General features: G+C 43.4%; 93 protein-coding genes, 4 tRNA genes and 3 rRNA genes (2 of these 100 running past the window's edge). 26 read left to right on the top strand and 74 right to left on the bottom strand.

Annotated features, from left to right (window positions below; translation table 11 throughout):
* Positions 1-225 carry the final stretch of a phosphatase PAP2-related protein gene (locus FLA_RS01395; protein ID WP_096511415.1) on the top strand. Its footprint begins 357 nt before the window's first position, so only the last 225 of its 582 coding nucleotides appear in the window; its start codon lies off the left edge, out of view; its stop codon occupies positions 223-225.
* A 63-nt stretch (positions 226-288) separates the two neighbouring features.
* On the opposite strand, the gene FLA_RS01390 is transcribed toward FLA_RS01395, so the two are convergent.
* From FLA_RS01390 to FLA_RS01285, 22 genes are all read right to left on the bottom strand, one after another.
* Positions 289-711: a hypothetical protein gene (locus FLA_RS01390; protein ID WP_076381624.1), complete on the bottom strand. Its 423-nt coding sequence runs from the start codon at positions 709-711 to the stop codon at positions 289-291.
* A 101-nt stretch (positions 712-812) separates the two neighbouring features.
* Positions 813-1,817, bottom strand: coding sequence for an acyltransferase family protein (locus FLA_RS01385; protein ID WP_076381623.1), 1,005 nt, complete (start codon positions 1,815-1,817; stop codon positions 813-815).
* A 98-nt stretch (positions 1,818-1,915) separates the two neighbouring features.
* A complete protein-coding gene (locus FLA_RS01380) occupies positions 1,916-3,217 on the bottom strand; it encodes a UDP-glucose dehydrogenase family protein (protein ID WP_076381622.1) in 1,302 nt (433 codons plus the stop codon).
* A 165-nt stretch (positions 3,218-3,382) separates the two neighbouring features.
* Positions 3,383-4,780 carry an undecaprenyl-phosphate glucose phosphotransferase gene (locus tag FLA_RS01375; RefSeq protein ID WP_076381621.1) on the bottom strand — a complete coding sequence of 466 codons (1,398 nt, stop codon included), beginning with the start codon at positions 4,778-4,780 and terminating at the stop codon, positions 3,383-3,385.
* 133 nt (positions 4,781-4,913) lie between these two features.
* Complete coding sequence (locus tag FLA_RS01370; protein ID WP_076381620.1) at positions 4,914-6,158, bottom strand: WcaI family glycosyltransferase; 1,245 nt, start codon at positions 6,156-6,158, stop codon at positions 4,914-4,916.
* Between the two features lie 68 nt (positions 6,159-6,226).
* The gene (locus tag FLA_RS01365; protein WP_076381619.1) at positions 6,227-7,060 is read right to left on the bottom strand and encodes a glycosyltransferase family 2 protein; all 834 of its coding nucleotides are present in this window, start codon (positions 7,058-7,060) and stop codon (positions 6,227-6,229) included.
* Positions 7,061-7,084: 24 nt separating this feature from the next.
* Positions 7,085-7,630: a WcaF family extracellular polysaccharide biosynthesis acetyltransferase gene (locus FLA_RS01360; protein ID WP_076381618.1), complete on the bottom strand. Its 546-nt coding sequence runs from the start codon at positions 7,628-7,630 to the stop codon at positions 7,085-7,087.
* Positions 7,631-7,642: 12 nt separating this feature from the next.
* A complete protein-coding gene (locus FLA_RS01355; protein WP_076381617.1) occupies positions 7,643-8,821 on the bottom strand; it encodes a glycosyltransferase in 1,179 nt (392 codons plus the stop codon).
* Positions 8,818-9,951, bottom strand: a complete 1,134-nt coding sequence (locus tag FLA_RS01350) for a glycosyltransferase family 4 protein (RefSeq protein ID WP_076381616.1) — start codon at positions 9,949-9,951, stop codon at positions 8,818-8,820. Before FLA_RS01350 ends, FLA_RS01355 begins: the two co-directional genes overlap by 4 nt.
* 9 nt (positions 9,952-9,960) lie before the next feature.
* Positions 9,961-10,944, bottom strand: a complete 984-nt coding sequence (locus tag FLA_RS01345) for a glycosyltransferase family 4 protein (RefSeq protein WP_076381615.1) — start codon at positions 10,942-10,944, stop codon at positions 9,961-9,963.
* A 51-nt stretch (positions 10,945-10,995) separates the two neighbouring features.
* Positions 10,996-12,036 (bottom strand): CgeB family protein, encoded by a 1,041-nt coding sequence (locus FLA_RS01340; RefSeq protein ID WP_076381614.1) that lies wholly within the window; start codon positions 12,034-12,036, stop codon positions 10,996-10,998.
* A 3-nt stretch (positions 12,037-12,039) separates the two neighbouring features.
* Positions 12,040-13,644 carry a hypothetical protein gene (locus FLA_RS01335; RefSeq protein WP_144264135.1) on the bottom strand — a complete coding sequence of 535 codons (1,605 nt, stop codon included), beginning with the start codon at positions 13,642-13,644 and terminating at the stop codon, positions 12,040-12,042.
* 14 nt (positions 13,645-13,658) lie between these two features.
* Entirely contained in the window at positions 13,659-14,624 is a 966-nt protein-coding gene (locus tag FLA_RS01330; RefSeq protein WP_076381612.1) for a glycosyltransferase family 2 protein, read from the bottom strand.
* A gap of 17 nt (positions 14,625-14,641) precedes the next feature.
* Positions 14,642-15,796, bottom strand: a complete 1,155-nt coding sequence (locus tag FLA_RS01325) for an acyltransferase family protein (RefSeq protein WP_076381611.1) — start codon at positions 15,794-15,796, stop codon at positions 14,642-14,644.
* Between the two features lie 37 nt (positions 15,797-15,833).
* Entirely contained in the window at positions 15,834-17,303 is a 1,470-nt protein-coding gene (locus tag FLA_RS01320; RefSeq protein ID WP_076381610.1) for a polysaccharide biosynthesis protein, read from the bottom strand.
* Positions 17,304-17,383: 80 nt separating this feature from the next.
* Complete coding sequence (locus FLA_RS01315; RefSeq protein WP_076381609.1) at positions 17,384-18,391, bottom strand: transporter; 1,008 nt, start codon at positions 18,389-18,391, stop codon at positions 17,384-17,386.
* Positions 18,388-19,521, bottom strand: a complete 1,134-nt coding sequence (locus FLA_RS01310; RefSeq protein WP_076381608.1) for an acyltransferase family protein — start codon at positions 19,519-19,521, stop codon at positions 18,388-18,390. The genes FLA_RS01315 and FLA_RS01310 overlap by 4 nt, the downstream gene beginning before the upstream one ends.
* 10 nt (positions 19,522-19,531) lie before the next feature.
* Positions 19,532-20,563, bottom strand: a complete 1,032-nt coding sequence (locus tag FLA_RS01305; RefSeq protein WP_076381607.1) for an acyltransferase family protein — start codon at positions 20,561-20,563, stop codon at positions 19,532-19,534.
* A gap of 97 nt (positions 20,564-20,660) precedes the next feature.
* On the bottom strand, positions 20,661-21,773 hold the full coding sequence (gmd, locus tag FLA_RS01300) for a GDP-mannose 4,6-dehydratase (protein ID WP_076381606.1): 1,113 nt from the start codon (positions 21,771-21,773) through the stop codon (positions 20,661-20,663).
* 30 nt (positions 21,774-21,803) lie between these two features.
* Entirely contained in the window at positions 21,804-22,730 is a 927-nt protein-coding gene (fcl, locus tag FLA_RS01295; RefSeq protein WP_076381605.1) for a GDP-L-fucose synthase, read from the bottom strand.
* 15 nt (positions 22,731-22,745) lie between these two features.
* Positions 22,746-25,079: a GumC family protein gene (locus FLA_RS01290; protein WP_096510636.1), complete on the bottom strand. Its 2,334-nt coding sequence runs from the start codon at positions 25,077-25,079 to the stop codon at positions 22,746-22,748.
* 17 nt (positions 25,080-25,096) lie between these two features.
* Positions 25,097-25,909 (bottom strand): polysaccharide biosynthesis/export family protein, encoded by an 813-nt coding sequence (locus FLA_RS01285; RefSeq protein WP_084206457.1) that lies wholly within the window; start codon positions 25,907-25,909, stop codon positions 25,097-25,099.
* Between the two features lie 361 nt (positions 25,910-26,270).
* On the opposite strand from FLA_RS01285, the gene FLA_RS01280 reads away from it, so the two are divergent.
* Positions 26,271-26,801 (top strand): hypothetical protein, encoded by a 531-nt coding sequence (locus FLA_RS01280; protein WP_076381603.1) that lies wholly within the window; start codon positions 26,271-26,273, stop codon positions 26,799-26,801.
* A gap of 64 nt (positions 26,802-26,865) precedes the next feature.
* Here FLA_RS01280 and FLA_RS01275 read toward each other — a convergent pair whose 3' ends face one another.
* From FLA_RS01275 to FLA_RS01255, 5 genes are read right to left on the bottom strand one after another with little or no spacing between them, the layout of a single operon-like run.
* Positions 26,866-28,737, bottom strand: coding sequence for a M1 family metallopeptidase (locus FLA_RS01275; RefSeq protein ID WP_159445168.1), 1,872 nt, complete (start codon positions 28,735-28,737; stop codon positions 26,866-26,868).
* A gap of 5 nt (positions 28,738-28,742) precedes the next feature.
* A complete protein-coding gene (locus FLA_RS01270; RefSeq protein ID WP_076381601.1) occupies positions 28,743-29,195 on the bottom strand; it encodes a PepSY-like domain-containing protein in 453 nt (150 codons plus the stop codon).
* A gap of 36 nt (positions 29,196-29,231) precedes the next feature.
* The gene (gene rsmI, locus FLA_RS01265) at positions 29,232-29,894 is read right to left on the bottom strand and encodes a 16S rRNA (cytidine(1402)-2'-O)-methyltransferase (protein ID WP_076381600.1); all 663 of its coding nucleotides are present in this window, start codon (positions 29,892-29,894) and stop codon (positions 29,232-29,234) included.
* On the bottom strand, positions 29,894-30,655 hold the full coding sequence (locus tag FLA_RS01260) for a CDP-alcohol phosphatidyltransferase family protein (RefSeq protein WP_076381599.1): 762 nt from the start codon (positions 30,653-30,655) through the stop codon (positions 29,894-29,896). Before FLA_RS01260 ends, rsmI begins: the two co-directional genes overlap by 1 nt.
* 1 nt (position 30,656) lies before the next feature.
* Positions 30,657-31,949 carry an aminopeptidase P family protein gene (locus FLA_RS01255; protein ID WP_076381598.1) on the bottom strand — a complete coding sequence of 431 codons (1,293 nt, stop codon included), beginning with the start codon at positions 31,947-31,949 and terminating at the stop codon, positions 30,657-30,659.
* A gap of 212 nt (positions 31,950-32,161) precedes the next feature.
* On the opposite strand from FLA_RS01255, the gene FLA_RS01250 reads away from it, so the two are divergent.
* On the top strand, positions 32,162-32,575 hold the full coding sequence (locus tag FLA_RS01250) for an RNA recognition motif domain-containing protein (protein WP_076381850.1): 414 nt from the start codon (positions 32,162-32,164) through the stop codon (positions 32,573-32,575).
* 534 nt (positions 32,576-33,109) lie between these two features.
* Here FLA_RS01250 and rrf read toward each other — a convergent pair.
* The 7 genes from rrf to FLA_RS01210 all read right to left on the bottom strand — a co-directional run bounded on the left by rrf (position 33,110) and on the right by FLA_RS01210 (position 41,694).
* A 5S ribosomal RNA gene (gene rrf, locus FLA_RS01245) occupies positions 33,110-33,221 on the bottom strand.
* Between the two features lie 157 nt (positions 33,222-33,378).
* Positions 33,379-36,179, bottom strand: a 23S ribosomal RNA gene (locus tag FLA_RS01240).
* Between the two features lie 245 nt (positions 36,180-36,424).
* A tRNA-Ala gene (locus tag FLA_RS01235) sits at positions 36,425-36,498 on the bottom strand.
* Positions 36,499-36,516: 18 nt separating this feature from the next.
* Positions 36,517-36,590, bottom strand: a tRNA-Ile gene (locus FLA_RS01230).
* Positions 36,591-36,719: 129 nt separating this feature from the next.
* Positions 36,720-38,248, bottom strand: a 16S ribosomal RNA gene (locus FLA_RS01225).
* The 16S, 23S and 5S rRNA genes sit together here with 2 tRNA genes alongside, the layout of an rRNA operon.
* 1,322 nt (positions 38,249-39,570) lie before the next feature.
* Positions 39,571-40,323 (bottom strand): tRNA pseudouridine(38-40) synthase TruA, encoded by a 753-nt coding sequence (truA, locus tag FLA_RS01215; protein WP_076379368.1) that lies wholly within the window; start codon positions 40,321-40,323, stop codon positions 39,571-39,573.
* Positions 40,324-40,332: 9 nt separating this feature from the next.
* Positions 40,333-41,694 carry a DUF4476 domain-containing protein gene (locus tag FLA_RS01210; protein WP_084206237.1) on the bottom strand — a complete coding sequence of 454 codons (1,362 nt, stop codon included), beginning with the start codon at positions 41,692-41,694 and terminating at the stop codon, positions 40,333-40,335.
* A gap of 133 nt (positions 41,695-41,827) precedes the next feature.
* On the opposite strand from FLA_RS01210, the gene FLA_RS01205 reads away from it, so the two are divergent.
* Complete coding sequence (locus tag FLA_RS01205; protein WP_076379370.1) at positions 41,828-44,317, top strand: M1 family aminopeptidase; 2,490 nt, start codon at positions 41,828-41,830, stop codon at positions 44,315-44,317.
* A 199-nt stretch (positions 44,318-44,516) separates the two neighbouring features.
* On the opposite strand, the gene FLA_RS01200 is transcribed toward FLA_RS01205, so the two are convergent.
* Genes FLA_RS01200 through FLA_RS01190 form a run of 3 tightly spaced genes read right to left on the bottom strand, consistent with a single transcriptional unit; the run spans position 44,517 to position 46,350 of the window.
* Positions 44,517-45,281: a TPM domain-containing protein gene (locus tag FLA_RS01200; RefSeq protein ID WP_076379371.1), complete on the bottom strand. Its 765-nt coding sequence runs from the start codon at positions 45,279-45,281 to the stop codon at positions 44,517-44,519.
* A 4-nt stretch (positions 45,282-45,285) separates the two neighbouring features.
* Positions 45,286-45,747: a TPM domain-containing protein gene (locus FLA_RS01195; protein WP_076379372.1), complete on the bottom strand. Its 462-nt coding sequence runs from the start codon at positions 45,745-45,747 to the stop codon at positions 45,286-45,288.
* A 12-nt stretch (positions 45,748-45,759) separates the two neighbouring features.
* Positions 45,760-46,350, bottom strand: coding sequence for a LemA family protein (locus FLA_RS01190; RefSeq protein ID WP_076379373.1), 591 nt, complete (start codon positions 46,348-46,350; stop codon positions 45,760-45,762).
* Between the two features lie 185 nt (positions 46,351-46,535).
* Between FLA_RS01190 and FLA_RS01185 the strand changes: the two genes are divergently transcribed.
* Complete coding sequence (locus FLA_RS01185) at positions 46,536-46,997, top strand: TM2 domain-containing protein (protein ID WP_076379374.1); 462 nt, start codon at positions 46,536-46,538, stop codon at positions 46,995-46,997.
* 79 nt (positions 46,998-47,076) lie between these two features.
* Here FLA_RS01185 and FLA_RS01180 read toward each other — a convergent pair whose 3' ends face one another.
* The 6 genes from FLA_RS01180 to gap all read right to left on the bottom strand — a co-directional run bounded on the left by FLA_RS01180 (position 47,077) and on the right by gap (position 52,287).
* On the bottom strand, positions 47,077-47,829 hold the full coding sequence (locus tag FLA_RS01180; RefSeq protein ID WP_144264038.1) for a hypothetical protein: 753 nt from the start codon (positions 47,827-47,829) through the stop codon (positions 47,077-47,079).
* Positions 47,830-47,854: 25 nt separating this feature from the next.
* On the bottom strand, positions 47,855-48,733 hold the full coding sequence (locus tag FLA_RS01175) for a hypothetical protein (protein ID WP_076379376.1): 879 nt from the start codon (positions 48,731-48,733) through the stop codon (positions 47,855-47,857).
* On the bottom strand, positions 48,733-49,215 hold the full coding sequence (yidD, locus tag FLA_RS01170; protein WP_076379377.1) for a membrane protein insertion efficiency factor YidD: 483 nt from the start codon (positions 49,213-49,215) through the stop codon (positions 48,733-48,735). The genes FLA_RS01175 and yidD overlap by 1 nt, the downstream gene beginning before the upstream one ends.
* Positions 49,193-49,909: a hypothetical protein gene (locus FLA_RS01165; protein WP_076379378.1), complete on the bottom strand. Its 717-nt coding sequence runs from the start codon at positions 49,907-49,909 to the stop codon at positions 49,193-49,195. The genes yidD and FLA_RS01165 overlap by 23 nt, the downstream gene beginning before the upstream one ends.
* 89 nt (positions 49,910-49,998) lie before the next feature.
* Positions 49,999-51,207, bottom strand: coding sequence for a phosphoglycerate kinase (locus FLA_RS01160; protein WP_076379379.1), 1,209 nt, complete (start codon positions 51,205-51,207; stop codon positions 49,999-50,001).
* Between the two features lie 66 nt (positions 51,208-51,273).
* Complete coding sequence (gene gap, locus FLA_RS01155) at positions 51,274-52,287, bottom strand: type I glyceraldehyde-3-phosphate dehydrogenase (RefSeq protein ID WP_076379380.1); 1,014 nt, start codon at positions 52,285-52,287, stop codon at positions 51,274-51,276.
* Between the two features lie 184 nt (positions 52,288-52,471).
* On the opposite strand from gap, the gene FLA_RS01150 reads away from it, so the two are divergent.
* Together FLA_RS01150 and FLA_RS01145 are read left to right on the top strand one after the other, a co-directional pair.
* Positions 52,472-52,543 (top strand) — tRNA-Glu (locus tag FLA_RS01150).
* Positions 52,544-52,642: 99 nt separating this feature from the next.
* Positions 52,643-52,714, top strand: a tRNA-Glu gene (locus FLA_RS01145).
* A 57-nt stretch (positions 52,715-52,771) separates the two neighbouring features.
* On the opposite strand, the gene FLA_RS01140 is transcribed toward FLA_RS01145, so the two are convergent.
* Positions 52,772-53,533 carry a response regulator transcription factor gene (locus FLA_RS01140; RefSeq protein ID WP_076379381.1) on the bottom strand — a complete coding sequence of 254 codons (762 nt, stop codon included), beginning with the start codon at positions 53,531-53,533 and terminating at the stop codon, positions 52,772-52,774.
* A gap of 178 nt (positions 53,534-53,711) precedes the next feature.
* Between FLA_RS01140 and FLA_RS01135 the strand changes: the two genes are divergently transcribed.
* Both FLA_RS01135 and FLA_RS01130 read left to right on the top strand, forming a co-directional pair.
* The gene (locus FLA_RS01135) at positions 53,712-54,443 is read left to right on the top strand and encodes a DUF3667 domain-containing protein (RefSeq protein ID WP_076379382.1); all 732 of its coding nucleotides are present in this window, start codon (positions 53,712-53,714) and stop codon (positions 54,441-54,443) included.
* Between the two features lie 492 nt (positions 54,444-54,935).
* The gene (locus tag FLA_RS01130) at positions 54,936-56,054 is read left to right on the top strand and encodes a Kelch repeat-containing protein (RefSeq protein WP_076379383.1); all 1,119 of its coding nucleotides are present in this window, start codon (positions 54,936-54,938) and stop codon (positions 56,052-56,054) included.
* Between the two features lie 104 nt (positions 56,055-56,158).
* Here FLA_RS01130 and FLA_RS01125 read toward each other — a convergent pair whose 3' ends face one another.
* The 3 genes from FLA_RS01125 to cysC all read right to left on the bottom strand — a co-directional run bounded on the left by FLA_RS01125 (position 56,159) and on the right by cysC (position 58,451).
* Entirely contained in the window at positions 56,159-56,704 is a 546-nt protein-coding gene (locus FLA_RS01125; protein WP_144264039.1) for a hypothetical protein, read from the bottom strand.
* A 338-nt stretch (positions 56,705-57,042) separates the two neighbouring features.
* Entirely contained in the window at positions 57,043-57,882 is an 840-nt protein-coding gene (locus tag FLA_RS01120) for a sulfotransferase family protein (protein ID WP_076379385.1), read from the bottom strand.
* Positions 57,882-58,451: an adenylyl-sulfate kinase gene (gene cysC, locus FLA_RS01115; RefSeq protein ID WP_076379386.1), complete on the bottom strand. Its 570-nt coding sequence runs from the start codon at positions 58,449-58,451 to the stop codon at positions 57,882-57,884. The genes FLA_RS01120 and cysC overlap by 1 nt, the downstream gene beginning before the upstream one ends.
* 283 nt (positions 58,452-58,734) lie before the next feature.
* Here cysC and FLA_RS01110 point away from each other — a divergent pair, with 283 nt between their 5' ends.
* Complete coding sequence (locus FLA_RS01110; protein ID WP_084206238.1) at positions 58,735-59,742, top strand: lipid A deacylase LpxR family protein; 1,008 nt, start codon at positions 58,735-58,737, stop codon at positions 59,740-59,742.
* 53 nt (positions 59,743-59,795) lie between these two features.
* Here the strand turns inward: FLA_RS01110 and FLA_RS01105 are convergent, their stop codons facing one another.
* From FLA_RS01105 to FLA_RS01085, 5 genes are all read right to left on the bottom strand, one after another.
* Complete coding sequence (locus FLA_RS01105; RefSeq protein ID WP_076379388.1) at positions 59,796-60,188, bottom strand: hypothetical protein; 393 nt, start codon at positions 60,186-60,188, stop codon at positions 59,796-59,798.
* Positions 60,189-60,206: 18 nt separating this feature from the next.
* Positions 60,207-61,688 carry a sterol desaturase family protein gene (locus FLA_RS01100; RefSeq protein WP_076379389.1) on the bottom strand — a complete coding sequence of 494 codons (1,482 nt, stop codon included), beginning with the start codon at positions 61,686-61,688 and terminating at the stop codon, positions 60,207-60,209.
* A 95-nt stretch (positions 61,689-61,783) separates the two neighbouring features.
* On the bottom strand, positions 61,784-62,563 hold the full coding sequence (locus tag FLA_RS01095) for a LytR/AlgR family response regulator transcription factor (protein WP_084206239.1): 780 nt from the start codon (positions 62,561-62,563) through the stop codon (positions 61,784-61,786).
* A 6-nt stretch (positions 62,564-62,569) separates the two neighbouring features.
* Positions 62,570-63,562 carry a sensor histidine kinase gene (locus FLA_RS01090; protein WP_076379390.1) on the bottom strand — a complete coding sequence of 331 codons (993 nt, stop codon included), beginning with the start codon at positions 63,560-63,562 and terminating at the stop codon, positions 62,570-62,572.
* A 76-nt stretch (positions 63,563-63,638) separates the two neighbouring features.
* The gene (locus tag FLA_RS01085) at positions 63,639-65,501 is read right to left on the bottom strand and encodes a monovalent cation:proton antiporter-2 (CPA2) family protein (protein ID WP_076379391.1); all 1,863 of its coding nucleotides are present in this window, start codon (positions 65,499-65,501) and stop codon (positions 63,639-63,641) included.
* 182 nt (positions 65,502-65,683) lie between these two features.
* Here FLA_RS01085 and FLA_RS01080 point away from each other — a divergent pair, with 182 nt between their 5' ends.
* The 3 genes from FLA_RS01080 to FLA_RS01070 all read left to right on the top strand — a co-directional run bounded on the left by FLA_RS01080 (position 65,684) and on the right by FLA_RS01070 (position 69,630).
* A complete protein-coding gene (locus FLA_RS01080; RefSeq protein ID WP_076379392.1) occupies positions 65,684-66,268 on the top strand; it encodes a YciE/YciF ferroxidase family protein in 585 nt (194 codons plus the stop codon).
* A 94-nt stretch (positions 66,269-66,362) separates the two neighbouring features.
* Positions 66,363-67,232 (top strand): SDR family oxidoreductase, encoded by an 870-nt coding sequence (locus FLA_RS01075; protein WP_076379393.1) that lies wholly within the window; start codon positions 66,363-66,365, stop codon positions 67,230-67,232.
* 118 nt (positions 67,233-67,350) lie between these two features.
* A complete protein-coding gene (locus tag FLA_RS01070) occupies positions 67,351-69,630 on the top strand; it encodes a GH92 family glycosyl hydrolase (protein WP_076379394.1) in 2,280 nt (759 codons plus the stop codon).
* Between the two features lie 74 nt (positions 69,631-69,704).
* On the opposite strand, the gene FLA_RS01065 is transcribed toward FLA_RS01070, so the two are convergent.
* Positions 69,705-70,337: a nitroreductase family protein gene (locus tag FLA_RS01065; protein ID WP_076379805.1), complete on the bottom strand. Its 633-nt coding sequence runs from the start codon at positions 70,335-70,337 to the stop codon at positions 69,705-69,707.
* 118 nt (positions 70,338-70,455) lie between these two features.
* On the opposite strand from FLA_RS01065, the gene FLA_RS01060 reads away from it, so the two are divergent.
* On the top strand, positions 70,456-70,821 hold the full coding sequence (locus FLA_RS01060) for a winged helix-turn-helix transcriptional regulator (RefSeq protein ID WP_076379395.1): 366 nt from the start codon (positions 70,456-70,458) through the stop codon (positions 70,819-70,821).
* 37 nt (positions 70,822-70,858) lie between these two features.
* Here the strand turns inward: FLA_RS01060 and FLA_RS01055 are convergent, their stop codons facing one another.
* From FLA_RS01055 to FLA_RS01030, 6 genes are all read right to left on the bottom strand, one after another.
* Positions 70,859-72,049, bottom strand: a complete 1,191-nt coding sequence (locus FLA_RS01055; RefSeq protein ID WP_231940375.1) for a glycoside hydrolase 5 family protein — start codon at positions 72,047-72,049, stop codon at positions 70,859-70,861.
* Positions 72,050-72,152: 103 nt separating this feature from the next.
* Entirely contained in the window at positions 72,153-72,842 is a 690-nt protein-coding gene (locus FLA_RS01050) for a pirin family protein (protein WP_076379396.1), read from the bottom strand.
* Positions 72,843-72,847: 5 nt separating this feature from the next.
* Positions 72,848-73,351 carry a hypothetical protein gene (locus FLA_RS01045; protein WP_197705847.1) on the bottom strand — a complete coding sequence of 168 codons (504 nt, stop codon included), beginning with the start codon at positions 73,349-73,351 and terminating at the stop codon, positions 72,848-72,850.
* A gap of 73 nt (positions 73,352-73,424) precedes the next feature.
* Positions 73,425-74,186: a dioxygenase family protein gene (locus FLA_RS01040; protein ID WP_076379397.1), complete on the bottom strand. Its 762-nt coding sequence runs from the start codon at positions 74,184-74,186 to the stop codon at positions 73,425-73,427.
* Positions 74,187-74,331: 145 nt separating this feature from the next.
* Complete coding sequence (locus FLA_RS01035; RefSeq protein WP_076379398.1) at positions 74,332-75,036, bottom strand: LytR/AlgR family response regulator transcription factor; 705 nt, start codon at positions 75,034-75,036, stop codon at positions 74,332-74,334.
* The gene (locus FLA_RS01030; RefSeq protein ID WP_076379399.1) at positions 75,037-76,125 is read right to left on the bottom strand and encodes a sensor histidine kinase; all 1,089 of its coding nucleotides are present in this window, start codon (positions 76,123-76,125) and stop codon (positions 75,037-75,039) included.
* A gap of 186 nt (positions 76,126-76,311) precedes the next feature.
* On the opposite strand from FLA_RS01030, the gene FLA_RS01025 reads away from it, so the two are divergent.
* The gene (locus FLA_RS01025) at positions 76,312-78,477 is read left to right on the top strand and encodes an outer membrane beta-barrel family protein (protein ID WP_076379400.1); all 2,166 of its coding nucleotides are present in this window, start codon (positions 76,312-76,314) and stop codon (positions 78,475-78,477) included.
* 3 nt (positions 78,478-78,480) lie between these two features.
* Here the strand turns inward: FLA_RS01025 and FLA_RS01020 are convergent, their stop codons facing one another.
* Both FLA_RS01020 and FLA_RS01015 read right to left on the bottom strand, forming a co-directional pair.
* Positions 78,481-79,020, bottom strand: a complete 540-nt coding sequence (locus tag FLA_RS01020) for a GNAT family N-acetyltransferase (RefSeq protein ID WP_076379401.1) — start codon at positions 79,018-79,020, stop codon at positions 78,481-78,483.
* A 15-nt stretch (positions 79,021-79,035) separates the two neighbouring features.
* Entirely contained in the window at positions 79,036-79,509 is a 474-nt protein-coding gene (locus tag FLA_RS01015) for a hypothetical protein (RefSeq protein WP_076379402.1), read from the bottom strand.
* Positions 79,510-79,742: 233 nt separating this feature from the next.
* Between FLA_RS01015 and FLA_RS01010 the strand changes: the two genes are divergently transcribed.
* The 4 genes from FLA_RS01010 (at position 79,743) to FLA_RS00995 (ending at position 82,604) form a co-directional block, all read left to right on the top strand.
* A complete protein-coding gene (locus tag FLA_RS01010) occupies positions 79,743-80,186 on the top strand; it encodes a hypothetical protein (RefSeq protein ID WP_076379403.1) in 444 nt (147 codons plus the stop codon).
* A gap of 67 nt (positions 80,187-80,253) precedes the next feature.
* Positions 80,254-80,445, top strand: a complete 192-nt coding sequence (locus FLA_RS01005; protein WP_076379404.1) for a DUF3606 domain-containing protein — start codon at positions 80,254-80,256, stop codon at positions 80,443-80,445.
* A gap of 97 nt (positions 80,446-80,542) precedes the next feature.
* Positions 80,543-81,871 (top strand): DEAD/DEAH box helicase, encoded by a 1,329-nt coding sequence (locus FLA_RS01000; RefSeq protein ID WP_076379405.1) that lies wholly within the window; start codon positions 80,543-80,545, stop codon positions 81,869-81,871.
* A 79-nt stretch (positions 81,872-81,950) separates the two neighbouring features.
* Positions 81,951-82,604, top strand: a complete 654-nt coding sequence (locus tag FLA_RS00995; protein WP_076379406.1) for a class I SAM-dependent methyltransferase — start codon at positions 81,951-81,953, stop codon at positions 82,602-82,604.
* Between the two features lie 24 nt (positions 82,605-82,628).
* Here the strand turns inward: FLA_RS00995 and FLA_RS00990 are convergent, their stop codons facing one another.
* From FLA_RS00990 to FLA_RS00980, 3 genes are all read right to left on the bottom strand, one after another.
* Positions 82,629-82,832 (bottom strand): hypothetical protein, encoded by a 204-nt coding sequence (locus FLA_RS00990; protein ID WP_076379407.1) that lies wholly within the window; start codon positions 82,830-82,832, stop codon positions 82,629-82,631.
* Positions 82,833-82,995: 163 nt separating this feature from the next.
* Positions 82,996-84,402 carry an MBL fold metallo-hydrolase RNA specificity domain-containing protein gene (locus FLA_RS00985; RefSeq protein WP_076379408.1) on the bottom strand — a complete coding sequence of 469 codons (1,407 nt, stop codon included), beginning with the start codon at positions 84,400-84,402 and terminating at the stop codon, positions 82,996-82,998.
* A 5-nt stretch (positions 84,403-84,407) separates the two neighbouring features.
* A complete protein-coding gene (locus FLA_RS00980; RefSeq protein WP_076379409.1) occupies positions 84,408-86,003 on the bottom strand; it encodes a C1 family peptidase in 1,596 nt (531 codons plus the stop codon).
* A 264-nt stretch (positions 86,004-86,267) separates the two neighbouring features.
* On the opposite strand from FLA_RS00980, the gene FLA_RS00975 reads away from it, so the two are divergent.
* Entirely contained in the window at positions 86,268-87,596 is a 1,329-nt protein-coding gene (locus FLA_RS00975) for an ATP-binding protein (RefSeq protein WP_076379410.1), read from the top strand.
* Positions 87,597-87,680: 84 nt separating this feature from the next.
* Here the strand turns inward: FLA_RS00975 and FLA_RS00970 are convergent, their stop codons facing one another.
* Together FLA_RS00970 and FLA_RS00965 are read right to left on the bottom strand one after the other, a co-directional pair.
* On the bottom strand, positions 87,681-88,265 hold the full coding sequence (locus FLA_RS00970; RefSeq protein WP_197705846.1) for a hypothetical protein: 585 nt from the start codon (positions 88,263-88,265) through the stop codon (positions 87,681-87,683).
* Positions 88,266-88,407: 142 nt separating this feature from the next.
* Entirely contained in the window at positions 88,408-89,355 is a 948-nt protein-coding gene (locus FLA_RS00965) for a helix-turn-helix domain-containing protein (RefSeq protein WP_084206242.1), read from the bottom strand.
* A gap of 232 nt (positions 89,356-89,587) precedes the next feature.
* Between FLA_RS00965 and FLA_RS00960 the strand changes: the two genes are divergently transcribed.
* The 3 genes from FLA_RS00960 (at position 89,588) to pbpC (ending at position 100,263) form a co-directional block, all read left to right on the top strand.
* Positions 89,588-95,149 carry an alpha-2-macroglobulin family protein gene (locus FLA_RS00960; protein WP_076379413.1) on the top strand — a complete coding sequence of 1,854 codons (5,562 nt, stop codon included), beginning with the start codon at positions 89,588-89,590 and terminating at the stop codon, positions 95,147-95,149.
* A gap of 196 nt (positions 95,150-95,345) precedes the next feature.
* The gene (locus FLA_RS00955; RefSeq protein ID WP_076379414.1) at positions 95,346-97,775 is read left to right on the top strand and encodes an ABC transporter permease; all 2,430 of its coding nucleotides are present in this window, start codon (positions 95,346-95,348) and stop codon (positions 97,773-97,775) included.
* Between the two features lie 67 nt (positions 97,776-97,842).
* On the top strand, positions 97,843-100,263 hold the full coding sequence (gene pbpC / locus FLA_RS00950) for a penicillin-binding protein 1C (RefSeq protein WP_076379415.1): 2,421 nt from the start codon (positions 97,843-97,845) through the stop codon (positions 100,261-100,263).
* 75 nt (positions 100,264-100,338) lie between these two features.
* On the opposite strand, the gene FLA_RS00945 is transcribed toward pbpC, so the two are convergent.
* The 7 genes from FLA_RS00945 to FLA_RS00915 all read right to left on the bottom strand — a co-directional run bounded on the left by FLA_RS00945 (position 100,339) and on the right by FLA_RS00915 (position 109,492).
* On the bottom strand, positions 100,339-100,983 hold the full coding sequence (locus tag FLA_RS00945) for an MlaE family ABC transporter permease (RefSeq protein WP_231940374.1): 645 nt from the start codon (positions 100,981-100,983) through the stop codon (positions 100,339-100,341).
* A gap of 120 nt (positions 100,984-101,103) precedes the next feature.
* A complete protein-coding gene (locus FLA_RS00940; RefSeq protein WP_076379417.1) occupies positions 101,104-103,443 on the bottom strand; it encodes an NADP-dependent malic enzyme in 2,340 nt (779 codons plus the stop codon).
* A 179-nt stretch (positions 103,444-103,622) separates the two neighbouring features.
* Positions 103,623-104,804 carry a M20 metallopeptidase family protein gene (locus FLA_RS00935; protein WP_076379418.1) on the bottom strand — a complete coding sequence of 394 codons (1,182 nt, stop codon included), beginning with the start codon at positions 104,802-104,804 and terminating at the stop codon, positions 103,623-103,625.
* Between the two features lie 18 nt (positions 104,805-104,822).
* On the bottom strand, positions 104,823-105,263 hold the full coding sequence (locus FLA_RS00930) for an SPOR domain-containing protein (protein ID WP_076379419.1): 441 nt from the start codon (positions 105,261-105,263) through the stop codon (positions 104,823-104,825).
* Positions 105,264-105,307: 44 nt separating this feature from the next.
* A complete protein-coding gene (gene deoC / locus FLA_RS00925; RefSeq protein WP_231940373.1) occupies positions 105,308-105,982 on the bottom strand; it encodes a deoxyribose-phosphate aldolase in 675 nt (224 codons plus the stop codon).
* Positions 105,983-106,005: 23 nt separating this feature from the next.
* The gene (locus FLA_RS00920; RefSeq protein WP_076379809.1) at positions 106,006-106,752 is read right to left on the bottom strand and encodes a GLPGLI family protein; all 747 of its coding nucleotides are present in this window, start codon (positions 106,750-106,752) and stop codon (positions 106,006-106,008) included.
* 10 nt (positions 106,753-106,762) lie between these two features.
* Positions 106,763-109,492 (bottom strand): TonB-dependent receptor, encoded by a 2,730-nt coding sequence (locus FLA_RS00915; RefSeq protein ID WP_076379420.1) that lies wholly within the window; start codon positions 109,490-109,492, stop codon positions 106,763-106,765.
* Positions 109,493-109,742: 250 nt separating this feature from the next.
* Between FLA_RS00915 and FLA_RS00910 the strand changes: the two genes are divergently transcribed.
* The 3 genes from FLA_RS00910 (at position 109,743) to FLA_RS00900 (ending at position 112,661) form a co-directional block, all read left to right on the top strand.
* Complete coding sequence (locus tag FLA_RS00910) at positions 109,743-110,354, top strand: PAS domain-containing protein (RefSeq protein ID WP_197705845.1); 612 nt, start codon at positions 109,743-109,745, stop codon at positions 110,352-110,354.
* Positions 110,355-110,490: 136 nt separating this feature from the next.
* Positions 110,491-111,228, top strand: coding sequence for a 3'-5' exonuclease (locus FLA_RS00905; protein WP_197705844.1), 738 nt, complete (start codon positions 110,491-110,493; stop codon positions 111,226-111,228).
* A complete protein-coding gene (locus FLA_RS00900; protein ID WP_076379422.1) occupies positions 111,225-112,661 on the top strand; it encodes a DUF294 nucleotidyltransferase-like domain-containing protein in 1,437 nt (478 codons plus the stop codon). The genes FLA_RS00905 and FLA_RS00900 overlap by 4 nt, the downstream gene beginning before the upstream one ends.
* A gap of 449 nt (positions 112,662-113,110) precedes the next feature.
* Here FLA_RS00900 and secA read toward each other — a convergent pair whose 3' ends face one another.
* Positions 113,111-115,343, bottom strand: the 3' portion of a protein-coding gene (gene secA / locus FLA_RS00895; RefSeq protein ID WP_076379423.1) for a preprotein translocase subunit SecA. Its footprint extends 1,094 nt past the window's final position; 2,233 of the gene's 3,327 nt are visible here — the last part of the coding sequence; its start codon lies off the right edge, out of view — the gene reads right to left on this strand; its stop codon occupies positions 113,111-113,113.

Genomic DNA, 115,343 nt, shown 5'->3' with positions numbered 1-115,343 from the left:
AAAGACCTTTTTTTCAGCGGACATACTTCTACCATGTTCCTGCTATTTTTATGCCTGGATAAGAAATGGGATAAACGTATAGCCCTTGCAGTAAGCATATTAATGGGTTGCCTGGTGCTGATACAACATGTACACTACACCTGTGATGTACTGGCAGCCCCCGTGTTTACCTGGTGGTGTTTTAAAATGGGTAAAAAGCTGGCGTTAAGAGAAGGGACATTTTAAAATAGCATATAAACAGAAAAGCCGGTTCAACGTTGAACCGGCTTTTCTGTTTATATGTTTCACTTATGGTACGTAAGTAGCCGGAATAAGCGTAATTTTTGCGGTAATAGTGCCTGAAAAAGGCAAACCTGGTATGGATTGATTGTAAGCATCTCCCACACCAAGCTTTAAAATACCATTATAATAGAAATACGTGTACGAGTAGCCATTATACACCTGTGGTAAAGCTTCGTAATTATGAGTGGCGCCATTAAAATCCACTGCTACCGAAATAGCACCGTCAGCATACTCCACCGTATTGATATCGTTGGTAAGGTCAATGTTTTTGGTGTAGTAGGTTTTATCAGTGGCGTCATAAACCCAGTCAGTGATTTTTATGTCCTGATAAATAGTTTTACTGGGAGTTACCTGTGTGATATACTCTTTTTTACAGCTGGAAAAAAAGACCAAAAGGGCCAGTAAGGGTAGAATAAATAGCTTCTTCATAATCCAAGTTTAATTGTGTGCTTTAATGCAAATTACATGCTAAAAAACGATGAACAAACATAATTCTCCTGCCATTCTCCCTAAAAAGCCCTTTAAATAGCCTATTTAAACAGTTTATTGACCAATGGCTGCAACTTCATCTCAATGATATACGCCAATCCTGCCACCAGGGCTATTTTGGTAACAATTTCCAAAACCGGGTTCATTTCAAAATGGGACTGCACCCAAATGGGATAATGCAGCACATAAATTCCATAAGAGATAGGTGCTATCAGATAAAAAGGCTTTATCACGTTTACCAACGCTTTGGTGATATTGGTAAGATATATGATACCTGCCAGGCAAAGTAAGGCAAAGCCAAAATGCCGCAGTACCAGGTAAGGGTATATACCTACCTGCACATTATGATTGCCGGTATAGAAAATAGCAGTTTTCACCATTAATATCCCTATAATCAGTAACAGGTACTTTACCAATAAGTCTGGCCTGCTTTTCTTTCTGTCGCCCAGGAAATATTCCCCCACTTCCAGTCCGCCCCACCATATCAGAAAGTAAGAGAGCACCAGGAAAATATGATTAGGGAAGAGGATATAGATCACCATGTTCACAACACTGAATAAGCCAATAACATGTATTCTGGAAGGTTTATCTTTTATCACCGGGTAAACAAAAGGAAACAACAGGTAAAACATCCATTCATAAGAAAGCGACCAAAGCGGTGCATTTCCTAAAAAAGAGTTCACTATATTTCCGGGCTTTCCCGTTTCAAAATCCTGTAGCATTAACAGATTACCAATGAGCTCTTTTACAGAAAAAGTATGGCTCACAAAAATCACAGATACCAGCAAGGCGCAAATTAACGGGAAGTAAATTCGTCTTGCTCTTTTAACAAAATAGGTTCGCAATGTTTTATCACTCCCCTTTTCATATGAGTAAAATATCACCAGCCCCGATAATATAAAAAAAATAATAACCGCTTCCTGCCCAAACCTGAATGGCAGGCGTAGCAAACCCGAAAGACTGGCCGAACTAAGTATCCAGTGTCCTATTGCAACGTAAATACTGGCGGCTCCTCTTAAAGATTCAAGGATATGTAACTTCTTCATTATTCAAATGGGATTAAAGTAAAAAATGCACATTACAGGTAATATGCATTTTTCAACTAAGATGGTATGGTAGTAAACAGGAAAACGAGCCTTATCAATTACGGACGACCAATACTTTGATAATGGAATCCCAGCCCTCTCACCTGTTCTACTTCAAACAGGTTACGACCATCAAAAATCGTCTTCGTTTTCAGTAGAGAAGCAATTTGTTCAAACACGGGTGTTCTGAATTCGTTCCACTCTGTAGCAATAATCAACGCGTCTGCATTTTGCAAAGCACTGTATGGATCTTCTGCAAAAGCAATACTGTCGCCCAATAAACGTTTTACATTTTTCATGGCTTCCGGATCAAAAGCAGTTACAGTAGCACCTGCTGCCAGCAATGCATCAATAATATATAAAGCCGGCGCTTCACGAATGTCATCCGTATTAGGTTTAAAAGCAAGCCCCCACAACGCAAAGTGTTTACCCTTCAGCGAGTCGTTATAATATGCTTTAATCTGGCTCACCAGGTGCAGCTTCTGCAATTCATTCACTTCTTCTACCGCATTCAGTATTTTAAAATCGTAGGCTACTTCGGTAGACGATTTAATCAACGCTTTTACATCTTTAGGAAAACAGCTGCCACCGTAACCAATACCAGGAAACAGAAAACGCTTTCCAATACGCTCATCTGTTCCAATACCTTTGCGTACCATATCAACATCAGCTCCCAGTTTTTCACAAAGCCGGGCAATCTCATTCATAAATGAAATTTTGGTAGCCAGAAAAGAGTTAGCCGCATACTTGGTTAATTCAGCGCTTTTCTCATCCATAAAGATGATAGGATTTCCCTGGCGAACAAAAGGCGCATACAAATCTTTCATCAGTTTTTGCGCTCTTTCAGAAGTAGTACCAATTACTACACGGTCAGGCTTCATAAAATCATCCACAGCTACACCTTCACGTAAAAACTCCGGGTTACTTACAACATCAAAATCGCCCGAATAATTTTTAGCAATGGCAGCATGCACCTTTCCGGCAGTTCCTACCGGTACCGTGCTTTTATCAATAATAACTTTATAATCTTTCAGCAATTTACCAATCTGGTCAGATACGCCCAGAATATAGCTTAAATCGGCACTTCCATCTTCTCCGGGCGGTGTAGGCAATGCCAGAAATACCACTTCAGCATCAGCCAAACCCGCCGCCAGATCTGTTGTAAACGTTAAACGCCCTTCTTTAAGGTTACGGGCAAATAATACTTCCAGTCCGGGTTCAAAAATTGTGATTTCCCCGCCGGAAAGCTTTGCAACTTTGTTCGCGTCTATATCTACGCATGTTACATAATTTCCGGTTTCAGCGAAACAGGTACCTGTTACTAAACCTACATAACCAGTACCAACTACTGTCAGTTTCATTACTTGAGTCTCTTTTAGTTTATATAAATACAGGCTGCCATGCTATTATCACATTTGCACTGCATACGTTAAGAATATCAATAAATAAATTAGCGGAAAGTATAAAAAAACTGCACCCTCGCATTCAATGGACGCAGTTAGAAGAATATCAGGAATGCAGGAGAATCAGTAAGCCTGTTCTTCGCCCTTAAAAATATTTATCACGGTCATGAATATAATTTTTACATCCAGCATCAGCGACCAGTTTTCCATATACCAGATATCATATTCCACCCTTTTCTCCATCAGCTCTGTATCTTTTGTTTCCCCCCTATACCCATTTACCTGTGCCCAACCGGTAATGCCAGGTTTCAGAAACTGACGCACCATATACTTTTTAATAATGGCACTGTATTGTTCGGTATGCTTTAACATGTGCGGCCTCGGGCCAACAATACTCATATCGCCGATAAATACATTCCAGAACTGTGGAAATTCATCAAGACTTGTTTTACGTAAAAAGGCACCTATTTTAGTAATTCTTTTATCTCCTTTAGAAGCCTGAAGCAAATCACCTTCCTTATTTTCTCTCATGCTTCTGAACTTATAACACCAGAAAGGTTCATTATTTTTTCCTGAGCGTAGCTGGCGAAAGAATGCTGCCCCCTTAGATTCTAATTTAACAAGAATTGCCAGAATGGGAATAAGCCATGATAGAATGAGTATAATTACTATTGAACTGATAAAAATATCAAAAAATCTTTTCTTAACACGGCTGCTTACATCCTGAAGCGGCTCTGCCCGTAGGCTGATCACGGGTAAAGTATCGAGGTATTCCACATGATGCGCAGCATAGGCACCTGGTTGAAATTCCCCTACAAATTTTACACGGATACAGTTACGTTCAGCAACTTCCAGTAACTCTGTTACCTTTTCGTGTTGCCCAGGCAATAGTGTGGAATAAACTTCCCGGATCTCATTTTTAATAGCAAAATCGATACACTGATCAATGGCACCAACAATTCTTCCATCCTCGTTAATTGCATACCCTCCACTATCATCTATATCAAAAAAGCCTTCAAATGAATACATTTTTTGCTTGCCTTCAAAGTAGTTGGCCAGCTTCATACCCATTTCATTATATCCGATAATAGCCGTTTTCTGCTGTAATCTGGCTTTATCTATAATAAACTCTACTACAAACGTAAGGAAAAAGCGACTGATAGTAAAAAACACACTCTGCAAAATAAGGCTCACCAGCACAAAGCTTTTATAAAACTCAGCCTGATCTCTATACATCAAAAACACAGCAAAAAAACAGATATGTACCAATATCGTTTTAACTGTTTGACGGAAAGTTGTTTCTAACTTGGCTAAAGTAACATACTGATATAAACCTAATAAACCCGCAGCCAGCAGCCAGCATAAATTAAAAGCAAATAGATTTAAGGGACTGTACTGTGTTCCCAGTGAATTATTAATATTTTGAAGTATAAAATAAGATATAAGCCACGATCCATTCACAATGATGAAATCGCTTGTTAATAGCGTTACTCTTAAAAGATACTGGAAACGGGTTCCCATGAGATACTGGTTTTAAATGGATATTAAACATACTCTTAGCATTTTCAAATGGCAGTAGCAATATCTCTTATAAGGGGAAATACAAAAGCCATGCTAAAATTACATTTTTATCTAATTTTTTACAACAAAACCCTTATACATCACCTATATACCTGCTTAAAACATTATCAATAGACAAATTATTCTCTGCATAAGCCCGGGCATGAGTTGCAACATCTAAATTACTACTCATTATTGCATTCTCGATCCCCTTAGTTAAGGAGTCTTGATTCTCAGCTTCTACCAGAATTCCAATGCCGTATTTTTTCACCAGATCGTACAAGGAAGAACCCGGATTAGCCGTAATTACAGCTACTCCCCCCACAGCAAGAATGGTTGTTAGTTTTGAAGGCATTACCAAATCACTGGCTTTAGCTTTTTGAATTACCAGATGCAGATCGGCCATATTTAAAAACTTATTGAACTTTTCAAATGGCTGAAGTGGATAAAAAACCACATTTCCCAGTTTTAAAGCCTCAGCTATCGCTTTTAGTTTTTCTTTATAAGGTCCCGAACCACAAATAAGAAATTTAATATCCTTTTTTTCCCTTAGCTTATCAGCAGTATGTATAATTGCCTCTAATCCCTGTTTTTCGCCAATGGCACCGGAGTATAAAACAATCTTATCGGTGGGCGCAAACCCAAACTCCTCTTTCAACTGCTCTTTATCATTCAATGGATGAAACACATTCACATCCACCCAGTTAGGAAAAAAGGTAACTTCTTTGCCCGCCTTGGCTTTGATCTTTTCTATCATTCCATCAGAAATACTACTAACAGTATCAGCATGCTGAATGATATACTTTTCCAGACCAAATAAGGTTTTAATCACCTTTTCCGACTTTATCATCTGTAAGTCGCGGGCAGCCTCGATCTGCAAATCCTGTATATGATAAAAAAACTTAGCCTTACGTATCTTCTTATATAATACAGCCAGTAGTCCCAGGTGAAACGGAGGCACTACTGTAATAACAACATCAAATTTTTTAGCAGGAATTAATTGTAAAATCTTTACAAAGCACGACATGCTGAATGAAAAATCCAGCATAATACGCTTTAACCCGGAAGGCGTTTTGGGTACATAATGTGGACAGCGGTATATTTTTATATGATTGCCCCCTTCTGTAACCGCTTCTTTTATTTCTGTTTTATACCAGAACCAGCGCTTATGATAAGGATGCTGAACCTGCCAGTGGGGGTAGTAGGGATAAGTAGTGATAACGGTGCATTCAAAACCCTTGGCAGCAAGCCAGTCTATCATTTCACCATTGTATTTACCAATACCGGTGGTTTCAGGATAAAAGTTACCGCCAACGAGTAAAATTCGTTTTTTAGACATAGGAGATTGGAAATCGTACTAAATATTAGCAATATTACATGATGCTTAACAGAACTTGATATTATTACCTAAACCCTGCCATTATTTTCTACCTGCATTTGTTCTTTTGTTTTTAAAACAATAAAGTATTCATAGATGGATTGTAAAGTAGCATATGTTATACCCTCTTTGCCATCAAGAAAAGAACGCCGCGCCACAACCATATACATCCACTTAATAAAGGGCCGGAAAGGCATTTTATAAAAAATGCCTTTCTGATGATAGCGCTTTTCAGAAAAGTCTTTACTCAACAGGGCTTTTTTCCATGAAAAATTAAAGTTGCCCTTGTGTTCTTCTATCCATCGCGCCGCTTCCATTGAAGAATATTGATTGTGCTTATGAAGCCAGTGAGCATATCCCTTAGAAAAGGGATAGTGGTCAAAGTAATAATTCAAATCTTTCACTTCTCCTTCTACTTCTATCACCTCATTAATTTCTCTGTGATAAGATGCTTTTCCTTTTCGTACCAGCCGGATATAAAAAGGAGATATCTGCGCATGCTTTAACCACCTCTTGCCTAAAAAATCCCTTCTCCGTATTCTGAAGCCAGCTGTACCAGGAGTAGTAACCGGCAACACCTGTCTTATTTCACTTACCAGGTCGGCAGGTATACGCTCATCTGCATCCAGGATAAATATCCAGTCATGTAAATAATTCAATGTGGTTAATGCAGCATTCCGCTGACTTGCATACCCATCAAATTTCCGTTGGCTGATTTTTGCACCAAACGATTGGGCGATATCCAAAGTTTTGTCATCGCTAAAGGAATCAAAAACATGCACATCATCGCACCATGCCACTGACTTAAGACAATCAGCAATATCTTGCTCTTCATTCTTAGTCAATATCAGAACAGACACCATTGTATTTAATTTTTACCCGGATAATTAATCAGTTATTACTCTTTCTTTCAGCGGCTTACATGGGTGCCCTGCACAAACCATCCATGCAGGCATATCTTTAGTTACCACCGAACGTGCACCAATAACAGCACCATCACCAATGGTAATACCAGGATGAATAAATACTTCTGCTGCTATCCACGCCATATTACCTATATGAATAGGCTGAGTATATAAGGGATGTCCCTTTTTTGTGTAATCGTGCGATCCAGTACAAATGTTGGATCCTTGTGAAATAATGGCTCTTTTGCCGAGAAATATTTTACCCTGGCTATACAACTCAACGCCATTGGCTATACCACATTCATCATCCAGTTCCAGGTTCCAGGGCGCCCATATAGTAACCTTAGGATACACGTGTACCCCTTTACCCACTTTGGCCCCGAAACATTTTAATATAAAGGCTCTCCAGGCATGAAGAGGCTTAGGCGAATACTTGAAAAAAACAACATAAAAAACGCTCCAGATCACTCTTTGAATCCTGTTTGATAAGGAAAAAGATGCACCTGTGTGTGTGTCACTGTTTACCATAAAAAGGAAGGGTTAACTATTTTTATTCGTTAATACTTGTTTCATTGCTAATGCCGCCTGCTCTACATCATAATAAGTTTGATAAGCATTTTGGGCATTGCTTCCCATAACCTGCTTTTCCTCATTGGAAAATGCTATCCACTTTTCCAATAACTCTTTCACCCCTTCTGCATTATCATTAGCTACCAGTCCCGCTTTGGCCGCGCTGATTTCTTTCCAGATATTTACCTGGTTAGAAATTAAAACCGGTTTACCACAAGCCATAGCCTCCACTACTGCAATACCAAAATTCTCCTGGTGGCTTGGCAGTACAAAACATTCGCAGCCATAAAAAGCACCCCACTTTGCATCTCCCCCCAACATACCTGTAAAAAGTATATTATGTGCACCTTTAGCCAACTCCTGTAATTGTTTGCCATACTCACTTTCCATTCCCGGACCGGCAATTACCAAAGCCGGCAGCTTATGCCCTTTTTTTTCTACAGCCAGGTAAGCAGTCACCAACAGGTCAACTCCTTTCTTTGAATCTACCCTGCTCAAAAACAACAGGTAAGGCTGGCTATTCAACCCGGCACTCAGTGCCTCAAACGCTTCGGTCATTTCTTTACGAAAAGCTGGTGGTTTGGATATGCCGTACCCGATATTCAATTCCCGCTGAGGTTTATATCCATTAAATGTTTCTCTGGCCAGCAACAGCTCCTGCTCACAGGTGAACAAAATACCATCTGCCCCATTGATAACATATTTTTCAATTAAATGCCAGAACACAGAATTCCGGATAGCCTTTACTCTACGCTCTTTTGCCCGCTGAAACCAGGGATCCAGCATACCGTGTGGCATCACATACAACCTGGGCGCTGTGCCATTCTTCTGCTTATACTTTTTCCAGAAACTGTATACTCCATAAGAATTGTATAGCCATAAACCATGGATGATAATAATATCATATGCTGCTATATGTTGCTCCAGCCAGGAATGCAGATTGCTGCAATAAGCGTAAGGACCTTTTGCAGGCCCTATTGTGTGAATGGTAAAAGGATCTTTTCCCAGGTAAGCAGCACCCGGAACATCAAAACATAATACTTCATTCTCCACACCAATAGCTTTTAAAGCCGGTATACTATTCCGGATCCCCTGGCAAGGCCCTCCGTTTTTAGGATCCATCGTGGAAATTACACGCAGTATCTTCATTTGCTCCAAGCTGTATAAGGTTTATTATTATGATCTGTGCTATGGACGTAATGCACTATTTGAGAAAAATAACCGGCCATTGCTTCTCCGGAGATATTAGCCCCGGCCCAGTTTTTAATAAGTTGCCTTTGCTCATCTGTTACTGTACCTTGTTTCATACAGTTTTGCAGCAGACTGGCAATGCCGGCAACCGAACAATCCTCTATTACCTCTCCTAAAAATGCCGCGTTCTTATTAATAAATACAGAAGATCCACAGAATTTACTCACCAGCACGGGTGTACCAGCCATTAAAGCCTCGCTGATCACTGCCCCCCAACCGTCATGTCTGCTGGGCAAAACAAGCAAGTCGTATGCAGCTATCCTTTCGCGCATCACTTCATTAGGCAAAAAGTCAAGTAACCGTAACTTCTCCTTTAAAGAGGAGGCATTTTGTACAGCCAGCGCCTGCTCTTTATTCGCCTGCTCAACGCAATAAAAGTCAGCTGAAAATGCAGCATCATTCCCTATAGATTCCAACGCCTGTATTAACAGGTCGTAACCTTTCCGGTGAATCATTGATCCTACAAAAGCCAGTTTGAATAACTGATTAGCCGGTCTTTCCTGCTGTTTACCGGCAAGCCTTTCTATAGTATAGGCCCAATGGAAAATCTGGCGGGGAGCATATCCCCATTGTTGGTATTGGCGTACAGCCTGCCCCCCTATGCCCAGGAGAAAAGCAATTTTTTTTCCATATTGCATTTTATGCACGTACCCCCGCAGCATTCTTAACTTCCCTTTCCAGCCTCTTTCATCCATAGGCTCAGAAAGAACCCCGATAATGCATTTACGGGCTACAGCGTATTTAAATGCCTGGTGAACGCCGGGAAACGCCGCTATTCCTGAAAAAACATGTATGCAATCAACACCGCTGTTTGCATCAATAATGCTTTGCCAGTTATTTACAAAATCGGCCGCACTCACCACTTTTACCCCGGTAAGCACAGGCTCTTTCCAGCCCATGCTCACTCTTTTAGCCGACAATGCTTCTGTGATAATCAGTGTAACCTCGTAACCATTTACATTGGCAAGCGCATTAAAAAATGCAGATTGGTGAATACTATTGGTATTCTGCCAAAAAAATAATTTCATAAAGCGGGGTTATTGGTTCTTTATAGTTTTTTCATAAAGATCGAAGTATTCCTGAGCAACTCTTTCAGGTGCAAAACGCTCCAGGTTCTTTAGTCCGTTTTGTATCAGCACCTCGCGGTAACTGCTGTCATTTTTTAACTTCAGTAAAGCCACCCGTATTTCATTCACATCAAAAGGATTTACCAGCACAGCAGCATCGGCGGCGATTTCCGGCATGCTGGCTACATTACCGGTAATCACTACCCTGCCGGTGGCATTGGCTTCTATAATAGGAACTCCAAAACCTTCATACTCTGATGCAAAAAAAAGAATATCACATTTTCTATAGCATTCTACCAGTTCCTCCCTGGGAATTCGCTCATGCCATTCATAGGCTATCCCTTTTGCTATCAGTAATTCTTCCAGTTGCGCATCTCTTTTACGAACCAGTATTAAACGAAAGCTATGGCCTTCTATTGCTTCTATTAACCGGTGAATGTTTTTATTCAGTCCGCCCCCTACCTGGAGTATAGCAGGACATGATTCGTCAAACGTTTTAGGGCTGTAAGTAAAATCGGCAGGGGCAGGATTATAGATAACGTGCACCTTACTGGCCGGAACATTGGTATGCGCTAAAATTCTGCTTTTGGTAAACTCAGAAATAGTGGTTACCGCAGCAACCCTCGACAAAGGCAAATCAAGCCAGAATAATTTAAATATTTTTTTCTTTATTCCTGTCAGCGTTCTTTCATAATGTCCAACATCATGAATGGTTAATATCGTTTTCTTTCCCTTTAAAACCAGGGCCAGAAACTGAACATCGCCAGTAATATGATTAATGTCGCCTTGTACCTTAGGCGCTTCCAACAGGGAGTATAAACGTTTCCATTTCTCGGTGCAATAATATTCAGCCATCTGAATTTTTCCCGCCAACGCTTCTCTGATTAAACTAAACACGCCTTCAATGCTAAATGCCGAAGGGGCTTTGGGTCGATAATAATAGGTAACCTTCATAAATCCCGTTATTTCATAAAGTTGATACAATACCTCTGTAAACCAGAAAAACTACAAACCCATATTTTTCAATATTGCGGTGCAAATATCTTCATTCCCTACTTGTAGCCTGCGCACTTTTTCCATACCCTTTATCCTTATACTTTCTCTTTTTGCGTCGTCGCTGAGTAACTCTTTACAAATAGCAGCACACTCTTTTGCATTGCTCCAGAATACCGCTTCCACGCCTTCTTCATACATTTTCTGGTGCACACTTGTTCTTTCAGCACATAACAGCCCACCAACATAGGGCACTTCTACCGATCTCCTTGTGTGCAAATCGCGATTACCTTTTGATAATAACCCTATACAAATTTTAGCACCCTGTATGGCAGTCATATAATCAGTATTGTGTATTGATTTACCGCGCATATGAGATTGAATACTTTCGTAATGGGCACTTCGTTCCCAGCCATCGCCCCATATACTAACAGGTACACCTTCTTCAATCAACTCTTTAAAAAATAAATCTCTGTTTTCATGCGGAATCCATGTGCCAATAAAAGCCACTTCTGATTGAAATTGCGATGGCACCTGCTCACGGCTGTTATAAGGAGAAGTATGTATTACTTCATCGTAAGACATAAATACCTTCATCACTTTTTGCGCACCATATTTCTTTAATTCCGCTTCTTCCTTTTCATAGCGAACTACACAAAGATCATAATAACGCAAGCCTTTAAGCAGGCTTTTAAAACGGTTACCATCTCTTTTACCGGTAGGATCATCATTGTTGTATAACACCATGGGACATCCCACAGCTTTTAATACCAGCGCTGCCTGCCTGCCTATCAGCTCGCCGCTATTTACCCAGATAAGATCGGGTTTTGGTAAAACTGATAATTGCGCTGTTAACCATTTGGCTACTACAGGTTGCAAAAAAGCATATCCTGTTGAATAATGCAACTTGTTTAAAATGGCATTGGTTAAATATTTTTTTACAGCTAACCTCGGGTTAATAATGGTAACAGCATGGTTTAACCTTACCAATGCTTCCATTCTGTGCCTGGAAGTGGAATGAATATTATCCTCGCCTATATACAATATGTTCATGTGCTAACTGTTCTTTAGAATTCGGGTAATTAACCTGGAAGCATGGAAAAAAAACAGGTACAGCAGCACCATTTGTATCCATCCTCTAATCACAAAAACCACCACATACAATACATTCTCAAAACTGATATAAAGGAAAATGGTGGTCAGGGAGATCAATGCTATAAAACTAAAAATAGACTTAAACTGTGAGTTACGCGTTCGTATCACAAAGGTATCCCAGAGAAAGAAGGCCGGAATAATCACAATGTATAATAATAACAAATACCACCACCCGAAAGAGGCCATTCCAAAGCCCGCAAAGTGCCCTACCCTGAAGCCGCCAAGCGCATTCGCCCCTCCCACACGATCATATAAAAAATCTCCGGAGGAATAGGAATTGACCACTTCTTTATTAATATTGATGTGTAATGCCTTCATGATAGGATCGGGAAAGACTGCCATAGGCCGTTCTATAGCATATTGTGTAACTACCGGATCTATTCCACCCAATTTATCAGCTATCTCCAGACTGGCGTCATTCATTTTCATGTTACAAAACCTGGACAAAAAAATGTTGTCAAGGTAATGTTCGTCCCACCCCCCTACCGGCTTGGGCGCCGCCGACATATTCTCATATTCTTCCAGCTGCTCTTTATCCAGGAAAGTTTCGTAAGTAAGCTTCAGCAGTTCCAACCTGTCAATATCATGGCGATATTTTCGCACCACTACCATGGCTGTGGCAATGTCAGCCAGGGGCCCTGTTAACAGCCACAATACTACAAAGCCTATCATGATATTGCGCCGGGTAAAAAACTTAGGTATATATACCCCCATTAATAACCCCATGAAATATCCAAACCCTAACGCAGTAAACCCGAACATAAATGCGCCACGACTATTCCGGCCCAGGCTTACCAGAAACAAAGCGATAGTAAACAATGTAAGATGAATAACGTTTTTCTTCGTTACTTTTCTATCACTACCGTGCAGATGGTTGAGTAGAATATAGAAAGGAGCATAGGTAAAAGGAATTAAGCCCTGAATAAACTTATTTCCCGCTCCGGACACCTCATTGCCTACCGAGGGTGAATAAAAGTATACATAAAACATGGCCATAAGTCCCCCCATACCAATAAGCCATACCTGCTGGTTGCTGGGGCTATCAAAAAGCCTGGCCCACACCATAGCCCTTTGTATCCTGTTAAAGAAATAGGTATATCTCTCTAACAAAAACCGGTAAGTTAAATGTGCCAGTGATAAAACAAAAATTCCTATTAATGAATGCGTAAAAACTTCGTAAGGCGTGTTCAGGTTGTAAATAACCGGATGTGCATCCAGTAAAGTAAACATCATAGGAAAGTGAAACTGCCTGAGAGAATAAGACATGACCGTTAAGGTAGATAACGGGTAACGTTCCACTATCGACCTCAGCAATATAGACCTTACCGTAACCCACCAGCCAAACATACAGGTTACAACCGCAAAAAAATTGGCTACAGAAGGAAAGAATACCATTTGAAATACAGCAGCAACAGCCAAAAGGATAGTAGTCCATCTATTAAACAATGCCAGGAAGTTAAATTTCTTCAACTTCTGAGCATCCAGCTGTCTACTTTGATTTGTCATTGCCATCATATTCATTATACCCCCTTCAGTAATCTTTTAGCGGAAAAAATTCTACCACATCTTCCTCCTGCAGAAATAATATACAACAGCCATTTACCCAACGAAGAAAACGCGTATCCCGATTTTAACCCGTTCAGCTCTTTAAAGAAATTTTTATTCCCCTTCAGGTAAAATTTAATAGCTGCATCGCGCTGTAATGAGTCGTACTGCAATGTTCCATGCAACTTCACAAAGAAGGTATTTCCGGGATATTGTTCCTGCACGGCATTATACAATCTTTCTACAATAATGTGTTTTTGCCTGATCAGTTCCCCTTTCTTATTCAGGTAGTTGGAAGCTACATTAGGATGTCTTCTGATATAGGTAACAGAAGTATCTACTACACCAAAATCAACAAACCTTGCTGCCCTGCTCCAAAATTCAAAATCACCCGCGTAAGGCAAGCTTTGATCAAACCATCCTGCCTTTGCAAAAAGACTGGTGCGTAACGATACATTCGACAGGTTACCGGGCAGGTTGCCGAATATATAAAACCAGATGTCTGCTTTTCCTGCCTTTATTAAAGCAGGAACTGATGATTTTTGATATTCCAGCAAGTGCTTTCCTGTAACTGATTCATGATTAAACCGGGCAAAACCGGTTTCAGGCGCAGCCGTGTTCCAGTAATTTACTACCTGTTGCAGCGAAGTCTCCGACAGGAAATAATCATCCTGGCAAAGGATCTGGCAAACAGGAGCAGCCGCCTGCTGAAATAAAAAGTTCAGATTGCCAAAGATGCCCAGGTTCTTCTCCTGTGCAAATAATTTTATCCTGGGATCATTTAAAGCAGTCAGGTATTCTCGCGATCCGTCTGTACTTACATCGTCACTAATCAGCAACTCCCAGTTCTGAAATTGTTGCTTTAGTACCGATTCCACACATTCTTTCAAAAACGGAAGACCATTGTATACGATTGTAATAATGGATATCTCAGGTTGCATTGTCAGATTTTTTCCAGTTAAATTTTATCAGCAAATTTTCGGCCTAGTTTCTGAATAGGCCATTCTACATAATAATGGAATGGCACTGATATTACTAATGAAAGCAGCACAGATAAAATGATCAAGAGATATACAGGCAAATAATTTGCCAGTGTAAACCCAACCACGCCAATAACAATAGGATGTAACAGATACAAGCTAAAAGAAACCTTACCTAACTCTATAAGATATTTATGATTTAACAATGCCGACGCACTGCTGCTGATAGATAACACCAGCAATAGCACAGATGCCATACAAACCACATAATCAGCCGGAATCTTAGCTGCCACTTTTAATAAAGGTGCCGGCAACACCGGAATCAGCCATTTATAGGTATACAGTACAATGGCTATCAGCAACACTATTACGGTTTGCCATTTACTCAGCTTTTCAAAATAAGCCAGTATCTGCTGATGGTATTTAGATAAGAGAGCTCCTACCAGAAAAAAGGTAAGGTAATAGAACAGCCCAAAATCTTTCCAATGCGATTGGAAACCAAAGTGTTTGCCTATATGGTAAAACACCAGGTTAGCCGCTGTAACAGCAATACATGCCGATATTGACAAACGCTTGAATAAAATAGCTATAAAAGGAAATAACAGGGATACTTTCAATTCAATGGGCAGGCTCCATAAAGAAGTTACTACATTATGAAAACGTCCTTGCATGGGAAACATAAATCCAGCAACATCTGAACCGGTGACTGGCTTATCATAAAAACCATTAAACCACTCGCTTAAATGTTCAATACGCGGTGCGCTGCTAAAATAAAGGTTTAACACTATGCCTATGCCCAATGCAATAAGGTAAGGCAGATAAATTCTGAAGATTCTTTTTATGAAAAAAGAAAGATAACTGCCATTCTTTTCATTGTAATAGGGAATGGCCAGTACAAAGCCACTCATTACAAAGAAAAGAATTACCGCTTCATGCCCGGCCCAAAGCACATGCAATACGGAATTGGTCAATAGTTTTACCATAGGGCCTGCATCCTTTGCATGAGTAGTAAATGCACCGTAGAACAAAGCCGACATAATTAAACAGTGGTGCATTAATACCTGGAAAGAAGCAATGCCCCGTAAAGAGTCTAGGGTATGGAGCCTGTAAGATCCTTTGTTTTGTGAACTCATAAACGCTGCTATAGAAACTTTAAATGATGAGGAACAATCAGGCTTTTATCAATTTGCCCATTACCGGTATTTTTTTAAGCAATCCGTTTGTTTTTTGAATAACCAATACCGGCAGCCTTTTCCAGTACCAACGCACATTGATGCCTACTGCAATTAAGGAAACTACCAGAATGATGTATGCATGTTGCGGAAACAACACCATTAATGTAGAAAATACAGTAGCTATTAACACCGACAAATGGGCTATCCGGGAAGCTTGCGCAGGCCATTTCAGCCCATGCTGAACCAGCCATTTATGCGCCACCATTTTATACCCCTGTGTTGCCACCAGCTCAGAAGCAAGCAATGCAATACCAGCGCCTACTATGCCTACCATTGGCACCAGCGTAAACATACCTGCCAGCACCACTAATGCTGATAGAATAGAAATGATCAATTGTGAACGTAACAGGTTGTTACCTCTCATAATTGTCATAGCCGGCTGCGCCTGCGCATATACTAATACCCCCAGGGATAGTATGGCAAAAAGCAACGGATCAAATGTAATCTTCCCTTTGGTCCATACATGGAAAAGTGCAGGGGCAAAAGCCTGTAAAATCAATACACCAGGTGTTAATATCGCAATCAACACCATCCATACCGTGCCAAAAGAAGCCTCCATTCTTTCCTGATCCCGCTGATTTAAAAAACGCATTAACTCCGGCATCAGCGGGTTGGTTAATGTACCTAAACCTTGCAATGCAATATTAGCGCCCGTGCGTATGGTAGAAAAAGCAGCCATAGCAGTAGCTCCGGAAAGAGGGGCCAATATTACCCGTATCCCTTGTTGTCTTAAGTTTTCCAGTAAATCCTTACCAGACAAAGCCAGGGAATGAAAAAAGTTACGCCAGCCCAGTTTGGATGATTTTTGACTGAAGCTGATGCTTACCCCCTCTTTCTTTAATAACCGGAACATATCAAAAAACATGGGGATGTTATATACAACAGTTGCCACAGCCATGGCAATACCTGCTTCCAGTAAACCTTTGCCCATTATTACAGGGATCAGTGGAGCTATTGAGGTAATGACGGCCGACCATACTCCCCACCAACTCATACGTGCATAGTATCCAAATGGTGATAAGGAGCGCACCAATATGCCTCCGATACTACCTGTAATCCACCATATAATCCCTTGCAATAACAATACAATACCTGCATCTTTCACCAGCTGGCTGTTATCTGCCGAAGTTTCGCCCAGCATTGGCATTAAAAGGCCTGAATACACGATACCCGCAATCACCAGCACTTCCAGCAAACCTGTCCACAGCCCTACTTCTATACTGGACCACAGGTTGATAGATAATTCTTTTTTCTTGTCTGCACCAATTTTCAAGAACTCAAACCCCAGGTAATTCTGATGCCCCTTGTCTAATGTAGAAAGTACGGTCACCAAAGCCTGGATAGCCAACCATATTCCATATACATTTACCGACCAATGTGACAGGTAAATGGGGATAAGCGCCATTTGAGAAATTATGGTAATTCCTATTCTCACCCATGAAGCCAAACTCCCTGATATTATCCGCGATGTACTAGACATTTACATTATTTTATCTTCTTAATCTCTTCCAGAATACCTTCCGCAATTTTAACCGTGGTCTTAGTCTTTATCCACTCCAGTGAATTCAATTGTAGCTGTGTATACTCCTGTTCAGATAAAGCTGCCACTTTGCCCAGCAAATCATCTGCATGGGAATAATGGATGGTATTACTTCCTGTTAACCCATGAGGAGCACAGTTTGCAGGCTTTGCCTGTAACTGCTTAAAACACATCACAGCGCCATTCGCTGCAATTTCGTAATGCCTTAAACAATCCCAGCCGCCGCGTTTGGTAGTAATGCCAAAACGGGATTGCTGTAAATCGTTATAATATTCTTTTTCCGATTCAAAGGCATAAGAGGTATGTGTATTGGGTAGCCTTGCCGACAATTCACTATCCACTACATGTACAGGAAAATCTTTTTGCTTAGCCGGCAAAGTAGTTACTATTTTTTCTTCCGGAAAACCAAACGATACCCTTCTTAAGTTGGCAGACTGTGGCACCCTCTTTTTAATGAAAGCAGGTAACTTCTGGGCCAGTAAAGAAAATCGGGTATCAGGAGTCCATTCTCTTTTAAAATACAAAAACTGTTTATGCGCTTTCGGTATCATCCAATAGTACGGCCTTCTCCACCAGAACCCCCTGGCCGGAAAAGGATGTATGGTATCATCACCATCCAGTATAACCGTATTCTTTTTGTGGAGATAAGGACGAAACTGATAAAATAAACCAAACTGCCGCTGGATATTACTGAACACAATTAAATCGAAATAATTATTCCGCACCTTTTCCGGTATGTTAAACCTGTCCACTTCAATATCGTCGAGTAAACCAGAGTATAAGCTAAAGCCATTGCCTCTTACATTTTTCTTCACGTAATCCGGGCAGTTTTTATACATCACGTCGCACCTGGGAAAATCTACACAATCACTGCCAAATAAAGTTCTGAAACCATGAAAAACAGCATCAGCCAGGTAGTCTTCATGCGGGTTAGTAATATAAAGAATTCTCATATAACGTTTTTAAACATCAACTTTTTATCCTGCTCTTTAAAATACCTGATGATGGCTTTTTGTAAAGGCTTTTCATAGAGATAATAACATACAATGGATACTGCAACCAGTACCAGCGTATACAACAGAAACTGAATGCCAGTGGTTAGCTTGTTTCCGTTGTTAAAGCAGTAGGTGTAGAACAGAAAAACAGGGAACTGCAAAATATATACCCCAAAACTTATTTCGCCCAGGAATATGAATAGCTTGTTAGATAAATACCTGCTTGCTGTAGCCCCCAGGTTACAGATAGAAAGTACAAATACAAAATAAACCGGGGTTAAGCCCCCTCCTTCTATAAAATCATTCCCCTTAGGCAATCCCAGCAATACCGCAAAGATGATAACTGCAGATATAGTAGCAGCTATACCGCCAAAATACCTGTTAACGAGCTCCGGCTTTTTTACATAAAATAACCCACATAAGCAACCTGCAACAAACACACCCAGTTTAAATACCGGATGATTATGTAAGGTGCCGTTGATAAAATCTATAGCCGGAATAAATCGCAGATGAACAGGAAGCCAGTTGCCAGAGGTAAGTGCAGTAACCAATAAGCTTACTACAAACATAACGGTAGTTACTATGGTAAGCTTGCGCCATGACCAGCTTACTATTATTTCCAGTATAAAAGGGAAGAGAAAGTAGAAGAAGAACTCGCACGAAACCGACCAGCCGGGAAAGTTGATTGAACCCGGGTATATCCACCGTTGCAAGCCTGCTGCTTCCAGCGGAAAGCGATGCGGAATACTGTTATCGTAATTCTTAACACCGTAATGAAACCCTACACAAATAAGTAATGCCAGTAAATATAGCGGATAAATACGTGCCAGCCTTCTTACCCAGTAATCCTTACGGGAAAAGGTTTCCAGCACATGAGTATCCGATAAATGCCTTTTATTGGATACCAGCATTACAAAACCGGAAATAAAAAAGAAATAGTTTACTGCTTCGCCTAAACGCCACGATAAAGAAGCATCGGTTAAAAGTGCTTTAGGATAAAAGTGAAAGAGCAGTACCCCATATGATGCGAGAAAACGAGTGAAGTATAGTGTTTGTGTTTTTAGGATATCAGTAGTTGGATTTTTCATGAGCACATCACTATTTTTTCGAATACCTGTTCTTTATAAAATGAAGACTTACATTTTCAATATACCTGTTAATAAGATAAGCAATCAGCGTGTTAACAGCTAAAATAATGATCACTGCCAGCCAAAAATTAAGATGCCAGCTACCTGTTAATAAAGGCAGTAAAACTCCTGCACTTAAAAACTGATGAATCAGATAAAGGCTATAAGAAATTCTTCCATAAAATAAAGATGGCTTAATGGCAATAAAGTCCAGCTTTTCGTACACGAAAAGAAGAAAGATGATAAAATAAGCCACCAGCATGCTTCCATATTGAGTTACAGATATAGCGGTATGGTTATGATGAAATTTATCAAACAAATAGATCTGTGTTCCCATACACAGCAAAAGCATCAGTATGCGAAAAGGCGATGCCGTTTCCTGTTTTATCTTATACATGATAATACCTGCATAAAACAAAGGAAAATAAGCTATCAATGGAAACGCTACACTGATTACATGTAACAGGGCGTTACTATTGAAAACCGTTTCAAACAGGCCATAACAAAAAGAAAGCAGTAAAAAAGGAATACCTATTAATTCAATGTTCTTAAGCCTTCCGCTGATAAAAACCAGTAACATCAGGAAGTAGAATACCAACTCAATAGTCAGTGTCCAATAAGGGCCATCTACATTTCGCACTTTAAACCAGTGCTGTAGCATGGTCATGTTAACAAGGTATTGTTTTACTGAAATTCCGTAATTAAGATGTGGCAGGTTACATACTACTGTTATTACAATCAGTAAAGCTGTAAAAGTTACGGCAGTCCAGTAAGCAGGATATAACCGGGCAAAACGGCTGATCAGAAAATCTTTCCAGCTTTTGCACCTTTCCAGGGTCATTAATATTACGAAGCCGCTGATAATAAAAAACAGATCAACCCCGGTACATCCTAAATTAAAAATCACGCTGCTATGGTTGCCAAGGGTTGTAAGATGAAACAACACCACCATTAACGCAGCAAATCCTCTTAAGGCATCTAGCTCAAGTATCCTCTTACTCATGAATCTGACAACTTCGCAGATGAATGTTTAGGGTTATATATGTTAAATGAAAAGAGTAGTTGGTGAACTACTCTTTTCATTTTTGAATCGATATGGATTATTCGAACTGATTTTTTATTTCATAACCGTGAGTCTTCAACAAACTATCACGTTTAAACAAGTTCACATCCGATTCTACCATTTCTTTCACCAGGCCTGCCAGATCATATTTGGGCTTCCAGCCTAGTTGAGTATTTGCTTTGGTAGGATCTCCTATTAACAATTCCACCTCTGTAGGCCTGAAATATTTAGGATCAATAGCAAGTACTTCTTTCCCTACTTCAATCTGGTATTCGTTATTTCTGCAAGCGGCTACATATCCTTTTTCGTCTACGCCTTCGCCACGAAACTCAATATCAATGCCCACTTCAGCAAAAGCCATTTTAATGAAATCACGGATAGTGGTAGTAACTCCTGTAGCTATTACATAATCTTCCGGTTTTTCCTGCTGCAGAATCAACCACATTGCTTCTACATAATCCTTTGCATGTCCCCAGTCTCTACGGGCATCAATGTTGCCCATATACAGTTTATCCTGTAAACCCAATGCAATTTTAGCCACTGCACGGGTTACTTTACGGGTTACAAAAGTTTCACCACGTAAAGGGCTTTCATGGTTAAATAAAATACCATTACAAGCATACATTTTATAAGCTTCTCTGTAGTTTACTGTAATCCAGTAAGCATACAACTTAGCTACTGCATAGGGAGAACGTGGATAAAAAGGAGTGGTTTCTGATTGTGGTACAGCTTGCACCAGACCATATAACTCAGAAGTAGAAGCCTGATAAATTCTGGTTTTTTCGCATAAACCAAGTATGCGAACTGCCTCCAGAATGCGCAAAGTACCTATACCATCTGCATTTGCAGTGTACTCCGGAGTATCAAAGCTCACTTTCACGTGGCTCATTGCACCCAGGTTATAAATTTCATCAGGCTGCACTTCCTGGATAATTCTGATCAGGTTGGTGCTGTCATTTAAATCGCCATAATGCAACTTAAACCTTACATTTTTTTCATGCGGGTCCTGGTAAAGATGATCTATTCTATCTGTATTGAACAAAGAACTTCTTCTTTTCAACCCATGAACTTCATATCCTTTAGAAAGCAATAGTTCAGACAAGTATGCCCCGTCCTGCCCTGTAATACCTGTAATAAGCGCTTTTTTCATAGCGGATGTATTATTTTTAATCAACGCAAATTATTTGTTTTTCAAAAAATCTTCATAGGCTTTAGTTAAGCCCTCTTTTAGCTCAGTTTTATATTTCCAGCCAAACGAATTCAATTTAGATACATCCATCAACTTTCTGGGAGTTCCGTCTGGTTTAGATGCATCGAATATCAGGCCTCCCTCATAACCAACCACTTCTTTCACCATTTCGGCCAATTCTTTAATGGTCAGATCCGAACCTGTTCCTACGTTCACCAATTCTTTCTCGTTGTACTTTTCCATTAAAAAAATACAAGCTTCAGCCAGGTCATCTGCATATAAAAATTCACGCTTAGGACTTCCCGATCCCCAAACAGTAACATCAGATGCATTACTTTCTTTGGCTTCATGAAAGCGCCTTATTAAAGCAGGTAATACATGTGAATTCTGAGGATGATAATTATCACCAATGCCATATAAATTGGTAGGCATTACACTTATAAAATTACATCCGTACTGATCTCTGTACGATTCACATAATTTAATACCTGTAATTTTAGCTATTGCGTAGGGCTCATTCGTATACTCTAATGGGCCAGTTAATAAATATTCTTCCTTCAAAGGCTGGGGGGCCATTTTCGGATAAATACAGGAGCTGCCTAAAAACATCAACTTTTTTACTCCTACACAATAGGAAGCATGTATAACATTAGCTTCCATGATAAGGTTGTCATATATAAACTCAGCCCTGTAGGTATTATTTGCTAAAATGCCTCCTACTTTAGCTGCCGCCAAAAAAACATATTCAGGTTTTTCCGCATCAAAAAAATCGTTAACCGCTGCCTGATTGCGCAGGTCCAGCTCTTTCGATGTTTTAACGACTATATTAGAATACCCCTGTTCTTTTAAATGCCTTAGAATAGCTCCGCCAACCATTCCCCTATGGCCGGCTATGTATATCTTGCTTTCCTTTTCCATAATAATATCTGGCGCTTAACTGTTTTTCTCTCCATACAACCCGTATCCATACGCATACCCATAACCTTCATAACTATACCCCGATTTCTTTAACTGCACATCATTAATAATGATATTGAGCTTAGGTAACGTTTTCTTCAGATACAGCTTGTTTAACCAGTTAATTTGTTGTTTATGTGTAAACGCATGTCTTACAACATATAATGTTACATCAGCCAGTACGGCCAGTACTTCAGCATCTGTAACCAAACCCACTGATGCGCTATCAATCACAACATAATCATAATGCTCCTTCAATGTTTTAACGAGAGCACTCATTTTGGGAAGCATCAGTAATTCTGCCGGATTGGGTGGTAGCGGGCCCGAAGATAATATATCAAACTTATTATCAGCACCATAAAACTGAAGTAATTCCTTCCAATTGGCATTACTATCTACCAGGTAGTTGCTGATACCTATTCTACGTAATTTTAATATATCTGTAATTCTGGGCTTTCGCAGATCCAATTCCAGTAATATTACTTTTTTATCAGTGAGGGCTAATGTGGCTGCCAGGTTAATAGAAAGAAAGGATTTCCCTTCTCCTCCCATGCTGGAAGTAATCAAAATCACCTTCTCATCTTCATTTGCCATCAAAAACTTAACATTAGTTCTTAACGATCTGAACTGTTCAGAAATAAGACTTCTTGCTGCCAATGCCACTACTTCTTCATCATTTCCATTGTGCCCTATTTCTGCCAGAATGGGGGCGCTCGTGTAGTTCTTAATGTCTTTTGAAGAAGAAACCTTACTGTTCAATAGCTCTTTTATGTAATAAAAAGCGAAAGGAATAGCCAATCCCAGCACAAACCCCAGTAGCAGAAAAGATTTTCTGTTGGGTTTAAAAGGAAAGTCATCTGCCTTGGCCGCGTCTATTACCCTTGCATTGGCCAGGGTAGATGATTTTGAAATAGCAGTTTCCTCACGTTTTTTCAATAAAAACAGATACAGCTCCTGTTTAATAGCCTGCTGACGGGAAAAGTCAAGCCAGATTCTTTCTTTTCCAGGCACTTTTGACACCTGTGATTCAATAGCACCTGTTCTTTTTCTCAACTCATTGACCCCTATCTGTACTCCTCTTTTTACAGAGGCAATACTGCTTAACAATTCCCCGCGCAAATTAAGCAGCTGCTCATTGATTGTTTGAACAGAAGGGTGAGTTTCGGTAGTACTCATTAGCATTTTATCACGAACCAGCTGAACTTCGTTGTAACGCTGGATAAGTGATATAAAAACAGGGTCTTGCATTACCAGCGAAGACGGCACCACGCGGGTCTCATTCTTACTGCTAATTAAAAATTCTTCCAATGCTTCAATCACAGCCAACTGTACTTCCTTTTCTGTTAACTGTTTGGAATAGTCACTGGTGTTTTCCAGTAATAAGCGTGATTGTTCTGTAATATCTGTAAGCCTGTTCTCTTTTTTAAATCCTTCAATATCCTTTTCAATACCAGACAGCTCTTTAAACACCAACTGAAGCCTGTCATCTATAAAACGTATGGTGCTATCGGCAATCTGGTTGGCGTCATTTACATTTGCCTGGAGGTAAGTATTAATTAAAGAATTTAATATTATTTCTCCTTTTTGCGGAATAATTTCTTTTAAACTTAAACTGATAATACTTACCTGTTTGTTAGGAATAGCCACCCCTAAACGTGACATATATTCCGCTACAGATCTGTTCACTGGAAGCGCAAAAACAGTAACAGGCTCCTCTTTACGCCACTTAACAAAAGCATCACTTGTATTAATAATTATATCACCGGTAGGTAAATGCACAATTTCACCAAACTTACCCACATACTTTTTATCCAGTACTGTAACGGTAAACTTATTAATGTCTTTGGCATCAAATGCTACCAGGTACTCGCCATAATTAATAGAACTATCTGAATTGGGATTTACATACCTCATTGTGATAGGTCTGTTCAGATATAGCTCGGTAGCCTTTAACTGGCCAGAATAATAATACTTAATAAAAAGCTGGTTATTAACAACTACATCTTTCATCAAAGCGTAGCTTTTAAATATTTCAGCTTCGTTATCAACACTACTGGTGCCCTTTAATAGTCCAAATTCTTCCAGTATGCCTACATTGGCAGTGCTGTTTTTATCATCCTGTATTAAAATGGAGGCTCTGATTCTGTACTCAGGAGTCTGGTATTTTAAATACAAATACGATAAAGCCACGCAAACCACGATTGAAGCAATAAGCCATGGCCATAAGATAAGAAACTGCCCACCAAGCTTTTTGAAAAACTCATTCTCCTGGTCAGGTTCCACTTGTTCAATTACAAATTCGTGCTGCATAAAGCTTCAAAAGATGTTTATAACTTAGATACGATAGTTACAAATACTGTGATAAGAGATGCGATCAAGGCAAAGTTGCGTGTTCTGATAGCATCTGTAGATGCAGCTTTGGCTCTGTTAGGCTCTACATAAACCATATCTCCCTGCTGCAAATAGAAATAAGGCGAGTTGATTATTTTGGAAGAGTTTAAATCAAAACGCACAAACTTCTTCTGCCCAACAGAATCTCTTATCAGTAACACATTTTCCCTTCGCCCGAAAATAGTAAGATCTCCTGCCATACCTAAAGCATCCAGTATACTTACTTTTTCGTTAGGCACAATATAAGTAGATGGTTTAACCACCTCTCCTAAAACAGTAATAGTGAAATTTGTAAATCTAACATTTACAACAGGTTGCTTATAGTAAATCGCAACTTTATTGTGTATAGAGTCACGTGCCTCAGCTGTGGTAAGGCCTGATATTTTCACTTTACCTATAATGGGTAATTCTATATTTCCTTCTTTATCTACTAAAAAGCCATTGACAGGCTGGCTAGCAACCGGAGCGCTTGCAGCTCCAGGCGATACTGCAAATGACGTGGTATTGTCCGAATTTAACATGGTATTTATAGCAGGATCCAAAGTGATAATAGATACCTGCACAATATCATTAGGTTGTATTTTAGGATCTGTGAATTTAGCAGCTTCAACACTCTTTGGCACCACCAATGAATCCGGCACATCTTTAAAATAAGCTAGTTTTTTGTTGACGTGACAGGACATAAGGTTACAGGAAATAATTATTACTAAAAATCCTGCCAGTATTCTTTTTATATGAATCTTTTTCATAATTTCAATTTCACTCCTATTCAAGTTGTAATTAGGTTCAGACACGGCTTCGCCATGTGAGCCACATAGGGCATACACATTTCAGATGGCAATAAAGCGTGGTTTGGAAGAAAGAAAATACCCTTATAAATCGCTGTGAATAACGATAATAGGTTAACGGAATAGCATGGGACGTTTGATCGGTACGAACAAATTGTAAGTTGGCTTCATATATGGATATTTGATCTCCCAACAAACATAGCTTTTTTGGTCAATAATCAGAACACCACCTTATATAAAATTTTTTCCCAACCTTTTCAAAAAAAAAGCTATAACGGTGTGAAAATTGTACTTTTAGCTTGAAAATCCAATAATCTATATTATGCGACTAATTCTTATTGTCATGCTTTGTGCGCTTGGATTACCCGGCATTTCACAATTCTATGATGCCTCTACATCCCTTGTTTTAAGCGCTGAAGCTGCCATTCCATCTGGTCCGTTATCCAAAACTAATTCATTCGGTGCAGGCGGTTCTGCGAAAGTCAGAATTCCATCCGGCATCCGTAGCGATGTGTTTATCACTGCTAATCTTGCCGCATTTCCCGGTAAAAATTACACTGTTGGTAATACCAAGAAAAAGGCTGCATTGGCAAAGGCTGCCAGCGTGTTTGTTGGCTATAGAATTTATTTAAATCCACTGTCTGACTATAACTCATTTTATATACAAGGGGATGCAGGTGTTTCCGCTGTCACTACTAAATTAATAAACCCTGCTATTGCTCCATCAATAGGCTTTCTCATCAATGATAAGCTGGATTTATCTTTAAAGTATCAGAAAATACTATCCAATAATAAATACGCGGATTATTCCTTTATTGCATTGGGTATAGGTTACGGTTTTAACTTCAATTAGCAGAACATAAAAAAGAGCGGCTGTAGTGATTACAGCCGCTCTTTTTTATGTTCTATTTTATAGATTAGTTTCCAGGCACTATCAAGGTATTATTGACCTTGTTGATGTCTGCCATTCTTAAACTTGGATCAATTTCAATTGATTTAATGTCTTTGATGTTTCTGTCTATCAATAACTGATATTCAGGATGTGTCCACTTCCATTCATCATGAATCACAAACCTGTTATCTGTATTTTCAGGCATCTTACTTCCAAATACCAGGTTCATCGGAATATAGTGCATCTCTTTTGTTCCATCTTTATAAGTAACCAGCACGTCTAAAGGCATAGGCATATCTCCAATCTTTTTCAGGGTAATAACACTTTTACCATCTATATAGTCAACGTATCCTATAGCATAATCAATATACTTCGTGGTATATACCCAATATTCTTTATACCACTGCAACTCCATCCCGCTTACCTTTTCGGCAACACGAATAAAATCGTTAGGATTGGGGTGTTTATACCTCCATTCTTTATAATATTCGAGTAAAATTTTATCCAGAATATCATTACCAACAATGTACGCCAGCTGCTCCATAAACACAGCCCCCTTTGCATACGCTGCATTACTATAGGCATAGTTTGTATTAAAATGATCGGCATGTGTGCTCATAGGCTCTTCTCTGCGGCTTTGCACCAACCGGTAATAAGCAGCATAGTCACCTTCCCACCAGAAACCTTTATCATTACGAATAAATCCGGCAACCCGGCTTTCTGCATAGGAAGTAAAGCCTTCATCCATCCATGGATACAAGCTTTCATTTGTACCCATCATTCCCTGGTACCAACTGTGCATCCACTCATGCAGCGCAGTTCCTATACCAGGGCCTTTGACAAGTGTTGCCATGGGGTATTCCATCCCTCCGTCTCCACCCTGTATAAAAGAGTAGTTTTTGTAGGGATAGGGGCCAAATGTTTTAGCAATGTATGGATAGGCTATAGCGGCGGTATCCGCTACATTTTGCCATGCTACCTGTGCCGAGTCTACCTTTTTATGCACTACATATAATAACGGCCCGCCAGGAATCTGCTTTTTGATAATGCTATAAGCTGTATCAGCCGCCCACACAAAATCATGCACATTTTGTGCGCTAAAGCGCCAGGTTAATAATGAGTTAGATGATTTTGCTAAAGGCGATCCTGCCACTTCATATCCATGTCCTACCTCATTAGGATTCTGAATAGTGCCTGAACCTGCCAGTAAATAATTTTTATCGATAGTTATGTTTACATCATAATCACCCCAAACGCCATAAAACTCCCGCGAAATATATGGGTTGGCATTCCAGCCCTGGTAATCATATTCTGCAATTTTAGGATACCACTGGCTCATGCTATAGCGGATACCTTCTTTATTATCGCGACCACTTCTGCGCACCTGCAAGGGAACCTGTGCGTTAAATCCGATATCAAAAGTGGTTTTGGTTTTAGGTAGTAAAGGCTTCTCCAGCTTTACCTCCAATATGGTTTCGTGCTCGGTCAACTTTTGTTCTTTACCGGCAATTTTTACATACTGCACTTTCTGATACCCGATTTCTTCCGGAGCCAGTTTACTGATCCTGTCTTTTACACGGCCATCCCAGTCGTATACTTCTTTGTTCTGTTTATCATAGCCCAACAATACTTTACCCAGCGTGCGGCTACGAACATCCATCATACTGTTAGGCTGAAAAGCATTCCAGTACAGATGAATAAAAATGCGTTGTAAAGTATCTGGTGAATTGTTCCAGTAATCTACTTTTTCTACGCCTGCAAAACGATTCGTGGCCACATCCATGTTTACGTTAATCGCGTATTTCACACGCTGTTGCCATCTGTCAGATTGTGCACTGGCCACTGTTGCCGTACAACAGGCAGCTATAGCCAGCATTGCTATTCTCATTTGGTTCATACTACTTACACTTTACGGCGGTCTTTGTCCTCTAACATTTTACCTTCCGGATCAAAGGATATATACCGCTGCTGCACTTCACTTCTGGACACTAAAATCCTGAATTCTGTTCTTTCATCTGGTCCTATTACAAAAAAAGCCTCCTTAATCAGCCAATCTTTGTAAAGAGATTTAGTAAGGCTTCGCTGCACCTTCTGTGGAATGCCTTCCGGTTTAATTTCCTGGGCGCATTGTAACCAAAATCCTTTGTCATCAAAATCGGCTGTAAACTTTATTCCCATTAACAGAAAAGATACCTGGTATATTTTCTCTTTGTTTTTCCAGGCTGCTTCCTCTGCATCAGGATATTTTTCATAAAATGCATCCTGAACATCATTAGGAATTTTTCTGAATTGTGCGTGTCCAAGGCTCACCATACCTGTACACAACACAACGCATAAAAGCAGGTTTTTCATCATTCAAAAGGTTTTAAAATACACTAACAATTACTACTCTTAAGGTGGGGATATTACCACTACAATTTCGCCTTTGGGAGGTTTAGCGGTATAATACTCACTTACCTCTTTCAGGGTTCCGCGGGTGGTTTCTTCAAACATCTTTGTGATTTCCCTGCTTACACTGCATTGACGGTCTTCGCCAAAATAGGTGCTTATTTCCTGCAGGGTTTTTACTAAACGCAAGGGGCTTTCATAAAAAACAATAGTACGCTCTTCAGTGGCCAATTTGGTAAGCAAGGTATGCCGGCCTTTTTTAGGTGGCAAAAAACCTTCAAATGCAAACCTGGTGGTAGGTAAAGCACTGTTTACCAGCGCGGGCACAAAAGCGGTGGCGCCAGGCAGGCATTCTACTTTTATATTCTGCCTGGCACATTCTCTTACCAGCAAAAAAGCGGGGTCGGAGATTCCGGGCGTACCGGCATCCGTTATCAGGGCCATCGTTTTACCGGCAGCCAGCTGATCAACCAGGTGCTGCAACACCTTATGCTCATTATGCTGGTGATAGGGAGAAAGTGGTTTGTGGATATTATAATGGGTTAACAATTTAGACGATGTTCTTGTATCCTCACACAGGATCACATCTACACTCTGCAACACTTCAATAGCACGCAGGGTAATATCTTTCAGATTGCCTAATGGTGTAGGTACAAGATAAAGCACTAATTCTCTTTTTGTTTAAGCGACAAAGATAAAATAACATATACAACAAACACCAGTGGCACTGCCAGCCAGTGCAACATTAGTGCGGTCACTATAGCAATAGCCACCAGCAGTAGTTTAGGCCAGTTGTCTTTGATGCCTGCGCTTTTAAACTTCAGCGCCATCATGGGCAAAGTACTTATCATTAAAGAGCTGATCACTATTATCACAGCATACCAGAACCATTTATTCACCATCAGGTTAATGGCCCAGCTTTCATTGGAATACCAGTATATTAAAGGGAAAGAAGCTACTAACAGTCCTGCTGCCGGGATGGGCACCCCTTTAAAGCCGTATGACTGTGAGGTATCGATGTTAAAACGCGCCAGCCTGAATGCACCGGCACAAGGAATTAAAAAGGCAGGCATTAAACAAGCCATGCTGGTATCTAAACCATCGTTGGAGGCCGCATAGGATAAGCGTAAAAACTGGTAAGCTATTAACCCCGGCACCACACCAAAGCTTACCACATCAGCCAGCGAATCCAGCTGTTTACCTAACTCTGAAGGGGTTTTTAATAACCTGGCAACAAAGCCGTCTAAAAAATCAACCACAGCAGCGCAGCCAATATAAATACTGGCTATATATATTCTTTCAGGAACGGTTACCACACCGCTGCCATCATTGCTCATTACTAAGCCAGGCTGCATTACTTCTACAATGGCCATGCAGCCTAAAAACAGGTTCAAAAGGGTAAAAATATTGGGGATAAGCCGGTTCATCTTATTTCTGTTTCATCAATGATTCAATGTCCTCTGCTGTGATGGGAATATTCTTCATTAAGTCTATACTTCCCGTTTCAGTAAGCCATACGTTATTTTCAATACGAATGCCCATTGCCTCTTCTTCGATATAAATGCCTGGTTCAATGGTTAACAACATGCCTGGTACCAAAGGCTCGTTTTTCGTTCCCAGGTCATGCACATCAATACCCAGGTGATGTGAAATGCCATGATACAGGTATTTGCGGTAAGCCCTGTTTTCGCGACTTTCGTTTTTAATATCAGATTTAGACAATAAGCCCAGTTTCTCAAACACCACAGTAGCCTCGTCTCCCACCTTATCGGTATAATCCAGTAAAGTAATGCCTGGTTTTAAAATGCCTTTGCAGTAGTTATGCAAATGCAGGCAGCCATTGTATACTTCTTTCTGGCGTTTGGTAAACTTGCCATTTACAGGTATCGTGCGTGTTAAATCTGCTGCATAACCACCGTAATTAGCGCCAAAATCCATTAATATCAGTTCGCCATCTTTACATACTTCGTTGTTAAACACATAATGTAAAGTACGGGCCCTGTCGCCACTGGCAATAATGCTTCCGTATGCCTCCCCTCTGGCACGGTTTCTTAAAAACTCGTGCATAATCTCGGCTTCTATTTCATACTCCATTACACCGGGCTTAATAAACTTCAGCAAACGCCTGAACGTTTTATCGGTAATATCTATTGCCTGTTGTAATACGTCTACCTCATAGCTACTTTTTACAGCCCTGAGTTTACGCATGATGACTGCAGAGCGTTGATACCGGTGAAGCGGAAAACGCTGCATCAGGGTACGTGCATAGCGATAATCCCTTGTTTCTACTCCTACGCCTCTTCGGTCGTTTTCGTTGGTATTCAGGTAAATATTGTCGGCCTGGTGAATCCAAACCTGTAATAAAGCATCCAGGTTATCCAGCCATACAATGGTGCTGATGCCAGAAACAGCGGTACCATCCGCAGCCCGCAATCTGCGTCCATCCCACTTCTCTTTCAATTCGTTTGGACGAACCAGTACCAAAACTTCACGGTATTTGGGATCTGGGTTGTCAGGGTAAAGAATCACCATGGTGTCTTCCTGCTCTATTCCTGTAAGCCAGTATAAATCACTGTTTTGAATAAACCGGTAAATAGCATCCCCGTTGCTGGGCACCTCGTCGTTACTGTTAAATATGGCAATGCTTCCCGGTAACATCTCGGCAATAAAACGCTTCCGGTTTTCAATAAACAATTGATTATTAATAGGCAGATTTTTCATTCATGGTATTTTTTTATAATAACTGATTATGCCTTAACCCGGTGCAAGTTAAGGCATTCACGTAGCGAAATTTTAATCTCCAACCAATTAATTAATTATCTACATTTGCTTGCTATTGGTACAGTTCTTCCATTTCTCTAAGACGTTTCGGCGTAAATGCTTTTAGTTTTTTGGTTACTGTATTGGGTATTAATTTTTTTAATTCTTTTCAAATGAACATTTACGTTGGAAACCTGAACTGGAGCATGACCAGTGACGAACTGTACAATCTTTTTTCACCATTCGGCGAGGTTGCTTCTGCTAAAATTATCACCGACAAATTCAACAACAACCGTAGCAAAGGCTTTGGTTTCGTTGAAATGCCGGATAATGAAGCTGCCCGTACCGCTATCAGCCAATTAAACGAAACTGATATCGACGGCCGTAAAATCGTTGTAAACGAATCAGCACCTCGTGCAGAAGGTGAAGGTGGCGGTTACAAGAAGAAAAGCTTCGGCGGCGGTGGAGGCGGTGGCTTCAACCGTGGCGGCGGCGGTGGTGGTGGTTTCAACCGCGGCGGTGGCGGCGGTGGTTACAACCGTAACCGTGGCGAAGGTGGTGGTGGCGGTGGCTACAATCGCTACTAGTACACATCAAACTCTATTATCCAGGCCGTTCTTTTTAAGAACGGCTTTTTTTATGCCCCTATTTTCCAGTTAAACGCTGTTTGTTAGTAAACGCAAAAAAGGGCACCATTGCTGGTACCCGTAACATAACTGTTCAAAGGGTCTTGTGTGTAATGTTTTTAATGCCCGGAGTAAACACCTGAAAGACCAATATTTTTGACCGATTCTGTATTCATAAGGCACGATTTATAGAATATAGCAACAACCTTATGTTGTTAATGTAGATGCCTGGTGATAATGACAGGTATTTTCATAGGAGTTGTCGTCGATCACCTGGTTCTGCATTGTGAAGATAAAGGTAGGGTAGGTGAACCGGCTGGCCTACCCGTTAAAACACTGATTTTTATGTGCGAAAAAAGGTGTATGCGCCCTTAAGTAGTTAGTGTATCGCAAGCACACAAGGTAAAGGTGAAATAATCATGCCCTTGCTTTTATTCTGGGAAGGTATACAAAACAAAAACGCCTCAACTGTTTCCAGTGAGGCGCTTTTAATAAATATGGCAACTACCTACTCTCCCGCATTTCTTTGCAGTACCATCGGCCATGAGGGGCTTAACTTCTCTGTTCGGTAAGGGAAGAGGTGAACACCCTCGGCATAATCACCATAAGATCTTAGATTGTTAGTTCGTAGTCGTTTCTTATCAGTTACTCTATTCACTGACTTGCACTACAATCTCTCAACCGTAATAAGATACATATTGGGAAGCTCAACTAAAGAGTATTAATATCTATTTACTCTCCATTGCTTTCGAGCGATATTAAAAAAATTAAAGCTTACGGGTAATTAGTACTACTCGACTTTGTTGTTACCAACTTTACATCTATAGCCTATCAACGTCATAGTCTTTGACAACCCTTAAAAGGAAACTCATCTTGAGGTAGGTTTCACGCTTAGATGCTTTCAGCGTTTATCCTGACTGTACATAGCTACTCTGCAATACACCGAGCGGCATAACAGATTCACCAGCGGTACATGCGACCCGGTCCTCTCGTACTAAGGTCACGTCCCCGCAATTTCCTAACGCCCACCACAGATAGGGACCGAACTGTCTTGCGACGTTCTGAACCCAGTTCACGTGCCACTTTAATCGGCGAACAGCCGAACCCTTGGGACCTTCTCCAGCCCCAGGATGTGACGAACCGACATCGAGGTGCCAAACCTTACCGTCGATATGAGCTCTTGGGTAAGATCAGCCTGTTATCCCCGGAGTACCTTTTATCCTTTGAGCGACGGCCCTTCCATACAGAACCGCCGGATCACTTTAGCCAGCTTTCGCTCCTGATCGACTTGTTTGTCTCACAGTCAAGCACCCTTATACTAATGCGCTCTACGTACGATTACCAACCGTACTGAGGGTACCTTTGCAAGCCTCCGTTACTTTTTAGGAGGCGACCACCCCAGTCAAACTACCCACCATGCAATGTCTCCTTTCTCAGGATTAGGTCCTAAGTAACAAAAGGTTGGTATTTCAACGTTGACTCCATAACTCCTGGCGAAGCTACTTCATAGTCTCCCAACTATCCTACACATTTGTTACTCAAGATCAATGCAAAGTTGTAGTGAAGGTTCACGGGGTCTTTCCGTCCCGTGGCGGGTAACCGGCATCTTCACCGATACTACAATTTCACCGGGCTCGTGGAGGAGACAGTATTCAACTCATTAGACCATTCGTGCAGGTCGGAACTTACCCGACAAGGAATTTCGCTACCTTAGGACCGTTATAGTTACGGCCGCCGTTTACTGGGGCTTCAGTCAGAAGCTTTGGCTTGCGCCGAACATCCTTCCTTAACCTTCCAGCACCGGGCAGGTTTCAGGCTCTATACGTCATCTTTCGATTTTGCAGGGCCCTGTGTTTTTGTTAAACAGTTGGTTGAATCATTTTACTGAGACCGTATCGCTACGGTACGCCTTGTCCCGAAGTTACAGCGTCAATTTGCCTAGTTCCTTCTCCACGGCTCACCCGAGCGCCTTAGAATACTCATCCCGTCTACCTGTGTCGGTTTGCGGTACTGGCTGCTATACTCGCTTTTCTCGGCACCAATTTTATGATTTCGACTCCTCCGAAGATTCATCTCTACGCACTATTCTGTCAGTACGTAACCACCACGTCGATGCGTCACTTTTAATGTATAGCAGGTGAAGGAATATTAACCTTCTTTCCATCAGATGCCCCTTTCGGGTTTTCCTAAGGACCAGACTAACCCTGATCCGATTAACGTTGATCAGGAACCCTTAGACTTTCGGCGAAGAAGTTTTTCACTTCTTTTATCGTTACTTATGCCTACATTTTCTTTTGAAATCGCTCCACCATTAGTCGCCTAACAGCTTCGATGCAATTTCAATGCTCCCCTACCACTCAGATATTATCTGAATCTAGAACTTCGGTTCGTAGTTTGATGCCCGATTATTTTCCGTGCAGGATCTCTCGACCAGTGAGCTGTTACGCACTCTTTAAATGAATGGCTGCTTCCAAGCCAACATCCTGGCTGTTATTGAAATCCCACCTCGTTTGATCAACTTAACTACGTATTAGGGACCTTAGTTGCTAGTCTGGGTTATTTCCCTCTCGGCCACGGACCTTAGCGCCCGCAGCCTCACTCCTGTAGATATTTAACAGCATTCGGAGTTTGTCAGGGTTTGGTAGGCGGTGAAGCCCCCTAGCCCAATCAGTAGCTCTACCTCTGTTAAACTTCTATATACAAGGCTGTTCCTAAAAACATTTCGGGGAGAACGAGCTATCTCTCAGTTTGATTGGCCTTTCACCCCTATCCACAGGTCATCCCAAGACTTTTCAACGTCAACGGGTTCGGTCCTCCATTCTGTGTTACCAGAACTTCAACCTGCCCATGGATAGATCACAAAGTTTCGCGTCTGCCCCCACTGACTAGTCGCCCTATTCGGACTCGCTTTCGCTACGGCTCCATTCGTTCACGAATTTAACCTCGCCAGTGAGGAGCAACTCGTAGGCTCATTATGCAAAAGGCACGCCGTCACTCATTACTGAGCTCCGACCGCTTGTAGGCGCACGGTTTCAGGTACTATTTCACTCCCTTGTTCAGGGTGCTTTTCACCTTTCCCTTACGGTACTGGTTCACTATCGGTGTCTGAGGAGTATTTAGCCTTACCAGATGGTGCTGGCAGATTCACGCAGGATTCCTCCGGTCCCGCGCTACTCAGGATACTACTCGTCCATGTTAATTTCTATCTACAGGGCTATCACCTGCTATGGCCTAACTTTCCAGATAGTTCGATTTGATAACACTTTCTAAACGTAGTCCTACAACCCCGAAACAGCACGCTATTTCGGTTTGGGCTCTTCCCTTTTCGCTCGCCACTACTCTGGGAATCATTGTTATTTTCTTTTCCTCCGGGTACTTAGATGTTTCAGTTCTCCGGGTTGGCTCTCTTTCGAGTAATATACCTTCAGTATATTAGGTTGTCCCATTCGGAAATGCAGGGATATTACGCTCGTGTGCAGCTCCCCCTGCCTTATCGCAGCTTACCACGTCCTTCATCGCCTCTCAGACCCTAGGCATCCACCATGCGCCCTTATTTCGCTTTAAAAAACTTACATGTTTTTATTCAGCATTTGTTCATCCTAAAATGAACTCCACTATATAAAATCTCTCTTTAGTAATTTTGCTTTCCCAATATGTCAAAGAACTTCAATTACTTTCCGTATCCGAAGATACTTCCGGTAAAATCTTGTAGATAGTAAGGTTATGAACCTTTAGGCCTTAAAGCCATATCTCATTAATTTCAAAAGAACTTGTGTAGTTGCTGTTTGCAATCCGCTTACAGCTTTAATGTGGAGGATATCGGAGTCGAACCGATGACCCTCTGCGTGCAAGGCAGATGCTCTAGCCAACTGAGCTAACCCCCCAGTAAAACCTTTTATTAGTAGACCCGACCAGAGTTGAACTGGTGACCTCTACATTATCAGTGTAGCGCTCTAACCAACTGAGCTACGGGTCTGTTTCGAGTCATACTATTTCAGTATCTGAAAGATCTTTATTTTTTAGTTATGTTTTTTATTTATCTAATCAGACAAATAAAAATTGAAAGAAGAAGGAAACAACAATTAAAAAGTGAGCGTCGCTCTAAAAAGGAGGTATTCCAGCCGCACCTTCCGGTACGGCTACCTTGTTACGACTTAGCCCCAATTACCAGTTTTACCCTAGGCAGTTCCTTGCGGTTACCGACTTCAGGTCCCCCCGGCTTTCATGGCTTGACGGGCGGTGTGTGCAAGGTCCGGGAACGTATTCACCGTATCATTGCTGATATACGATTACTAGCGATTCCAGCTTCACGCAGTCGAGTTGCAGACTGCGATCCGAACTGAGATAACTTTTTTGAGATTAGCATCTTGTCGCCAAGTAGCAGCTCTTTGTAGTTACCATTGTAGCACGTGTGTAGCCCTGGGCATAAAGGCCATGATGACTTGACATCATCCCCTCCTTCCTCGCGTCTTACGACGGCAGTTTCTTTAGAGTTCCCAGCTTAACCTGATGGCAACTAAAGATAGGGGTTGCGCTCGTTGCGGGACTTAACCCAACACCTCACGGCACGAGCTGACGACAGCCATGCAGCACCTTACAATCTGTGTATTGCTACAAAATGAACTTTCATCCACGGTCAAACTGCATTCTAGCCCAGGTAAGGTTCCTCGCGTATCATCGAATTAAACCACATGCTCCACCGCTTGTGCGGACCCCCGCCAATTCCTTTGAGTTTCAACCTTGCGGTCGTACTTCCCAGGTGGGATACTTAATGCTTTCGCTCAGACACACACTGTGTATCGCGTATGTCGAGTATCCATCGTTTAGGGCGTGGACTACCAGGGTATCTAATCCTGTTTGATCCCCACGCTTTCGTGCATCAGCGTCAATTCACCTATAGTCAGCTGCCTTCGCAATCGGTGTTCTATGTCATATCTAAGCATTTCACCGCTACATGACATATTCCGCTAACCTCCAGGAAATTCAAGACACATAGTATCAATGGCAGTTTCAAAGTTAAGCTTTGAGATTTCACCACTGACTTACATGCCCGCCTACGCACCCTTTAAACCCAGTGAATCCGGATAACGCTTGCACCCTCCGTATTACCGCGGCTGCTGGCACGGAGTTAGCCGGTGCTTATTCATCTGGTACCGTCAAGACACTTAGAAAAGTATTGTTTCGTCCCAGATAAAAGAAGTTTACAATCCAGAGGACCTTCATCCTCCACGCGGCATGGCTGGTTCAGACTTGCGTCCATTGACCAATATTCCTTACTGCTGCCTCCCGTAGGAGTCGGGCCCGTGTCTCAGTGCCCGTGTGGCTGATCATGCTCTCACATCAGCTATCGATCGTAGGCTTGGTGGGCCGTTACCCCGCCAACTACCTAATCGAACGCACACCCATCTTCAAGTGATAAATCTTTAATAACAACACGATGCCGAGCCGTTATTCTATGGGGCATTAATCCAAATTTCTCTGGGCTATTCCCCGCTTGAAGGAAGGTTGTGTACGTGTTCCGCACCCGTTTGCCGGTCGTCACCCATATATTGCTATACTGTGCTACCCCTCGACTTGCATGTATTAAGCCTGCCGCTAGCGTTCATCCTGAGCCAGGATCAAACTCTCCATTGTAAATGAGTTTTGATCACTAACTTAATTTCTCTCGAAATTGCGTCTGTGAATTTTAATTTTGTTACGTTGCTTACACTTACCTACTATTTAAAGTAGTACTGTTGCTTCCATTCTTTCAAAGAACTTAAAAATTGCTGATGGTCAGGTTTCGATCCTGTAGGCCTTAGAGCCGGTCATCATTTTCAAAGTACAAGAGCTTTTTTGCGTTTCCGTCCGTCACTTTCGTTTCATTCGGGTTGCAAAGGTAGCAGTTTTTATTTCAAATTAGCAAATTTATTTTTGAATTATTTTTGAAGTTAATTCTTTATAAACCGCTGATTTTCAATGAACTGTTCCCGTTTTATTGGGAGTGCAAAGGTAACAGTTTCGAAACATTCACCAAATTTATTTTTAGTTATTTTCAACCTTTTTTACCACTTGCTGTTTAAAGAACTGCCCGCTATTTGTGTAGTGGGCGGCAAAGATAAGAACCTTTGTTACGCTACCAAATATAATTACCCCTTTTTGCAAATATTTTCAAGGAAACAAGGCTGAACAGCAGCACTTTACCTATTATGTAGTTACAAGAGCTGAACAATAGAGCCTGTATTATATAAGTGTACTATGATATAAAGGTTTCAAAACCTCCCCTATCTCGCCTAATCATAACATCCGGAAGCACTTTTTAGCGCCTGATCCAGGCTTTTTAGCCCCTCAAATAAAAAAAACTGCGGCGCAATTTAAAAATATAGCGGCGCAATATTCTTTAACTGCGCCTGTAGAAATGATTTAGGTGTCGCAATATTTTTTACTTGCGCCGCAGTGAAAAAAAATCACAGCCCATTAGCTTTCACATGCGTCTGAGTAAGGAATATTCAGCACTCTTTTTTTCTTACTCAGCTCCGGGTAAGAAAAAAACAGCACTCCAGATTCTTTCACGGAGGCTGAGTAAAGAATATTCAGCACTTATTTTCTTTTACTCAGGCGCAGTTATAAAATATTGAGCCGCATAAATCTTTTCTACAGTGCTAAGGAAACAATCTTGCGGCACCCATATTTTTTCTACAGGCGCATGTAAAGAATATTGCGCCGCATATTTTTACAATTGAGCCGCCTGCAAAGCGCTCTCAGCACTGTAGATTCTTTCACAGCGGCGCATATATAATATCTACAGCCGCACATTTCCCTCACTGCGGCACCTAAAAAGAAGCAAGAGTAATCCGGATTATGTGAAGCGTTTCAGGAAAATTTTATTGCACCGTGAATTATTGCAGAATCTACAGCTCAATCTTCTATAGCAGGCTTTTCTATGCATTCATCAGGAAGATAATTCTAACACAGGGCTACTCATTGTTCAAAAGGCCTTCCGGATAATGCACCGCCACCAGGAATAAGCCATGACCCGGGGCCGAAAAATCGGCCTTACTGCAATCTTTGGCTTCAATCACTTTTCTGAAATCATCCAGTGATAAAGCTCCCCGGCCCACTTTCAACATGGTGGCTACAAGGCCCCGTACCATACCCCGCAAAAAACGATTCGCTTTTACGTGGTAATACAAGGTTCCGTCTTCGTTGAAATGCCATTGGGAAATTTCGATGCTACACAGGAAAGTTTTTACCTGGGTATTTCGTTTAGAGAAAGAGGTAAAATCCCGGTACTCCATCAAAATAGCAGCGGCCTGATTTAATAAGGCAGTGTCTAATGTATAAGGAAAGAAATAAGCCCTATCGTCGCGAAACGGGTCTTTTTTACTGTAGATATGATAATTATACTCCCGCGCTGTAGCATGAAAACGGCTGTGCGCATCGTCCGGAACGGGTGTAATACGTTTAATCACCACGTCTGGTTCTATTATAGCATTCAGGCTGTATAGTTGCCTGGGCGTCCATTCCCTGTCACTGTCAAAATGAAAATAGTTTTGCAAAGCATGTACCCCGGCATCTGTGCGGGAAGAACCGGTTAATTCTATTTCCTGGCGCGACAGCACCTTCAAGGCTCTTTCTACCTCAGCCTGTATAGTGGCCACGTTCTCCTGAATCTGAAAACCACTATACCGGGTTCCTTTGTATGCTACTTCTAAAAAATATCGGGGCATTCGGCAAAATTACGGACGTAACATGGCTCTGAAACGCTTTTTAAAATAATCGTCCAGCAGCATTTTTTCCAAACTTACATAATTGGTTACGTCATATACGAACGGATAAGCTGCATCGTAGAAAGCATACCTGCTTTCATCTGTAAAAAACAGCATGCCTAAAGTTTTAATCTGCTCAGTGGTATAGCACTTTTGCTTGAATGCTTTTTTAGCAGTAACAATCATTTTATCATCCGCGCCTTCACTTACCATCCTTTTACGCAACTTATCCAGGTCTTTATCAGAAGCCATTCCACCTGTGCAGTTGGAGTTATAGGCAGCTACTTTTAATTCAGGAATAGGCTCGGAAGAAGTGGTATCTGTGGTAACAGTAGCACTGGTTTTGTTTTCAACAGGCTGTACCTGCTCTACAGACTGCGTTTGCTCTGCTGGTTTGGTATAAAATGGATTACCTACTGCCCCTGTTTCTTTTGCCACCACTACCGTATCTTTTACCACTTCCCGCTCTTTGGGCTTCTCCGCAGCGGCCTGCTTTTCTGGTACACGTACCGTATCAGCGGGCGCTGGTTCCTGTGCCGTAACAACCGAATCCTTTACTTCCGGAATAAATATTTTAACGGTATCACTTCCTTTATTATTAAAGTCGATAAATACCATGGCGGTGCCTTTATCGCCCTGCTCTTCCCCTGCTTTGATTACCCCTTTGGTAGCAGCATTGCCATATACATCTTCTTCAGCCGCTTCTACAGGCTTTTCGGTCACTACCGGCTTGCTTTTAGTGCCTTTACCAGCTGGCTTTGTACCGCCTGCTGCGGGCTTAGTTGCAGGTTTAGTACCAGTTGTAGTTGTTTTTTCAGCAGTTGACGACTGCATTCCGGTGCCTTTAGCCAAATCCGGATCGTCTACCACCTGCGACAACATATCGCCAAATTGGTTGCTGGCGGCTGGTTTAGTGGTAGCCACCGGCGCAGCAGGTTCAGTTTTTTGCGGTTGGGTAGCTGCTTTTAACGAAGCAGTTCCCATAGTAATTGCCATGGTTTGCAGGTTAAACAACCCCCATCCCTTTTCATTATAATTTTTGAGGGCAAAGCCAGCATCTGCATCTACCAACAGCTGAAAATCAAAGGCTGGTAGCTTAGTACCGGTAAAGCCTAAAGTAACAGACTGGTTGCCATCCGGTATTTTAGATATAATTAAATAGCCTGTGCTGCTGGAGCTATAGCTTTTCTTATTGAACTCTACGTAGAAAGGCTGTTTGTTATCAGATTGTATATAGATAAAATGACTTTGCTGGGCAAATCCTATCAATTGGCAACTCAACAATACAATAAGCAATAAGAGGGCTTGTATTCTAAAAAATGTACACTTCATCCTGAATGCCAGTTTTATAATAGTGACAAATCTATAGTAAGTCACGTAAATAAGCTAATATCTGCCACAATCGGGCCACGATTACACAATACATTGTGGTTTCATTTACATTTATAGCTTCAAATACCGTTTCATGATAAAATATGTGCTTACTGCCTGTGCATTGGCGTCTTTTGCTGCCGTTGCCCAGGAACCTGCAAAAAAAACGCGACAAGAAGAGCCCTGGAAAAAACAATACAGAGCAACTGCCCTCAAAACAAACGACCTTGTACACACTAAACTGGACGTACGATTCGACTACGACAAGGCTTATATGTATGGAAAAGCCTGGATTACGCTTCACCCGCATTTTTACACCACCGACTCGCTGATACTGGACGCAAAGGGCATGAACATTAATACCGTTGCCCTGGTACAAAATGGCACTAATAAGCCTTTAGCCTACCGTTATGATTCGCTGGAACTGCACATTGCACTGGATAAACAATACACCGCAGCCGACAACTATACTGTGTATATTGATTATGTAAGCAAGCCTAACGAACTAAAGGCCGAAGGAAGTGCTGCTATTACCGACGCCAAAGGTTTATATTTTATCAACCCGAAAGGCGAAGAAAAAAACAAACCTACCCAGATATGGACCCAGGGCGAAACAGAAGCCACCAGCGCCTGGTGCCCAACGATAGACCATCCTAACCAAAAAACTACAGAAGAAATTACGATGACCGTGCCTGATAAGTATGTTACCCTGAGTAACGGCTTATTAACCGCACAGAAAAAAAATACAGACGGCACCCGTTCAGATACCTGGAAAATGACACAACCGCATGCTCCCTACCTCTTCTTCATGGGCGTGGGTGATTTTGCTGTTATCAAGGACAAGTATAAAGACAAGGATGTATGGTATTATGTAGAAAAGGAATATGCCCCCACCGCTAAAGGCATCTTTGGTTTAACACCCGAAATGATGGCTTTTTATGGACGCATTACGGGTATTGACTATCCCTGGGCCAAATATTCGCAAATGACAGGTCGTGATTATGTAAGCGGCGCTATGGAAAATACCACCGCCACTTTACATACCGACAAGCTGCAACAGAATGCAAGACAATTGGCAGATGGCAACAAGTATGAAGAATATGTGGCACACGAACTGTTTCACCAATGGTTTGGCGACCTGGTTACCGCTGAAAGCTGGAGCAATCTTACCGTAAACGAAAGCTTTGCCAACTACAGCGAAACCATGTGGAAAGAGTTTAAATATGGCAAGGATGAAGGCGCTGAGCAGAACTATGACGACATGCAGGGCTACCTGCACAGCGGCAGCGACAACAAAGACCTGGTGCGTTTTTACTACCGCACACATGAAGATATGTTTGATGCAGTAAGCTATAACAAAGGCGGCCGCATTTTACATATGTTACGACACTACATCGGCGATTCTGCTTTCTTTAAATCACTGAACCTCTACCTGACACAAAACAAATTCAAATCGGCCGAAACACACCAGTTGCGTATGGCTTTTGAAGAAATAACCGGGCAGGATTTAAACTGGTATTTTAACCAGTGGTATTATGGAAGCGGACATCCACACCTCGACATCAGCTACAATTATAACGATACCGCTAAAAAAGCTACCGTTTACATCACCCAGATGCAGGTAAGCAACAAAGTATTCCGCATGCCGGTAGATATTGATATTTATAATGGCACACTGAAAAAGCGTTATACTGTTTGGATCAGCAATAAAGCGGATACTTTCTCTTTTGCCGTGCCCGCTAAGCCTGAGCTGATTAACGTAGATGGCGATAAAATTTTACTGGCCCTGAAAGAAGAGCATAAAACCCTGGCAGAATACATTTACCAATACAAATATGCCGGTAATTATGTAGACAGACGCGAAGCGGTGGAATACGCATTGGAGCATATGGATGAAAATCCGAAAGAAGCCATTGCCTTTATAGCACAGGCTTTAAACGATTCTTATGCAGGCATCCGCAATATTGTTATCAAGGGGCTGATAGGTAATCCGCTGGATGAAACCTTAGTGCCGAAAGTGGAAAAAATAGCAAAATCAGATGTGAAGCGTACCAACCGTGCAGCTGCTATCAGCTTATTAAGCACTTTACAGCGCCCTACTGACGAAGCATTCTTTTTAAAGGCCACCACCGATTCTTCTTATTCAGTAGCAGGTGCCGGTTTACTGGCACTGGCCGAGGTGAATGAAGCCAAAGCCATTGCACAATTAAACTTCCTAAAAAAAGATGCGCGTGACAACCTGGAAGATGCCGTTGAAAAAATTGAAGTATTTACTTTAACAGATAGTCATTTCGACAGCATGTACCAGGCTTTTTCTTCTGCTACTATGTATGAGAAATTTGAACAGGGCTTTACCTTCCTGGCATACTTATCTAAAGTAGAAGATACCGAGCATTTTAAAACCGGTTTAAATGCGGTAAGCGCTTTTAGCAGACAGGCTGCCGCCTTTGCTCCTAAGTACCGCACCGCTATTTTAAAAGACATGCAAAAGTTGCTGAAACGTAAGAAAGCCGCTTTAACGCAAACCAGCAATAAGCAGGCAGTAGAAGCAGAGATTAAGTTACTGGAAGAAAAACTGAAGTAAACTTTTGCCCATTGAGTACCGGGCCAATGCGTTACTTACATACAAAATGAATACGCTGCGCATTACATAAACAAGAATCTGCAGCGTTTCACAAAAGAAAAAGGGTGTATCGTAATTTATTCGATACACCCTTTTTCTTTTATAAGTGCCAGAGCGCTATGCCCTGTTCTACCGGGTTTACAACTTTTGCTTTTGCTGGCTACCAACTTCCACTGGCTCCGCCGCCACCGCTGCTACCGCCGCCGAAGCCGCCGAAACCACCACCTCCGCCGCCGCCAAAGCCGCCACCTCCACCGCCCCAGTTGCTTCCGCCGCCACCGAGGAACAGAAAAGGAAGAATGCTGCCGCCTCTGCCACGGCCGCCACCACCACCGCCACCAGATGCAGCCATGATAACGATCACTATTATTAAAATGATGATGAAGCTAAGGCCTGAGCCACCTTTACCTTTGCCCTGTTTTTTTTCACGCGGAGCTTTGTATTCTCCTGCTGCCGCTTTGCTTAAAGAAGTAGTGGCGGCATCTAAACCACGATAATAATCACCCGCTTTAAAATTGGGCTTCATATCATTGTCTATAATGCTACCCGCTGTAATATCAGGTATAGCCCCCTCTAAACCGTATCCTACCTCAATCCGAATTTTATGATCCTGCACCGATACCAGTATCAGCACGCCGTTATTGGTCTTTTTATTACCAATACCCCAGCTTCTGAAAAGCTTTACCGCATAATCTTCAATGGGGTAATCGTTGAGGGAAGGAATGGTAACTATACAAATCTGATTAGAGGTGCTGTCGTCCAGCGCCACCAGTTTTTCTTCCAGAATTTGTTTTTGTTCGGGCGAAAGCACATTGGCATTGTCCACCACCAGCCGGGCAGGGTTGGGAGGTGGCAATACATCCTGCGAAAAAACATTCAGGCTAATGCTTATCAGCAGTACTAGGTATAGTAACTGTTTCTTCATTCTCTTATTTTCCAAATACAATATCGTCTGGCAGTTCATTTACATCCGTAGCAGCATTATAAGGAAAATGGTATTTCAACACCTCTCCTATTTCCAGCACTACCGATGCTATACCTTCTGCATAATTTTCTTTGTTAAAATGCCGCAGCATTTTAAGTACTTCTTCCTGCCAGAACGCTGTACCTGCTTTTTGATAAATAGCTTCGTCTGCATAAATAGCCAGCTGCCGCGATTTTACGGCCACATATACCAGCACGCCATTACGTAGTTCTGTTTTTTCCATTTCTAACCGGGCAAACATTTCTTTAGCCCTGTCAATAGGATCTACAAAACGGCATTTGCTTTCTATAAATACCCGCACTTCGCCGCTGGTTTGCAGTTCGGCTGTTTTAATGGCCTGCACAATCTTTTCCTGCTCGCTGGCAGTAAAGAATTGTGCGGGCTTTTTACTGAATATTCCAAACATGGTTAGGATGGCTTAGAATTTTACTTCTGGTGCTTTGTCAGATCCTGCATCTGCCTGGAAATAGCCCTTGGCCTGGAATCCAAACATGCCGGCAAATATGTTATTAGGAAAACGACGTATTACAGAATTATAGCTCTGTACGGCATCGTTAAAGTCGTTACGGGATACTTTGATACGGTTTTCTGTACCTTCCAGTTGCACCTGTAAGCCACGGAATGCCTCATTGGCGCGCAGGGTAGGATAGTTTTCGGTAACCATTAACAAGCGGCCCAATGCCTGTGATAACTGACCTTGTGCAGCCTGAAACTGTTGTACTTTTTCAGGAGTAAGATCGGCCGGGTCTACCCGTATCTGTGTTGCTTTGGCACGCGCTTCAATCACATTCTGCAAAGTTGTCTGCTCAAAATTAGCTTCCCCTTTTACAGTATTCACCAGGTTAGGGATCAGATCGGCCCTGCGCTGATATTCACTTTGTACATTACCCCACTTGCCTTTTACAGTTTCGTCCAGGTTTACCATGCTATTGTACCCCTTACAGCTGCATCCTCCCAATATAAGTATCAGAGCGCCAATCACTATCAATGCAAGATTCTTTGTGTTCATTTGTTTGATTTTAAATGAAATTTGTATTTAAAGGTAATGTATCAAAAGAGATACCTCCCTTCCATTTTATGACTTTCCGTCAGTTTATTTACATGAGCGGTATAATTGGCTAACAACAGGTGCAGGGAATTGTTTTACTCCCTATATTTGAAGCTATTTATCCACTCTTTAAACCCGAATAGTTTATGAAGAAAGCATTGCTTTCATTGGCACTAGCCTGTTCTATTTCGATCTTCTCTTTCGCAGCCGAAAACACAGAAGCCACTTCCAACTACTATGTAAATGACAGCCAGGTGGAAAACATGTTTGCTACCAGTGCTGACATCAGCGAAGCCAGCCCGGCACTGCTGGCTGAATTCGATGCTTCCGGAACTTACACCGCTGTAGCTAAAAAGCAAAAAGAGGCTGTGTTTAACGTACGTTCCAGCGACAAGAACGTAGCGGTAGCACTGATCCTGAACTTCTTTCTGGGTGGATTAGGTGTTCACCGTGCTTACCTGGGAACTGAAACCTTAACGTGGGTAGGTTACATCTTAACCTTCTGCGGTATCTTCGGTATCGTTCCTTTGGTTGACTTCATCGTCCTGATTGTAAACATTGATGACATCAGTGAATACGAGGACAATCCGAAGTACTTCATGTGGTAATTCACCATCCACACAAAAAAAATCCCGGTAGCTAATCACTACCGGGATTTTTTTGCCTGTATTGTTTGTATGCATTTTGTTACCAGCGTGCCAGCAAGGCATCTTTTACTTTCTGGTTAAACTCATTGGCTTTGCGCCTGTTATATATTCTCACCAACTCCTGCGCACGAGCCATACCCCCCATATGAAAAGTACCGGTTAGCCCACCACCAATTAACCAGGCATTGATATAATAATCATTTATCCAACTGTTAATACCATAGTACACGCCTGCGCCCTGCAATACAATAGAAGCCAACGCTTCCCAGGGCTTACCTGCATACAGATGACCACCACCGGGTATAAAAGTAGCCAGCCAGTAAGCGCGCTTTTCGCTTTTTTGACGGGGTAGCTTTGCATAATAGTCGGGTAAAGAATCGCTATACACCATTGACTGTTGTTTATACAATAAAGCCGCTTCGTTCCACCGGCGCAGTTCATTCAGCGATAAAATCTTTAATAAGCTCATCCAACCGGCATGCGTATTCTGTTGAAATAATACCTGGGTTTTATCTGTTTCCGCTATTACTTTTTCAAAATCTCCTGCCAGGTAATAACAGGTGGCAATATCGGCATGCAGGTTTTGCCGCACGCTGTCGTTATGTATGCGCCCCTGCATAGACATGCCAAAACCGGCCGCTTTAGCAAAAGCCTGTTGCTTTTTATAGCATTGCATCTTTAGCAAAATAGCCTGTTGCACCACTTCGCTTTCGTTACCCTGTTCAAACAGCACTCTCTCGCAAAACACAGCAGACTCAAAGTACTGCTGCTGCTGATACAGGCTGTCTGCCACCCGCAGCCAGTTTATATCCTGCGCCTTAGTTATACAGGTTGCGCAAAGGAATATGCATATCAAATAAAATCTTGTTGTCATACAGTTTGTTCTGTTCTGATTGTTTCACTTTTACAGCCACTACACTCCCCCAGATATTACCCACATAAAACAAGCTGAATAACGATCCGAAGGTGATAAAGCGGGCGCTTTTCACTCCACCCCTGTTATACGATTCCCAGGTGAGCGCCGCCAGTGCTGCAATAGGCAGAAAGGAACCTACTCCCTGCCCTTTTTTACCGGCATATATTTTACCGGCCCCTGGCAATACTGCACTGTACAGCCCTGCCAGGAAAGGAGATTTCTTTTTGTAGTGCACCAGTTTATCATAATAAGCATCCATACGCTTCTCTTCCCCTTCCATTACATAAGACGAAAAAGTAAAGTGCCTGCGTAACGAATCGTATTGCTTGTAGTTGCGTTGTAATAAGCTGATGCCCGCCATTTCCAGGTATTGCATTTCCCTCTCTACCGTGTCTTTTGCCGGTAGCCCTTTAAATGTGTGATAAGCCTGTTGGGAGTAGCCCTGGAATGCCAGGCAGTAAGCACCGAAAAAATGACTTTTTAATGCCCACGCTGCACTGTCCGATACCTGTAACAACCTGCTGGCAGCAGTATCCAGCGATTTCATAGCATAAGCATTCCAGCCCTGCCAATACAGCAATGAATCTTTTTGCGCGGCTAACAGCCTGTCTTGTTGAATGTTGTTGAGTATATAAGTGGCTTCGGCATATAATTCCTTATTGTGCAAATACCTGGCAAACAACATATCATTAGTAAAACTGCTACGTTGCTGGGCGTGCACAGCCTGTACCGCCAGTAACACCACCAGTGTATACCAGCACCTGCATAGGTATACTCTCATTATCGATACTTGTTTAAATCATCCGTAATAGCGCCTGTGCGGAGATCAATATCCAGCGGAGATATATCCGACGCACTTAAACGGTTGCAACGTAATAATCGGTCTGCCGAAACAAACATTCCTTTTATCAATCCAAACTCATGTATAGCATGTTTGCTATAGTTAGAGCAGGATATTTCGTAAGGACATTTGCGTGACAACTGTTGTGTAAGCACATGCTGGTATATAAACATACTGCCCTTCATAGCCAGGGCAAATGGGTTCCAGGCTGCTATTACATTTTTATGTTGGGTTTGCAATATACTATCGTTGTTGCCTGCGCGTTTGTAATAGCGCTCGGGTGTATAAAAGCTCGTTTGCTTTACCAGCATAATATCACTGGCTGTTTGTGTATGTGCTATGGAAGTAACACTTACCAATAACACCAATGCAATCCATTTACTGAACAAAGGCAAAGGTTTAGAAACGTTGAATTTTAGCATTGGCAGGTATCTTATAAGTAAAATACGGGCTGTTTGCCTGTTGGTTTAATTTAAAATTGCGGTATACCGTTTTGGTTACCGCCGAATCTTTTCCTTCATAAGCAATCTCTGTAGTGGTAGAAGGGAACGACATATCTTCCAGCGTAGTAAAAGCGTAGTAATATACTTTACGGATGATAGCACCTGCTCCATTCTGGTAGTGCATATAAATAGGATTACCATTCTGATGCACCAGCTTTACCTGCTGCACCTGTTTTTTCTTGTCGGGTGCTTTGGGCTTCCATAGGGAAATAATCAGATCTTTTTCGGCATACACCTTCTCCTGTACATATCCTAACTCACTTAACCCCATATCGGCCATTTTACCGGCGCAGAAGTAATAAAATTGTGAAGTGTGCGAACTGAACAGTGTACTTTGTGTAAGCGCAACGGTGTTGGCACCAGGATCATACATTTTTACTTCACCGGTTTTATTGGAAAGCAATACATAGTTACGGGGGTGGGAATAATGCATGGTCATATCACCATTACCATCATAGCAGATCTCTCCTTTAAAGGTAACATACTTATCGCCCTTTAACTGGCGGGTTTCCAGCTCGGCATAAATTCTGTCAATCACATAGGAAGCTGGTTTAAAAGCAGGCAGTACTACAATAACCAGGAGGGCAATGCCCAAACAAGTCAATTTTTTCATGTTGATAAGGGTTAGGTACTTATACAAATCAAGCAGCAAAACGCAAACACGTTTTGCTGCTTGATAACTATGATTTTACCGTACAGCGCTTATTTAATGGCAGCAATACCTGGTAACTCTTTTCCTTCAAAATATTCCAGTAATGCACCACCACCGGTAGATACATAACTTACTTTATCAGCAAATCCAAACTGGTTAACAGCGGCAACGCTATCACCACCACCTACCAGGGAGAAAGAACCGGCTTGTGTAGCTTCGGCCACTGCAGTAGCAATGGTTTTGGTTCCTTTCTGGAATTTTTCCATTTCAAAAACGCCCATAGGACCGTTCCATAAAATGGTTTTGGAATTTTTAATTACGTTGGCAAACTGGTCGGCAGCCATAGCCCCAATATCCAGTCCCATCCAGCCATCAGGAATGTTATCGCTGGTAGAAGAAGAGGTTTGTGCGTTTGCATCAAACTTGTCTGCAATGATAGAATCAGCAGGCAGGTGAATACGCACGCCTTTGGCTTCTGCTTTCTTCAGCAGTTCGTTGGCAGTTTCCAGGCGATCGTCTTCGCACAGAGAATTACCAATTTTACCCCCCTGGGCTTTCATGAAAGTGTATGCCATACCACCACCAATGATGATATCTGTAGCACGCTCCAGCAGGTTTTCGATAATCAGGATCTTATCAGATACTTTCGCGCCTCCGATAATAGCTACGAAAGGCTTTTCAGACTGGTGCAGTACTTTTTCAGCACTGTTCACTTCGGCTTCCATCAGCAAACCAAACAGTTTTTGTCCGGCAGCAAAGAAGTCGGCAATCACCGCTGTAGAAGCATGCGCCCTGTGTGCAGTACCGAACGCATCGTTCACGTACACATCACCCAGTTTGCTCAGTTTTTCAGCAAAACCTTTATCGCCTTTTTCTTCTTCTTTGTAGTAACGCAGGTTTTCCAGCAATAACACCTGGCCTGGCTGTAAACCAGCAGCTTGTTGCTGAGCAGCCTCGCTGATGCAATCATCTGCAAAAAGCACCTCAGTACCCAGCAGTTGCGACAAATGACTTACAATACGACTTAATGAAAAATCGGCCTTCGTTAATTCAGGCTTCTTTTCCATGTCTTTAATAGGACGGCCCCAGTGGCTCATTAAGATAACACTGCCACCGTCTTTTACTATTTTCTGAATGGTAGGTAACGCGGCTTTGATACGGGTATCGTCGGTTATTTTACCCCCTTTAATAGGTACGTTAAAATCAACCCTTACCAGGGCTTTCTTGCCTGCAAAGTTGTATTCGGAGAATTTGCTCATTATCTGGCTTTTCTAAATAGTATCAAGAAAAAAGCCGGAGTATATCCGGCTCTTCCCTTCTGAAATTTATTTGCTAATTAAACCTGCAAAGTATTTTACAGTACGAACCAGCTGACTTACGTAGCTCATTTCGTTATCGTACCAGCTTACAGTTTTAACCAGTTGAACATCACCAGCGCTGATTACTTTGGTTTGCGTACCATCGTATAAAGAACCGTAGCTGATACCGATGATATCGCTGCTTACGATTTCGTCTTCAGTATAACCGAAGCTTTCGTTAGAAGCGGCTTTCATTGCAGCGTTGATTTCTTCAGCAGTAACTTTTTTACCTAACACAGTAACCAGTTCAGTTAAAGAACCCGTTAAGGTTGGTACACGTTGAGCGCTACCGTCCAGTTTACCTTTCAGTGCAGGTAATACCAGGCCGATGGCTTTAGCAGCACCAGTGCTGTTAGGCACAATGTTTTGAGCAGCAGCTCTTGCACGACGCAGATCGCCTTTTGGATGTGGAGCATCCTGTGTGTTCTGGTCGTTAGTATAAGCGTGGATGGTAGTCATAGTACCAGCAACGATACCGAATTTTTCTTCCAGAACCTGTGCCATTGGTGCCAGACAGTTGGTAGTACAGGAAGCGCAGCTGATTACAGTTTCGCTACCGTCCAGGATGTTGTGGTTTACGTTGAAAACAACAGTTTTCATTTCGCCGGTAGCAGGTGCAGAAATTACTACACGCTTAGCACCAGCAGCCAGGTGGGCTTCTGCTTTTTCTTTATCAGTGAAGAAACCTGTACATTCCAGTACCACGTCTACATTGTGTTGTTTCCAACCAATTTCAGCAGGATTCTTCTGGGCGTATATTTTAATCTCTTCACCGTTAACAGTAATAGAGTTGTCAGAATAAGTAACATTTGCATCAAAGCGACCCTGAGCGCTATCGTACTTCAGCAGATGCGCCAGTACTTTAGGGCTGGTTAAGTCATTAATAGCCACTACTTCAATTCCTTCCATGTTATAAATCTGGCGGAATGCCAGGCGACCGATACGTCCAAATCCATTGATCGCTACTTTTACTGTGCTCATTGTTTACTAGTTTATTGGTTTTAAAAAGCATGGCGAATTTACGAGTATTGTAGACGGGTAACAAACGATAGAAATTATTTTTTTCGACGTTAACACAAAATAAATTTGGTGATAATCAAAAGATTTCTATTTTTGCACTCCCAAATCACAATAACGGATGCGGGGACAGCTCTTACAAATAACTGCCATGTTCGTCTATCGGCTAGGACATCTCCCTTTCACGGAGGAAAGACGGGTTCGATTCCCGTACGTGGTACAGGTAAAGTTGAAGGAAATTTAAAAAATAAGCTTCTCTGCAAAGAGGAGCTTTTTTTTTCAACCCTTCTACTGTTATATATAAAGAGTTCTATTTTTTGCCATGTTCGTCTATCGGCTAGGACATCTCCCTTTCACGGAGGAAAGACGGGTTCGATTCCCGTACGTGGTACATCACTGCTAAAAGTTAAAAAGGCTTCCGTAAGGAGGCCTTTTTCATTTCTATTCATCAGATAATCTTGTTACTTACAGCATAAGAAAGCGCTTCTGTCATACTCTCTACCTGTAAGCGCTCAAAAATCCTTCTTCTGTAATATTTCACTGTGTCGGGAACAACAAATAACTTCTCTGCAATTTCATTGATCGTTAACCCTTGTGCATGCAACTGAAGCACTTCTATTTCCCTTTCCGTGAGCTTGGGCTTTTCTGATTTGCTCCAAACCGTATTTTTCAATTCCAATTTCCACACGTCGTCAGTACCGTCTTTATATATACAAATATTGCCGGCACTCTTATGGTGCGAAATAGAAACAATACACATAGCCTTCCACAACTTCCCCTCGCTTGTTAAAAACAAGGGGGTAAGTTTATGATTAATAAGAATTTGCCTGTCATCTTTATTCCTCAAATGAAAATCATAAGTGATACTATATTGCTTCTTCTCATCACCGGGCAATTTCTTAAAAAACTCAAATCCCGCATCATTTATCAGGGTTAACATTTCCAGGTCAGCTTCCGGAACATTTTTAAAATAGAATTCATATCCCATGTTCAGCACTTCTTCGGGAGCATAACCACATAGGAATAATGGATTTTCCGAAACATACTCAAAAGTCATATCCTCATAATTGATCACATATATACTTTCATAGGTTAGTCTTGCAAAGGCTTTTACAGACTCCAGGTAATCCTGCTGTAGAAAACGGTCTGTTTCCGGAACACGCCCTAAGTTATTCTTAGTAAACAGGCCGGAATGATTATAATCCTTCATCAATGTGCAGTTATTAACTTAATACTATAGGCGGTTTCACACACGTAACCCCAATAGTAAATCTACACTAAAGTGTAGCCTTTGCCAGCTTATTTGTATTGACTTTTGCAAAAACAGGTTTCCGTTTTTTATGCTCAACCATATAAACAGATCTGTTACTCAATAAATTACGCCATTTATGCTTACTGAGACAGCGACTTGCAAAAACTGCAACACAACAATTAACCAGCCTTTTTGCGGCAACTGCGGGCAACCTATGCACATAAAACGAGTAGACAAACACTATATCCTGCACGAAATATGGCATATTCTACATTTTGAAAAAGGCATATTCTATACCATAAAGGAATTACTGACCAAACCCGGTCAAAACATAAAAACATTCATTACAGAGAACAGAAGCAGGCTTGTAAAGCCTATTATATTTATCATAGTAACCTCATTGATATACACATTGATTAATGGTGCATTCCACATTGAAAAAGAGTATGTTCATTCTCATGGAGCGCAACATTCTGCTACTGAAACAATTTTCGCCTGGGTTCAACACCATTATGGCTATGCCAACATTATCATGGGGCTACATATCGCCTTTTGGCTCAAATTTTTTTTCCCAAAGCATGATTATAACTTTTTTGAAATATTAATCTTACTCTGCTTCGTAATGGGAATAGGTATGTTGATCTTTTCAATTTTTGCACTATTGCAAGGATTAATGAAACTAAACCTGATAACAATAGCAAGTATAGCAGGTGTACTCTATTGCACATGGGCAATCGGACAATTTTTCCACCCAAAGAAAGCATCAAGCTATATAAAGGCATTGGCTTCCTATATGCTGGGAATGCTTACTTTTTATGTTTCATTACTTGCTTTAGGTTTTTTGATAGACATTTTACAAAAGCACTAATACAGAACCCCATCCAACTAATAAAGGCTTCCGCAAGGAGGCCTTCGTCATTTACTACAATTTGATACATTTGCTCAACAACCTTCTATCCGGCAAGCTATAGCACAACAACAGCAACGGACTACCCAATGGCAGCAAGCCACACCTCAACAATCCACCAATGCCAAACGCTCTAAAAGATCACGCAACCTCTACCTGGCAGCAACGATATTTTTTAGTTGCGGCGTATTGAACTTCTTTATTAAACTGGCATTTGGCAGTAAAGTACCTTTCACTGATTTACTTTCTACAGCTATCGTTTGCCTTATCCTTTGTGTTATTTTTTACCGGGGCTACATCAAGCATAAATAACAAAGCAGCATAGCCCCTATGCTGCTTTAACATTCTTTTATAGGAATTATCTGCTAACCTCACCAACACTCTTCCTTCTCGCCCCGTATAGGTATTTATAGGAGCTCCCGTACTGTTTTATCATCTATTTATTTATCAGTTATGAAAATCCCTGTATTACTATTCATTACGGTTGGCGCAGCTATATCTATTGCTTCATGCAGAAAAAGCTCAGATACTCCGGACACCGAAGAAGGCAACTGGGTAAAAAGAGGACAATTTGATGGTCCTGCCCGTACAGGCGCTGTATCGTTTGTAATCAATGACACAGCCTATGTAGGTACAGGCTATAACTATACTAAAAACACAAGTTATATAGTAGATTCAACTGGTGACATTTTAGCGAACGCAGATCATTATTTAAAAGACTTTTTTAAATTAAACATGCCCCCTGTAAGCACTGGCAATTCGCAAACCGGCTATACATGGACGCAGGTAGCAGCTATGCCCGGCAACACCCACCGCGCCTATGGTGTAGGATTTAGTGTAAACAACGTAGGTTATGTGGGATTGGGACAAACCTCTAACGATATATTATTAAAAGATTTTTATGCTTTTGACGGCTACACCTGGAGTAAAAAGAAGGACTTCCCGGGTTCTGCCCGCAGAGATGCGGTAGGTTTTGGCCTGGGCATGAATGGATACATTACTACCGGCTTCGATGGAGCCAATACACAAAAAGACATGTACCAGTATTTTCCGGGAGATGACCACTGGGAAAAGATCACTGCCTTGAGTGGTGAAAAACGGAGAGGCGCTTCTGTATTTGTGTACAAAGACAAGGCTTATATATTCGGCGGCTATAGCAGCTTAAATGCCGTTACTGACATGTGGGCGTTTGACAGCTTAACACTCACCTGGAAAGTACGTAATAGTATTGCAAACGAATCGAGCGACAGCTATGACGATGACTATTCAGACATTGTACGCCAGAACGCTTCTGCCTTTGTAATAGACAACTATGGCTATGTTACCAACGGACACTCTTCATCCGAAGCCAGCCTGGTAAGAAGCACCTGGCGCTACGATTTTGAAAATGACAGATGGACAAGACGCACGCCTTTCGAATATGTGCAAAGAACCTATGCCGTTGGATTTACCGTAAGAAACAGGGGTTTTGTAGGTGCAGGACAAAACGGTGCCATCGCTTACAGCGCCAGCACCTACCTGGAAGATTTTTATGAATTCATCCCTTCTCAAACCTACGATTCACACGACTAACAACATCTATACTGCGCAATTACCAGAACCGGGGGGATCTGGTTGCTCATAACAAAAATGGTCTGCCAATGCAGACCATTTTCTATTGAATACGGTATGTATGATCAATTGCCCCAGGTAACCTTCAGGTTATGCTTGGCAGCATATACTTTTCCTTTTTCCATTAACTGAGTAAACAGGACTTCAAACCTGCCTGTATATTTTTCGTCTATGGTTTTTAATATCGCCACCTTAGCATCATCGGCACCTTTTGTATCACATAGTTTTGCGTAAGCTGCATATTCGTTCTGATAAGCCGGCAATGTAAATTCATATAATTCCAGCGCCAGCTTTTTTATTTCCCGGTTGTCATCATTCTCACTCACTGTTTTCAACTCCTTAATCACCTTCTCCAGGTAAAGGGCTTTGTTCTTTACTGCTTCCTGCGCTTCATCTCCTTTTTTAGGTGGAGCCTGTACTCCCGCAGGGTATTCTTTACCATAACTCTCCAGCATTTTAGCAAACTGTGCCGTTCCAAAGTCGCTGACCATATTGGAGTTTAATACCGCTTTCTGAAAAAACTGATCGGGAGAAAGGGTGTTACAGGCAGTCAGTAAAATGGCCAAACAGGTAAACAATCCTACACCTTTGGCTAACATCTTGTAATTCATCTGTTTTCGTTTTATATTAGGGTTTACATTACACACTTTCGTGCCAAAATCACTTGCATAAATAAGGGGGATGTAGAAACACCCCCCGTTACACATGAGAAAAACACTATGCATTGCTGCATAGTTAGACGTTTATAATAGAAGCCCGAAAGGCTTTATCATTTCATAATTCAATTCGGGTGTAAGATAATTATTTTTTATTGCTACTGCATAAAATAACAAGCGGTAGCATCTATCCATACCAGCTACCTGTACAAAATCCGGACTATAAAGAAAGAGAGAGGATTACGGGGTGCACTGCTGCCCGGAAAAGAACGCTCCGGGCAGTACAGGAAAATTTAAAAAGCATTTGCGTTTTTGATGGCGTTTCTCAGGTTTTCCTCCGACGCCTGCGCGCGCTCAATCAAAGCCTTATCTTTTATATGTGGCAGAAAATCCCACTGCCTGCTAATCAGGTTTTCTTTATACACATCGGTAAAAGGAATATATCGCAGCGGGAATTGCCATTGCCGCTGCAGTGTACTAAACACTTCATTGTCCTGCCTGCTTAGCTGGGCATAATCCACCAGTATATACTTTCCACCAGGCAAGGTTTGAATATGCTCCAGCAACTGCTCGTTATACACCGTGCAGGCCATCAGACTTTTCCAGCCATACTTGCGCAGTAGCAGTTTTTTACGGCTATTCTTTTCAATGGTATTCCATAACAACCTTTTAAACAGGCCTTTTTGCCGATAACGCATTTCAGCGTCTTTATGCATCCTGCTTAGCAGCGAGCTTACCACCGCTTTGTAATCCCGTACAATCACCAGGTAAAAAGCATCAGGGATAATGTCTTTATACTCCGGTAAAAACAAACAGGTGCGGGGATCTTTCCAGGCCCAGGCCGGATACAACTGGTTTTTATGATGTACCAGCTGCGCTATCTCTGCCTTTTGCTTTTCAGAAAAAGCAGGCTTTTTATCTAACACCAGCCCTGTACTATCAAGATTGTTTTCAGCTAACAATTTCTCATGCAACTCTACAAAGTCACAATCTTCAAAATGTCCTTCTACATTATCAAACCCTACACCTAAAAGCCTGTCGCCAATCTGTAAACCACATCTTTGTAACCATTGCGTAATTAAGGATGTACCCGAGCGGTGCATCCCTGCTATTACTAACACCTTATTGTTCATTAGCTGTAACGTTGAGCCAGTTGCTTTTTAAAGTAGAATGTATCTGCTGCCAACTGGGTAGAGATGAAATGAAACAATTCAGACGCACATACATCCTGCGTTTGCATACCAGTATTCAAACGCAGATCGGGGTTTTCAGGAATATCAAACCGGTCGTTAATGCCGGTAAGATTATTCAGTTTTTCCGGATGTCCGTCGGGCAGTAAAGCTTTTTTATATAAACCTTTTGTGTCGCGCTGTATCAGCTCGTTAATAGCACAATCAATGTGTACAGTTTTTACATTCCGGTACAAGCGGGTCATTTCACTGCGGGCTTCTTCGTATGGGTTAATAGCGCTGATAATAACCACTACTCCGTTCGCCGACAACCTGCTTGCTACAAAGCCTAACCTCCGGATATTCTCGATACGATCTTCTTTAGAAAAGCCCAGGTCTTTACATAACACCTCTCTATACACATCGCCATCTACTATCTCGGTATTAACGCCATGCAGCAGCAGTTTTGATTTCACACTTTTAGCAAGTGTTGTTTTACCTGCACCGGATAATCCACACAATTGTACTATCATAACAAAATGGTTTATTTAAAAAGCATGCCTGGTTATTAGATGACGCGTATACCGGAGACGTTGCCTGCTAAAATGAAGCCAACGCCAAAAATCTACGAACGGCTTCTTTTAACAGACCAAACGGCTTATTACTAAGGTAAAAACATTTTAATCGTCAAAAAGAAATATCCTGACGGTGTTTAGGCAATATTCATCGGTGAATTCCCGTAACCGGTTTACGATTTGTTTATTTTACAAACAGATGAAGTAAGTATATTAGCGGACGAATGTAATAATTGTATAGATGAGCAGGTATTTCCAGCACTGGAGGTGTTTATTACTGGTCTTTTCTCTTTTTGCGCTACACGGCCAGGCGCAGCAATACAAACATCTTTTAAGAGGTTTTGACGACAATGACGGTATTGATATCCGGGGCATGGGCAGCGATGAAGGATATACCAACGGTACCCGTATCGAATTACTTTACCAACCCCGCAAGCAACACTCATTACTGGCGCCCATCCTCCCCAAAGCAGGCGACAGCAGCATTAACACCTACGGATTTGGCATTATGCAGGTAATGTATACACCTAACGACATTAAGGCTTTTTACCCCCTCCCTAACGATTATGCGTATGCCGGGGGCTTATACCTGGCCCACACCTTTCACTCGGCCAATCCTTATAAAAGAATAAACCTGCAAAGCGAAATTATACTGGGCTTTATGGGACCTGGCAGCGGTGCGGAAGGCTTTCAGAAATTCATACACCGCACCTTTGGCTTTATTACGCCCCGCGGCTGGAACACACAAATGCCCACCGACCTGTTGTTCAATTATAACTTTACGGTAGAAAAGCAGGTTTCGAACGACAACCCCTGGATTGACTTTTCTATAGGCGCCCAGGGTATGGCCGGCACCATGCAAAACAGCCTGCACCTGTTTCCTTTATTACGGTTTGGTAAAAAATCGCCGTATTACGAAGGACTGATTCAACAATACACTCCACCCACCAGCGATAAAAAAGACTGGCAATTGTATGGTTTTATAAAGCCAGGCGTGCAACTGGTATTCTACAATGCTTTTTACCAGGGCGGCATGTTAAACAAGCATTCTCCCTTCAACACCAATCAGGAACCGCCTTTTACCTATCACCATGTAACCCCGCAAACCGTGGTGGGCAGATTAGATTTTGGGGCAGTGGCTTCTACCGGCAGATGGTCTATAGCAGCGAGCCAAAGCCTGCGCACCAGTGAAGTAAAAAATATACGCGCCCACTCGGTAGGTACTATTTCGGTGCAACTGGCCTGGTAATACAAAAGCCTGCGCAAGGCAGGCTTTTGTCCGGTAACACTCCCCCCGAAATGTTACTGTCTCTTTTCCTTTATTTTCTTCATCACTTCCTGCTTCATTTCTTCTTTACCTTTTTCGTAGCTGGCAAACTGCTCTTCGGTAAACACGGTTTTCAACTCTGCTTCCTTACTTTCATTTATCTTTTTTGCCTGCTTGAATTTAGCCATCTTACCACCGTCGCCTTTAATTACCGGCTCCATTTGTTTGGCATACTTCAGATTAATCGCGGCCACCTTTGTGGTTTGATCGTCCGTTAACTGTAGTTTACTTTTCATTAGATTCGTTTGCACCTGCGCTCGCTGCTCGGGGGTCGTATTTTTAAAATCTTCGGGCGATTGCCTGGCTATTACTGCCACAGAAAATAACAATACTACGCAAAGCACAGTTGCCTGGATAGCTCTTTTCATTATTGTAGTTTTTAAATATTACCAGGAGATGTTGTACGAAGCGCCACTTTGTAAAGTAAGCACGCCCGTTTTGTTGCCTTTAAACACCAGGGTACCGGAAAATGCATACGAACGTCCGCCACTTCCCTTGCCGGTAAATGTTACTGCCAGGGTACCAGAATCAACCAGCCTTGTTTGTTTGTTTACTGCCACATCAGTTCCGGTTAAAGTTAACACACTGGTAAAGGTGTTTTTGTTACGCACTTTAGATGCCTGCGAGCCATTGCGGGTTACAGCTACATTTACAATATAAGCGGCATCATTGGCGGTAAGACCTGTTACTGCTAATGTGGCATTTACATTGTCGTTGGATGACATGCGGGGCGCATCGTACACCAGGTTGCCGCTATACGTAGCATCAAAATGTGCAGTAGGCGTGCAGGTTAACATCCAATGCCAGTTGGCTGTAAAGGTGTAAGTGATGGTAGCATTGGCAGCACTAACATAGGCAATACTGCTATCCCTGGCTACACCGCAACGACCACTGTATATCGTTGCTATACGGGCAACATCAGCCGTTTGCGTGGTTACGCCGCCGGAAGAACTGACTACGGCCTGGGTTACCACATCTGCCACATCATCTTCTGTTACGGCGCCAGAATCACTGCTTTCTTTTTTGCAGGAAGACAATAACAATACTACGGCTGCACTCAGCAGGGTTGCATTACGTTTCATAAGGCCTGTTCTTTTCATAACTGTATGTTTTGTTTTTGTGAAGAGTTCTATAAATCCGTGCATGACCAGTACAAAAGGGTTGTAGCTGATAAAGCCTGTTGTTAGCCCGTATTGCACCTTTTCGGTTTCGGGCTGATAAGTGCCAAACAAACGGTCCCATATCATTAACACACCACCAAAATTCTTATCTATATAAATAGGATTACATCCATGATGTACACGGTGTGCCGAAGGCGTATCCAACACTCCTTCTATAGGCCCCAGCACAGGCACCGCTTCGGTATGCAGCAAAAACTGGTATAACAGGTTTAACCCATAGCTTACTGCTATAAAAGCCGGGGGCAATCCCAGCAAGGCAGCAGGCACAAAAAACAAAGGGCTGATCAGTGCTGAAAACCAGTTTAAGCGGTAAGCCGCCGTAAGGTTCATTAACGGGCTGGAGTGATGCACCAAATGAAAAGCCCACAAAGGCTGCCATATATGCGATACACGATGAAACCAATAATAAATGAAATCAGCTACCACAAAAGCCAGCAGAAACACCCATCCGTTTTCGGGCAACGAAAATGGCGCTATATCAGCTGCAAAGCCCAGCACTGCTAACTGATAGCCTGCAAATAAAAATTTAGAAAAATGAAAACCTGCCAGCACACCCATATTGGTAAAGGTTTCTTTTAACTGATATACTTTTTTATCCTTCTTCCAGCTCCATACTATTTCTGCCAGCACCAGTGTTGCAATCACCCCCAGTACCACCCCTCTGTAATGACCAGCTACATACTGCATAATCACTTGTTTTTAATTACAGGGTAAAGCTCTGTAACTATGGTGGTGCAGTTGGCTCCAAAACGGGTGAAGCTGCTAACTACGGGGGCGAAGTATTAATTATCTAACCAGGCCTTAAATTCCGGCACGCGGGCCTTACTGATCAGCACTTTTTCGCCGGGTTCCGGAGAGAGTTTGATATACAAACGGCCATTGAAATACAGGTCTATTTCCTGTATAGCATTGCGCTGTATAATAAACTGCCGGTTGGCCCTGAAAAACTGTTGGGGGTTTAATTGCTGTTGCAATTGCTCCAGCGTGTAGTCGATAATATACTGTTTATTTTCCCGCGTGCAGGCATGAACAATCTCGTTGGCCGTATAAAACCAGGCAATATGCGCTGCATCGAGCGGAATCAGCTTTTCTCTGAACTGCACCAGGAACGACTGTTTATACACCGGCTTACCTTGTTGCAAACTTTTTAGCAGTTGCGCTATCTGCAAGGGATCGGGCAAGGCCGTTTGGCTGCCGGTGTATAAACGATGATATTTTTCCAGGGCCTGCTTTATCTCTTCCTGGTCGTAAGGCTTTAAAATATAATCAATACCATTGACCTTAAATGCCTGCAGGGCATAGTTATCATAAGCGGTAACGAATATAACGGGCTGTTGAACGGTTACTTTGTGAAAAATTTCAAACGACAGGCCATCGCTTAACCGGATATCCATAAAAATAACATCACATGCCTGCGCATGTTGCTGTAACCAGGCTACCGATTCTTCCACCCCTGGCAGCACAGCAACAATCACAGCAGTTGCGTCTATTTCGCCCAGCATAAACTCCAGGTTCCGGGCATTGGCAGGTTCGTCTTCAATGATAAGGATTCGCAGGGGCATGTTAGTTTAGTTTAAGGGTAAGGAAACTATAAAATGCTGATCTGTACGGGTAATGGAAATTTCAGTTCCCATCAGCAGGCGAAACCGCTCGCTGAGGTTTACCAGGCCGGTACCACTTTGCTCCTGCACAAAACCTACCGGCTGCAGGTTGTTTTGCACATAAATGCATCCATTGTATGCTTTTACATGAATATGCAAAGGCATAGCTGCTGTAGCCTTGTTATGCTTGGCTGCATTTTCTATCAGGGGCTGTATGCTCAAATGTGGCAATGTTTTATGCAGATAGTTTTCGGGTACTTCTATATCTATATCAATACTATTCTCAAAACGCATTTTCAGCAAGGCTGTGTATGCTTCCAGCTCTTTTAATTCTTCCCGCACGGTTATTACCGATTCGTTATGCTGTAATAACCCCCGGAATATCTTAGACAAATGCCCGATAAACCGTTGTGCCTTGGCGGGATCTTCCCGCACAATGCCCGCCAGGGTACTAAGCGAGTTAAAAAAGAAATGCGGATTTAATTGCTGTTTCAGCAAAGCCAGTTCTGCCTTTACAAAACGGGTCTTCGCTTGCTCGGCTTCCAGCTCGCGGGCACGGGTTTCGCGCACCAGATACAATATACGAACTACCAATAACTCTACCACCATGCACGTAAAAAAACGCGCCAGGTACGTTACCCGGTAAAACTGCCTTATTATATGAGGGTTGAATACATGGCGCTGTATATAGGCGCCTACAATTACCCCCGTCAGCAAAATCAGCACATTTTGCCCCAGCCTCAGCTTAAAGGCATTTTGCCCTTGCATGTTATATAAGAATACCAGGTAACAGAACAGAAAATTGAACCCTATCTGAAAAACCAGCTCAAAAGGGTTTACCATGGCATACTGCGCCATCACTGCACCCGTGCGCAATGCCGATAACCTGGGTATATTTACCATCAGTGCTATCGCCAGTGCGCCATACAGCGTAATCTTTTTTTCGGAGGGCAGTTTCATCTCACCAAAGATGCACTATCCTAACGTAACCCGCCCATTCAGAGCGGGTAAAGCAGCTAAAATAAGGGGTGAATTTTTACCCAAGAGCCAAACAATTCTTGTCTTTAGGCTCCGCTTTGTCCAGGTTGGGCGCTTCCTGGTCGGCCTGCAGCAGCCTTTCCAGTTCGGCATTGTTTTCCCGTACCGCCACTACATATTCATCGGCATTGCGAATGGCCGACAAATGCTTCAATGCCTGTTCATCATGTATAAAAAAGGTTTTGGCGCTGCGGGTAGCTTCTTCGGGCGAGTAGCCCAAAAACTTAAGCGTATCTACCCCAACCCGTAAACTGGTATCGAGGGTTTCACGGTAGATATTTAAAATACCTGCATTCATCAGGTCGTAGGCATCGTAACGGTTAGTGGCCCGCACCAGCATGCGCAGGTTAGGAAAATGCTTCTTCACCGTTTCAATGGTTTCCAGCCTTTTCTCCTCATCGCCTATGGCTATAATTATCAGTTTGGCCTTGTGTGCGCCGGCTATTTCCAGCAGGTCGTGCCGGCTGGCATCGCCATAATACACTTTAAAACCTGCCCGCCTTAACCAATCCACGTTATCACTGTTTACATCCAATACGGTGGTGGCTATATTATGCGCCCGTAAAAAACGGCCGATGGTAGTGCCGAAATGCCCATACCCCGCAATAATAACCGGGTTATCTTCTTCAGCCACATCGCTGGCCTGGTGTGGCACTTCTACCGGCTTGGCAAACACATTCAATATTTTCTGGTTCAGCGTCATAATCAGTGGTGTAAAGGCCATGCTGATAGCCACTACTGCCACCATAATTTCTGTGATCTCTTTTGACAGTATGCCTTCCTGTAAAGAGAAATTGAACAATACAAAGGCAAACTCTCCCACCTGGCATAAGGCAGTACTGAATATAGAATTCTGATCTTTTGTTAAGCGGAACAATTTACCCAACACCAGCAACACCAGCATCTTACAACACATCACGCCCGCCACTAAACCAAGTATGAGTAAAGGTTTTGCTATGATAAAATGAAAGTTGATATTGGCGCCTACTGCTATAAAAAACAAGCCGAGCAACAGTCCTTTAAAGGGATCTATATCGCTTTCCAGCTCATGCCTGTATTCACTGTTAGCCAGTACCACCCCGGCTAAAAACGCCCCCAGTGCAGGGCTAAGTCCCACCGTGGTCATTAACACCGCAATGCCCACCACTAGTAATAATACCATAGCGGTAAACATTTCACGCATGCCCGTTTTGGCTATAAACCGAAACACCGGGCGCATTACATACCGCCCCAGCACTACCACCACAGCCACAGAACCTAACACAATCAACGTTTGCCCCCATGCCGGCAATGCACTCACCAGATTATGCGGGTCTTTGGCAGCGCCTGCTGTAGCAGGCATTTCACTGGCCAGCAAGGGAAAGATGGCCAGTATAGGAATCACCGCTATATCCTGGAAAAGCAATACCGCAAAAGACGATTGGCCCGCTGCGGTTTTCATTAATCCTTTTTCGTTTAACGATTGCAATACGATAGCGGTAGAAGACAACGACACAATCATACCCAGCGCCAGCGACTGCTTCCAGCTTACCTGCAACAACATAGCCCCACCGGCTATTGCCAGGGTAGTAAGGGCTACCTGTAAACCACCCAGCCCGGCTATAGATTTACGCAAGCGCCACAGGCGAAGCGGCTCCAGCTCCAGCCCTATCACAAACAACATCATCACCACGCCAAACTCGGCAAAGTGCATCAGATCTTCTCCCTCTTTGCCAATAAACTGCAAACAGGCAGGCCCTATAATAATACCTGCTATTAAATAACCCAGCACCGAGCCCAGCCCGGCCTTTTTAGCCAATGGCACCATCACTACGGCTGCTGCCAGGTAAATCATGGCCTGGAATAAAAACGTCTGTTGCATAAATACCTGTGAATTTTACGTGAGGAAGATACACATTTTGCTAACCCATCGTTTACACAATTCGTGCAAGTTTGTACACATTTCAGTAGCGCTTCTCCTGGCGCTAGCCATGGCTACACCGTGGCACAGTTATTTTTACATTTTATAGAAAGTAATTAAACCATTTCATAAAAGAATAACCTATGGCAAGTACATCTGTTAAACCAACTACCAAAAAGAAGACAGCTACCACTACAACCCGAAACGTGGGACAAGGCGAACATGACTCTATGTTACAGTCTTTTTTTGAAGATGAACTAAAAGACATTTACTGGGCAGAAAAACACATTGTAAAAACACTGCCTAAAATGAAAAAAGCTGCTACATCGGAAGAACTGAAGCAAGCTTTTACAGAACATACTGAACAAAGCAAAACGCATATAGAAAGACTGGAGCAGGTATTTGAACTATTGAATAAGCCCGCCCGTGGCAAAAAATGCGAAGCTATTGCAGGTATTACCACTGAAGGCGAAAGCATTATAGAAGATACAGAAGCGGGTACTGCCACCCGTGATGTGGGATTGATTATGGCAGCGCAAAAAGTAGAACATTATGAAATAGCTACGTATGGCAGCCTGGCGCAACTGGCCGAAACACTGGGCTTAACCGCTATTTCGCAACTATTACGCGAAACATTGGAGGAAGAAAAAGAAACTGATACGCTGCTTACCAGCATAGCTGAAAACCATGTCAACTATGAAGCAGCAGAAGAAGTGGAGGCTGAATAAGTGCAGGTGAAGAGTGGAAAGCCCCGTTTTATACACGGGGCTTTTTTATTCAGCCCGTAAATGAAATGTATAACCAGATTTAAAATCAGCAACTATGGAAACAACAAACACGATGCCCCAACAAATACCACCACAATACCAGGTAAAGCAACCGGGCACAGAACAACAGATGCACCCTTCTCCTGTATATGACACAGACGAGCCCGGCTGTAACCGCCTGCAGGGCAAGGCAGCTATTATCACCGGCGGCGATAGCGGCATTGGCAAAGCCGTAGCCATTGCCTTTGCCAAAGAAGGTGCTAACGTAGCCATTGTATACCTGGATGAACATACAGATGCGCGGGAAACCGGTGAAATTATCAAAAACAAATACGGCAAACAGGTGCTGCTGATATCTACCGATCTGCGGAAGGAAGTAAATGCGCAGGACGTGGTAGCCCGCACTGTGGAAGCATTTGGCACTATTGATATTGTAGTGAACAATGCAGCCGTGCAGTTTCCACAGGAAAGCATTGAACAAATCACTGCCGAGCAACTGGAAACCACCTTTGCCACCAACATATTTTCGCAATTCTACCTTACCAAGCATGCAGTACCTTATTTAAAAGAGGGCAGCACCATTATCAATACCACATCTGTAACCGCTTACCGGGGCAGTGAAGCTTTGCTGGATTATTCTTCCACAAAAGGCGCTATCGTTTCCTTTACCCGCAGCCTGTCGCAACAGCTCATTAAAAAAGGAATACGCGTGAATGGCGTTGCCCCCGGGCCGGTGTGGACGCCACTGATCCCTTCTTCTTTTGATGAAGAAAAAGTGGCTTCTTTTGGACAAGATATTGCTATGGGTCGCCCGGCACAACCTGTTGAAATAGCGCCCTGTTATGTATTCCTGGCCTGTAAAGAAAGTACGTTTATTAACGGTCAGGTTTTACATCCTAACGGGGGCACAGTATTGAATACATAACGTGTGTAGGATATGCTGTGCGGGGAAGCTGGCCTTTATGGCCGGCTTCTTTTTTTTCACGAAAACGTTTTAGAAAAAATCACATACGCATTTAGCAGGATGACATTACCTTTCTGCCATGAAAAAACTGGCCTTCCGGGGAGCTGGCTTTTTGCTTGCCCTTGCTCCCTTATTACTATTTGCACAACGTAAAGTAACGTATGTTGATCCTTTCATAGGTTCGGAAGGGGATGGACATATATTCATTGGCCCCTCTGCCCCTTATGGGATGGTGAAACCCGGCCCTGATAATAACAAAGCTTCTAACAGTGGCTACGTGCCCGACCTGGATAAACCTTTATATGGCTTTAGCCAGGTGCATGTAAGCGGCACCGGCGGTGGCCCTAAATATGGCAACATTACCGTAATGCCTTTTGCCGGCGACTTCACTTCTATTAAGCAGGAATCGTTGCGCAGTAACGAAACCACGCAGGCAGGTTACTACAGTGCCTCATTGGCCAAATGGAATATTCAAACAGAAATTACCACTACCGCCAAAGCGGCGTTCTATCGTTTCCGTTTTTTAAATCACGACAACCGCAAAGCCATTAAAGTAGATGCCGGCGATTTCCTGGGCGAGAAAGCCATACCCGACTCGCGCGAAGCACAAATGTTTGTAGGCTCAGAAACACAGGTACTTACCGATAGCTCCGTTTGCGGCTATAGCAGAATACGCGGCGGCTGGAACAACGGCACTGCCTATACGGTATATTACTATGCCGTGTTCAGCAAGCCCTTTACCAGCTTCCATACCTGGCAGGGCGAGCAGTTAACAGCCGGTAAAAAAATGCAGGTAGACGCTGGTGCTAAAACAGGTGCGATGCTGTTTTTTGACAATAGCAACGACGAAGAGCTGCAAATGAAAATAGGCATTTCATTTATCAGCTGCGCTAAAGCACAGCAGAACGTAGCAACAGAAATCAATCACTGGAAATTTGATAACACCTTACAGCAAACCCAACAGCAATGGGAAAACCTGTTAAGCAAAATTGACATAGGCACCGACGCTACCGCTGATCAGAAGAAGATGTTTTACACAGCCCTGTATCACACCATGCTGATGCCTGTTGACCGTACCGGCGAAAATCCTTTATGGGATAACAACCTGCCTTATTATGATGACTTCTATGCGATTTGGGATACCTACCGCAGCTCGCACCCTTTAATCACCTTAATCACCCCTTCGCGACAGGTAGCTATTGTAAACTCCCTGCTGAACATTTACCAACGCGACGGCTATATGCCCGATGCACGCAGTGGTAACTGCAACGGACGCACACAAGGCGGCTCTAATGCCGAAGTATTAATTGCAGATGCTTATTTCAAAAACCTCAAAGGCATTAACTACAGCCTGGCACTGGAAGCCATGTTAAAAGACGCCGAAGTACCACCAGGCGGTAATGAAGAAAAAGAGGGTCGCGGTGGCCTGGTAGACTATAATAGCCTTGGCTATGTAAGTACCAATTACGTAAGGGCAGGTAACCGCACTATAGAATATGCTTACGACGATTATTGCCTGGCTATGGTAGCCAAAGCCTTAAACCGCAAAGGCGAATACAACCGCTATATTAAGCAGGCCGATAACTGGCAAAACCTGTGGCGACCTATCACCGATCATGGCGCTACTGGTTTTATTATGCCTAAAGATGCAGCCGGCAAATGGGTAGATAGTTTTCAATGCAGTGTAAGCAATGGTAAAATTGCCTATGTACCTTATAACAACCCGCTGGCGCAGGACTGGCCTATTTGTGTGTGCTGGTGGTGTGGCTTTTTTTACGAAGCCAGCTCGTGGGAATATTCTTTATCTGTGCCTCATGATGTAGCTGCATTAATTCGCAAATCGGGTGGTAACGAAGCATTTAAAAACAGGTTGGATACCTTGTTTGACAAAGACTTTTATAACGTAGGTAATGAACCTTCCTTTCTTACGCCTAACCTGTATCATTGGATAAACAGGCCCGACCTCAGCAGCACACGCATTCGTCAAATCATCCACAAAAACTATAACAGCTCCCGCAGCGGCATACCGGGTAATGACGATTCAGGCGCTATGTCGTCCTGGCTGGCTTTTCATATGATGGGCTTTTATCCCAATGCAGGCCAAAGCTATTACCTGTTAAATACCCCCTGGTTTAAACAAACCACTATTCAACTGGAAAACGGCAAACAGTTTATCATAAAGGCCAACAACCTGAACGATAAAAATGTGTTTATCCGTTCTGCCACTTTAAACGGCAAGCCTTTCCTTTTGTCGTGGATAGAGCATAGTGATATAGCCAATGGGGGTGAACTGATACTGGAAATGGGTGCTACACCCACTACCTGGGGCACACAAACACCTCCCCCATCCAAATCGTAAATACCAATAGCACCATAGCAAAATGGCATCCCTGTGTGGATGCCATTTTTGATATATCAATTGCCTGACGGAGATTACTTGATCTCGTTAATAAACTGATGCTTAGGTCTGCGTACTTTTTTCAGGTTCACTAACCAATCATTCGCCTCATCACGGTAACCTAAAGGTAAAATAGTAGCGCTTTTCAACCCTTTTGCATCCAGGTTTAACAGCTTATCCAAATCAGCTTTCACAAAGCCTTCCATGGGGGTAGCATCTACCTTTTGCTCTGCTGCTGCTGCAATAGCAACACCAAAAGCAATGTAAGCTTGTTTAGCAGCATGTGCAGCCTGATCTTCCTCACTCATAGCGCCAAACATGCCTAATAAACGATTACGATAGTCGTCTGTTGCACTATCCGGTACACCACGCTCTGCATTCAAAAACTTAAAGTAACCATTTACTCTTTCTTCGGTATACTTATCCCAGGAAGCAAACACCAGTACATGCGATGCATCTAACACCTGCTGCTGGCCATAAGCAATAGGATGAATTTGCTGTAATAACTCTTTATTAGTGATAACGAAAATTTCAAATGGTTGCAGGCCTGATGAAGTGGGGGCTAAACTGGCAGCTTCCAGTATGTAATCCACTTTATCCTGTGAAACGGCCTGGCCGTTCATTTTTTTAGTAGCATAACGCCATTGCAGATCGGTAAGTAAGCTCATATTCCTTTCTTTATTTTCTGTAAGTATTTTTTTAACCGGAAACAAAACTAATATACTATTGCTATACTTTTGTAACCGCTATACCATAGTATAGTGATTTACCGTATAATATTAACATATGATAACAGAAAAACTGTCTGGGGCCGAATGCACCAAACGCTTAATGGCAGTAAGGGATGCACTGGACGTGATTAACGGGAAGTGGAAAATACAGATTATCATAGCCTTATGGGAAGGCAATACCCGGTTTAAAGATATAGAAAGGCATATTCCTAAAATTACGGCGCGTATGCTAAGCAAAGAGTTAAAAGACCTGGAATGCCATCAGCTGGTTAAACGTACCGTATACGATACCCTGCCTGTTTCGGTAGAATATACAGCCACTGCACATGCCAGCACCCTGCGGCCTGTAATAGAAGAGTTAAACGCCTGGGGCACCCTTCACCGGAAAAAAATACTGGATAAACAACAAGTGCCGGCATAGCCGGCACATTGTCTTGTTGGTCTTAGCAGATAAAAAACTATTTTTTAGTCAGCCCTGTTAGTTGTTTTATCAACGTGGCTTCCTGTTCATCGTAAGGTGTACCGTTTGTACGGAAAACATCGTGAAACCACACCGGCGGCTCATCGCCATAGGACTTACGCCAGCTGTCCCACGGAAATTTGGTCTGGCTTTTCCCATCCACAAATCCCCAGTTAATAGCACCTACATGATTCTCTTTCATAATAGGTAGAAGTGCCGCAAAAGTACTACCGCGTGGGCGGGCCATATATTCAGTACAGATAAGCGGCTTATGATAACGTTGCAACTGCTCCATCTTTTGACGGAAAACATCGGCTGAGCTATAGTTGTGAAAACTGATAATGTCCGACTCTTCTATCATCAGTTTTTCCATCGGACGCAGGCTGTCGCCCACTTCCCAGTTACCATCCCATATACCCGCCGTAATAGGCTGTTGCGGATTCGCCTGTCTTGCCCACAAAAACGCTTTTTTTAACAAGGGCAACACCACTTCCGCTTTATCAGGAACATCATTTTTAGCATAGTCGCCGTCATTGGTATTATCCGGCTCGTTCCATATATCCCAGCCCAGTATTCTTTCGTCAGTAGCAAATTTTTGTATCACCCCTCTTACATAACGCTCCATGCGATAATGCTGGGTAGAGTCCATCAGTATTTTTTTACCCGGACTTTGTACCCAACCCGAGTTGTGCACATGTGGCGCAGGCTTACGCTGCTCCCCTTCCTTCGGAAAAGGATCCCAAACCGAATCGAACAGCACAAATAACACCCGTATTTTATGTTTATCGGCAATGCGCAAAAAGCGGTCAATACGCGTCATCAGCCCCGCCGAATCCAATTGAAAAACAATGTCGTGCAAAAACACCCGCATGGTGTTCATGCCCAGCGATTGCGCCCATCCCAGTTCGGTGTCGATACGGGAAGGATCGAAGGTTTCGGCCTGCCACATTTCCAGCTGGTTAATCGCAGTAGCCGGCAAATAATTACTGCCCACTATCCACGGCTGTTTGGCATACCATGCATTAGCCTGCACAGAAGTCCAGACAGGGCGTGGCGGCTTCGCCTTCACTACATTACAACATTGTAGAAAGAAGGTTAACACCAGGCAGCAAAAAAAGCATTTGCGCATGTTTATCATGTATAACATTTTTTCATTGAGCATAAATGTTCCGTCAGCAACTGTTAGCATAAGAACGAATCGTTATGCTAAGAATGCCCCAATGGGAAGTTTGTAACAAACAAAGGGGTATTAATTATAAAAAATACTCAAAAATGGGTATACCGCATATTTTTTACACAGAAAATTCCACTGCCAGAATAATGGCGTCGCTAGAAAGGGCTTCCAGTTCCACCTCATGTACATCCCATAATAACAATCCATCGCGGGCATGTAACAGGCGGTATTGCACTTCAAATGCGCCTTCCAGCACAAATATAAATACAGCGTTATGAGGGCTGGCCAGCCGGTGAAGCAACTCGGCCCGGCCACCAAATTTTCCAATGTAGTACTTGGGGCTTTTACTGCCCGGAAACAGGTCTAAAAAACGGTTTCTGTAATTGAACACATCAAAGCACGATATCTTCTTTTCCCAGGTTTTTACGGGCTTTTTATACCATAATACCAGGTAGTTCACCAGCTCATCCCGGTAAGGATTGGTGAGCGTGAGTGTAGTGCCCGCCTTTACCAGCAATTTAAAACAATCGCCGGCTTCTATTACTTCATCAAACCCCTTCCCGTTTTTACAAACAATGCAGCCTACCAGGGGCATCAGCAGCACTTCCGAATCTTCTTTCACCAGCAAGTCAACACTGCGTTGCCCGGCCAGCGTGTCGTCGTTCAGCACATATAACGGGCCGGCAGCCGTTTTATGCGGATGATCAAATTGTCCGAAGTTGAAAGTGTGCATACTCCGGAACCAATCGGCCTGTGAGCAACCCCGCTCATCGGCCAGGTACATTTTCCCGTTTGATTGTGGTACCATAACAACTACTGTGTTTGCAATGAATAAATACTTACAAATGGGGGGAGCGTAAACAGTTCGGTCAATTGTTCACCATTCTCTTTGTTACCCGGCACCGACAGTAACAATTGATTACCAATGGTATCGTGCCAAAGCAATGGTTCGGTATAAAAATTCACAGCCACCTGGTGCTGTGTTTTATCCTGTATATGCGAATTAATGATTTCAAAACGATAATGTTTAAAGGTTAAGAATAGCTTACCTAAAGCATTCATAACATCCGGCACCCTACTATCCAGCTGCTGCAAATAGCCTGTAACAGCCGCGCTCACGAGGAAATGGAGCTTATCAGCTCCCGGAGCATGTGTTATCAGCTCACCAAAAGTGCTGTATCTTTTATCGGGGTTATACAACTGCGCCTGCAGCAAAAACTCCTGATAGGTATCGGCAAACACCAGCTTATCCCATGGTTTGGAAGCATTAATGTCTATTACTTTTCTGTAACATAATCTAATCACTCCTTTCAGCATACGCTACCGGTTAAAAAATACGGCATTAAAGATAAATGCTCTAATGCCGTAAATAAACATATAATAAAATATATTATGCAGATACATAAATAGTATGCGACAGCACATACCCTGCCGTAACACTGCCGGTTACCGAAGCCACTTCAGCGCCTGTGCTGTCGTCGCTGAACACATTGTCCGAAGCGTTATAAGTATAGCCGGTCATACCCTTGGTATAGCCATACGCCTGTCCCGCCGTACCATTTACCGTAGCTACCGCACTGCCCGTACCTTCCGGAAAAGCAATCTGGGTAACCAGCAAGGAGGTTCCTGCCGCATTGTAAATATGCACATGTATATGGGTGGCGCGGCTTTGATACCAGCCCGGAAAAATAGAAGTAAATGTTACCAGGCCATCAGCATCGGTAGTCTGGCGGCCCCTTAAAAAATGTACCGATGTGTAATTGGTGCTTTGCATGCTGGTGCCACCATATTCAGAATAATTACCATCTTTATCGCAATGCCATACATCCACTAATGCACCCGATAACGCATTACAGCTATTGTTCTTGTTTTTGATATAGATCTTCATGCTAAACCCCACTCCCGTTCTGTCGCCCGTGATATCACTTTTCACCAGGGAAGAAGGTGTTTTTGTAGGAAAAGGCCCCTCCGTTTCTGTAGGCGTTACTGTACAGGAGCCGGTAGAAGTGCCGCCACCGGAAGTAGATGTAGAGTCTGTGGAGGAAGTGCTGCCGGAAGCGCTGGTGCCGCCGTCTTTGCTACAGGCAAGCGGGGCAATTGCAGCCAGTCCCAAAGCAGCCAGACCGTTTTTTAAAAAGTGTTTTCTTTCCATAACTAACAATGTTTTGTAGTGATTGTATGTATCTATCTATCCAAACCTACAGGTAGTGATATGGAAGGTAGCCGGTGTGCTGCCTGCAACTGGGAATGCCCCGATAAACAGGGCGGATGTACCGATAAACGAAGGAGGATAGTTACTATCCCCCAAAGCTTTTCAGCACCTGCTCTTTGTAGTTCACACTCACCGGTATCACCTGCTGGTTATTCAGCAACAGCTCTGCCGGTTTTACAATTTTAATATGGGGCACGGATACAATGTACGATTTGTGGGTGCGTATAAACCGGTGAGCCGGCAACAGCTCTTCCAGCTTTTTCATGGTAAGATGTACCAGGTATTGCCGGGCAGACGTCACTATTTTCATGTAATCGCGTGAGCCTTCTATGTAGATGATGTCAGCAAAAGCTATTTTCAACAAGCCTTCCTTTTCTTTCACCACCAAATGATCTTTGCCGGTACCTTCTTCCGGCGCTTTCCTCTCGGGCACCGCCAACTGCTGCTTTACCTTGTTCACCGCCTGCACAAAACGGTCGTAACTAAAGGGCTTTAACAGATAATCTGTTACGTTCAGCTCATAACCCTGTAAAGCATACTCCGCATAAGCCGTAGTAAAAATTACTTTAGGCGGCGCCGTCAGCGCCCGTAAAAACGAAATACCATTTACCAGCGGCATTTCAATATCCAGAAACAACAAATCTACCTGGTACTGTTCCATTTTAGCCATGGCCTCAATGGCATTGCGACACTTTGCCACCAGCGTTAAGCCTTCTGTTTTTAATATATATTGTTCCAATATCTGATGTGCGATCACTTCATCATCAGCGATAAGACAGGTAATGCTCATTTACAGTTGTATTTTCAGGTGTACAGCATACAAACTATCCGTGCTGTTTATATGCAATGTATACCGGTGAGGATAATAAAGAGTTAATCTTTTTTGCACGTTTTCAATACCTACTCCGCCATATTGTTTTTGATTAGGTAAAGCAGTGAACAGCACATTATTGCTCAGCGTCAGCTCCAGCTGGTTGTCTGTTAGCTGCAACAACCCTTTAATAAATCCATTATCAGTTATCCGGTGCGCACCATGCTTAAAACTGTTTTCCAGAAAAGGGATCACCAGTAATGGTGCTATCATTTTATGCCCAGCCCCCTCTGCTGCTATCTCAAACTGAATATTGGCCTGCGGATAACGTTTCTTCTCCATTTCCAGGTAATTGCTTACAAACTGAAGGTCTTTATCCAGCGATACCTGGTGCGTGCTGCAATCATACAACACATAACGCATCATATCGCTCAGGCGTAAAATAAAATCGGGCGTTTCCGGCGCGCCCGTCAGGCTCATACCATAAATACTATTGAGTGTATTGAATAAAAAATGCGGATGCAGTTGTGCCTTTAATGTTTGCAGCTGTAGTTGCAGGTTATCCTTTTCCAGTGCATGGCGTTTTTGTTCATTCTCAAAAGCATACCGCATAAACATAACAGATAAAAAAGCCAGTATATCTGTAAGCAGATCTTCCAGCATCAGCATACGGTTATGCAGCCCCATGGTAAACCAATGCAAACGGCGCTGATAATACGATAGCAGCGGTTCGCCAGTGCTACCGTGTGCAAACAACCAGGTGCAGGCCCAATTGGTAAACTTAGGCACAAAAATAAAATACAGTATACTCACCAGCACCAGCTGCCAATGCCATCTTTTGCGTAAAAACCAGGGACCAATAACCCGGTAATACGGTACTATATACAGTGTGAGAAAAAACGCATACAGTATTAACTGTGGAAAAGGAAAATACCCCCTGGTGCGGGGCAACCAGTTGGTTTCTACCAACATCGAATATTTGTAAATACCTACATACAACATCCACACCAGCACCTCGTAGGCTGAGATAAAACGGTTACCTGTATATTTTTTACCGGATAGTTTCATACAATCAAATCTATTTCATTACCGCCGTTTTACAGCGTAGCCTTTCGACAAAACACTCGTTCTCTTCGACCAAATTGCCCCGTTTTGTAATGGCAGAACAGAACCGCTCTTTGGCAGAAGCAGCCTTTTTATCCGCCGCAAAGCAATGTTCTTTTGTGTTATCAATCACGCAAAACCAAACACAAAATGAAACTTTTTACACCCATACTCATTGCCCTGCTTTTGCTGCCACAGATAGTGGTGATAGCACAACAAAACCAGCCTGCTCCCGACACCCTAAGTGGTAAAACACTGGACAACCTTACTGTAACCGCTTCCAAATCTTATATGGAAGTAAAGACCGATAAAGTAGTACTGAACCTGGCGCAAAGCCCATTGGCTGCTGGTCAGAACATGTACGAGGTATTAAGAAATGCTCCCGGCCTGCTGGAGCAGGGCAACTTTATGTATAAAGGCAAAATAGCTGCTGTATATATCAACGGCAAGCCCAGCCGCCTTTCGGGAGAAGACCTGAAAACCTATTTGAGTGGCATGCCTGCGAACACGGTAGAAAAAATAGAACTGATAGCCAACCCTTCTGCACAGTTTGAAGCATCCAGTGCAGCTGTTGTAAATATTATACTGGCCAAAAACAAAAGTCTGGGCACCAATGCCAGCATCATCGCCGGTGCAGGTGCAGGCAAATACAGCCGTTACAACGGTGGCATTAACATCAACAACCGCAGCTCCCGGGTAAACCTGTATGGCAGCTATAACTGCCAGCGTACCAAAGCAAGCGGCGGCAGCGAATCGGTTCGCACCCTGCAGGCAGGTACTTTTATTAACGACAATCAATATTCGGTAGATAACACCAACAGCCATACTTTTAAAGCAGGTATCGACTATACCCCTTCTACTAAACACAGTTTTGGCATATTGTTCAGAGGAACGGTAAGTGAGCAGGGATTGCAACAAAACAACTATGCACAGCAACAATATGATCATAAGCAGGGCAACGAGAGTTTTTCCTACGGCAACATCACCCGCCGCAATACCTGGTTTACACCAGCCCTCAATGTGTGGTACAACCTCAAAACCAGTGCAGCCAGCTCGCTTAACCTGAGCGCTGATTATATGCAATATGCAAGGGACAAAAACGCCGGCTTTATTACGCATTACCTGGACGAGCAGCAACAGGAATACATGATGGCCTACCAGTTTCGTAACGAAGCCAATGAACTCAACCGCATCAGCTCTTATGCAGCTGATTATAGCAACACCATCAAAGGCACTCGTATCGAAGCAGGTGTAAAAGCCATCTTTACCAAAACAGACAACAACTTTATACAAAACCTTGCTAACGGCAACACCTGGAAATACGATAGCACCTACAGCAACCATTTCATCTTTAATGAGAACGTGTATGCTGCCTATGCTTCTGCATCCCGCAGCTTTGGCAAGCTGGATGTGCAGGCAGGATTGCGTGCAGAACACACCTACACTAAAGGCTACTCCCTAACATTACATACATTGAACACGAAGCAGTACACCAACCTGTTTCCCAATATAAACCTGGCTTACAACCTGAGCGAGCAACAGCAGTTCAGCTTTGCTTATCGCAGAAGCATAGAACGCTTTGGCTTTAACATTGTAAACCCTTTCACCATATACCTCACCCCCTACAGCAGCTACCAGGGTAACCCCGATATACAACCATCTTTTTCACACAACTACTCTGTTTCGTGGGCCTATGGCAACCGCTTTACAGCCGATATCAGCTACAGTAATTACCAACAGGTATTGGCCGAAGTGTACCGCAAAGCACCCGGTAAAGAAGTAATGGTCAGCAGCTTTGATAATGTGCCAGGCGCCAGACAAGTTACTGTAACTCTTACCTACCTGCAAAAAGCATTCAACGGTAAACTTACCAGCAGCAATTCTTTCATGGGCATATATGCACAATATGTAGCAGCCGCTACCAGCGGGCTCAACAATGCCGCCTACTCTGCCTACCTCAGCAGCAACAATACCCTGCAGTTGAGCCCTACCTGGAAAGCAGAAGTAAACCTTTTTTACATGGCGCCCATTACCCTTGGAGCCGCTCATATTTACAGCCTGTTTAACAGCAGCGTAGGTGTATCGCACAGTTTTATGAATAAAAGGGGGAATATCAACCTGGCAGTGTCTGATATATTCAATACTTACAAGCAACGCTTAACAGCCAACTCGTATGGTGTAAACGCTTACACCCGCACCCTGCCCGAAACACGTTTTGTAACATTGTCTCTTACCTGGCGTTTAGGCAACCAGCAGGTAAAAGCAGCCACTAGCAGGCGCACCAATATTGAGGAAGTAAAAAGCAGGATGCAATAGCAGTTATTTGTTTTCACCGGTATACCCATATATCAGCATATCGGTTAATATTTCTCCTCCCCGCCTGTAGTCTTTCTTCAACAAGCCTTCCGCTGCAAAGCCGGCCCTTTGGGCCACTTTGCAGCTGGCAATGTTTTCCACCCCTATTCGCATAAACAGGCGGTTAAATTGCTTTTCGGCAAAACACCATTGCGTAAAAGCCTGCAAAGCTTCCGTAGCATAGTTATTTCCAGCATGCGATTGTATAATAAAATAAGCTACTTCCGCTTTGGGCACTTTCCATTCAATATCACGCACACTAATATGACCAATCAACTGCCCATCGTCTTTTGTAAAAACGCCACAGGCATAACCGCGATTGGTTTGCCAATCAATGTTTTTTTGTGTAAAATAAGTAGCTACCCCATCCATGGTTTGCGCCATCGCCACCACATTGGTAAAATAATCTACCAGGTATTGCTGGTTGGCCCGGATGTTTTGATAAAAAGCGGTAGCATCTTCCCGCGCGTATGGCTTTACCAGTAATCTATCTGTTTCAATCATGGTTATCTACAATTATTACCAGTTATTGGCTATATAGGCACAATAACTGGCATACTTATCCTTTTGAGATGGCGGGTAAGTAATCATGCAGGTTTGAAACACTTCCGTGTTTTCACTCCCCCGGTGATTAATCGTTTTCTGTTTTGTTTTCTCATACACAATATTACCATCCTTATCAATGCCGGATACCACATACCAATTACTCTTTTTTACCTTGTACACAGATGTTAAACCTTTTGCAGATCTGTTATATTCCTTTTCCAGGTTGGTAATATCGTCCAGTACAAGCCCACCCGATAAGGTAATTTTAGCTGCTTTATCGTCACTGATAAAAACCTGCCCATCTCCGTTGTAAGATTCGCCTTGCCCTTTAAAATTAGCCGGATACCGCACACACATATGAAATCGCGCATTACAATATTCTTTTTCCAGATCGGCAGGTGTAAAGGCACAACAGACCAAAAGCAGTAGTAACCAGTTCATTTTCATAGCGCTCACTTTTAACAAGAGTACGAAATTAAGGAAAGCTACCTCTTGAACAAGACCGGACAGTGACGCAAAAGCGTACAAAAAATGTTCATTTTCGAACAAGTGTAACTTTTTAGCAAGTGTCACGTTACATGATAGTCAACGAGTTAGCAACGATTTTTCGTTTGGCATCGCATTGGCCTATACTATACACGAAATCAAAAAAAACCAACATTACTTATAAACTTCACATTATGAAAAAGTTAATCATCGCTGCACTGTTATCTATTACCGTTGCTACTTCTACCTTCGCCACCGTAATAAACAATGAATCTAACATAATGGCATTGTTTACTACTGCTTATCCAACAGCCACACAGGTACATTATAAAACGGTAGGGGAACTTATCAGTGTCACCTTTATATTAGATAAGCATTCTATGCAGGCTTTTTATAATGCAGAAGGTGATAAAGTAGCAGAAAGCAAAGTAATTTCTATTACCGATTTATCTAAAGCCGCGCAGGAAAACATATATCGCTCGCATCCCAATAGCATTGTAACCGAAGTAGTTGAAATGAATGCCGCACAGGAAGGAGCTTCCGGCTATTATGTATCATTAGTAAACGAAACACATAAAGTAATTCTTAAAGTATCTGCCAGTGGTGAAGTATCTGTGTTTAAGAAAAATAAAAAATAACACGGATGTGGATTTAGTTCAATTGGCATGATTTTAAAGCTTATATTGCCCAAGTAAAACGAGATCCATGAAAAGCAACAACACGACACCTTCTCCTGCGTACAATACTGAAACAACCTCTAACACCACCGATGATAATTGGAACATGCGTGAAATGATTATAAAATTCGGCGTTACCCAGGCAGCAGTACTGGAAGCAGTGAAGGAAGTTGGCAAAAACAGGACAAGAATAGAACAGTACCTGAGCGCCAAAAAATAACGAGCACTTGCTACGAAGCATTAGCCGGGCCGTAAATAACAACGTTTATTTACGGCCCGGCTTTTTAGTACCTTCGCCACTTATTTAGCTGTGTTTTATGACTTTTAACGACTTAAACTTAAGTACCCACTTACTGAAAGCCCTGGATGAACTGGGATATACCACCCCTACCACCATTCAGCGCAAGGCTTTTTCCGTAATTATGTCGGGACAGGATGTAATTGGCATTGCCCAAACCGGAACCGGTAAAACAATGGCCTACCTGCTGCCTACTTTACGGCAACTGACCTATTCTAAAGAGCGCAATCCGCAAATGCTGATACTGGTGCCCACCCGGGAACTGGTAGTGCAGGTGGTAGAAGCTGCTAAAAAGCTTACTACCTACATGAGCCTGGAGGTGGCTGGCGTATATGGTGGTGTTAATATCAATCCCCAGAAAGACATGGTGGAGCAGGGCTTAGATGTGCTGGTGGCTACACCTGGCCGCTTGTTTGACCTGGCAGCCTGTGGTTCACTACGGTTAAAAGGTATTAAAAAGCTGGTAATAGATGAAATGGACGAAATGCTGAACCTTGGTTTTCGCACACAGTTGACCAATATACTGGACATGCTGCCTGCCAAAAGGCAAAACCTATTGTTTTCGGCTACTATTCCTGATGAACTGGCCAGTTTAATCGGAGATTATTTCAATAGCAATATTACCCGCATTGAAGCAGCGCCCGCCGGTACGCCACTGGACAATATTCAGCAAAGCGCTTATCATGTACCCAACTTCTACACCAAGATAAACCTGCTGTTACTACTGTTGCAGCAACATCCTGAAATGAGCAAGGTGCTGATATTCGTGGCTACCAAAGCCCTTGCCGATGAGCTGTATGAAGAAATGGCCGTTGAATTTCCCGACCAGGCAGGCGTTATTCACTCTAACAAAGAGCAGAACTACCGCTTTAACACGGTAAAACAGTTTCAAAACGGCACCTACCGCTTTATTATCGCTACCGACATTGTAGCCCGTGGCATTGACATTTCGGAAGTAACGCACGTGATCAACTTTGACCTGCCCGAAGTGCCGGAAAACTATATACACCGCATTGGCCGTACCGGTCGTGCAGATAAACATGGTATTGCCCTTTCTTTCATCACCGAAAGGGAAAGAGAGCAGCAGGAAGCCATAGAAGCGTTGATGAACTATGCTATTCCTATTGTTCCCCTACCGGAAGACCTGGAAATTTCTACCGAATTAACAGAAGACGAGAAACCTAAAGTGTACATGAAAGTAATACCGATGGTATTACCCGATAAAGACTCCGGCGCCTCCTTCCACGAGAAAAAGGCGAAGAACACAAAAGTGAACGTAAGAGTGAGCCACGCCGAAAAAATGATGCAGAAATACGGCAAGCCCAAAAAGCGGCCGAAAAAGAGATAATGTAAAAACGCTTTACCCACCCTGGTAAAGCGTTTTTTATATACCCACTATTGGCGCTATTCTTGAACAATACAGCTATATGGAACCACATTACTTAGCAGCACAACTACGCAAACCCGAAGGCGAAGCAGGTCACCGGGTAGCCGAAAACATGAACACCTCCAACAGCCTTATCATCCTGCACACCATTGAAAAGCTACACCTGCAACCCAACGATGCCGTATTGGAAATAGGCATGGGGAATGGCTTCTTTTGCAAGGATGTGCTGGCAGCTGCTGATAACGTCACCTACACCGGCTGCGACTTCTCCCCTCTGATGATACAGGAAGCTAATACCTTCAACCAGGAACGGATAAGCGCCGGCAAGGCTTCTTTTTATGAAGCAAGCGCTCATGCGATGCCTTTTGCTGATAATACATTCTCTAAAATATTCACCGTAAACACCATCTATTTTTGGGAGCAGCCTGTACAGGAATTAACTGAAATACATCGCGTGCTGCAGCCTGGCGGCCGTGCTATCATCAGCCTGCGCACACGCACCAGCATGCTGCAATTGCCTTTTACGGCTTATGACTTTCACTTATATGAGAAAGAGGAATTGTTGCCACTGTTTGCTGCTGCAGGGTTTGCAGATGTGAGGATTGAGGAAGAACTGGAGCCGCCGTTTGAAGTGCATGGGCATGATACGCATGTGCAGTTGCATGCGTTGTATGTGATAGCGGGGAAGAAATAAGGAGCTGGCTACAACTACCAATTCTTAACTTTCAACCCATCCCTGTTTCATTTGTCCAATCTCTTTCTTAGAAAGCACCCCAACAAAATCGTAAATGCTTACTTTTTTCTCTTTAGCAGGCTGACGTTGAGGTTTGTTAAATACACTTTCCAACTGTTGCAACAGCTCTTCACTATTAACTTTCAACACCTGCTCAATCAAATGAATTTTTCTTGCCTCTGTGTACATAATATCATTTTTGCATCTAACAAATATACTAAATCCATTGGCGTGTCCCTAATGGACAGCATTATTTATGTTTTGGGCATAAATAGATAAGTGAGCTGATTTTCAACTCACTTATCTATTTATTGTTCACCTAATAACACTGCATTACTAATATAATCTTTCCTTAACTATCCAACCCAAACACCTCATGCTGTGCAGGCACTTCCACATCCTTAAACCCTTTCTTCATCAACCTGCTTTGAAACTCGGTCTGCACATCATACTCACCATGCACAATAAACAACTTCTTCACTTCGCGTGGGTGCTGGCAGGCCAGGAACTGGCATAAATCATCATAATCGCCGTGGGCGCTCATGCTGCGCATAGTACCTACTTCCGCTTTTACGGGATAGAAATCGCCGAAAATGCGCACCTCTTTATCGCCAGCCATCAGGTGGCCGCCTAAAGAATGTGGTTCGCAATAACCTACCAGTAAAATGGTATTCTTATGATCGCCGATATTGTTCATGATATGATGCTTGATCCTTCCGGCATCAGCCATACCACTGGCGGAAATGATGATGCAAGGCTCCTGCTTTTCGTTCAGGGCTTTACTCTCGTCTACGGTTTTGATGAAAGTAAGACCAGGAAAATCAAATGGATCATCATCTACCTTTAATATCTTTTGAATGCGGCTATTGAAGGTTTCAGGGTGGCTTTTTACTACCTCTGTAGCTTCACGGCTCAACGGGCTATCAACATATACAGGCACAGCGGGTAAGCGCTTTTCCAGTCCCAGCTGGTTTAAGAAATAGAGAATTTCCTGTGTGCGTCCTACACTGAATGCGGGGATGATCAGCTTACCTCTTTTCTCAACACAGGTTTTGTTTATCCAGTCTAGCAATTGTTCAGGAGTGTTGAATACATCCTCATGCAGGCTGCTGCCATAAGTACTTTCAATGATGATATAATCCGCCTGTGGAAATACTTCCGGTGAGCGCAGGATCACATCACGATAACGGCCCACATCGCCACTAAAGCTGATTTGTGTGGTTTCTTTACCGGTGGTAACACGCAGGTGTACGGCTGCACTGCCAATGATATGCCCGGCATCGGTATATAACACCTCCAGTCCGCTTTCTATCTCTATCCATTTACCGTAATCAACAGCGGTAAATAAAGGCAGCGCCAATGCTACATCCGCTTCGGTATACAAAGGCTCAATAGGTGGCAGATGTTGCTTAGCTCGTTTTTTATTGATAAACTTCGCATCATCACGTTGTATATCGGCAGAATCGAGCAGCAGAATTTCTGCAAGGTCTTTACTGGCCGCGGTACAGAATATTTTACCGCGAAACCCTTCTTTTACCAGCTTGGGAATTAAACCGCAATGGTCAATATGCGCGTGGGATAACAGTAAGTAATCCACTTCGCTAGCATCAAAGCCAAAGCTGCTGTTGAGTACATCTGTTTCTTTACCCATGCCCTGGAACAGGCCACAGTCGAATAATATTTTCTTACCGTTGTCCAGGGTTAACAGGTGCTTTGATCCGGTAACGGTTCGTGCTGCGCCGTGAAAAGCAATCTTCATGTTTATTAATTTTTATCTATTTCCACAATACACACTACCGCATTTTTATTAGCTGCTGTAGCGGCAAAATGAATAACTCCTTCCGATGTATTTCCAAACTGTATGTTTCCGATGGTTTGCGATTGTACCGCTTTTTGCACCGCAGCCGCAAAGCCAGCGCCACGGTTATTGTTTACTTTTTCGTTGATCTGAAACACATTCAACGGCTCTTTACTTACCAGCACGGCTATGTAATCTTTATTGCCAATAGTATCGGCCTGCATGCTCATGCCACGCGGAAACAGGCGGTAACCTGTGATACCGCAGTAAGGCGAGAACTTTGTTTTAGCAGGATCGTTTTCCATAGGATAAGGAAACAACACATAGCTGCTGCCATCAGTTTCTTTACCCAGCACATATACATAACAGGCAATGCTGTTTTTTACTTCCATTTTAAAGGTGGTGCCCTTGGCAATAGCCTGTTTGGTGCTGAACACATTACCACCAGTGGTTTGCAGGGGTATGTATCTTTTGCTTTTGGCTTCTACCAGTCCTACAGTACAATCCAGCTCTTCACTGGCAGCGGTGCCCGATTTAGGCATATTGTTTAAACCATAAGCTTCCCGCACAAAACGTTTAAAATCGTTATAGCGCACCCAAGCAATTCCGTTTTTACCCCACTGAGGTCCCCAGCTGTTCATAATTTGAAAAGCGCCGCCATCTTTGCGATCGTCATAACCAATCACACACATAGCATGCCCCCCAAAACCCATCTGGGAATAATCATCCGAAGTAGGATGCCATACCTCCGCCCCCATCATATCCTGCATAAAGCTGCCACCTACCATCATACCAATCACCACCGGCACATCTTTAGCCAGGTGTTCTTTAATTGCATGCAAATCTATATTGTTGATCTTATCGCCATCTGTAAGCCGGGTAAAGCCCAGCATGCGGTGCTGACCAGCTTCCTGCTTTAACGAGCTGGAAGGCTGGCGACTACAATCATTTTCATCGTAAGGGAAATCGTTAAAAGGAACAGCGCCCACCTGGGTCATGTTTTCCATGGCCCGGATGATATAACTGCCTTCGCACCCGCTTAATCCAATCTGGTTATATAAAAAAGCGGGACTGAAAGCGACCTGGTTAGGATTGGTGCCTGTGCTGGAAGCTTCCAGTATAGAGCGTGCAGCATACGCACTGCTCCATGCCACACAGCTACCTTGGTGGCCCTGGTCTTTACGCTCGGGGCAGAACTTTTGCAACGATACCGCTTCGGGTAACGCATTCTTACCCACATCCAGCCCTTCATATATCTGTGCTTTGGCAAACTGCTTGGGGTCAAGCACCCCACCGGTTCCAAAACCGGCTTCCTGCTGTTGCTGCTGGCGAACACTTCCTCCCGGGTGACTACAACCGCCACGCAAATAGAAAAAGCCACCTACCGCCAATACCACCAGCAGTAAAATAGGCCGCCGTATCAGCAACCCGAGTATCAGTGGCAAAAACTGGAAAAGGCCGCCGCCCCCTCCGCCACCGCCGGGGTAATTACCACCACCACCGGAGTCGTCGTTTGAGTTGTCGTTTTGATCATCAGGGTCTTCTACCATTCTGATAGGCATAGGAAGGAAATTTAGTAAGCCAAAATAAGAGATTTTCTTATTACCGCTTGCACTTTAAAAAGACTTGAAAAAATAGTTTCAACTTGATTTTTTAAGGTCTGGCAGTGATAAATCACTGTTTAACGTTGACAATTCCCTTTTGTTCCATAATTTTAACCTTGGAAAATCGACAAAACAAGTCCTAAATTGCCTTGGAAAATCCACTTTCTTCTGTCGATTTTGCCTTGGAAAATCGACATTTCCTAAAAACCACATGCTTACAATATGTATATCCAAAGAAATATAGACAAAGAATTGCTCGACTGGCGGCAGGATAAACATGGCAAACCCTTATTGTTACGAGGAGCAAGACAGGTAGGAAAATCAACAGCAGTAAAACATCTGGCTAAGCAATTCACGCATTTTTTAGAAATCAACTTTGAAGAACAACGCCAGGTACATAAAATTTTTGAGGGAGACCTTGATCCTAAAATGTTATGCGAACACTTATCTGTTCTATATAATGTACCTATTATACCCGGGCAAACCTTATTGTTTTTAGATGAAATACAGGCTTGTGTTTCCGCTATTTCTTCACTGCGTTTCTTTTATGAAAAGTATCCTGAATTACATGTTATAGCAGCAGGCTCTTTATTGGAATTTGCATTGGCAGAACTGGCTTCTTTTGGTGTTGGCAGAATAAGATCGTTATTCATGTACCCATTGTCATTTAATGAATACCTATTAGCCATGGAAGAACCGCTTTTGTTAAACGCCAAAAGTAAGGCATCCCCTAACCATCCTTTACCGGAGCCTATTCATAATAAACTAATAGCTCACTGCAAACGTTTTCTGGTATTAGGCGGTATGCCAGAAGTAGTAGCTACTTATGTAGAATATAAAGATCTTCTAAGGTGCGGTCAGGTACTGGACGATCTTACCACTTCTTTAAAAGCAGATTTTGCTAAATATAAAAGACAAGTTCCTTACTTACGTATTGCGGAGGTATTTGATTCCATAGTACAGCAAGCCGGCGGCAAATTTGTGTATTCAAAGGCCGCTACCTCTTCATCCCATAAACAAATCAAAGATGCAGTTGATTTACTGGCATTGGGTGGCCTTGTAATACCAGTAACACATACAGCAGCCAATGGACTGCCACTGGGAGCAGAAATGAATCATAAAAGCAGGAAGATGCTTTTACTTGATACAGGTATATTTCAGCGTTTATTAGGTTTGAATATTGGTGATCTGTTAATAGAAGATGACTTTGACGCCATCAATAAAGGAGCTATTGCAGAACAATTTATAGGATTAGAACTACTTAAAAATGCATCCTGCTATAAGCAAGAAACTTTATACTACTGGCATAGAGAAGCTAAAAATAGTAATGCAGAAGTAGATTATGTGATTCAAAAATCGGAGAACATCATTCCTATAGAGATAAAGGCCGGCCGTAAAGGCTCTATGCGCAGCATGCATCTATTTTTAGAAGAGAAGAAATCATCATTTGGCGCACGCTTTTCTCTGGAAAACTTTTCTACTTACGACAACATTGCTGTATTTCCTTTATATGCAGTAAATGAATTATTACACTGGAATCCATCTCATTAATAAAAGAAAACCGGTAAGGAACTAGTCCCTACCGGCTTTATTGTGAACTCAACGATTGATTCTATTGCATCTATACTGTGACAACTACAGGTTTAAACCGTAAGCCACTCTTACTCCAAAGAAGTTACTGTTGCTGCCACCATCGACCAGCTTGGCAGTGCTTTCAAATTTCACACCTGCATCCAGGTAATTGTTTTTACCCAATGGAATCAGGTAACCAATTTGTGGAGAGTATACAAATGCGGTTGATTTGGTAGCGCCTACATCACTTTTGTTAGCAACGAAACTGGCACCTGCTGAACCTTGTACATACAGCCCTTTGTAAGCGTAAAACTTCAAACCTGCTTTCACCGGAATCAGCTGTAAATCTTTTGCGCCAGCAATGTCGTCTTTGGCAAAGAAATTATTGTAGCCCGCGTTTAACAGCACATACAACGATTTCTTTACGATGGGCAATTCTGCCTGTACCGATCCGCCCATTGACCAATTATAACCATCTTTTAAACTACCTACAGGCAAACCTACTTCCGGACCCACACTTAACAATACGCCGGAAGGTCGGCCGTCTGTATTTACTTTAGAAGTGGTAGCATTTTGTGCGTATGTAGAAACCCCTGCTGCTAATAATAATGACAGCGTAATAGCTCCTGCCTTTAATAAACGTTTCATCTTTTGTTCTTTTAATGTTCTTGTGTTAATTCCTTTCTGTAAACCGTAATCAATCATTGACAGGTCAAAAGTAGAACGGAGCGGCAGGCTGTGCAATGCCAATTTTCCGGTTAAAAAAACCGATTTTCCGGATAGGCATTTTTTACTGCACAGCTGCAGGCAACAACGTTTCTTTTTTCACCTCAGAAGGATTATAACCCGCAAACTGTTTAAAGAATCTGCTAAAATGAGAAGGCGTGTCAAAGTTGAGCTGATCGGCCACGGCCTTAATAGTAAGCTGTGTATAATGCAGTAAATACTGGGCTTCGCGATAAATACGGCGATGGATAACATGTAAAGCAGTTTCGCCGGTTTCACTTTTCACCAGCTCACTTAAATACTTGGGAGATACATGCAGCAGGCCTGCATATTCCTGTACGGTACGCAATTGCTGAAACTGCTCTTCTACCAGTTTATGATAATCATTTACCAGCTGGTGGCTGCGTGATAAATAACGTGCCGGCTGTACGGTTTCTGTAGCGCCTACACGTTGTAGTTCGTATAGCAGCTCTACCAGTTTCAGCCGTATAATAGGTAAGGAAAAACTATCTTGTTTTCGATACTGGTAATCTATCAGCTTACACATGGCCTTCCATACCATAAAGCTATCTGAGGGCAAATGATGCACAGGTGCACCCGTGCTTTCCACTTCCAGCAACTGCTCCAGCACCCCTTCCTTTAAAGCTATTTCATTGAGAAACTCTTTGCTGAATAAAATACAATACATCTGCAGCTGATTGGTCAGTTGCCGGTAGCTATGTGTATGTTGTGGTGGCACTAAAAACACACTGCCCTGCTGAAAGGCAAAATCAGCTGCATCCAGCGTTAACATACCACTGCCCTGCATACATAAAGCCAGTGTGTAATGATCGTTTTTAAACGCTTCGGTATCGGCTTCCTGCGGCCCCTCTACCCCAATAAATGCAAAATGATTGTTATGGCCCTGTGTGTGCTGCCGGGCTGTACCTACCTGCTTTACAGTAGCGCTGCTTTGAAGCAGGTAATGTTGAATGCTTTCTTCTATACTCCAAACCTTCACTCTTCTTTGCATAAGCCAGTCTTAATCTATCTATCAATTCGTCAATTCCACCGCAAAAATACACGCGTTGGTTGTTATAGAATTGTCATTTTATGGTATCCCGGCTTTTACAAACTTCTGCTACTGCTAAAAAGTGGGTAAAAACGCCAATCTTACACGGTTTGCGCCGTGTTTTATCACCTGATACATATCAAACAATTTGCTTATTTTTCCGACATCATTCAAAAACACATTCCCAAGGCGTATGAAAGCACAATGGCTATCCATTGCATGTCTGTTTCTTGCAATCCTAACCAGCAGTTGTCACAACAACAAACTGGTGTCCGTAGACCCCTCTTTTAGTCAGTACATTAACGCTTATAGCGCCGGTGTGGTTTCTAAAAAATCACCGATCCGCATTCAACTCGCGGCCGATGCACAGGTTACCCACACCGTAAATGAAACCGTTAAAGAAAAGCTGTTCAGCTTTTCGCCTTCCATTTCGGGTAAGGCTTACTGGACAGATGCCCGCACTATTGAATTTAAGCCGGATGAGGATATGAAGCCCGGCCAGATGTATGAAGTGAACTTTGACCTGGGCGACGTAATGGACGTGCCAAAGGAGTTTAAAGACTTTGCTTTTAACGTGCAGATTATTAAGCCCGCTTTTGAAATTCAGGAGAACGGCCTGCGCGCGTTAAACAAAACAGACATGAGCTTTAGCGGTACGCTGCTAACCGCCGATGTGGAAGAAAGCGCCAAAATAGAGAAAGTATTACAGGTAGCCGTAAACGGCACTGCTGCTAAAATTACCTGGCAACACAATGATGCCAATAAAACGCACGGCTTTGTGGTAACACCGGTAACACGTACCGCCAATGCCGGTTCTTTAACCCTGCAATGGGATGGCAGCGCCTTAAACGCTGATCAAAAAGACCAGAAACAAATTAGCATACCTGCTATTGGCGACTTTAAGGTAATGAACGTGAAAGCCATGCAGGATGAAGAACAATATGCACTGGTGCAGTTTAGCGATCCTATCGCTATAGGCCAGTCGCTCGATGGTTTAATCAGCATCAGCAACCAGGAAGAAATCAGCTATACCATATTAGGCAGTGAAGTAAAAGTATATTCTGCCGGCAAACTGGATGGCGATTACACCGTGGCCATACACGAAGGCATAGAAAACCAGTGGGGCGAAAAACTGGCCAACGCTTTTACCGCCAACGTATTTTTTGAAAACAGGATGCCTTCGGTGAAAATACATGGCCGTGGCGAAATACTGCCCAACAGCACCGGTAAGCTGGTATTGCCTTTTGAAGCTACCAACCTGAAAGCGGTGGACATTTCTATCATCAAAATATTTGAAAACAACATAGCCCAGTTTTTACAGTCCAACAACCTCGATGGCGAACAGGAACTGCGCCGCGTAGCCAAGCCACTGGTCACCGCTACCGTTAAGCTGGATGAAGACGGTTCGTTAAACCTGCACCGTAAAAACCGCTTTTCGCTGGACATTGACAAATACATACGCACCGAGCCCGGTGCTATCTACCGTGTATTCATTGGCTTTAAACCAGAATACAGCCTGTATACCTGTACAGAAGTAAAAAGCGCAGATAGTGAAGGCGGGGAAGAAGAGGAAGATTATTATTACGAAAGAGATGCCAGCGGCCATGATGATGACGATGCTTTCTGGCGCACTTACGATACCTACTATCCTTACGGCTATAACTGGGAGCAACGCGATAACCCCTGTAGCCGCAGCTACTATAACAAAAACCGTTTTGCTTCGCGCAACATCCTGGCCAGCAACCTGGGCCTTACCGCCAAACGTAGCAACAACAACCAGCTGTTTGTAGCAGTGAACAACATTATCAGCACCGAACCTATGGGTGATGTAGAATTGCAGGTGCTGGACTACCAGCAGCAGGTTATAGGCAAAGCCAACAGTGATAAAGATGGCCTGGCCTTAATACCGCTGCCCCGCAAACCTTATTTGCTGGTGGCCAAACAAGGTAACGAAAAGGGATACCTGAAACTGGATGATGGTACCAGCCTTCCTTTAGGCCGCTTTGATGTAAGTGGCGAAGAAGTGAAGAATGGCATTAAAGGATTCATCTTTGGAGAAAGAGGCGTATGGCGTCCGGGTGATAGCTTATATCTTAGCTGTATTATACAGGACAAGGATAAGAAGCTGCCTAAAAATCACCCGATAGAAATGGAGCTGATATCGCCACGCGGCCAGCTGTATAAAAGACTGGTGCAAACCAATACCGAAGATGGCTTTAACGTGTTTAAAACCGTTACCGATGCAGGTGCCCCTACCGGTAACTGGATATGCCGCGTAAAACTGGGCGGCGCCAGTTTTGAAAAAAGATTGAAGATAGAAACGGTAATGCCTAACCGTTTGAAAATAGACCTGGACTTTGCCGGAATGGATGCACTGGGTAAAAATGCAACAGCTAATGCTACCCTTAGCGCACGCTGGTTATTTGGCGCTACTGCCGAAAACCTGAAAGCACGGGTAGATGCACAGCTGTACAAAAAAACTACCAGCTTCCCTAAGTTTAAAGACTATGTGTTTGATAACCCCACCGGCTCTTTTACCACACAAAGCAAAACCATTTTCGACGGCCAGTTAAGCGCCGATGGTAAAGCATCTATCAGTCCGGCTTTTGAAAGTGGCGAACAGGCCCCTGGCCAATTATTGGCCAACCTGGTAGTGAAGGTATTTGAACCAGGTGGCAATTTCAGCATTGATAACATTGCCATGCCTTTTAACCCTTACAGCACTTATGCAGGTTTGCATGTGCCGGCAGGCGATCAAACATGGGGTTACCTGCAAACAGGTAAAACGCATCGCTTTGATTTAGCAGATGTAGATACGAAGGGTAACCCTGTACCAGGCAGCAGCCAGCTGAAGGTAGAGCTGTATAAAATATCATGGCAGTGGTGGTGGGATAACTCCGGCGAAGGGCTGAGCAACTTTACACAAGACGAATACAACAAACTGATAAAAGAAGAAACCGTAACTATTCAGAATGGCCGTGGCGGTTACGATATTAAACTGGATGCCGCCAGCTGGGGCCGTTACCTGTTATTGGTGCGCGACACCCGCAGCGGGCACACCACCGGTAAAATATTCTATGCCGATGATTACGGCTGGCAAAGCCGGGGCAATGATAATGGTGCCGCTTCGGCCGCTGCCATGTTATCGTTCACCTCTGATAAAGACAAATACAACACCGGCGAAAAAGTACATCTTACCATACCCAGCAGCGAAGGCGGCCGCGCATTAATAAGCGTTGAAACCGGTAGTAAGGTATTAAAGACCTACTGGGTAAACACCACTAAAGGGCAAACGGAGTTTGAGTTTACTGCCGACCAGGATATGACGCCTAACGTGTATGTGAACGTAAGCCTGATTCAGCCACACGCACAAACTATTAATGATTTACCGTTGCGTATGTATGGCGTTATCCCTATTACCGTAGAGGATAAGAATACCGTCTTGAAACCGGTGATCAACATGCCGGATGTAATACGACCCGAACAACCTTCCTCCATTACCGTATCGGAAGCCAACGGCAATCATATGACCTATGTTATTGCCCTGGTTGATGAAGGCTTGCTGGATCTTACCCGCTTTAAAACACCTGACCCGCATGCGGCCTTCTTTGCTAAAGAAGCACTGGGCGTAAAAAGCTGGGATTTATATGATGAAGTAATAGGTGCCTGGGGTGGCCAGCTGGAAAGAATATTAACCATTGGTGGTGATGGCGAAGCCGAACTGGCATCTAAAACCAGGCGCGCCAACCGCTTTAAGCCGGTAGTAGCCTTTATGGGACCATTTACCAGCAATGGCAGCGCCAAAACACACCAGTTTACCTTACCATCTTATATGGGTGCTGTACGCGCTATGGTAGTAGCCGCCGGTGATCCTTCTAAAGTACCTGCCTATGGCATGGCCGAGAAAAGCGTTCAGGTGAAAAAGCCGTTGATGTTAATGGCCACTTTGCCACGCGTATTAGGCCCTACCGAAGAAGTGAAAATACCGGTAACCGTGTTTGCTACCGACAACAGCGTGCGCAATGTAAGCCTGAGCATACAAAGCAATCCGTTTATTGAAGCCAGCGGTACACAAACCGTAAGCTTCTCTAAAACCGGCGAGCAACTGGTATACTTTACTGCCCGCGTAAAAGCCAACACCGGCATAGGCTCGTTTAAAATAACCGCCAGCAGCGGCAAAGAGCAGGCAGCTTACGAAACAGAAATAGATATACGCAACCCCAACCCATACACCACACAGGTTACAGAAGCCAACATACAAGCCGGCCAAACCTGGAACGGAACAGTGGATATGATCGGGGATGCCAACAGTGCCAAAGCAGTAGTGGAAGTGTCCAGCGTGCCTGCATTAAACCTGCAGAAAAGATTACGCTACCTGATCACCTACCCGCATGGTTGCATTGAACAAACCACTTCGTCCGTGTTCCCGCAACTGGTGTTAAACCAGCTGATAGATGTATCGGACAGGCAAAAAGGAGAAATAGACCGTAATATCAAAGCCGCTATACAAAAGCTACAGAATTTTCAAACCGCAGATGGTGGCTTTAGCTACTGGCCAGGCAACCCTGGCAGCGATGAATGGGGTAGCAACTACGCCGGCCACTTCCTGCTGGAAGCCAGCAGCCGTGGCTACAACGTGCCTGCACAATTGTTACAGCAATGGCGCAGTTACCAGCGCACCAAAGCTGCCGGATGGAATGTTACCGAAGCCCCATGGTATGGCAGTGATTTAACACAAGCCTACCGCCTGTATCTGCTGGCATTGGCCAAAGCGCCGGAAATGGGTGCCATGAACCGTTTAAAAGAATTTAAGTTCCTGAGTGCAGAAGCCAAATGGCGTTTGGCTACAGCCTATTACCTGGCTGGCCAGCAACAGGTGGCATTGCAACTGATAAGCGGTTTACCATTAACCTTTACCGAACGCGTTAACCCCGGCCCTACCTTTGGCAGCAGCCTGCGCGATGAAGCTATGATGCTGGAAACCTTAACCCTGCTCAACCGCAAGGCAGAAGCAGCCAACGTGGTAAGATCGATATCCGCCAAACTGGTGCAGGATAGCTGGTACAGCACACAAACCACTGCTTATTCACTGGTGGCCATTGCCAAATATTGTGGTGTAAACAGCAACGGATTAAAAATCAACGCTACGGTAAAAATCAACAACGAAAACGTAACACTGGATAGCAAAAGCCCTGTGGCCCAAACTGCTGTAAACTGGCAAAGAGGTAAAGGCAACATACAACTCATCAACAAAGGCAATAACGTGCTGTATGTGCGTGTGATTAATGAAGGCCAGCCATTTGCCGATGCAGCCTTACCGGTAACCAACAACCCGGCTGTGTTACAGGTGAACGTAGCCTACTTAACTACTACAGGCCAGGTGCTGGACCCGGCCCAATTAAAACAGGGTACCGACTTTGTGGCTAAGGTAACTGTTACCAATCCCGGCCAGCGTGGAAGTTACACCAACATGGCCCTTACACAGATATTCCCCAGCGGCTGGGAAATTTTAAACACCCGTATGTATAACAGCGAAGGTGCCTTTAAATCGTCTCCTGCCGATTATATGGATATCAGGGATGACAGGGTTTACCACTACTTCGATTTACCGGCAGCCAAATCACTTACCTACTATGTGCAGCTGAATGCCGCCTACCCGGGTAAGTATTATTGGCCAGGGGTATATAGTGAAGCCATGTACGACCACACCATTAGTGGTGGTGTTGCAGGCAAGTGGGTAACCATACAGGAGTAAACACTTACTAATAATATCCACCATACAGGCCGGCTACTACCAGGTAGCCGGCCTTTTTTTATACCGTAAAAGTGAACAATGAGTGTATCAAAAACGAACGCCCGAACAACCTAAACGGAGCCTATTTAATTGATTGTGAGTAACCTTGCAGCATGGCATCGTATATGCCGGCTATCACCCAAGTGAAATAATGCTTATGATACGAAATTATTTACTACCTGCCTGGCGCAACCTCAGCAGAAATAAAGCCAATGCATTTATGCATGTAATGGGCTTAACAGTAGCGTTTACCTGTTGTATTTTATTGTTCCTGATGGTACGTCATGAGTTTTCGTACGATCAGTTTCAGCAAAACAAAGACCACCTGTACAAAGCCTATCTTGTTTCGTATATGCCGGAAGGCAATGACCGCTCGCCCACCTTCGGCTACCCAGCAGCCCCTGCCTTTAAAGGCGAAGTGCCCGGTATTGTAAAAGCCACCCCCTTTATGTGGGCAGGCGCTGGTATCCGCTACAAAGACAAAGAAGTGGGCCGGAACATTGTGCTGGTAACAAATGATTTCTTTAGCATGTTCAGCTTTAAGGTCATTGCCGGCAACCCCACCACTCCACTGGCCTCTACCGGAGATGTGGTGTTGAACGAAAAAACCGCTACAGCAGTATTTGGCACAGAAGACCCGATAGGCAAAACCGTAAAAGTAAAAGTAGCCAATGAATGGAGAGATTTGATAGTGACCGCCGTGCTGGAAAATGCACCCGATAACTCCTCCATGAACTATAACATACTGGCCCGTATTGAGCTGGGCCCTAACTATACCAGCACTAAAGACAGCTGGAGCAACCAGCACCACCATGTGTTTATACAAACCGCACCCAACATTACACAGGCACAGGCAGAAAAAAACATACGTACTGTATTAAAAGAGCGAGCACTGGCCACCGATGCCGATTTAAAAAATCGCGGCTACCGGAAAGACAACAACGGCGATTATGCTGCATTAAAACTGGCCCCGTTGAGCACCCTGCACTTTGATGATGAACTGGGCACCAATAACACTATAAACAAAACCTATTTATATACCATGATGCTGATAGCCATTGTGGTGGTGGTGATAGCCTGCTTTAACTTTATTAACCTGAACGTAGCCCGCAGCCTTACCAGGGCCAAAGAAGTAGGGGTGCGCAAAACCGTAGGCGCCGAAAAAAGCCAGATATTTTTACAGCTGTGGACAGAAAGCTTTTTGTTGTTTGCCTTTGCCGTAATACTGGCCATTGGTGCATCTATGCTGTTATTAAAACCTTTTAACGCGCTGTTTACCGAAGAGCTGAACCTGCACCATCTGTTTCGTCCTCTAACCGTTCTGTATATTGTGCTGGGCATGTTAGTGGTTTCGTTCCTGGCAGGTGGCTATCCGGCATGGCTGGTGGCACGCTTTAACCCGGCACAGGTGCTGAAAGGCAAAGTATCCATGAACCGCTCTTCTGCCCTACGCAATGGTTTAATACTGTTTCAGTTTGTAATGGCCAGCCTGCTCATTTGCGGCACCATTGTTATCTACAGCCAGTTTCAGCATATGCGCACGGCTAATATGGGTTTTGAACAGGAATCGGTGATCAGTATTCCCGTGAAAAAAACAGAGAACGGCCGCCAGTATGTAAACCAGCTGCGTATGCTGCTGGCATCGCAACCACAGGTAACCAGCGTAAGTGGCAGCAGCATGAACGTTGGCATTGGCGAAGATCATAGCCAAAGCAGCACAGGCATTGGCTTTAGTTACAAGGATAAAATGATTTCGACCTCTGCCCTGGTAGTAGACTATGATTATTTTAAAACCCTGGGCATTAAACCTATCAGTGGCCGTGATTTTAGTCGCGATTTCCCTTCCGATACCAGCGCTGCGGAAAACACAGTAGTAGTTACCGAAAGCATGGCCCGCCAGTTTGGAGAGAAAGAAGTAGCAGGCCTGTCGTTCTACTCAGATAGCGCCAAACCCAAATGGCATATCATTGGCGTGATACCGGATATCTATATGTACTCGGTGCATAGCAAAGTAAAACCGCTTACTTTTTCTATGAACAAACGCACACACATCGATTACATACTGGTAAAAGTAAAAACCGGCAATCCGCTGGCCACTATGAACCTGGTAAAAGATGCCTACAAACAAATAGAACCCGATAATACCGTTAATGCTTCTTTCTTAACCGAGAACACACTGCGCTGGTACGAGAAAGAACAAAGGTTGTCCCGCACCTTTTGTATTGCTGCCGGCATTGCTATCTTTTTATCCTGCCTGGGCCTTTTTGCCATTGTATCGCTGGTGATGGAAAAGCGTCGCAAAGAAATAGGCGTGCGCAAAGTGCTGGGCGCTACCGTATCGGGCATTACAGGATTGTTATCTGTTGATTTTGTAAAGCTGGTGCTCATTGCATTTGTAATAGCCACCCCTATTGCCTGGTATTTCCTGCGCCAGTGGCTGCAAGGCTTTGCCTACCGCATTACCATTTACTGGTGGATTTTTCCGCTGGCAGGCCTGGTTACCTTGCTGATAGCTTTGGTTACTATTAGTGTACAAACCATCAGGGCAGCGCTTACCAACCCGGTCAACAGCCTTCGCTCAGAATAGCATAGAACGGATACAGCGATGAAGGAAGTAACGCTATTGTTGTATATTCATCGCTGTATTTCATTATATGAAGTTAAACGGCAAACGGCAAAAAATACTGGGTATCACCGGCCTTGTTTTATTACTATGGTTTTGGTTAAGTCTTCCCTCGCAATTATTTACAACGCCTACCAGTTTTGTAATTACAGATAGTAGTGGTAACCTGTTGAATGCATCCATTGCAGCCGATGGTCAGTGGCGCTTTCCTTACGACACAGCAGTGCCGCAAAAGTTTGCCGACTGCATTACCACTTACGAAGACAAGCGTTTCTTTTATCATCCCGGTGTAGACGTGCTGGCCCTGAGCCGCGCCATTAAGCAAAACCTGCAAAACACCAAAACCGTAAGCGGTGGCAGCACCCTTACCATGCAGGTAATGCGTTTAAGCACCGGCCACCGCAAACGCAACCTGTGGAATAAATTAAAAGAAGCCCTGCTTGCAGTAAGGCTGGAATGCAGCTACCGCAAACATTCTATACTGGCACTGTATGCCTCCAATGCCCCTTTTGGCAGCAACGTGGTAGGGCTGGATGCAGCTGCCTGGCGCTACTATGGCCGCAGCCCCCAACAGCTGAGCTGGGGCGAAATGGCAGCTTTAGCCGTATTGCCCAATGCACCCGCCGCTATACACCCCGGCAAAAACCGGGAGCAACTGCTACGCAAGCGAAATGATTTATTAAATAAATTATATCATGCTAAAAAAATAGACAGCACTACCTGCGCACTGGCACAGCAGGAACCGCTACCCGGCGAGCCACACGCCCTGCCCCAGCTGGCACCGCACCTGCTGGACCGGTTTAAAAAAGAATATACCCAATTACATAAGCAGGATAAAGCATTGGCCACCGGCATTGCCACCACCCTGCAAATGAACCTGCAGCAGCAGGTAAACGATATTATAGCGCGCCACCAGGCCATACTAAAAGGCAACCAGGTGAATAATGCCGCTGCTATGGTAGTGGAAATTGAAACCGGTAATATAGTAGCCTACACCGGCAATATATATAACCCGGCCGATGCCAGCCTGGAAAGCCATGTGGATGTTTTAAACGCTCCGCGCAGCCCCGGCAGCACCTTAAAGCCTATTTTATACGCAGCTTCCTTAACAGATGGCAGTCTGTTACCCCGGCAGCTGGTACCCGATGTACCCACCCAGATAAACGGCTACACGCCACAAAACTTTGACTTGGGTTACGATGGCGCTGTGCCCGCCAACCGTGCACTGGCACGCAGCCTGAACATTCCCGCCATTAAGCTATTACAACAATATAAATACCCACGTTTATATAACGTATTGAAGCAATGCGGCCTTACCACCTTAAACCGCCCTGCCGATTTCTATGGAATGAGCCTGATATTAGGCGGCTGCGAGGTTACCCCTTACGAGCTGGCTGGCGTATACAGCAGTATGGCCCGCATGTATTTACACGAACGAAGCAATAAAGGCAAATGGAACAGTGACGACTGGTTTATGCCACGCTATATCAGCGGAAAGTCGGGCGCGCAAAACGAGAAGTCAAAAAAAGAGCAGGCGGCCGCTCACACGCAACTCACCACTGCCAACTCCCAACTATTCACCTACCCCTCCCTGTGGCATACCTTCAATGCTATGACCGAAGTAATGCGCCCGGGCGAAGAAGGTTTGTGGGGCTTGTTTGGATCGGCACAGCGTGTTGCCTGGAAAACAGGCACCAGCTTTGGTTTCCGCGATGGATGGGCTGTAGGTTTTACCACCCGCTATTGCGTGGTAGTGTGGGTAGGCAATACCAGCGGGGAAGGCAGACCCGGCCTTACGGGTATTACAGCCGCTGCTCCTATCTTGTTCGATATATTCCGGCTGCTGCCCCTCACCAACTGGTTTGAGTCGCCCACTACAGGCTTTACCTACTTACCCGTATGCCATCAATCCGGCTTTAAAGCAGGCACAGATTGTGAAAACAGGGATACGGTGCTGGTAGATAAAAGTGCTGTGAACGCACCTGTATGCCCCTATCATAAAATAATACACCTGGATAAAACCGGCAACTACCGGGTAACCGCCAATTGTGTTTCGCCGGCAGATATGCAACACGTAAGCTGGTTTGTGCTGCCACCGGGTATGGAATATTATTACCGGCAGCAACATACCGATTATAAAACGCTTCCTCCTTTTATGCAAGGTTGTGAGGGCGATAATGGTAAAATTCTGGATGTGATTTATCCCGAAGAGTATTCCAAAATATATGTGCCTTTAGAAGTATCAGGCCAGCGCGGAAGCACCGTTTTCCGCGCTACACACCGTGATAATAACATTAAACTATTCTGGCATATTGATAACCATTACATCACCACCACCCAGCATTTTCACCAGGTGGCAGTTGCGCCTACCCCAGGCAAACATGTATTAACGGTAATAGATGAAAATGGGGAAAGTGTTACCCGTAATTTTACGGTACAGGGAAAAGACTAAAAAGAAAAAGTCATTTACATAAGCTTCCGGGAAGTGCTTATGTAAATGACTTTTTTATTGGATTACACAACTGCCTTACAGTAACAGCGCAGCCAGCAGATAATCGGCCAACAGTATCAGGATACAACTTACAATTACCGCCGTTGTACTGGCACGGCCAATTTCCAGTGCTCCCCCTTTTACATAATAGCCAAAATAAGCCGACACCGAACTGATTAAGAAAGCAAAAGTGTATGTTTTAATCAACGAAAAGTAAACATTAAACGGTTTAAAGTTCTGGCGTAATCCAATATCATAACTTTCGGCAGATAAGATATTAGCCATAGTACCCGCAATACGGCCGCCTAACAGCGCCAGGAACATGCTTAGTATTATCAACGCCGGAATAACCACCAGTGCACCCATTACCCGGGGCATAATCAGGTAACCTTTAGTATTGATACCCATGATTTCATAGGCGTCAATCTGTTCGCTCACCCGCATATTACCCAACTCACTGGCTATTTTACTACCCACCACACCTGCCAGCACCACACAAACCACGGTGGGCGACAGTTCCAGCATAATGGTGTCGCGCACGATCATGGAAATAGTGGTTTTAGGTATTAACGGGCTTACCAGCTGATAGGCAGTTTGTACCGTAGTTACCGCTCCCAGAAAAAAGGAAATGATTAACACGATAGGCATTGCACCAAAGCCGATTTCAGAGCATTGCTCCATAAAGGCCTTCCAGTACATTTTTCCGTTCTCCGGTTTTGAAAACATGCCCTTAAGCATGAGCAAATACCTGCCAATCTGTGTTAAAAGGTGCATTTCCTGTTGGGATTAACTTTTTACTGTTTACTGTTTCTTTTTACGACTGGTCCAATATGGTGAACGTTGTACAGCATCATCTGTATTCAGTTTACATTTCAGCTGGGCGTCAATTACCGCAATATTAGCCATATTGATAATACTGCGCACAGAGCTACCCAGTTGAAGCACATGAACCGGCTTTTTCAATCCTAACAAAATCGGGCCAATAGCATCGGCACCACCTACTTCTTTTAATAAACCATAAGCTACGTTACCGGCACTCAGGTTAGGGAAGATTAACGTGTTCACATCTTCATTCACCAGCTCGCTGAACGGATAGTTGTCACGCATAATTTCCTTATTGAAAGGAAGGGATGCCTGCATTTCACCATCTACAATCAAAGTACGGTCGCGCTCTTTTAAAATGCGGGTAGCTTCTGCCACCATTTTAGCCTCGGCCGAGTTGTTGCTTCCGAAGTTACTGTAACTAAGCATAGCAATACGCGGAGTAAGGTTAAAGGTTTTTACCTCGCGCGCTACCAGTTCAGCAATATCTGCCAGCTCTTCGGCATTGGGGTTAAAGTTAACAGTAGTATCGGCCAGGAACAAAGGACCTTTTTTGGTCAATAACAGGTACATACCTGCAATACGCTTCACGCCTTCCTCGGTACCGATAATTTGTAAGGCCGGACGGATGGTTTCTGCGTAATCGCGGGTTAAACCCGAAATCATCGCATCTGCATCACCCATTTCCACCATCATACAACCGTAGTGGTTACGGTCGCTCATTATTTTCTTACTCTCGTAGTAGTTAAAGCCTTTACGCTGCCTTTTCCAGAAGAACACCTCGGCATACAGATTTCTCTTCTCTTCTGTAGACTCGTGCAGTGGATCTATAATAGGCAGTTCAGAAATATCCAGCAGGTTTTCTTCTGCTATACGACGAATTTTGGCTTCATTACCTAATAAAATCGGGTAACCAACTCCTTCGTCATATACAATGCTGGCCGCCTTTAATACTTTAAGGTTATCCGCTTCTGCAAACACAATACGCTTAGGATCACGACGGGCTTTAGCACCCAGGGCACGCATAATCTGGTTATCTAAACCTAAACGCTTGTTCAGTTCAATAGTATATGCCTCCCAATCTTCGATTTTCTTATGCGCTACGCCACTTTCAATAGCCGCTTTAGCCACAGCAGGCGATACGGTAGACAGCAAACGGGGATCGAGTGGTTTAGGAATGATATATTCCGGACCAAACGACATGTTCTTTTGGTTATAAGCCAGGTTAACGATATCAGGAACCGGCGTTTTAGCCAGATCGGCCAGGGCTTTTACCGCCGCCAGCTTCATAGCTTCGTTAATGGTGCTGGCACGCACGTCTAACGCACCACGGAAAATGAAAGGGAAACCTAATACGTTGTTAACCATGTTAGGATAATCGCTACGGCCGGTAGCCATAATGATATCTTTACGGGCAGAAGTAGCCAGATCATAAGTAATTTCCGGCTCAGGATTGGCCATTGCAAAAACCACCGGGTTTTTAGCCATGCTCTTAATCATATCCTGTGTTACCACGTTACCCACGCTCAAACCAACAAACACATCCGCATCTTTCAATGCTTTTGCCAGGTTCCAGTCGGCCGATTGCACGGCAAACTTCTTTTTCACGTCATCCAGATCGGTACGGCCAACATGCAGCACACCGTCTTTATCAAACATGGTAAAATTCTCATAACTGGCGCCCAATGCCACATAAATCTGCACACAGGCCATTGCCGCAGCACCTGCACCGTTAATTACGAATCTTGTTTTTTCAATCTTCTTTTTCTGAATTTCCAGCGCATTCAATAACGCAGCGCCGCTGATGATAGCGGTACCGTGCTGATCGTCGTGCATTACCGGAATATTCATTTGCTCGCGCAGTGCTTTTTCAATGTAAAAACACTCCGGCGCTTTAATGTCTTCCAGGTTAATGCCACCGAAAGTAGGTTCCAGCGCCTTTACTATCTGTACAAACTTCTCAGGATCTTTTTCGTTGATTTCGATATCGAATACATCAATATCCGCGAAAATTTTGAACAGTACTCCCTTACCTTCCATTACCGGCTTACTGGCTTCGGGACCAATATCGCCCAAACCCAGCACCGCGGTACCGTTACTGATTACTGCCACCAGGTTGCCCTTGGCCGTATACTTATAAACATCTTCTTTGTTGTTGAAAATCTCTTTACAGGGTTCTGCTACTCCGGGGCTGTAAGCGAGTGAGAGATCTCGCTGGGTTTTTGCTTCTTTGGTTGGGACTACTTCAATTTTTCCAGGGCGGCCCTTGCTGTGATACTCCAGCGCTTGCTGCTTTCTCAGTTGAATCTGTTTATCCATATTTGTGTTTTTAGCCGGCGCACACCACTTTCAATGCACAAAAACAGACCTGTATAGGGTTGAATTTCATTTTTTGGGGGACTGTTTACGCCGGCAATAAGGGCGCAAAAATACGGCATTCGTGTAACAAAAAGTGGCAGGCTTACAAGCCTGCCACTTTTTGTTAAGTGAAATTAACTTTATTGGATGGTAGCTCCCAGACAAGCCATCATGCCCATCCCTATTTCTATCGCTTTTTCATCGACGTCGAATCGGGGAGTGTGCACGTTGTGAACAATGCCCCTGGCTTCATTTCTTACCCCTAAACGGTAAAAACAGCCCGGGATGGCCTGGGTATAGTAGCCAAAATCTTCGGCTCCCATGCGCATTTCCGTTTCCTGCACATGGTCTTCACCCATATATATTTTAGCCTTATTCCAGCCTTTATCGGTTAATTCAGGGTCGTTATCCACCGTAGGATAGCCCACATCAATATGCAGATCCACCTCGGCTCCCATAGACTCTACCAGTCCGATGGTTTGTTTACGAATGAGCTCGTGGGCTTTAAAACGCCACACCTCATCCATAGCACGGAAGGTACCCATCAGTTTTACCTCGCTGGGTATTACGTTGGTGGTATGTCCACCCTGGAAGGAACAGATAGACAGCACAGAAGGTGATAACGGGTTGTTGTTACGGCTGATAATCTGTTGTAAACTAACAATTAACTGCGATGCTATGAGAATAGTATCGGCTGTTAAATGTGGTGCCGCTGCATGTCCGCCCTTGCTTTTGATGGTAATATATATTTCATCGGCGCTGGCCATTACCCGCCCTTTTCTAAAACTTAACAACCCTGCGTCCAGTCCCGGGTGCACGTGCAAACCAAAAATACCCTGTGGTTTGGGGTTCTCCAGCACACCGTCTTTAATCATAAGACTGGCGCCGCCCGGATTTTTTTCTTCCCCCGGCTGAAAAATCAGTTTCACCGTTCCTTCCCACTCCCCTTTCAACTCGCTTAATATTTTAGCGGCTCCCAACAGGCAGGTGGTGTGTACATCGTGCCCGCAGGCATGCATTACCCCTTCGTTCAGCGAACGGTAAGGCACATCATTTTCCTCTTTGATAGGCAGCGCATCCATATCGGCACGAAGCGCAATTACCCGGCTTTGCGGTTTTTTACCTTCAATAATCCCTACTACCCCGGTGGTAGCTTTTATAGAAAACGGAATACCGTACGACTGTAATTTTTGCTGTACAAAGGCCGAAGTAGCATGTTCCTGGTAGCTTAACTCAGGATGCGCATGCAGGTGCCTGCGTACCTCGGTAAACTCACCGGCGTATTGCTGTGCCAGATCCTTAATCTTTTGTTCTAAACTCATCACTGCTGAATTGATATATTACTGCGAATCTGGTTCCGTTTCTTCCGAAGTAGCTGCGCCCGGGCGGTATTCAATGGCGTCGTCAATTACAAACACGCCCTGCGGATATTGCTTCATTACCATTTGACGGAACTCTTCCGCATCGGCTCTTTCCAGGAAATTGCCTATACGCACTTTAAAATAAGGACTCTGATATAACAGGTAGGTTTTTTCTTCCGGGAAACGGCGCAACAGCTCTGTTTTCACCTGAAAAGCCTGCTCGCGGCTACGCGTATTTAACACCTGCAGGCGAAAACCACGGTATAAACCGTTGCTGGTCATTTTGCCAGCCAGCTTGTTAGTACTGGCCTGTTTGGCGGTAAGCGTTTCCAGCCTGGAATCTTTACGCACCACAATAGTGTCCTGCGCAAAGCTTATATGGGCAAAAGCAACAAAGAGTATCAGAATAGCGGCTTTCATAATTATCTGGTTTTTGGACTTTTAGTTTAGGGGGATTGCCTGTGTTAATAACCACCGTCTCCGGCACTTTGGCCCTGGGCAATGGCCACACCTGCACTGCAGCCCAGGCGGGTAGCACCGGCTTCTACCAGTTCTTTGGCAAAAGCATAGTCGCGAATGCCACCGGATGCTTTTATCTGAACATTAGAAGGCAAATGCTTTTTAAACAGGGAAACAGCGTGTACCGAAGCGCCTTTTTCGGCATACCCGGTAGAAGTTTTCAGGTAATCGATGCCTGCAACACCATACAACTCGCAACATTTAATAATCTCTTCATCGGTAAGAATACCCGACTCGATGATGATTTTAATGACCTTACCCTTGCTGCGGATAATGGGTAAAATATGATTGAGTTCGTTAGCCAGGTATTGCCAGTCGTTATTTTTTAAGGCAATGAGGTTAATCACCATATCCAACTCATCTGCTCCATCCACCAAAGCCAGCACAATCTCTGCCAGTTTTGCTTCCACAGCAGAATAACCGAACGGAAAACCAATTACCGTAGCCACCTTCACTGCAGAACCTGCCGTTAATTCTTTTGCTTTTTTTACAAAAGGCGGCGGTACACACACGGCGGCAAACTTATATTCTATTGCTTCTGCGCAAACTTTCTCAATATCCGCCACCAAAGTGGTGGGTTTTAGTATTGTATGATCTATGTACTGGGTAACCTGCATCATTCCATTCGCTTTGAAGGGCGAATTTACAGCATAGCGGCCAGAATATTCTTCTGCCCGTATTTTCCCCAGCGTTTCATGGTTGTTTGCAGTTCTTCCTGCATGGTTTTATTGGTAGACGCCTTGCCTTTTGCCGGTGCCTGTAATAACTTAACCGGTACTGCCTCGGCATACACTTTTGTAGCAAACCAACTTACATGATCGTGCGGCAGCGCCACCCCTAAAATCATGCCCGGCAACCCGTTAAAAGACTCAGGACCACCCGCCGGGATAATAGCATCGGTATAAAATGCCACCACGTACACCGAATCCATGATCAACGCATTGGCGCGCCTGCATTCAAAACCTGCGATCATCCGCGTTTCGTTGGTGAGTTTCCAGGCTATTTGCCGGGTGCTGTCTTTTACCAGGTAACGCTCGTCGTACACTTTTTTCTGGCTAACACACTGACTGGCAGTCAGGTTGGTAAACACAATATTGTCTTCGCCCAGCGGGGCAAACTCCATAGAGCTATTATCCGGATTACTGCGCCCGGGAGTATATAAAATACTATCTCCATTAAATAACAGGTTGTGGTAAGTAACCCTGAACTGTGACATGTTCTTTTTAATCACCTGTACCCACTCATCATCCTCACCTTCCATTTGGGCATACATGTTCACCTTTTTTTCAAATTCAATTTTGCCTGCTGTTAAATATAAAGGCTGCTGCGCCTGACTATGCCATGTTCCACAAAGAAGGATGACCAGCAGCATGTATTGTTTTGCATTCATTGTAATCATTTTATTCTTTAACAGTGGTTCCATTAAAATTCCACACCACCGACAGCATGCCATACCTGCGGATAGTGTTGTAGGTGCTCTGAGAAATATTGTTGTTGTAAATGTTACGACTAAAGCCTGTATTTTGATTTAAGATGTCGTTTACGCTGGCCTTCAGCAATAACGACTTATTCTTCAGCAACTTTTTGCCAATCCATGCATTCCACAAGAAGATATTGTTATTGGTAGTAAAAATGCTGGTACGTTGCCTGAGCGTAAAATTACCATCCGTATGTAGCTCCAGCTTGCCGGGAAAAAGCAGGGTAGCTTCGGGCTGAATATAGTATGTCCAGTAATCGGGTTGCACATTCTGCTGTATAGACGAACGGCTGGTAGAATAGCTGGCACGAAGGTTAACGCCTATATCATATTTTTCTTCTTTATCGCGACCTATATACACACCACCCTCATAATTGTAGCCACGCGTTTGGTTAGCCAATCCGTTTACAAAATTGCTATTCTTTTGCATGGAGAAATTGATTCCCGGGCGAATGCTGATATCCGGTTTAGCCAGCTTGAAACCATAATTGGCATACAACCCGGCATAACTGTTACCATTCACGTTTACCGACTGGCTGGTAGTTTTACCTGCACTGTCAATAACACTTCTGCTGCTGATAGAATTTTGAGCCACATTATAACTAAGGCTTACCCAAAGGCTTTGCTTGGACATCACTTTGTAATCGTTGAAGTATAGATTAAACTGGTTGCTGAATTCAGGCTTCAGATCAGGATTGCCAATGGTAATGCTGAGTGGGTTTTCGTTGGTACGTAAAGGCTGCAACGCTTCAATAGAAGGCTGTGTAGTGTGGCCATTATACTGGAACGACAAGCTTCTTTGTGTGCTAAAACTATACCGCATCATAGCAGATGGATACCAATTTATAAAATGCCTGGTTTGTTCGGTATTAAACAACTTATCCTGCTGGTTAAAATTGGTAATGCCCACATTGCTACCTACTTTCATTTTCAGTTTAGCCAAAGACATGGTATAAGTAGCGCCGCCCTGATGCGTAAAAATATCATAGATATAATTGCTACTATAAGTGCTATCTAATTGATTGTATTTTCCATCACCACTGGTATTGAATGAATTACGCTGCGACTGTGTGTTATTGATCACCACCCCATAGTTGAACACCAGGGCGCTCGTTTTAGACAATGGCTCGGCATAGGTGGCTTTTGCATCTATACTGGTATTTTTTACCTGCTGCGTTTTTAACTGGTTCACCAGCTGGTTATACGAAAAAACGCCTTCTTTATAATAGTTGGTAGTAGCATCCAGGAAACCACTGGCATCTGTATTGTTTATTTTACCTGACAGGTTTACAGAAAGGCTTCTGCCCTTTTTAGCCAGCTTCTTCATCCACAACAGGTTAGCGCTTAATTTACGTGTGTCGCCCACAGAAGTTCTATGCGTGTTACCTTCGTTCACCAGCACCCGGCTACTATCCAGCGAATTGGTATAGCTGTAGTTTTCTGTTACTTTATGATCAGTGCCGCCGTTGGCCGTAAACTTAATAACAGAAGAAGAATCTATTTTTACTTCATAGCTACCATCCAACCGGTGCCGGGAAACATTATTGGTAGAGCGGTCGCCGGAGTTCTGGTAATAAGCAGAATCGCGCAACAGCATTTTCGATTGGTTATCACTGGCGCTATTTACTTTCAGGTCCAGCATCTTATAATTAGCATTCAGTGAAATTTTATCTTCCTTCCACTTGTTATTATAATGTAATCCCGCAGCAGTGGCGTAAGGATATCCTCTTTCGTTATACCGGCCATCCCAGCCCCCTATATCATCTCCATCACCATTAAAAGAATAAAAGCCCATTACTTCATCGTAATTGACATTATCCATCTGGCTTTGTCCGTAGCTGCTTTTCTCATCCCAGTTTAACCCTGTTTTACCTATGCTGGAAACAATACCGTAAGCAGCCAGCTTTTCCTTGTTACGAAACAGGTTAAACATAGCCTGGTAATCGTAATAGCCTTCCGATCCTGCAGAAGCTTCCAGCTTTCCAAAGTATCCTTTCTTTTTATCCGCCTTCAGCTTCAGGTTAATTGTTTTGTCTTTAGTGCCATCATCCACCCCCGTAAAAGCAGCCTGGTCGCTTTTCTTATCATATACCTGCACCTTATCAATCATATCTGCCCGCAGGTTTTTAGTAACCAACGTAGGGTCATCTCCAAAAAACTCTTCCCCATCTACCAGCACTTTTTTCACCGTTTCGCCCTGAGCCGTTATCTGGCCCTTGGAATTAACCTGTATGCCCGGTAGCTTTTTCAATAAGTCTTCTACTGTAGCATCTTTAACCGTATGAAAACTATCCGCCGTATACTCTGTGGTATCCCCTTTTATTTTAATTGCTGCCACCGTTTGCCTTACTACCACATCTTCCAGCAAACGCGCCTTTAACGTCATAAACAATTGGCCTTTATGTAACTGTGTGGTATCGGTTAGCTGCAAACGATCTACATAATCGGCATAGCCCGGAGTGGTTACCAGTAAAATATAATCGCCTGCCGTCAGGCGGCTGAAAGTAAAATTTCCATCACTGGTTGTGCGTGTAAAACGATACAGTACAGAGTCTTTAGCCCGCAACAGGGCAACCGACGACTGGTACATTTTTTTGTGGGCAAAGCTGTCGGCAATATTACCGTGCACAACAGCCTGTTGACTATACCCCATAAGCAAGGGCAATAGAAACGCAAAAAGAACTATTATTCTTTTGTAAAGAAAGCAATGGTGAATCACAATGAATTATTAACAGGTAAAGGTTGATCTATCTGCACAGCGCTTTTCACGTAACGATATAAAAAAAAGAATATTATTCCATAACAATTCGTTAAACATGATCAGTGGCAAGGCATGACCACTATCAGATGTTATGGTAACCGCTATCATCCTGTAATAACGCCGCCAGCACTACTTTAGCATCATGATTAATTTATCCAACGCCATGGCGGAAATAGCAAGACCCACGCCTATCAATAAAGAAGTTGTGTGGGATAAGTCGAAAATTATAATGAGTAAAACAGACCCCTATGGTGTAATTGAATATGCCAATGAGGCTTTTATTGAAGTAAGCGGCTATGAAGAACATGAGCTGATGGGTAAGCCGCACAATATTATCAGACACCCTGATATGCCCCGGGTAGTATTTAAAGTATTGTGGGACTACCTGAAAAAAGGGAAGAACATACATGCTATTGTAAAAAACCTGAGTAAAAGCGGCAGGTATTACTGGGTGATCACTGATTTTGAAGTGAAAACCAATGCTAAAGGAATTATTATAAACTATTATAGCCGTCGCCGTGCTGCTCCACCGGAAGTAGTACAAAAATTTGTAGAGCCGTTATACGAAAAACTGCTTCTGATTGAAACTGCCAGCGGTATGGAAGCCAGCGAGAAATACCTGGTGGGTTTTCTGGAAGAACGAGGTAAAACTTATAACGAGTTTATTGAAGATATTATTACGGAGGGCATGCCACGTGAAGACAAGCAGCCCGAAGAGAAAAAAGGGTTCTTTTCAAGGTTATTCGGACGCTAACCATTCTCAGTGATTATCTATCTGCTATTCCGGCTTTACGAAGGGACGGGCCGGAGTAACGAAAGCCCGGATTATTTTTATCTTCCGGGCTTTATTTTTTGTTTGCCCGATGCTGTCAGCATCAAATTCCGGTAACATGACCATTTGTCGTATATTTACGACCTCAACAGTACATGTGAAAGATTTCTTACTGTTTATAGACACAGAAACGAGCGGCTTGCCCAAAAACTGGGAAAAGCCTTATAGCGTGCCCGGTAACTGGCCCCACGCTGTACAGGTTTCGTGGCTGGTGTATACCAGAAATGGCGAACTGGTAAAACAGGAAGACTACTACATTAACGACAACGACTTCAAAATATCTCCTTCTTCGTTAAAAATTCACGGTATTACCCAGGAGTTCAGAATGCAGAACGGTTTTCCCCGGCAACAGGTGATGGCTTTTCTGGCGGCTGATCTACTGCAATACCAGCCGATGGTGATAGGGCATTTCCTGGAACTGGACTTTCATGTTACCGGCGTTGAATTTTTCCGTACCGAATTAAATAACCCCATTCCAACCCTTCCACTTTTCTGTACCATGCAGGGTACCACCCATATGGTACGCAATCCACAGTTTAAATACCTGCGGCTGGGCCAACTGTTTGAAGAGCTGTTTCAGCAACCCCTTACCGGGCAGCACAACGCTTTTAACGATGCAACAGCCACCGCAGCCTGTTTTTTTGAACTGCAGAAAAGAGGAGAAATAACTGATGAGAGAATAAGTAAACAAAAGGAACAATTATTGAAGGCTACCTCATCTGCCCGAAAAGCAGGATGGGGAATGGTAGCCATTATCTTATGTTTACTTAGCGCTTTAATAGCCTACTTTCTATGAACGAATTATATACTAAGAAAATTGATAGCATTGAACAAAGGGAAATCATTGCATGCGATGAAAATATGCCTGTATATGAAGCCGCCGCTATCATGGCCCATCATAAAACCGGATGTTTATTTATAAAAGATGCCCAACAGCAGATTGTAGGTTATGTTACCGACATTACCCTTCGTGATAATGTGATTGTAGCACGAGCCGATGCTGCACAGCCTGTAAAAAACATCATGGATAACCCCATTGTTTCTATCAGCGCTAACACCTATGTGTACGAAGCCATCCTTATGATGTTCCGTACCAAAACACGTTACCTGTTAATTGGCGAAAATGGCGAGTACACCGGTTTTATCAGCAGAAACAAACTGCTGGGCGAACAGGCCGAATCGCCCCTGGTATTTATACAAAGTGTAAGGCAAGCCGTATCGGCCGATGAGCTAAAGCGTAAATGGGATGGTGTACCGCATATTGTGGTGCAGCTGCTGGACCAGGGCGTGCCCGCAGAAATTGTAAACCAGATTATCACCTCTGTTTCGGATACCATTGCTCTGAAAGTAATTGAAAGTGTAATAGAAGAAGTAGGCCCGCCGCCTGCCCGGTTTGCTTTTATGGTACTGGGTAGCGAAGGACGTAAAGAACAAACGCTGAAAACCGACCAGGACAACGCCATTATTTATGAAGATAAGGCCAACGAGCAGCGCGAGCTGGTACGTGCCTATTTCCTTGATTTTGCCCATAAGGTTTCGGATAAACTCAATTATATAGGTTTTAGCTATTGCACAGGCGGCTTTATGGCCCAAAACCCGCAATGGACACACAGCCTGTCGCACTGGAAAGGTAATTACGATAAATGGATGACTGATCCCTTACCGGAAACCGCTATCCAGTTTTCCACCTTTTTCGATTGCCGTTTTGTATATGGCGAAAGACCCATTATGGATGAGCTGTACGAATTTCTGGACAAGGAACTGCAGCAGCCCCTGGAAAAACTGTTTTTTTACATGGCACGAAACGCTATGCAATACCAGCCCCCGCTCACCTTCTTTAAAAACATCCGCACCATGACCAAAGACAAGCAGGAAGTGATTGACATTAAGCGTGCCATGGCCCCTATTGTTGACCTTGTACGCGTGTACGCTCTCAAGCACCGCTGCTTTGCCGTAAACACCGGTGATCGCTTAAAAGCGTTAAAGGAAAAAGGCGTGTTTAACGAGGAGGATTATGAAGTACTCACTCAGAGTTATTACTTCCTCATGGGCCTCCGCCTGAGAAGCCAGGCGGAACAAATTACCGATCAAAAGATAGCGCCCAACAATTATATCACTTTGGAAAGCCTTACCCGGATAGAAAAATCCACCTTGAAAGAGATATTTAAAACCATTGAGAACTTCCAGACGCGCTTTAAGCTGGCATTTACCAACAACCTGTTCGGTTAAAGAGCGGAATAAAGCTGTTCGGGAAGAAAAACGCCTTTTTGCATGTTTATGGAACACATTCTTGCCATAATGGGGTGTTGCTGAGTCCTTTTCAAGTGATTTTGTGCATTTTCATCTTATCGCAATATACCTGCTCCAGGCTACTTTATAGATTTTACAAACCTTTTTCTCTTTTTCCAGTACTACTGAGCTTTCAATCAGTGCTCACCAACTGTTCGTGAGCGCTCACGGCTCGAGGGAAAGTGCTCACGACACTGTGGTGAGCACTCACGACGACAAGAAAAGGACTCCCGGCCTAGCGAGGAGCAGTTGTTTTTTATTCTAAAAGACCTGTGGCGGCATTCATTTACTTTACCATTTGCCACCTTGGAAAGGCCCGAAAACAAATCGGGCCAGTCTGAAAAGACCGGCCCGTTTACTATAAATACATTCTTACTAATCTAACATTCTTATAAATCCTTACCGTGACACTGTTTGTACTTTTTGCCACTGCCGCAAGGACACAAATCGTTACGTCCGATTTTTGGCCCTACTTTCACCGGCTCTGCTTTAGGAGCAGGAGTGGGATCGTAGTAGTCGTTACCATTAGATATTTCATTACCAGCAGCGTCCAGCTCTTCTTTGGTGGTACGCATACGGCTCATATCTGTTTTAGGTGGCGCTACCTGCCTGGCAGGCTGCGGTATATTCTGCTCAACAGGAATACCAGAGTGGCAAAGGAAATTAACGATGTCTTTATTAACAGCGCTATCCATTTGACGGAACAGCATATAAGCTTCGCCCTTATAAATAACCAGCGGATCTTTTTGTTCGTAATGTGCTGTTTGAACGCTCTGTTTCAGATCGTCCATGCTACGCAGGTGCTCTTTCCAGGCATCATCAATAAACGCCAGGGTAATGTTGCGCTCTAAAGCATGCGCCATTTCAGTACCATTGCTGGCCAGAGTTTTATCCAGGTTGGCTAACACCTGCATTTGCCTTCTGCCATCGGTAAACGGCACTACCACGTTTTCCACATTAGCGCCTTGTGTATCACGTATGTTCTGGAACACAGGCAGCGCATTTGCGGTCAATTCCTCTCTGCGATGCTTGTAATTAGCAGAAGCTTCGTTATACAGGGTAGCTGCCAGATCATTGGCATTCTGACGGGTAAAGTCATCCTGTGTAATAGCAGTTTCCAAGCCGAAGTTTACAATCACTTCCAGTTTAAAGCCATCGAAATCGTTATTCTCTTTGAAGGAATTTACGATACCTTCTGCTACGTCATAAAATGCGTTATCCAAATCCAGCGCCAGTCTGTCGCCAAACAGCGCGTGACTGCGTTTGGTGTAAACAACTGTACGCTGTTTATTCATTACATCATCATACTCCAGCAAACGCTTACGAATGCCAAAGTTGTTTTCTTCTACTTTCTTCTGTGCACGTTCAATGCTTTTGGTAATCATGCTGTGCTGAATTACCTCACCTTCTTTATAACCTGCAAAGTCCATCACCTTAGCAATACGCTCGCTACCGAACATACGCATCAGATCGTCTTCCAGGGAAACGAAGAACTGAGAAGAACCCGGATCGCCCTGACGACCGGCACGACCACGTAACTGCCTGTCTACACGACGGCTTTCGTGACGTTCGGTACCCAGGATAGCCAAACCACCTGCTTCTTTAACGCCGGGGCCTAACTTGATATCCGTACCACGACCTGCCATGTTGGTGGCAATGGTAATGCTACCTGCCAAACCTGCTTCGGCAACCACCTGTGCTTCACGGGCATGTTGCTTGGCGTTTAACACGTTGTGCGGAATTTGTTTCTGACGTAACATACGGCTTAGTAACTCACTCACTTCTACAGAAGTGGTACCTACCAGCACCGGCCTTCCGGCGTTACGCATTTCTTCAATCTTATCGATTACTGCACCGTATTTTTCACGCTTGGTTTTAAACACCAGGTCGTGCTCATCTTTACGTACAGGGGTAATATTGGTTGGAATGCTTACCACATCGAGTTTGTAGATATCCCACAATTCTGCAGCTTCTGTTTCGGCAGTACCCGTCATACCCGCCAGTTTGTGGTACATACGGAAGTAGTTTTGCAGCGTTACAGTAGCATAGGTTTGTGTAGAAGCTTCGATGGTAACATTCTCTTTTGCTTCAATAGCCTGGTGTAAACCATCGCTGTAACGACGGCCTTCCATCATACGGCCTGTTTGCTCATCTACAATTTTCACCTGACCTTCTACCACCACATACTCTACATCTTTTTCAAATAAGGTGTAGGCTTTCAGTAATTGCTGAACAGTGTGGATACGGTCGGCTTTAACAGCGTAGTCGTTTAATAATGCTTCTTTCTGGTGCAGTTTTTCTTCTGCAGATAAAGCTGCATTACCATCTATATTAGCCAGGTCGGTAGCAATATCTGGAATCACGAAGAAGTTAGGATCTTCACCGGCACCGGTAATTAAATGAATACCCTTATCGGTTAACTCTACAGAGTTGCTTTTTTCTTCAATATAGAAAAACAGTTCCGCATCTGCCTTGTGCATTTCTCTTTGCTGATCGGCCAGGTAATGGTTTTCCGACTTCTGCAATCTCACACGAACACCAGGCTCACTCAAATACTTGATAGTAGCGCTGTTTTTAGGTAAACCACGGTGCGCACGGAACAGGGCCAAACCACCATCTTTA

It is taken from the genome of Filimonas lacunae, from assembly GCF_002355595.1.
GTDB lineage: Bacteria > Bacteroidota > Bacteroidia > Chitinophagales > Chitinophagaceae > Filimonas > Filimonas lacunae.
This window is presented reverse-complemented; position numbering and strand designations above follow the sequence as displayed.

Excerpts from the sequence above, each read along its gene's own strand:
- FLA_RS01390 (WP_076381624.1), bottom strand. The coding sequence starts at position 711 with ATGAAGAAGCTATTTATTCTACCCTTACTGGCCCTTTTGGTCTTTTTT.
- FLA_RS01385 (WP_076381623.1), bottom strand. The coding sequence starts at position 1,817 with ATGAAGAAGTTACATATCCTTGAATCTTTAAGAGGAGCCGCCAGTATT.
- FLA_RS01380 (WP_076381622.1), bottom strand. The coding sequence starts at position 3,217 with ATGAAACTGACAGTAGTTGGTACTGGTTATGTAGGTTTAGTAACAGGT.
- FLA_RS01375 (WP_076381621.1), bottom strand. The coding sequence starts at position 4,780 with ATGGGAACCCGTTTCCAGTATCTTTTAAGAGTAACGCTATTAACAAGC.
- FLA_RS01370 (WP_076381620.1), bottom strand. The coding sequence starts at position 6,158 with ATGTCTAAAAAACGAATTTTACTCGTTGGCGGTAACTTTTATCCTGAA.
- FLA_RS01365 (WP_076381619.1), bottom strand. The coding sequence starts at position 7,060 with ATGGTGTCTGTTCTGATATTGACTAAGAATGAAGAGCAAGATATTGCT.
- FLA_RS01360 (WP_076381618.1), bottom strand. The coding sequence starts at position 7,630 with ATGGTAAACAGTGACACACACACAGGTGCATCTTTTTCCTTATCAAAC.
- FLA_RS01355 (WP_076381617.1), bottom strand. The coding sequence starts at position 8,821 with ATGAAGATACTGCGTGTAATTTCCACGATGGATCCTAAAAACGGAGGG.
- FLA_RS01350 (WP_076381616.1), bottom strand. The coding sequence starts at position 9,951 with ATGAAATTATTTTTTTGGCAGAATACCAATAGTATTCACCAATCTGCA.
- FLA_RS01345 (WP_076381615.1), bottom strand. The coding sequence starts at position 10,944 with ATGAAGGTTACCTATTATTATCGACCCAAAGCCCCTTCGGCATTTAGC.
- FLA_RS01340 (WP_076381614.1), bottom strand. The coding sequence starts at position 12,036 with ATGAACATATTGTATATAGGCGAGGATAATATTCATTCCACTTCCAGG.
- FLA_RS01335 (WP_144264135.1), bottom strand. The coding sequence starts at position 13,644 with ATGACAAATCAAAGTAGACAGCTGGATGCTCAGAAGTTGAAGAAATTT.
- FLA_RS01330 (WP_076381612.1), bottom strand. The coding sequence starts at position 14,624 with ATGCAACCTGAGATATCCATTATTACAATCGTATACAATGGTCTTCCG.
- FLA_RS01325 (WP_076381611.1), bottom strand. The coding sequence starts at position 15,796 with ATGAGTTCACAAAACAAAGGATCTTACAGGCTCCATACCCTAGACTCT.
- FLA_RS01320 (WP_076381610.1), bottom strand. The coding sequence starts at position 17,303 with ATGGCGCTTATCCCCATTTACCTGTCACATTGGTCGGTAAATGTATAT.
- FLA_RS01315 (WP_076381609.1), bottom strand. The coding sequence starts at position 18,391 with ATGAGAATTCTTTATATTACTAACCCGCATGAAGACTACCTGGCTGAT.
- FLA_RS01310 (WP_076381608.1), bottom strand. The coding sequence starts at position 19,521 with ATGAAAAATCCAACTACTGATATCCTAAAAACACAAACACTATACTTC.
- FLA_RS01305 (WP_076381607.1), bottom strand. The coding sequence starts at position 20,563 with ATGAGTAAGAGGATACTTGAGCTAGATGCCTTAAGAGGATTTGCTGCG.
- gmd (WP_076381606.1), bottom strand. The coding sequence starts at position 21,773 with ATGAAAAAAGCGCTTATTACAGGTATTACAGGGCAGGACGGGGCATAC.
- fcl (WP_076381605.1), bottom strand. The coding sequence starts at position 22,730 with ATGGAAAAGGAAAGCAAGATATACATAGCCGGCCATAGGGGAATGGTT.
- FLA_RS01290 (WP_096510636.1), bottom strand. The coding sequence starts at position 25,079 with ATGCAGCACGAATTTGTAATTGAACAAGTGGAACCTGACCAGGAGAAT.
- FLA_RS01285 (WP_084206457.1), bottom strand. The coding sequence starts at position 25,909 with ATGAAAAAGATTCATATAAAAAGAATACTGGCAGGATTTTTAGTAATA.
- FLA_RS01280 (WP_076381603.1), top strand. The coding sequence starts at position 26,271 with ATGCGACTAATTCTTATTGTCATGCTTTGTGCGCTTGGATTACCCGGC.
- FLA_RS01275 (WP_159445168.1), bottom strand. The coding sequence starts at position 28,737 with ATGAACCAAATGAGAATAGCAATGCTGGCTATAGCTGCCTGTTGTACG.
- FLA_RS01270 (WP_076381601.1), bottom strand. The coding sequence starts at position 29,195 with ATGATGAAAAACCTGCTTTTATGCGTTGTGTTGTGTACAGGTATGGTG.
- FLA_RS01260 (WP_076381599.1), bottom strand. The coding sequence starts at position 30,655 with ATGAACCGGCTTATCCCCAATATTTTTACCCTTTTGAACCTGTTTTTA.
- FLA_RS01255 (WP_076381598.1), bottom strand. The coding sequence starts at position 31,949 with ATGAAAAATCTGCCTATTAATAATCAATTGTTTATTGAAAACCGGAAG.
- FLA_RS01250 (WP_076381850.1), top strand. The coding sequence starts at position 32,162 with ATGAACATTTACGTTGGAAACCTGAACTGGAGCATGACCAGTGACGAA.
- truA (WP_076379368.1), bottom strand. The coding sequence starts at position 40,323 with ATGCCCCGATATTTTTTAGAAGTAGCATACAAAGGAACCCGGTATAGT.
- FLA_RS01210 (WP_084206237.1), bottom strand. The coding sequence starts at position 41,694 with ATGAAGTGTACATTTTTTAGAATACAAGCCCTCTTATTGCTTATTGTA.
- FLA_RS01205 (WP_076379370.1), top strand. The coding sequence starts at position 41,828 with ATGATAAAATATGTGCTTACTGCCTGTGCATTGGCGTCTTTTGCTGCC.
- FLA_RS01200 (WP_076379371.1), bottom strand. The coding sequence starts at position 45,281 with ATGAAGAAACAGTTACTATACCTAGTACTGCTGATAAGCATTAGCCTG.
- FLA_RS01195 (WP_076379372.1), bottom strand. The coding sequence starts at position 45,747 with ATGTTTGGAATATTCAGTAAAAAGCCCGCACAATTCTTTACTGCCAGC.
- FLA_RS01190 (WP_076379373.1), bottom strand. The coding sequence starts at position 46,350 with ATGAACACAAAGAATCTTGCATTGATAGTGATTGGCGCTCTGATACTT.
- FLA_RS01185 (WP_076379374.1), top strand. The coding sequence starts at position 46,536 with ATGAAGAAAGCATTGCTTTCATTGGCACTAGCCTGTTCTATTTCGATC.
- FLA_RS01175 (WP_076379376.1), bottom strand. The coding sequence starts at position 48,733 with ATGAGAGTATACCTATGCAGGTGCTGGTATACACTGGTGGTGTTACTG.
- yidD (WP_076379377.1), bottom strand. The coding sequence starts at position 49,215 with ATGCTAAAATTCAACGTTTCTAAACCTTTGCCTTTGTTCAGTAAATGG.
- FLA_RS01165 (WP_076379378.1), bottom strand. The coding sequence starts at position 49,909 with ATGAAAAAATTGACTTGTTTGGGCATTGCCCTCCTGGTTATTGTAGTA.
- FLA_RS01160 (WP_076379379.1), bottom strand. The coding sequence starts at position 51,207 with ATGAGCAAATTCTCCGAATACAACTTTGCAGGCAAGAAAGCCCTGGTA.
- gap (WP_076379380.1), bottom strand. The coding sequence starts at position 52,287 with ATGAGCACAGTAAAAGTAGCGATCAATGGATTTGGACGTATCGGTCGC.
- FLA_RS01140 (WP_076379381.1), bottom strand. The coding sequence starts at position 53,533 with ATGAAGGATTATAATCATTCCGGCCTGTTTACTAAGAATAACTTAGGG.
- FLA_RS01135 (WP_076379382.1), top strand. The coding sequence starts at position 53,712 with ATGCTTACTGAGACAGCGACTTGCAAAAACTGCAACACAACAATTAAC.
- FLA_RS01130 (WP_076379383.1), top strand. The coding sequence starts at position 54,936 with ATGAAAATCCCTGTATTACTATTCATTACGGTTGGCGCAGCTATATCT.
- FLA_RS01125 (WP_144264039.1), bottom strand. The coding sequence starts at position 56,704 with ATGAATTACAAGATGTTAGCCAAAGGTGTAGGATTGTTTACCTGTTTG.
- FLA_RS01120 (WP_076379385.1), bottom strand. The coding sequence starts at position 57,882 with ATGAACAATAAGGTGTTAGTAATAGCAGGGATGCACCGCTCGGGTACA.
- cysC (WP_076379386.1), bottom strand. The coding sequence starts at position 58,451 with ATGATAGTACAATTGTGTGGATTATCCGGTGCAGGTAAAACAACACTT.
- FLA_RS01110 (WP_084206238.1), top strand. The coding sequence starts at position 58,735 with ATGAGCAGGTATTTCCAGCACTGGAGGTGTTTATTACTGGTCTTTTCT.
- FLA_RS01105 (WP_076379388.1), bottom strand. The coding sequence starts at position 60,188 with ATGAAAAGAGCTATCCAGGCAACTGTGCTTTGCGTAGTATTGTTATTT.
- FLA_RS01100 (WP_076379389.1), bottom strand. The coding sequence starts at position 61,688 with ATGCAGTATGTAGCTGGTCATTACAGAGGGGTGGTACTGGGGGTGATT.
- FLA_RS01095 (WP_084206239.1), bottom strand. The coding sequence starts at position 62,563 with ATGCCCCTGCGAATCCTTATCATTGAAGACGAACCTGCCAATGCCCGG.
- FLA_RS01090 (WP_076379390.1), bottom strand. The coding sequence starts at position 63,562 with ATGAAACTGCCCTCCGAAAAAAAGATTACGCTGTATGGCGCACTGGCG.
- FLA_RS01085 (WP_076379391.1), bottom strand. The coding sequence starts at position 65,501 with ATGCAACAGACGTTTTTATTCCAGGCCATGATTTACCTGGCAGCAGCC.
- FLA_RS01080 (WP_076379392.1), top strand. The coding sequence starts at position 65,684 with ATGGCAAGTACATCTGTTAAACCAACTACCAAAAAGAAGACAGCTACC.
- FLA_RS01075 (WP_076379393.1), top strand. The coding sequence starts at position 66,363 with ATGGAAACAACAAACACGATGCCCCAACAAATACCACCACAATACCAG.
- FLA_RS01070 (WP_076379394.1), top strand. The coding sequence starts at position 67,351 with ATGAAAAAACTGGCCTTCCGGGGAGCTGGCTTTTTGCTTGCCCTTGCT.
- FLA_RS01065 (WP_076379805.1), bottom strand. The coding sequence starts at position 70,337 with ATGAGCTTACTTACCGATCTGCAATGGCGTTATGCTACTAAAAAAATG.
- FLA_RS01060 (WP_076379395.1), top strand. The coding sequence starts at position 70,456 with ATGATAACAGAAAAACTGTCTGGGGCCGAATGCACCAAACGCTTAATG.
- FLA_RS01055 (WP_231940375.1), bottom strand. The coding sequence starts at position 72,049 with ATGCTAACAGTTGCTGACGGAACATTTATGCTCAATGAAAAAATGTTA.
- FLA_RS01050 (WP_076379396.1), bottom strand. The coding sequence starts at position 72,842 with ATGGTACCACAATCAAACGGGAAAATGTACCTGGCCGATGAGCGGGGT.
- FLA_RS01045 (WP_197705847.1), bottom strand. The coding sequence starts at position 73,351 with ATGCTGAAAGGAGTGATTAGATTATGTTACAGAAAAGTAATAGACATT.
- FLA_RS01040 (WP_076379397.1), bottom strand. The coding sequence starts at position 74,186 with ATGGAAAGAAAACACTTTTTAAAAAACGGTCTGGCTGCTTTGGGACTG.
- FLA_RS01035 (WP_076379398.1), bottom strand. The coding sequence starts at position 75,036 with ATGAGCATTACCTGTCTTATCGCTGATGATGAAGTGATCGCACATCAG.
- FLA_RS01030 (WP_076379399.1), bottom strand. The coding sequence starts at position 76,125 with ATGAAACTATCCGGTAAAAAATATACAGGTAACCGTTTTATCTCAGCC.
- FLA_RS01025 (WP_076379400.1), top strand. The coding sequence starts at position 76,312 with ATGAAACTTTTTACACCCATACTCATTGCCCTGCTTTTGCTGCCACAG.
- FLA_RS01020 (WP_076379401.1), bottom strand. The coding sequence starts at position 79,020 with ATGATTGAAACAGATAGATTACTGGTAAAGCCATACGCGCGGGAAGAT.
- FLA_RS01015 (WP_076379402.1), bottom strand. The coding sequence starts at position 79,509 with ATGAAAATGAACTGGTTACTACTGCTTTTGGTCTGTTGTGCCTTTACA.
- FLA_RS01010 (WP_076379403.1), top strand. The coding sequence starts at position 79,743 with ATGAAAAAGTTAATCATCGCTGCACTGTTATCTATTACCGTTGCTACT.
- FLA_RS01005 (WP_076379404.1), top strand. The coding sequence starts at position 80,254 with ATGAAAAGCAACAACACGACACCTTCTCCTGCGTACAATACTGAAACA.
- FLA_RS01000 (WP_076379405.1), top strand. The coding sequence starts at position 80,543 with ATGACTTTTAACGACTTAAACTTAAGTACCCACTTACTGAAAGCCCTG.
- FLA_RS00995 (WP_076379406.1), top strand. The coding sequence starts at position 81,951 with ATGGAACCACATTACTTAGCAGCACAACTACGCAAACCCGAAGGCGAA.
- FLA_RS00990 (WP_076379407.1), bottom strand. The coding sequence starts at position 82,832 with ATGTACACAGAGGCAAGAAAAATTCATTTGATTGAGCAGGTGTTGAAA.
- FLA_RS00985 (WP_076379408.1), bottom strand. The coding sequence starts at position 84,402 with ATGAAGATTGCTTTTCACGGCGCAGCACGAACCGTTACCGGATCAAAG.
- FLA_RS00980 (WP_076379409.1), bottom strand. The coding sequence starts at position 86,003 with ATGCCTATCAGAATGGTAGAAGACCCTGATGATCAAAACGACAACTCA.
- FLA_RS00975 (WP_076379410.1), top strand. The coding sequence starts at position 86,268 with ATGTATATCCAAAGAAATATAGACAAAGAATTGCTCGACTGGCGGCAG.
- FLA_RS00970 (WP_197705846.1), bottom strand. The coding sequence starts at position 88,265 with ATGAAACGTTTATTAAAGGCAGGAGCTATTACGCTGTCATTATTATTA.
- FLA_RS00965 (WP_084206242.1), bottom strand. The coding sequence starts at position 89,355 with ATGCAAAGAAGAGTGAAGGTTTGGAGTATAGAAGAAAGCATTCAACAT.
- FLA_RS00960 (WP_076379413.1), top strand. The coding sequence starts at position 89,588 with ATGAAAGCACAATGGCTATCCATTGCATGTCTGTTTCTTGCAATCCTA.
- FLA_RS00955 (WP_076379414.1), top strand. The coding sequence starts at position 95,346 with ATGATACGAAATTATTTACTACCTGCCTGGCGCAACCTCAGCAGAAAT.
- pbpC (WP_076379415.1), top strand. The coding sequence starts at position 97,843 with ATGAAGTTAAACGGCAAACGGCAAAAAATACTGGGTATCACCGGCCTT.
- FLA_RS00945 (WP_231940374.1), bottom strand. The coding sequence starts at position 100,983 with ATGGAGCAATGCTCTGAAATCGGCTTTGGTGCAATGCCTATCGTGTTA.
- FLA_RS00940 (WP_076379417.1), bottom strand. The coding sequence starts at position 103,443 with ATGGATAAACAGATTCAACTGAGAAAGCAGCAAGCGCTGGAGTATCAC.
- FLA_RS00935 (WP_076379418.1), bottom strand. The coding sequence starts at position 104,804 with ATGAGTTTAGAACAAAAGATTAAGGATCTGGCACAGCAATACGCCGGT.
- FLA_RS00930 (WP_076379419.1), bottom strand. The coding sequence starts at position 105,263 with ATGAAAGCCGCTATTCTGATACTCTTTGTTGCTTTTGCCCATATAAGC.
- deoC (WP_231940373.1), bottom strand. The coding sequence starts at position 105,982 with ATGATGCAGGTTACCCAGTACATAGATCATACAATACTAAAACCCACC.
- FLA_RS00920 (WP_076379809.1), bottom strand. The coding sequence starts at position 106,752 with ATGAATGCAAAACAATACATGCTGCTGGTCATCCTTCTTTGTGGAACA.
- FLA_RS00915 (WP_076379420.1), bottom strand. The coding sequence starts at position 109,492 with ATGGGGTATAGTCAACAGGCTGTTGTGCACGGTAATATTGCCGACAGC.
- FLA_RS00910 (WP_197705845.1), top strand. The coding sequence starts at position 109,743 with ATGATTAATTTATCCAACGCCATGGCGGAAATAGCAAGACCCACGCCT.
- FLA_RS00905 (WP_197705844.1), top strand. The coding sequence starts at position 110,491 with ATGACCATTTGTCGTATATTTACGACCTCAACAGTACATGTGAAAGAT.
- FLA_RS00900 (WP_076379422.1), top strand. The coding sequence starts at position 111,225 with ATGAACGAATTATATACTAAGAAAATTGATAGCATTGAACAAAGGGAA.